Origin of the sequence: Brevundimonas sp. MYb52 (assembly GCF_002979535.1) — a bacterium.
Classification (GTDB): domain Bacteria; phylum Pseudomonadota; class Alphaproteobacteria; order Caulobacterales; family Caulobacteraceae; genus Brevundimonas.
The window spans coordinates 56,876-172,218 of record NZ_PCPB01000007.1; the positions used below are offsets into that span (position 1 = coordinate 56,876).

Genomic DNA, 115,343 nt, shown 5'->3' on the forward strand with positions numbered 1-115,343 from the left:
AGACCATCCGCTGCGTGGTCATCACCGGCGCGGGCGAGAAGGCCTTCTGCGCTGGGTCAGATATCAAGACGCTGGATGACTATAAGACGCCCTGGCAGTTCCGAAACCGGGGCGACTACTGCGATGCGGTGCGCCTGTGCCGCAAGCCGACCATTGCGGCGGTCAACGGCTATGCCCTCGGCGGCGGGCTGGAGACGGCGATGAGCTGCGACATTCGCATCGCCTCGACCAACGCGAAGTTCGCCGCGCCGGAGATCAAGCTGGGCTGGATCGGCGGCGGCGGGATGGCGGCGGGCCTGTCGCATTCCATCGGCGCTTCCAATGCGGCGTTGATGATCCTGACCGGCGATCCGGTGGACGCCGAGACGGCGAGGGGATGGGGTCTGGTCAGCGAGGTGACCGAGCCGGGCGACCTGCTGGCCCGCGCCCGCGCCATCGCCGAGGTCATCGCCTCGCGCGCGCCCATCGCCGCCGAAACGGCCAAGCTGAACCTGAAGGCCGCCCACGCCATGCCCTATGAAAAGGCGGTGGAGTACGAACGCGACCTGCAGACCATCTGTTTCGCCACCGAGGACGCGCGCGAGGGCCGCGCCGCCTTCGCCGAGAAGCGCGCGCCTGTGTTCAAGTATCGCTGAGGATGAACTGATGCGTCTTTCCCCCGCCGACATCCTGCCCGCCAACGACGGCGCCCTTCTGTTCGGACGTATCTGGTCGCCGCTGGTTCAGGGCCCGGCGGTGGTGCGCGTGGACGGCCTGCGCCTGACCGACGTGTCGCGCGCCTTTCCTACCGCTCGCGACCTGTGCGAAGCGGCTGATCCGGCGGCGGCGCTGAAGGGGGCGACGGGCGAGGATGCGGGGGCGCTGGCCGACATCCTGGCCAATACCGATCCCGAGACGCGCGATCCGACGCGGCCCTGGCTCTTGTCGCCGATTGATCTGCAGGCGGTGAAGGCGGCGGGCGTCACCTTTGTCACCTCCATGCTGGAGCGGGTGATCGAGGAGCGGGCGCGCGGCGACCTGACGGCGGCGGCGGGCATCCGCGACCATATTCGCGATCTGGTCGGCGACGATCTGCGCCGGTTGAAGCCCGGTTCTCCGGAAGCAGCGGCGCTGAAACAGACCCTGATCGAAGCGGGCGCCTGGAGCCAGTATCTGGAGGTCGGCATCGGTCCCGACGCCGAGATCTTCACCAAGGGCCAGCCGCTGTCGAGCGTCGGCGCGGGCGCGGACATCGGCGTCCATCCGGCCTCGACCTGGAACAATCCTGAGCCGGAGGTGGTGCTGGTCGTCTCCTCGCGCGGCGAGATCGTCGGGGCGGCGCTCGGCAATGACGTCAATCTGCGCGACGTCGAGGGGCGCTCAGCCCTGCTGCTGGGAAAGGCCAAGGATAACAACGCCGCCGCCGCGGTCGGCCCGTTCGTGCGGCTGTTCGACGGGGCCTTTGATCTGGCCGCCGTGCGTCGGCTGGAGATTTCGCTGACCGTGACAGGGGCGGACGGCTTCGTCATGACCGGTCGCTCGGCCATGGATCAGATCAGCCGCGACCCGGCGGATCTGGCGGCCCAGGCGATCAACGCCCATCATCGCTATCCCGATGGGCTGGTGCTCTTCCTCGGCACCCTGTTCGCACCGGTGGATGATCGTTATGAGCCGGGCAAGGGTTTCACGCATGCGACCGACGACGTGGTGCGCATCGCCTGCGACCGGTTGGGGGCGCTGGTGAATCGGGTGCGGCCGACCGACCAGTGCGAGCCCTGGACCTTTGGCGCGGCGGACCTGATGCGTAACCTGGCCCAGCGCGGCCTGATCTGAGGCGAGAGATGAAGCCGAAAATACTCGTCAGCCGACGCTGGCCGCAGGCGGTCGAGGCCCGGCTCTCGGCCCGCTATGACGTGACGTTAAACGAGACGGACACGCCGCTGGCGCTGGATCAACTGCGCGCGGCCATGACGCAATACGACGCTCTGTGTCCCACGGTTTCGGACAAGGTGCCGGCTGAGGTTCTGTCGGCGCCAGGCGCGCGGGTGCGGATCATCGCCAACTATGGCGCGGGCTATGAGCATATCGATCTGGACGCGGCCAAGGGCGCGGGCCTGATCGTGACCAATACGCCGGACGTCCTGACGGATGCGACGGCTGAGCTGGCGCTGCTGCTGATGCTGATGGCCGCGCGTCGGGCCGGCGAGGGCGAGCGCGAACTGCGGGCGGGTGAATGGAGCGGCTGGCGGCCGACCCATCTTCTGGGCCAGTCGCTGGCGGGCAAGACCCTGGGTCTGGTCGGCTATGGCCGGATCGCGCGGGCGACCGCCGAGCGGGCCAGGGCGGCTCTGGGCATGAGGATCGCCTATCACAGCCGCCGTCGCGCCGAAGACGAGGATGGGGCTGTCTATTACGACAGCCTGGAAGCTTTGGCGGAGGCCTCCGACGTCCTGTCCTTGCACACGCCGGGCGGGCCGCAGACGCACCACCTGATCGACGCCGCCCTACTGAAGCGGATGAAGCCGAGCGCCATCCTGATCAATACCGCGCGCGGGTCGGTGGTGAACGAGGACGATCTGGCCCAGGCGCTGAGCGGCGGAGTGATCGCCGGAGCGGGTCTGGACGTTTATCAGGGCGAACCCGCGATCAATCCGGCCTTGCTGACGGCGCCGAACCTTGTCCTGCTGCCGCATCTGGGCAGCGCGACGCTGGAGACGCGCACCGCCATGGGGATGCGGGTCGCCGACAATCTGGACCGCTTCTTTGACGGAGAGCCCCTGCTTGACCGGGTCGCTTGAGGCGGTCGAGCGGGCGCTGGACGGCTGGCGCGGCGAGGGGCCTTTCGTGCTGGGGATCTGCGGGGCGCAGGGGTCGGGCAAGTCCACGCTGTCGAAGGGTCTGGCGCAGCGTCTGAACGCGCGCGGGATCAGGACGGCCATTCTGTCGCTGGACGATCTCTATCTGTCGCACGACCGGCGCGCGGAGATGGCGCGGGAGGTCCATCCCCTGTTCGCCGTGCGGGGCGTGCCGGGCACGCATGATGTGAGGCAGGGGCTGTGGCTTCTGGATGCAGTGAGAGCCGGGCAGGACGTGACCCTGCCACGCTTTGACAAGGCGACCGATGATCCTGCTCCCGCGTCTGAGTGGGTGAGGCTGGCCGAGCCTCTGGACGTGCTGATCTTCGAGGGCTGGTGTGTCGGTGCACGACTTCAGGCCGAGGCCGCCCTGGTCGGCCCGGTCAATGCTCTGGAGGCCGAACACGATCCCGACGGCGTCTGGCGACGGCACGTGAACACGGCGCTCGCCGGGCCCTACGCTGACCTGTTCGCCCGTATCGACCGACTGGTGCTGCTGGCCGCGCCGGGCTTCGAGGTCGTGGAGCGTTGGCGGTTACAACAGGAACACGCCCTGCGCGCCCAGGCCCCGAAGGGCGCCCGTGTCATGAGCGACGCCGAGGTCGCGACCTTCATCCAGCACTATGAGCGGCTGACCCGCCACATCCTGTCCGACATGCCCCGCTATGCCGATCTGGTGCTGAGGCTGGACGCGGATCGCCAGTTGAAAGACGACCAATGATCATCGCCTCGACCACTGATTTCCGCGAGGCCGCCCGGCGTCGCCTGCCGCGTTTCCTGTTCGACTACATCGACGGCGGGGCCTTCGCCGAGAAGACCTTGCGGGACAATGTGACGGATCTGGCGGACATCGCCCTGCGCCAGCGGGTGCTGCGCGACGTGTCGAACCTGAGCCTGGAGACCGAGCTGTTCGGCGAGACGACCGCCCTGCCGGTGGCCCTGGCCCCGATCGGTCTGGGCGGTATGTCGGCGCGGCGCGGCGAGGTGCAGGTGGCGCGCGCGGCCCATGCAGCCAACATTCCCTACATCCTGTCCACCGTCAGCGTCTGTTCGATGCAGGAGGTCGTGGACGGGGGCGGCCGACCCATCTGGTTCCAGCTCTATGTGCTGAAGGACCGCGCCTTCATGAAGGACGCGCTGGAGCGGGCCATGGCCCTGGGCGTGACCAGGCTGGTCTTCACCGTGGACATGCCGGTGCCCGGTTCGCGCTATCGTGACCCTCATTCGGGTATGAGCGGGCCGTGGTCGGGCGCGCGGCGCATGGTGCAGGCGGCGTTCAAGCCGGACTGGGCGGTGGATGTGGGTCTGCGCGGTCATCCGCACGACCTGGGCAATATCTCGGCCTATCGCGGCAAAGCGACGGGACTGGCCGACTATATCGGCTGGCTGGGCCAAAACTTCGATCCGTCGATCAGCTGGTCCGATTTGGAGTGGATCCGCGACCTGTGGAAGGGCGACATCATCATCAAGGGCGTTCTCGATCCCGAGGACGCGCGTGACGCCCTGCGCTTCGGCGCGACGGGGCTGGTGGTGTCCAACCACGGCGGGCGCCAGCTGGACGGCGCCGTGTCCACCGCCTGCGCCCTGCCGGCCATCGCCGATGCGGTGGGCGATGATCTGACGGTGCTGGTCGACGGCGGCGTGCGCACCGGTCTGGACGTGGTTCGGATGCTGGCTCTGGGGGCCAAGGGGGTCCTGCTCGGGAGGGCCTATATCTACGCCCTGGCTTCGGGCGGCGAGGCCGGGGTGACGCGGCTGCTGTCCATGATCGAAGCCGAGATGCGCGTGGCCATGGCCCTGACGGGGGTGAAGTCGATCAACGAGATCACGCGCGAGGTGCTGGCCCGCCCCCTCGACTGACCTCTTGTCGCAGGGCTGTCAGCCCGCACAGGCTTGATTCAATATAATACATCATACAACATGCACCCAACGACAAGAATGGGGTGAGACGCATGGCGGATGGCGCAACAGGCGAGAAGGCGGAGTTCAGCCGCCGTTTCGTGACCTTGGGGCTGGGCGCCGCTATGGCGATGAGCCCGACCATCGTGCGGGCGTCGGGCTCGCTGAGCGGCTTCTATAATGTGCGTGACTATGGCGCGGTTGGCGACGGCGTCGCCATTGATTCCGGCGCCATCAACAAGGCCATCGAGGCGGCGGCGGCCAAGGGCGGCGGCACGGTGGTGGTGCCGCCGGGGCATTATCTGTGCTTCTCGATCCGCCTGCGCAGCTTCATCACCCTGGTGCTGATGAACGGCTCGGTGATCGAGGCGGCGGACCCGCGCAAGCACGCGGGCCAATACGACCTGCCCGAGAACGTTTTCGACGAGCAGCTTCAGGACTATGGCGTCAGCCATTTCCACAACAGCCTGATCTATGGCGACGGCGTCAACGACGTGGCCATCATCGGCAAGGGCCTGATCCACGGTCTGGGACTGGACCGCGAAGGCCCGACGCCGCGCTGGCACGGCATGGCCGGATGGAAGTCGCCCGCCGAGCAGGGCCTGACCGCCGACGAGGCGCGTCGCGCCATCCCGCGCGAGATGGCCTATGAGGGCCGGGGCAACAAGGCCATCGGACTGACTGGATGCCGCAACGTCCTGCTGCGCGACTTCACCATCCTGCAGGGCGGGCATTTCGCCTGCTACGTGCTGGGCTCGACCAATGTCCGCATCGATGGCCTGACGGTGGACACCGACCGCGACGGCATCGACATCGACGCCTGCCGCGATGTGAAGGTGACCAACTGTCTGGTCAACGCGCCCAAGGACGACGCCATCGTGCTGAAGAGCAGCATGGCGCTGCAAGAGTTCCGCATGTGCGAGGACGTCAGCGTCATCGGCTGCAAGACCAGCGGCTATCTGCTGGGCACGGTGGTGGACGGCACCTATCAGCCGTCGCCCTACATGTCGGTCGACAACGTCGGCGTGCTGGGACGGATCAAGCTGGGCACCGACTCGGCGGCCGGCTTCCGCAACATTCTGGTGTCCGACTGCATCTGCGAGAATACGCGCGGGCTGCAGATGGGGGCCATCGACGGCGGGGTTCTGGAGGATGTGACCTTCTCAGACATCATCCTGAGGAACCCGGTCAATCACCCGATCTTTGTCCGTCTTTCGGCGCGCAACCGGGCGCCGCGCGGGGCCGCCATGTCGCAGGTACGTCGGGTTCGGTTCTCCAACATCAATGTCTCGGGCGCGCGGGGTGACTTCGCCAGCGGCGTGGTCGGCATTCCCGGCGGGATCATCGAGGACGTCAGCTTTACCGACATCCATGTGCGCTCATCCGGCGGCGGCACGCGCGAGGAGGCGGCGCGGGAGATCCCCGAGCGGATCAACTCGTCGTTGGAGCCCAACTTCATGGGCGTCTTCCCGGCCCACGGTCTCTATGTCCGCCACGCCCGCAACATCACGGTCAAGGACACGACCTTTGAGGTCGAGCAGGCCGACGCCCGTCCGGCTGTGGTGATGGACAGCGTCGAGGGCGCCGTCATCGACGGCCTGCGCTCCAGCCTGGCTCCACGCTCGGCGGTGCGGGCGGTGCGCAGCCGCGACATCCAGACCGGCGACATCAGCCGCCTGAGCTGAAGGGCCGCGCGCCCGCCCCTGAACGACACGACAACGACGCCCGACAAGGGCGCGAGGAGGATTTCATGAAGCGCCTTTCCCCCCAATCCCTACGCGCGCGACTGATCGTCGGCGGGGCCGTCTGGGCCCTGACGGCCGGTGCTGCCCTGGCGGCCGATGTGACGCCGCTGACTGAGGGATGGCGCTTCACGCGCACCGACGCCACGGGGGCGCAAGGCCCGCGCTTTGACGATCGGGCCTGGGGCTCGGTGGTCGTGCCGCACACCTATAATGTCGAGGATTCCGGCATCGGCGGAGCCAAGGCCCGAGGCGAGCCCGAGGGCGTCTATTATCGCGGGCCAGCCTGGTATCGCCTGACGCTGGATCAGGCGCCGCAGCCGGGCAAGCGCTACTTCCTGCATTTCGGCGGAGCGGCGCTGAAAGCCGAGGTCTATCTGAACGGCCGGTCGGTCGGCACGCACGAGGGGGGATACGCCGCCTTCCGCTATGACGTCACCGACGCCCTGCGGAGCGGCGGGAACCTGCTGGCGGTGCGCGTCGATAACGCCAAGAACCCGCGCTATGCCCCGCTGAACGGCGACTTCAACATCTTCGGCGGCCTCTATCGCGAGGTGAAGCTGATCGAGGCGCCTGACCTGCATATCGACCTAATGCAGCACGGCGGGCCGGGCCTGCACGTTCGCACGGACGCCCTGTCTCCCGGACAGGCCCAGATCAGTTCGCGGCTCTTTGTCCGCAATGACAGCCGTTTGGCCAAACGCTTTGAGGTGCTGACGCGCATCACCGACGCGGACGGCGCGGTCGTGGCCGAGACGCGCACGCCGGCGACGCTGACGGCGGGACAGGGCCAGACGGTCGAGCAGAGCTTGACGCTGGCCAACCCCGAGCTGTGGACGGGACGGGCCTCGCCCTATCTCTACAGGGTCACATCCGAGATCCTGGTCGACGGCCAGGCGATCGACAGCGCCGAGGTCCCGCTGGGCGTCCGCACCGTGGGCCTGAGCGACAAGGGCGAGTTCCTGCTCAACGGCCAGCCCTACGCCCTCTATGGCGCCAACATCCAGATGCCGACTCGCTTCGGCAAGGGCCCCATAGTCAGCGACGCCGAGATCGACGAGGACATGCAGATCATGTCCGACATGGGCGTCACCGCCCTGCGTCTGGCGCACATGCAGCACCCGCCGCGCGTCTATGAGACGGCGAACCGCCTGGGCCTGCTGCTGGTCACCGAGGTGCCGCTGATCGACGACATGGACCCGTCGGACCAGTTCCGCGAGAACCTGGTCCAGCAGATGCGCGAACTGATCGCCCAGAACGACAACCACCCCTCGGTCGGTCTGTGGGGCATCGGCAACGAGCTGCGGACCTCGGGCGACGCGGCTAACCGCCTGATGGCCGCCTTGCAGAGCACGGCCAAGGAGATGGATCCCACGCGGCCGACGACCTACGCCCACTGCTGCCTGGCGGACGACGACTCCATCGCCCAGCACAGCGACACCGTCTCCTATAACCGCTACTTCGGCTGGTACTGGACCGAGCCCAAGGACATCGGGCCCTGGGCCGATGAACTGCACGCCCGGATGCCCAACCGGCCCATCGGCGTCAGCGAATATGGCGCCGGGGCCAGCATTCTGCATCAGGAAGACCCGGTGATGCGCCGCCCGGTGGCCGATGGCTACTGGCACCCCGAGCAGTGGCAGACGACCTTCCACGAGGTGCACTGGCGCGAGATGCGCCAGCGCCCCTATCTGTGGTCGAACTTCATCTGGCTGGGCTTCGACTTCCCCTCGTTCAAGCGCAACGAGGGTGATCGTCCGGCCATCAATGACAAAGGCCTGGTCACAGAAGACCGTCAGACGCGCAAGGACGCCTACTACTGGTATCAGGCCAACTGGTCGGACGAGCCGATGATGCACATCACCAGCCGCCGCGACGTCAACAAGCGAACGCAGCGGGTGAAGGTGAAGGTCTTCTCCAATCAGGATCAGGTGCGCCTGCGCCTGAACGGCGGCGACTGGACCGTCGTGCCGGTCGAGGATCACGCCGCCGTCTGGGAAATCGACCTGGCGAGGGGCGAGAACCTGGTCGAGGCGACGACCGAGGCGGGCGACCGCGTCCTGAGCGACAGCGTGCGCTGGACCTATCGCACCTCGCCCTGATCGGTCGTCTTCTTTCTCCTGACCCTCAAGCCCTCCCGTTTTCGCTCGGGAGGGCTTCTTTTTGCGCGCGCCTACGAAAACCCCCTCCCGGCGGGGCCGGGAGGGGGCGTTCAGGACAGCGAAAGCGAGGGCTCAGGCCCGAGACAGGAAGCGGTAGTCGCCCGAGCCGACCTCCAGCACCAGACGGTCGCCGTCCATGCCGCGCACGACGACGCCGTCAGTCTGGCTCAGGGGGCGACCGTTCTCGCGCACGCTGTCGGCCGATCGGGCGGGCAGGCGGACCTCGGCGCGGCTGTTGGTCGGCACGACCAGATGCAGGTCGAAGCCGCCGTCGGGCTTCAACTCCCAGTCGGTGGTGATCCGGCCCAGGATGCTGTCGTAGTCCCCGCCGCCGCGCGGGACGCGGGCGTCCAGCACAGGATCGAAACGGAAGGTCAGGAAACCGGCCTTGATCGGCTCGATCCCGGCGATACGACGGAAGACGAAGCCCGTCACCGCGCCCAGGGCGTAGTGGTTGAACGAGTTCATCGCCACATCGCCTACGTCGCCGTTCCACCGCTCCCAGATGGTCGTCGCGTCCTTGCGGATCATATAGCCCCAGGACGGGAAGTCGGTGCGCAGCAGCAGGTCGTAGACGAGGCTGTCCTGATCATTGTCGGCCAGGGCGTCCAGGCTGTAGGGCGTGCCGAGGAAGCCCGTCGACAGCAGAGTGCCGCGACGGCGGATGTCGGCGACCAGATGACCAGTCGCGGCGGCCCGCTGGCTGTCAGGCACGAGGCCGAAGCGCAGGGCCAGGATGTAGCCGGCCTGGGAGCCGTTGCCCATCGAACCGTCGGGTCGGACGAACTCGCGTTGGAAGGCGGCGGTGATCCGCCGGGCCAGATCGCGATAGCGCACGGCCTCGGGGCGACGGCCCGAACCCAGGGCCATCTCGGCCATGGCGTCGACCGAGTGCTTCCACATGGCGGTGGCGATCAGGGCCTTGGGCGTCGTCTCGTCGCCGGGATTGACGGCGTCCAGCGCCACCCAGTCGCCGAAGTCGTAGCCGCGCTGATTGCGCCAGATCAGGTCCGGGTTGTGCTCCAGGATGAAGCCGAGATAGCGGCTCATCGCCGCCCAGTTTTGATCCACCACGGCGGTGTCGCCGTAACGCTGCCAGGCGGTCCACGGCAGGATGACCCCGCCGTCGGCCCAGCCCGGCGAGGCGCCGAGGCCCAGTTCCTGCCAGCCGGCGGGGGCGTAGTCAGGGAACTCGCCGCGCGGTCCCTGAGCGTCGCGCACGTCGCCCATGAAGCGTTCCGTGAAGGCGGCCACGTCCATGTTGAAGGCGGCGGCGTCCCAGAAGACATTGGCGTCACCGGTCCAGCCCAGGCGCTCGTCGCGTTGCGGACAGTCGGTCGGCACGCCGAAGAAGTTGGATCTCTGGCTCCACAGGGTGTTGCGCCACAGCCCATGGATGACCGGATTTGCGACCCGCAGATGACCCGTCTCGATCAGATTGGACGAGACGACGACGCCCTCGATGTCGTCGACCGTGGGCGCCCGGCCCATGGCTTCTTCAAAGCCTTCGACCTCGACATAGCGGAAGCCGAAATAGGTGAAGCGCGGCTCATAGGTCTCGCCCGCCGGATCGCCTTTCAGCGTGTAGACGAGGGCGGCGCGGGCGGCGCGCAGGTTGGACTGATCGACGTGACCATCCGCCTGCAAGACCTCAGCGAACTTCAGCGTCACGGCCTGACCGGCCCGGCCCTTCACCTTGAGACGCGACCAGCCCGAGAAGTTCTGGCCGTAGTCGAGGACGTAGTGGCTGCCGACCTTGGTGATCGACCGGGCATTCAGCGTCTCGATGCGGCGCAGCGGCGGGCTGATCTGGGCCTTGAGAACGCAGGGCGGCGTGGGCGCAATGTCCACGCCGCGCCATCCGGCGGCGTCAAAGCCGGGCGCGGCCCAGCCGGCCTTCTCCAGCCGGGCGTCATAGTCCTCGCCGTAATAGATCTCGCCCTTGGTGACCGGGGCCTCGGTCAGTCGCCAGCTGTCGTCGGTGACGACCGTCTCGCGCGCGCCGTCGACGTAGGTGATCTCGAGTTGAGCAAAGAAGCGCAAGGGCGCATCGCCGAAGGCGTAGCGACCCGCCGGCGCATGGTAGCTGCCGTACCAGCCGTCGCCGACCATGGCCCCGATGGCGTTGTCGCCTGTGGTCAGCAGGTCGGTGACGTCGTGGACCTGATAGAGGGCGGTCTTGCGGAAGTCGGTGCTCTCGGGGCTGAGCAGGGCGTCGCCGACGCGCTTGCCGTTGATCTGGGCCTCATAGACCCCCAGCGCCGTCGCATAGAGACGGGCGTGGGCGATCGGCCGGGCGACCGCGAAATCCTTGCGCAGCAGGAAGGCGCCATAACCGGGCCAGGCCTGGGGCTGGTTCTTCGACACCTCGGCGTTCGTCCAGCGGGCGTCGCTGAAACCAGGCTGCTCCCAGCCCTTGGGCGCATGAAGGGCCGTCTTCATGCCGCGCGAGGTGATGCGCACCACGCGGCCGCCGCCCAGATCGGCGCGGATCATGGCGGCCGCCGCGATCTCGAAGAACTTGGGCTCGTTGAAGGCGGCGGGGTCCTTGACGCGGAAGGCGACGACGTGACGGCCCGCATTGAGGCGGTGGCGCGTCTCGGCGATGGGGGCCACGCCGAAGGAGATGGAGGGGTGGTGCGGCCGCTCCAGAGTCTTGCCGTCTAGCCAGATCTCGGCGTCGAAATTGGCGATGGAGAACAGGGTGACGTCCGCCGCCGAGGGCAGGTTGAAGCTTAGGCGGAAGAAGCGATCCGACTTGTCCGCCGGCCGGTCGCCGCGCATCCACAGCAGACCCGCCTGACGGTCGGCGTGGGCCATTTCGGTTTCGGCGGCGATCCATTTGGCGCGCCAGTCCGACGGCTGGAGCAGACCCATCTCGAAGCGCGAGCTGGCGCTGGTCGCACGCCGTCCCTTGTTGTCGCGGATCAGCACGCGCCACCAGATGACCTGGCGCGATTTCAGCGGACTGCCCAGCCAGGACACGTCCATGCTCTGATCGGTCAGGACCTCACCGGCGTGCCACAGGTCGGGCGTGCCGGCCTCCAGCAGTTCGCGCGTGCTGGCGGCCTGGATTTCGTATCGGGTCTGCTGCACGCCGCGATCGGGGCTTTGCAGCCGCCACGACAAGCGCACGGCCTGATCTTCGAGCCCTATGGGGGCGACGGCGGCGGAGGCCTTGAGGTCCAGCACCTCCAGCGGCGGCGCCTGCAGGGCGCGGGCCGAGGCGGCGGGGGAGGCGGCGGCCAGACCGGCGAGGCCGGCGCCGCCCAGAAGGCCGCGACGCGAGACGGCGCTCATCGTGCGGCGCCTGCGACCGGACGCGGTCCGGCGGAGTCCATGACGGCCTGGGCCTCTGCGGGCCAGTCGCGGGCGGGGAAGAGGAAGTTGCCCTCGGCGACGTTGCCGATCTCGCGCAGCCAGCGGCCGCCGGTGCGCATGGAGTTATGCCAGTTGCCGGTCGCGGTGTTGTCGGTCGAAATCCGGCGCTGATACATCTTGCCGGCGGTGTTGATATTCAGCCACTTGCCCTGGGTGTCGATGACGTTGCCCGTGACGGTGAAGTGCTTGGAGCCCTCGTCCAGATAGACGCCGATCTTGTCGCGGATGTCGAAGATGTGGTTGGCGCGGATGACCGAGTCCGGGTTGGCCGACAGGTTGTAGATGGCGCCGCCGTCCATATACCAGGTCTTCACGCCGTGGATGCGGTTGCCCTCGATCAGGGTATTGCGCAGCGTCGTCGGGGTGGTGAAGCGGGTGTTGTAGAGATAGCCCTTCTGGTTCTCGTCGTAGTTCGGATTGCCGCCCGCGTCGTTGTAGCCCCATCCCCAACCCACGGCGATCGCGTCATAGGGGGCGTCGGTGATGTCGTTGTGCAGGATGCGGGTCCCGTCGATGTAGGTCGTCAGGATCGCGGCGTTGTCCTTGTAGTCCTGGCTGACGCCCGCGATGACGTTGTCGGCGATCTCGATGTTGCGGCTGGTCAGGTTCGGGTCGGTCGGATGGTGGGCGTCCAGGCGCACCCCGCCGGCCATGATGGCGCTGCCCGACAGGACGCCGAAGTGGTTGCGGCTGACGCGCACATCTTGCACCGCCAGGCCGACGCCCGACAGGTTGGCGACGGCTTCGTTGCCCAAACCGAGCGCGATCTGCCCTAGCTGGGTGAAGTGGTTGTTCTCGAAGACGATGTCGCGGGCGGCGGCGACCTGAACCGCCGCCGGGATCTGGTGCCAGAGCTGGCGCATGGACTCGAACTCGGGGCAGCCCCAGCCGCAGCTCGACCAGGCGTCGGCGGGACGGATCGGCGAGACATCCTTGAGGAAGGCGCCGCTTTGCTGGTTGGCGTAGCCGGTCGCTTCCGACGGCCCCATCCATGAGGTGTAGGAGAAGCGCAGGCCGTTGAAGGTCAGGTTGCGGATCGGCGCTTCAGGCGTGCCGCTGACTGACATCAGGGCGGGCAGGGCCGGGACCGTGACCCGCAGCTTGGCGATGTCGTCGTCCTGGGCAATGCGCAGGTAGAGCTTGCCCGCCTTGGGGTCGATGAACCACTGATAGGGCTTGGCGTGCCAGTCGTTGGTCTTGCCGATCAGTTCGGGGGCGTTGACCAGGAAGAGCCGGGAATCGTCCGGGAAGATCGGCTTCGAGATCGTGTCGTAACCCCAGGTGTTATTGTCCCAGGCGGGCTGTTGCATCGTCAGCGTCGTGCCGCTGATCGAGGCGACGGGCGAGAAGCGGTCAGTGAAGAAGCCGGTAGCCTCGACCTCCAGCCGGTCGGGGTGCTGGATCGAGCCGATGAAGGCCAGGTCGGGGTTGGTGATCTCCATGCCCGTGGCGGTGAAGTTCACATCCGAATGGCTGATCTCCAGCCAGGGGCGTTCGGCCAGGGTGTCGTTGACCCAGACCTGACGCGCATCGAGGCCCTTGGGGATGTCGGCGACATAGATGCGGCGTTCTGCGTCCGAAACCGTGAAACCCGAGACGTCGAAGCCGCCCGAGATGATCGGGCGCTCGCCGGACTTGGCCTGCCAGATCACCTTGTGGTCGCCCTGGCCGCCGTCGATGGCGTTGAAGACCAGGGGCTGATCCAGGCGATAGGTTCCGGCTGCAATCTCGACCGTGACGTCTTCGGAGCGGTTGTGGCTGCGGACCAGAGCCTGGGCCCGCGTCAGGGACTTGACCGGGCGCGTGGCGCTGCCGGGATTGCGGTCGTTGCCGTCAGGCGAGACGTGGACCGTCGTCTGCGCGCCCACAGCCGTCGCCGAGAGCATGATCCCGGCGGACAGAAGGCCCGCCGTGATCATGCCGAAACCTGCACCTTGCCCCATCCCGCACTCCCATAAACATATTATGTATTATGAAATCAGCCTAGCGGATGGACCCTCGGTGTCAATGCAGGGGGAGGGAGGAAATCAGGCCTGCGCGACGACCTGTCGCTGTTCGCCAAGACTTTCGATGCCCAGTTCCATCACGTCGCCGACGTTCAGATAGACGGGTTCCGGCTTCTGGCCCAGACCGACGCCAGGGGGCGTGCCGGTCGAGATGACGTCGCCGGGCTGCAGACTCATGAACTGGCTGACGTAGTGGACGATGAAGGCAGGCTTGAAGATCATGGTGGCGGTCGTGCCGTCCTGGAAGGTCTTGCCGTTGACCGTCAGCCACATGCGCAGATTGGCCGGGTCCGGCACCTCGTCGCGCGTGACCAGCCAGGGGCCGAGCGGGCCGAAGGTGTCGCAGCCCTTGCCCTTGTCCCAGGTGCCGCCGCGTTCGGTCTGGAAGGCGCGTTCGGACACGTCGTTGATGGTGCAGTAGCCGGCGATGCAGGCCTCGGCCTCTGCTTCCGAGACGTAGGCGGCGTCCTTGCCGATGACGATGCCCAGCTCGACCTCCCAGTCCAGCTTGGTCGAGCCGCGCGGCTTCAGGACCGTGTCGTTCGGGCCGACGATGCAGGACGTGGCCTTGGAGAAGAGCACGGGCTCGTCAGGGATCGGCAGGCCGGATTCCGCGGCGTGGTCGGCGTAATTCAGGCCGATGCACAGGAACTTGCCGACCTTGCCGACGCAGGGGCCATAGCGGACGCCCTCAGGCGCCAGGGGCAGGGCGGTCAGGTCGAGCGCGCGAAGGCGGGCCAGGCTGTCATCCGACAGAGCGGCGCCGTCGATGTCGGTGACGACGCCGCTGAGGTCGCGGATACGGCCATCGGCGTCGATCACGCCGGGCTTTTCCTGGCCTGAGGGGCCGAAGCGGAGAAGTTTCATCGCGAATATCCTTGCAGCAGGCTCAGTTGACCCAACCGCCGTCGATCACGTTGATCGTGCCGGAGGTGAAGGCGGATTCGTCGGAGGCCAGATAGACGGCCAGGGCGGCCAGTTCAGTCGGGCGGCCGAACCGGCCCATGGCCTGACGGGCGGTGAACTCGGCATAGGCCTTGTCGAAGTCGCCGGTGTCGCGCAGGCGCTGCAACAGGGAAGGCGTCTCGACGGTGCCGGGGCAGATGGCGTTGCAGCGGATGCCCTGGGTCACGAAGTCGGCGGCGACCGACTTGGTCAGGCCAATGACGGCGGCCTTGGTGGCGCCATAGGCGAAGCGGTTCGGCACCGCCTTGATGCTGGAACAGACCGACGACATGTTGATGATGGACCCGCCACCGTTGGCGATCATCTGCGGCAGGAAGGCCCGGATCATGCGATACTGGGCCGTGACGTTGAGGCTGTTGGAAAAGGCCCAGGCGTCCTCGTCGCAGTTCAGGATGGTGCCCGCGTGAACGAAGCCCGCGCAGTTGTAGAGCACGTTCACCTGCGGAAACTCGGCGGCGATCGCCTTGACGGCCTCGGGATCGGTGACGTCCAACTGGCGGACGGTGACGCCCTCCAGATCGTCCAGGGGCGCAATGTTGATGTCGGCGGCGATGACCTGCGCGCCTTCGCGGAGGAAGGCCTCGACCGTCGCTCGCCCAATCCCCTGCGCCGCCGCCGTCACCAGGGCGGTCTTGCCTGCCAGTCTCATCGCTGCATCCTTAAAACATAAGACGTATTATGTTTTGCTAGGCCGCTGTCGCGCGGGCGTCAAGATAGGGGCAGGGGGCAAAGAAAAACCGCCCCCCGACAGGCGGGGGGCGGTGCACCAGAATGGCAGGGAGAGAGGCGTTTAGAAGCGCAGTCGAACGCCCGCCGAGACACGGCGTCCCGTGGTGCGGAACTCCTTCGTGCGGTCTTCCGAAACCGAATAGAGGAACTCTTCCTCGTCGGTCAGATTCAGGGCGTCTAGGAAGACGGTGACGTTTTCGGTCACGTCATAGGAGGCACCGGCGTCGAGCTGGCCGTAGGCGTCGAAGTATTCGGGCTCGCTATTGCGGCCCACGGCGACGGCCACGAACTTGTCGCGCCAGGTGTAGGCCAGGCGGGCCTGGATCGGACCCTTCTCGTAGAAACCAACCAGGCTGTAAGAGTATTTCGACAGGCCTTCCAGGCCATAGGAGATGCCGCCGGCGTTGGAGTATTCGGCGTCAGAGTCGGCATAGGTGAAGCTGGTCTGCACGCCCAGGCCGTCGAACGGCGCCGGCAGGTTGTCGAACGTCTGGCGATAACCCAGCTCGATGCCCTTGATGGTCGCGCCTTCGCCGTTGCTGGGCACCGTGACCGAGAAGGAGACTTCGTCGATCTGTTCCTTGGTCGTGGTGGTGCTGACGAAGGAGTCGAGGTTTTTGTAGAAGGCCGCGAACGACAGCAGCGAGGTGGGGGCGAAATACCACTCCACGCCGGCTTCCATCTGGGTCGCGCGGAAGGGCTTCAGATCCGGGTTGCCGCGCTTGATCGACTCATTGCCGGGGTTGGTCTGGATGCTCTGACGTGGCGACAGGTCGCTCAGCGTCGGGCGGGTCATCACCCGCGAGGCGGCGAAGCGAACGATTACATCGTCAGTCACCGACAGGCGGGCGTTCAGCGACGGCAGCACGTCGGTGTAGTCGCCGTCGAAGCTGACGGGCGAAACATCGGACAGGACGATGATGTTCTGACCTGAGCCGTTAGGCTTGGCGCTGATCACGGTTTTTGAAGCGCCGGACGAGGTGTAGGAGGTGTTCTCGACGCGAACGCCCATGTTCACCGTCAACGGCATACCGCCCAGATCGGCTTCGATCTGGCTCATCAGATAGCCGGTCCAGACCTTCTCATCGACGACAGACGAGGCCGAGGCGTCATAGACGCTGGGGGCGAAGGCCTTGCCGTCACGATCCGCCAGACCCTTCACATAGGCCATCAGGGCGTTGGGGTCGTAGGTAAGCCAGTCGTGCATGATGTCGCCGCCGCGACCGTCGAAGAAGTTCATGCCGGTCGGGGTGAAAAGATCCGACGGCAGGGCTTCGTTGGAACCGCAATAGGCGCACTGCTGACCGAACGGCATGGAGGTGCCGTAGATGTCCTTGATGCGGTTCTGATAGCCGATGCCGCCGTACAGGGTGACGTTGCCCCCCGGGGTCCATTCGCCGTCGATACGGTATTCGTCGATGGTGTCCTTGGTCCGACCGGCGCTGTTCCAGATGTAGTAATGGGCGGTCAGGCCGTTCGGATCGGTCGCGGCGTCGGCGGTCGAGCCGGGGTAGTTGAAGCCGTACTCATAGATGGGCGAGCCGCCGCGGCGGTCCCACCATAGGTCAACGCCCTTGCGGCGGATGGTGGTGAAACTGGGGGCCTGATCGCTCTTGCGTTCCGAGGTCGAGGTCGAGACGTCGAAGGACAGCTTTAGATCGTCGTTGACCTGCCAGTCGGCGTTGAAGCCCAGCTGATGCGTTTCGACGTTGCGGGTGTCATACTGCATGATCTGGTCGACGAAGCCGCCAGCGTAGCGCTGATAGACGGCCTCACCGCCCTCGACCACCTGCTCGACCAGGGTGCCGCCGCTGAAGTCGTAGGCCAGACCCGTCTGGCGTTCGGTGATGTCCGCCTTCACATACATGGCGTCGAGCGTCAGGGTCAGGTTCTGCATCGGGCGGTACTGACCCGAGGCGTTCAGGCCCAGCATCTGCTTGCTGCGCTCAAAGAAGAAGGGCGACAGGTTCGACGGCATCGAGACGCCGGAGAAGGGAGCGACGTCGGGGCCCATGCGACCGGCAAAGTAGCAGTCGTGACCTTTCTTGGTGTCGCACGTCTCGCCGACCGGCGGGCTTGAGCGACGAACGTGCCCGGCGCCGATGGTGAACTCGTCGTTGCGGGTGTCCTGATCGACGTAGGAGGCGGCCAGGGCGAAGCCCAGGGTGCGGTCGTCATTGCGCCAGGAGGCGACGGCCGAGGCGTCCTGGCTGTAGTTGTCGGCCAGCTCCGCCCAGGTCGAACCCAGCGAGCCCGCGACAGCGAACGGCTTGCGCTGATCCAGCGGGCGCAGAGTGCGCACGTTGATGGTCGCGCCGATCGAGGCGCCGTTGATGTTGGCTTGCGGCGACTTGTAGACATCGGCGCCGGAGATGATTTCCGAAGGCAGGACGTCGAAGGAAAATTCGCGGCCGTTGTTGTCGGTGGCCAGGGTGCGGCCGTTGACGGTCACCGCGTTGAACTTGGGTCCAAAGCCGCGCACCGTGACGAAGCGGCCTTCGCCGCGGTTGCGGTCGATGGTCACGCCCGGGATGCGTTGCAGGGACTCGGCCACGTTCTGGTCGGGCAGCTTGCCCAGGTCCTCTGAGGCGATCGAGTCGACCACGCCAACGGCGTTGCGCTTGATGTTGATCGATTGCTGCTGACTGGCGCGGATGCCGGTGACGACGATTTCGTCCACCGTGGTCGCGTCTTGGGCACCGGTGTCATTTTGCGGCGCGTCTTGCGCCATGACGACAGCCGGGAGGGCGAGGGCGGACAGCACGCCCATGGCGGTCGCGGCCATCAAATTCGTCTTCGTGGACATCATGAGATCCTGCTGGGTTCCAACCTTGGCGGCCTGTTTTTCCGGCCTTGCTGAAACCCTACGAACGGCGTTCCCGTATGTCAAATTATCATCATACGTATTATAACATTCAAGCCTAGCGAACCGACCGGATGGGCGCGACGCACAGGGCCGAGCCGAAGACGAAGATGACCGCGGCGATGAAGATGACTGCGTAGTCGCCGCCGAAGAGGTTCAGCAGAATCGCCGCCATCACGGGGCTGATGATCTGGGGGATGTTGACCGCCGTGGTCAGGACGCCGAGATCCTTGCCCTCGTCGCCCTCGGCGCTCTGCGGCAGGACCTGGGTCATCAGGGCCATGTCGATCGACATGAACATGCCGTAGCCGATGCCGATTACCCCGGCGTAGATCCACATGCCGGTCATGTTCGGCAGCACCAGGGGGGCGACCATGGCGCAGCCCATGATAAGGCTGGCGGCGATGACGAAGGGCTTACGGCGCTGAAAGCGGTCCGACAGGTAGCCTGAGGCCAGTGAGGAGACGATCAGGCAGATCAGGGTCAGGATCGCCAGATTGGCGATGGCGATGTTCGACTGGGCGTCGGACAGGCCGATGTAATCCCGCAGGATGTAGAGCATGTAGGCGGCGACGGCCTGATAGCCCATGTAGATGGTGAAGCGCCCGGCGAAGGCCCAGGCGAAGTCGGGATGGTCTTTCGGGCTGATCCAGAAGCCCTTGGCGAAGGCGATCCACGAGAAGCTGCGGCGCGGTTGCTCGGCGCTGGACGGCTCGCGATTGATGACGACAAAGGCGATGCACGAGGCGGCGATGGCCAGGGCGAACAGGCTGTAAGCCAGGACCTGAGCCCCGGCCAGATAGCCGGCGACGACGGTGCCTGCGGTCAAGCCGGCGGTCATGCCCGCGCCGACCACGCCCGACACTACGCCGCGCGTTTCAGGCGGGAAGCGGTCGGCGATCACGGTCGTCATGGCGGGCTGCATGGAGTTGTAGGCCACTGTCGCCATGACCCAGAAGACCATCAGCGACCAGAAGCTGGTCATCCACGACACGCCGAACAGGCACAGCGACCCGACCACCGAGGCGATGGCGATCCACGGCGACCGACGCCCCCAACGCGACCGGGTGCGGTCGGACAGGGCCCCGGCTATGGGCGTCGTCAGGGTCGAGAAGACCGAGGTGATGGCGAACAGAATGGCCAGGTTGTTGGCCTTGTTCCCGGGATTCATCTCGGCGATCTGGTTGGGCAGCAGCACGCCGAGCACGCCGCTGTAGAGGGCCATCAGCAGGAAGAAGTTGACCATCAACGACAGCTGAAGGCGGCGGCGGCCTTGACCGTTGACGGGCAGGGCGACGGTCTGGGTGGTCATGCGGACAGATCCTTGTCGACGCCGCCGAGATAGAAGGCGCGGGCGGTCTCGGTGCGAATTTTCTCGCGATCAGACGAGGGGAGGGCGGCGATGGCGGCCTCGAACAAATCACGCCAGCGGCCATAGCCGCCCGCCAGATTGACCACGGGCCAGTCGCCGCCGAACATCAGGCGGTCCGGCGTGAAACAGTCGAGGGCGTGGTCGAGATAGCGGCGCACGACGTCATCGCGTCGGGCGTCCCAGGCGTCCTGAGCGGTCAGGCCCGACAGCTTGGCGAAGACGTTGGGCAGGGCGGCCAGTCGTTTCAGATTGGCGGCCCAGTCGGCGTGGTTCAGGTCGCCGTTGGCGGCGGCGATGTCGGGCTTGCCCAGATGATCCAGCACCACCCGCGCCTGGGGCGCGCGCTCGAGCAGGGCGGTCAGGGTCTGATGCAACTCGGGCAATTGGTGATCGCGGGCGCAGACGTCGATTGTCAGACCGCGCTCGGCGGTCAGGACCAGGCCGTCCAGATGATCCGGCGCGGCGATGAATCCGGCGGCTTCGTTCTGCACCGACCGCCGCACGCCGCGCACCAGAGGACGGGCGACCAGGGCGTCGAGGTGGGGCGCGACCTTCGCGCCTTGTTCGAGCGGGGCGAAGGCCACGACGGCGAGGATGTCGAGCGCGGGGTGTTTCAGGTCAGCGACCCAATCGGCCTCGGCCAGCGCCTGTTCGGGCGCGCAGTCCGCCTGAACGAAGACGGCGCACCTGACGCCGGCGGCTTCGGCGGCCCAGTCTTCCGGTCCGTGGCGTCCAGCGATGTCCGGCACATAGCTCAGCCAGTCATAGTCGAGGCGCGACGGGTCCCACAGATGCAGGTGGGCGTCGATCATGCGCCGGCCTTGCCGCCGTTGCCGGGCAGGACGTCCCAACCCTGGTTCAGCACAGGGGCCAGCACGGCCTCGACCGCCGCGAGAAGTCCGGCGTCGAGCGGCGTTGTCAGGGCCTCGACGTTGCGGGTCAGGTTCGACGGCTTGGACATGCCGACGACAGTGGAGGCGATGCCCTGGGCGGCGGCGGTCTGTAGCGCGAACTGCAGGGCGATGCGCGACAGGTCGGTCCCCGCCTCACGGCAAAGGCGCGCGGCTTCTGCGGCGGCGGCATGGACGCTGGCGTGGCCGGGATGCCAGCCGGGCGGCCCCTGATCGGTCAGCAGCCCCATGCCCAGGGGCGAGGCGTTGAAGACGCTGATCCCGGCGGCGTTCAGTCGTCGGGCGCTGTCGGCCAACCGCTGATCCTGCAGCGTATAGGTGCAGTAGGCCATGACGGTGTCGACGCCCTCGGACAGGGCGACTTCTTCCAGCAGGCCCAGGTCGTAGCCGGTGACGCCGATGCGACCGATGGCGCCCTGGGACTTGAGCTCGCGCATCAGCGGCAGGGCTTTGTCCAGCAATTGCGCCCGGTCGCCGTGCTCGATGTCGTGGCATTGCAGCACGTCGATATATTCGACGCCGAGCCGGGCGCGGCTTTCGTCAAGGCTGCGCAAGGTCGCGTCGCGCGAGAAGTCCCAGGCCTTGTCGCCGTAGCGGCCGATCTTGGTCATGACCACGAAGCTGTCGCGAGGCCGCCCTTTCAGGGCGCCGCCCAGCGCGGTTTCGGCCCGCGTCATCCCATAGTAAGGCGCGACATCGATCAGGTTGATCCCGGCGTCCAGCGCCGCGGCGACCACCGCGTCGGCCTCGGCCTGAGACACGTCCTGATAGACCCCGCCCAGCGAGGCGCCGCCGAGCGCAAGCACAGAGACGGCAGGACCGTCATGGTTCAGTCTGGTGGTCTGCATCCCGGTCGTTTCCTGCGTCATTCGACGTCTGTGTTATTTGCTGGATGCCCGTGCCGGCGGTCCCAGATCAAGCCCCGCGCGCTGGGGCCGGACGTGGGGGCCTTCGACCACCTCCCAGGCGCCGTTCAGGCGATTGGCGGCGATGGCGGCCTCATCGACCTCGATGCCGAGGCCGGGCTCGTCACCCAGGATGATGCCGCCGTCGCCGATCTGTTGATCAACTTTCAGGCCGATGGGGAAGTGGAAGTCCTGCACCTCGACGCCCAGGCTGTTGGGCGCCGCCGCCGCCGCGTGCGCGACCGGGTTGGCGTTGTAGCCGACGGGCGAGATCGGCAGGTTGTGGGCGTGGGCGGCGATGGCTACGCGGTTGAAGTGGGTCACGCCCCAGACGCTGCCCGTTTGAACGATGTCCACGGCCCTGGCGTCGAACAGAGGGCTGAACTGGTCGAGACCGGTCAGGTTCTCGCCCGTGGCGACGGCCGCCTTGACCGCGCGGCCAACGACGGCGTGGCCCTCGGCATCCCAGCGGCGCAGGGGCTCTTCGATCCAGGTCAGATCGAGGTGGGTCTCGATCTCGCTCAGGTGGCGGACCGCCTGCTTGCGGGTCCAGCATTCATTGACGTCCAGCATCAGGGCGGGACGGGCCGTATTGGCGCGGAAGATGTCGCGGGCCTTCAGCAGGCGACGGATGTCGCGGTCAAGATCACGCCCGCCCTTGATCTTGGCCGAGGTGAAGCCGCGCTCTGCCCAGCGGATATAGAGGGCCTCAAAGGCGTCGTCGTCGAGGCCGTAGCAGAGGCCGGACGCATAGCCGGGCACGAATCTATCGCGCGCGCCGAGCGTGCGCCACAGCGGTTCATTGGCCATCTTGGCCTTGAGGTCCCACAGGGCCATGTCGATGGCGGCGATGGCCCCATAGGTGGCGCCGGCGTGACCGCTCTTGAACACCTGGGCCAGCATCCGGTCATAGAGGGTCGAGACGGCGCGGGGGTCCTCGTTCTCGACGGCAGGAAAGACGCGGGCGATGTCCACATGCTGGCCCAGCCCCACGCCGGTCAGGCCGCTGTCCGTCTCCAGCAACAGGATCGGCACCTCGGTTATGCCTGAGGCGATCACCCCGTTGACGTCGCCGACCGGACGTTTCCAGTCGTGAACCGTGGTCAGGCTGCGATAGCCGGTGATTTTCATAAGGCGGGGTCTCGGACCAGATTGTCGGCGTTCAGTCAGTTTATAATATGTATGATGATTCCGACTTGGCAAGCCTCGGCTACAAATCCCTTCAGGATTGACAGGGCCGTCAACAATGTGACTCCCATATCGTGATACAAATGATGACCCCGGACGCTTCGCGGGGAACAACGAGACAAGACGAACCATGACCCTTGCAGCCACCGCAGCAACTCATCAGCGTCCCGCGCGGCGCCCGCGTCTGGCGGCGGCGGTGGTCGAGGATCTGGTCAACGCCATCGTGACCGAGATCCACCCTGCGGGTTCGGCCCTGCCGCCCGAGAACGTGCTGTGCGACATCTATGGCGTCAGCCGGACCGTGGTGCGCGAGGCGACGACCGCCTTGACGGAAAAAGGTCTGGTGGTGTCGCAGCAGGGGCGGGGGACCATCATCCAGGACCCGTCGTCGTGGAACCTGCTGGACCCGATGATTCTCAGCGCCCTGTTCCGGCGCGAGGACGGTCTGTCCTATCTCGACAACCTGTCGGAAATCCGCGCGGCTCTGGAGGGTGAGATGGCCGCCAAGGCCGCGCGCAAGCTGACGCCCGAGGCCGCTGACGAACTGACCCGTCAGATGGATAAGCTGGCCAGCCTGATCACCACTCCGGCGGGCTATGTGCATGAGGACGTGGCCTTCCACGACATCATCATGCGTCTGTCGGGCGATCGACTGAGCAAGGCCATCATCGACAGCATCCAGAGCAAGGCTGTGAAGACCCACAGCTACAGCGGCAAGCTGAATGTCGAGCACGTCCGGGCGACGCATGAGGCCCACGTGAAGGTCTATGACGCCATCATGGCCCGTGATCCCGACGCGGCGGCGCGCGCCATGCGGGACCATATCGAAGGCTCGTGGCAGAAACGGCGTCCGAAGACCCTGCCCAAGGGCTGATCGGCGCGGCGCATGGCCGCGATCTGCAAGACATAACTTGTATGATGATTTTTGATCGGCTTATGTCTCTCCAGAAAATGGGGAGACGAGACGATGACGCAGGGGATGACACGCCGGGCCGTGGTGGCGGCCGCCGCTGCGGGGGCGGCCCTGGCTGGCGCTGGGGCAGTCCAGGCGCAGGCCGTGACGGTCGAGCGCTGGGGACTGTTCGAGACCGCCCTGACGGCAGCGGGCGCAGCGGCGCCGTTCCGCGTGGCCTTGACCGGGGTCTTCACCAATGGCGTCACCACGGTTCGCGCGCCGGGCTTCTATGACGGGGACGACCTCTATCGCCTTCGCTTCTCGCCGCCGGAAACGGGGCATTGGCGCTGGCGCGTCGAAAGCGACCTTCCGGCTCTGAACGGTCGCGAGGGCCGGTTCGAGGCGGTGGCGCCCAAGGCGGGCAATCATGGACCGGTGGCGGTCAGGGACGGCTATCACTTCGCCCATGCGGACGGCACGCCTTTCCGCCAGATCGGCACCACCAGCTACGGCTGGACCCATCAGCCCGAGGCGAGGCGTCGGCAGACGCTGGAGACCCTGCGCGCGTCGCCGTTCAACAAGCTGCGGCTGTTGGTCTTCCCCAATGCGACCATTTCGACCAACGAAGCGTTCTTCCCCTATGAGAAGACGGGGGCGGGTCCGCGCGACTGGGATCTGACACGGTTCAATCCGGCCTATTTTCAGCGTCTGGACGCCTGCGTCGCCGCCCTGTGCGCGCAGGGCGTTCAGGCCGACGTCATCCTGTTCCATCCCTATGACGAGACCTATGGTTTCGAGGAGATGGGGGCCGAGGCGGACGATCACTACGTCCGCTATGTTGTGGCGCGCCTGGCGGCCTATCGGAATGTCTGGTGGTCGCTGGCCAATGAGTATGACCTGCTGAAGACCAAGACCGACGCCGATTTCGACCGGATGTTCCAACTGGTCCAGGTCCAGGACCCCTATGGCCGCCTGCGCTCGATCCACAACTGGCGACAGCTCTACGACCACGGCAAACCCTGGGTGACGCACGCCAGCATCCAGAACGGTTCCGCCGTGCTGGACGACGTGCGCGCTGAGACCTACCGCAGCGTCTGGAAGAAGCCCGTGATCTTCGACGAGGTCTGCTACGAGGGCAATATCGAGGACCGCTGGGGCGACCTGACCGGCCCCGAGATGGTGCGCGGCTTCTGGCACGGCCTAATCGGCGGAACCTATGTCGGCCACAGCGAATGCCTGCCCCGCAGCAAGGGCGACGGATTTTGGCTGGGCGAGGGCGGCGAACTGCGGGGCGAAAGCGCGCCGCGTCTGGCCTTCCTCAAGACCGTCATGGAGGCGGGGCCGACGCGGGGAATCGACCCGATCGACAAATGGTGGGAGCAGCATCTGGGCGGCGTTCCCGGTCACTACTACCTGCGCTACTTCGGCGACGAGACGCCAGCCGAATGGGCGCTCGACCTGCCGCGCGACGAGATCAAGGGCGGAGAACGCTTCCGCGTGGATCTGATCGACACCTGGAACATGACGGTCGAGCCCTTGCCGGGCGAATTTGTGATGGCGGCCAAGGAAACCAAATACTTCTTCCACGACCCGGCGCGTCCGACGGTGAGCTTGCCTGGCCGCCCCTGGATGGCGGTACGCGTGATGCGGGTGAGTTGAGGCGAAGCCTGACTGACAGCTTCCTGTCGCCCTCTGTCGAGGGCGTTCAAGCGGCTTTCGCTGGCCCAGAAGCGGCCGGTGATTCTGCCTCTTTGGCCGACGAACCTCGCGGCGACTAGGCGTCGCCTTTTCGCTTTAGGCCCTCCAACTCGGCCATCATCGCGTCGCGCATGGCGAACTTCTGGATCTTGCCTGTGACGGTTAGGGGAAATTCGCGGACGAAGCGGACGTGATAGGGCAGCTTTTGGTGGGCGATCTGGCCGCGGCAGAAGTCGAGCAATTCCGCCCGGTCCATGGTCGCGCCTTCGATCAGCATGACCCAGGCGCAGACCTGTTCGCCATAGTGGTCGTCCGGCACGCCGAAGACCTGAACGTCCTGAATCTTGGGGTGGCGATAGAGGTATTCCTCGATCTCGCGCGGATAGAGGTTTTCGCCGCCACGGATGATCATGTCCTTCAGGCGGCCGACGATCTGGCAGTAGCCTTCCGCGTCGAAGGTCGCCAGGTCGCCGCTGTGCATCCAGCCGTCGGCGTCGATCGAGGCGGCGGTCTGCTCCGCATCATTCCAGTAGCCGATCATGACGGAATAGCCGCGCGTGCAGAGCTCGCCTGGCTGGCCCCAGGGCCGGATGGCGCCTGCGGCGTCGACGATCTTGCATTCGACGTGCGGGTGGATGCGGCCCACGGTCGAGACGCGGCGCTCCAGCGGGTCGTCGCCGCCGCTCTGGAAGCTGAGCGGGCTGGTCTCGGTCATGCCGTAGCCGATGGTGATGTCGCGCATGTGCATCCGGTCGATGACCTTGCGCATCACCTCGATCGGGCAGGGCGAGCCGGCCATGATGCCGGTGCGCAGGCGGGTCAGATCGAACTCGGCGAAGCGCGGATGTTCGAGCGCAGCGATGAACATGGTCGGCACGCCGTAGAGGGCGGTGCAGCCCTCGTTCGCCACCGCTTCCAGGGTCGCCAGGGCGTCGAAGCCTTCGCCCGGAAAGATCATAGCCGAGCCGTGCGAGACGGCGGCCATGACGCTGAGGACCATGCCAAAGCAGTGATACAGCGGCACCGGCGTGCAGATGCGGTCGTCCGGCGTCAGGGCCATGGCGGCGCCTGCCAGGTAGCCGTTGTTCAGGATGTTATGGTGGCTGAGGGTCACGCCCTTGGGGCGACCGGTGGTGCCGCTGGTGAACTGGATGTTGATCGGGTCATGGCAGGTCAGTGCCGCCTCGACCACGCGGAGACTGTCCGGCCCGGAGGCGCGGCCCAGGGCTTCAACGGCGTCGAAGCCGACGGCGCCCGCCAGGGTCGGCGCCTCCATCTGGATCACCAGCTTCAGGTCGGGCAGGCGGCGGGCGTTTAGGCCTAGAGGCGCGGCGACGTCCAATCCAGGGGCCAGGGCGCGGATCAGGCCCGGATAGTCGCTGGTCTTGAACGGCGGCGACAGCACCAGGGCCCGGCACCCGACCTTCTTCAGCGCATATTCCAGCTCGTCCAGGCGGTAGGCGGGATTGATGGTGGTCAGGATCAGGCCCGCTTTGGCGGCGGCGAACTGGGTGATGATCCATTCGATGCGGTTCATCGACCAGATGCCGATGCGGTCGCCGGGACGCAGGCCTGAAGCCAGCAGGCCGGCGGCGAAATCGCCGGTGCGGCGGTCCAGGTCGCGCCATGTCAGGCGAACGTCCTGCGCAGTGCAGACGACGGCCTCGTGGTCGCTCCATTGCCAGGCCGCCTGACGCAGGGCTTCTCCAATGGTGTGGGTCAAAAGGGCGGGCTGGGTGGAGCCCTGAACGTGACTTGGCATGTCTCAGAGGCTCCGGCGGGGGCTAGATGTCCGCCTTGGGCGGGACGATGCAGACGAAGTTGGCTTCGTCGTTGGTCGAACCGTCGCCCTTCCAGCGCGCGACGGCGGGATAGGCGCACAGCGGTCGGGTGCTGAGCGCTGGGCCGGTCGGCATGTTCAGCAGAGGCGCCAGGTCGTTGGCGTATTTGCTGGCCACGATGCGGTCCGGGGCCGATCCGCTTTCGACCCAGGCGTCCAGCACCGCAAGGCTGTCGAAGGCGTTGGGGCCGGGGCCGCCGAAGCAATGCCCCATGGCGGGGACCATGAAGAGGCGAGCGAACTGATCGACCTCGTCCGCGCCCATGGTCTCGCGCACGTTCTCGAAATACTGAATCGTGCCTTCGGCGGGCAGGGCCGCATCGTTCCAGCCGTGATACATCAGCAGCTTGCCGCCCGAGGCCCTGAAGGCGGACATATCCGGATTGTCGGAATCCGTGATCCCGGCCATCCGCTCGCGCACAGTGTCGAAGTTCTGGTCGAAGTCGAACTGATCCAGGGTCCAGTCGGCGTCGTTGAAGACGAAGTTGGCGAAGAAGGAGCGGGCGAAGTCGGGATGCTGGGCCGCATCGCCGGTGATCCACAGGTCCCAGCCCGACCGCTGGGCCTCGCCGCCCGGCGCGAAACCGGGATAGAGGACGTGGCCGGTCAGGCCGCGACGCGGGCCGCTGTAAAGCCCCTGCACGGCGGCGAGTTGTTCGGTGTTGAGGCAGCCCTCGGCGGCGTCGCGGTCGCACAGGAGGGCGGCGGGGTCGAAGCGGCAGAGACGCGGGTCCTCGATCACGCCGTCCTTGACGTCGTCAAGGGTGTCGCAGGCCTCGAGCGCTGCCGCCTGGATGCGGGTCAGGTTGGCGGCTTTCAATTGGCTGGCCGGATTCTGGTGCGCCACCTTCCACGACCAGGCGAAGCTGGTCATCAGGTGTGTCCAGGCCGCGCCCGGAGCGCCCGCGACGACGCCGTCGAAGTCGTTGGGATAGCGTTGCGCCGCCATCAGGGCTTCGCGCCCGCCGTCGGAACAGCCCTGGAAATAGGAACGCCTCGGGGCGAGGCCGTAATAGGCCGCGATCACGGCCTTGGCGGCGACGGCGGTGACGTGGTTGGCGCGGTGACCGAAGTCGATGATCCGTTCCGGTTGGTTCAGCGCCCAGGAGGCGTCCTTGCCGTCCGCGCCTGGCTCGGTGTGCCCCATGTCGGTGGCCGCGACCGCATAGCCGCGCGCCACAGCGGGGCGCATCGACAACCGGGGCGGTCCCAACGAACCGCCGAACCCAGCGTTGCCCATGGCGGCGAACTTGCCGTTCCAGGTGCCAGCGGCGGGCAACCAGACTTCGGAATGGATCTCCGATCCCTCCGCAGGCGTCAGGGTCAGCGAGACGCGGCAATAGGGGGTGGTTGTCGGCAAGGCCGGCACGCCGAAGGCCTCGATCGGCTGGCGATCGCCGGCCTTCATGGCGACGGCGGCGTCTATGCGCGCATGAGGCAGACGAAGGTTCAACAGACTGGCGCAGGCCGGATCGGCGGTGGTTTGGGTCGGGGCGGCAGGCGCTGCGGTCGTCTGGGCGTTGGCGGCGCCGCCGGCGGCGAGGACTGTGAGCGCGCTTGTTGCGGCGAGAGCGGTTCGGGTCATCATGGCCTGGTCTCTCAAGCTGCAGGGGAGGGCGAGGCACGCGCGGCGATGTCGTCGACCATCTCGGCGTGGGTGCGCCGGTTGATCGGGTAGAACCAGATCAGGCTGGCCGAGAGCAGGGTTCCGGCCAGGGGCGCCCAGAACATCAGGGCCTTGATGTCGCTCAGGGTCTGCGGGCTTTGAGCCACGTTGGGCGTGTAGCCGAAGCGGGTCAGGGCCAGGCCAAGGACGCCGGCGCCAAGGCCCAGCGCGACCTTCTGGCCCAGAACCGTCAGGCCGAAGACCAGGGATTCGGTGCGCACGCCGCTGCGCCACTCCCCATACTCCACCGTGTCCGGCAGCATGGACCAGAAGCAGACCACATAGGCGGCGGCGCCGATGGCCTGCATCCCCAGGGCGGTGAACAGCAGCGTCAGGGATTGGCCGTCGGCTGCATGCCATAGGACGAGGCCCGCGACGGTCGGCACGGCGCCCGCCAGCCAACTGTTGCGCTTGCCGATCAGGCGCAGCGCCACCGCCCACAGCGGCGTGGTCAGGACGATGGTCAGGGCCATGAGGCCTAGCGCCATGCTGCCCAAGCCCGCATCTCCGACGATGTATTTGAAATAATACAGCAGGTTCTTGGAGAACATTGTGGTCGAGAATGAGCTAATCACGATGGCCGCCAGTAGCAGGTGCAGGGCCCGATTGGCGGCCAGGCTGCGCCAGGCTTCGGCGAAAGGTCGGCGTGGCGCAGGGGATTCATTGGCCGTGTCCAAGCCCCGGCTGCCCCAGGCGGTCAGCAGCAGGCAGCCGGTCGCGAGCACTCCATAGGCGGCGCCGAGGATGATCCAGCCCTCGCGGCTTTCAGCGCCCCCGCCAAGAGCGGACGCCAACGGCAGGGTCAGGGTGGCGACGATGATGGCGGCCAGGGCGCCGCAGACCATGCGGAAGCCGGTCATGTCGCCGCGCTGGGCGCTGTCCGTCGTTACCCGCGCGAACAGAGAGGCATAGGGAATGGCGACCACGGCGTAGAGAGTGCGGAACACCAACTGACTGATCAGGGCGAAGGCCACGGCGCCGACGGTGTGGGCTGAGGGGCCGACGAACAGGAGGATAAAGGCCGGCGCCAACAGCGGCCCGCCCAGCACCAGATAGGGGCGGTAGCGGCCCCAGCGGCTGCGCGTGCGGTCGGCCACAAGCCCGACGATCGGGTCCATCGCCGCGTCCCAGATCAGCGCGATCATGTAGATCAGGCCTGCGACCTGCGCCGGCAGTCCGATGACGTCCGTATAGAAGAACAGCAGATAGAGCTGCGTCATCTGCCAGTACAGATTGCAGCCGAAATCCCCCACGCCGATCGCCAGCTTGCGACCTGCGGATATGCGCACGGGCGCCGTCACCGTGATGTCCCCCACGTTCCCAACCCTTTCCAAGCCCACGATTTTTTAGACTGGACTTGCATCCAGCGCATTTCTTATTGTCCAACTGTATAACGAGTTTTTCGTGAGGTCGATAGGCGAATGCAGCAACTGATGTTCGACATTGACGGGCCCCGCTTCGTCGATGCCCAAGGGCGGCACGCCATCCTGCGCGGAGTCAATCTGGGCGGGGATACGAAGATCCCTCTGAGCCACGCCGGCTCCAATCCTCCGCGTGATTTTTCCGATCACCGCGAGGTGAGCTTCATCGGCCGCCCCTTTCCGCTGGAAGAGGCGGACGAGCATCTGGGGCGCATTCGCGGCTGGGGCTTCAACGTCCTGCGCCTGCTAACCACCTGGGAAGCGGTCGAGCACGCCGGGCCTGGCCAGTATGATCAGGACTATCTCGACTACCTGACCGCCGTCTGCGCCAAGGCGAATGAGCATGGTCTGGCGGTCTTCATCGACTTCCATCAGGACGTCTGGAGCCGGATGAGCGGCGGCGACGGGGCGCCCGGCTGGGTGTTCGAGGCCATCGGTCTGAACCTGGCCGCCTTCGATGCGGCCGACGCCGCCCATGTCATGCAGCAGCGGTACGACTACGCCTCGCCCGAGCGGCGTCAGGAAGACCGCTATCCGATGATGAGTTGGCCGCGGAACTATCAGATGCCGGTCAACGGGATCATGTGGACGGCCTTCTTCGCGGGGGCGACCCTGACGCCGGACTGGCGCGTGGGCGAGCGCAACGTGCAGGACTTCCTGCAGGAGACCTACCTCGGCGCCATGCGTGCGGTGGCCGAGCGCCTGCGCCATCTGCCTAACATCCTGGGATTCGACAGCCTGAACGAGCCGGGCCTGGGCTGGGTGGGGCAGAAGTTGTCGCAGCGCCGCACCGAACCGGACGCCGCCAACGCCATGCCGGTCTGGCCCGGGCCGCTATGGACCCCGCTGGATGGGCTGAAGGTCGCGCGCGGCCTGTCGACGACCGTGCCGGTCATGGCGCGCGGCGAGGGCCGCAAGATGGAGGTTTCTGGCGAAACCGTCCTGAATCCTGGCGGGGTTTCGATCTGGCTAGAAGAGGGGCCCGATCCCTTCGAGGTCGCGGGGGCGTGGTCCTTTACCGACGGCGAGGCAGTGGTTCGCGACGAGGACTTCTTCCGTGTCCGCGACGGGCGCGCGCTGGATCACGAACACGACTTCATGGCGCCCTTCTTCGCCAGGGTGGCGGAGACGATGCGCAGCGTGCGCGAGGACTGGCTGCTGTTTGGCGAGATGTGTCCCTACCTGATGTTGCAGGGCAAGACCTTCCCCCAGCCCATGCCGGAGCGGACGGTCAACGCCAGCCACTGGTACGACATCGAGATTTTGGGGACCAAGCTGTTCGATCCCGATCTGCCGCATGACGAGGATCGCCAGAGGTACGCTTTCCAACTGGGCTTCATCCGCGCCATGGGCCTGTCGATGCGAGACGGCGGCGCGCCGACCCTGATCGGCGAGTTCGGCATTCCCTATGACCTGAACCACGGCGAGGCGTTTGAGCGATGGGCCGAGGGCGAGCGCGGGGCGGGCGTCTGGCGCGCCCATTCGCAGGCCCTGGGCGCCATGTATGACGCGATGGACGGTCTGCTGCTGTCCTCGACCCAGTGGAACTATTCCGCAACCAACGCGAACGACCTGCGCATCGGCGACGGCTGGAATCAGGAAGACCTGTCGATCTTCTCGCGGGACCAGGCGACAACGGCCGACGATCCGGCTTCGGGCAGCCGTGCGCTGGAAGGGTTTTCACGCCCCTATGTCCAGCGCGGGCAGGGGGTGATTGCGGCCATGGCCTTTGACGCGGCGACGGCGCGCCTGACGGCGACGATCGAGGTGGACGCGGCGGTCGCGGAGCCGACCGAAATCTTTGCGCCGAGTTGGCGCTATCCGAACGGCGTCAAGGTGAGGGTCTCGGGCCTGGCTGCGCACTGGTCGCATGACGAGGGCGCGCAGGTCGTGGCCGTGACGGCTTCGGAGGCCGGAAGCTTGCAGATCGAGCTGACGCCCGCCTGAAGGTTGACGGAGGGGCGTTCGCCCCTCCGTGTACGGCCCCTTTGCCGTTTAGCGCGAGGGCGCCGCCAGGCTGTCGCGCAGCAGGCTGAGGGCGTTCAGCCGTGCGGCGTTCGGCGCGGCGCCGAGCGTGACCCCGGTCTCGCCGACCAGCAGGGCCTGATCTGTCCGGGCGTCGTAGCGTGGCCATGCGGCCTGGCCTGCCGCATCTGGTCGCCCGTTGCGGGCGAAGGCGACCCAGTAGTCGGCCATGGCGGTCGCGATCTTCTGATCGGCTTCGGTAAACGGCCCCTTGGCGCGGTTCAGATTGTCGAAGCTGTAGGGCGTGTCCGTGGAATGGCCGGCGCCGGCCGTGTCGCGACGCTTGCCCTCCTGCACATAGCCGAAGCTGTAGAGCCACACGGCGCGGCCCTTTTCCGCGCCGAGCGCCGCCAGTCGGCGCGCAGGTTCGATGAAGGTCAACTCGGACGACATCCAGGTGTTCAGGGCGTTTCGGTCGCCATAGACGGCCATCAGCGACTCGCGAGGCACGCCTGCGTCCTCCATCGTCCGATCCGCCAGCAGACCTCGGAACACCGCAGGAATGACGCCGAGTTCCATATCGGTCGCCCCGATGATCATGGGGACGTTGGACTGAGCGCCGCGCTGGAAGGCATCCATCACCTGGGTCGTGACCAGACGACCGTCGATGATCGGGCCAGAGTAGGTGTCCTTCTCGGGCGTCAGCAGGTCCAGGCGGCCCTTGACCTTGTCGGCCGTGATGGCGCGCAGGTCGGCGGCTGTGGCGTTCCGCAGGTTCTGCGCCGCAGCGAAGGCGACGCCCACGCTTTCGCCGGAACGGGCGTCACCCGGCGCCCGCAGGACAGGCCAGTGATCGCGACCGCCGCCTGACTGGACGATGGCGCGATGGAACAGGTCTTGCGCCTGAGGAATGTTCATCAGTTGCAGCACCGAGCTGCCGCCGGCCGATTGACCCATGATGGTCACGCGCGCGGGATCGCCGCCCAGAGTGGCGATATTGTCGTGAACCCATTGCAGGGCCGCAACCTGGTCCATCAGGCCGTAGTTGCCGGTCGGCTCGGCGCCGGCCTCGGCGGTCAGGGCCGGGTGCGAAAAGAAGCCGAAACGCCCCAGCCGATAGTTGAAGGTCACGACCACGGCGCCGCGCGCGGCCAGTCGGGCGCCGTCGAAGATCGGCTGGCTGCCAGATCCCATGACGAAGCCGCCGCCGTGAATCCAGACGATGACCGGCGCCGGGCCATCGACTCTCGTCTTGGGCGTCCAGACGTTCAGGCTGAGGCAGTCCTCGCTGACCGGCAGGCGGGTCTGGGTGTCGTCCCACATGGGCCGCGCCTGGATGCAGTCGTCGCCATAGGCGCCGGCGTCACGAACCTCAGTCCAACGCGGGGCGGGGTGGGGGGCGCGCCAGCGTAGATCGCCGATTGGCGGCGCGGCATAGGGGATGTTCTTGAACGACAGGATGTCGCCTTCGTCCACGCCCCGGATCGGACCCTGTGCGATACGCATATCGATTGAGGGGCCGGTGGGCGCGACGGCGGTCGCCGGACCTTGCGCGCAAGCCCCGGCGACCAGAAGGATCACGCTCAGGCTGGCTGCGGTGCAGCCGAGGCGGGCGGGCCGTGGGCGACGGGTTTGAATCATCCTGAAATCCTCCGAGCGGTCCGGCGGTTCGTTGTCCGACACGTTATCCTGATCGCTTGCGCATTACGCTATGCAGATGCATAATGAATGTCGAGAGGCCTTTGACAGTCACGTGGATGTCGATCTGAATGGGCCGCTCTGGATGCAAATGTTCGGGTAAGCAGACTTGGCCAAGGTGAACCTCAGGACCCAGCAGCGGGAAGCGACGCAGGCCAGCCTGCTGCAGGCTGCGCTGGAAGTGTTTTCCGAAAAGGGGTTCGACGGCGCCTCGACGCGGGAAATCGCGGCCCTGGCCGGGGCGCACAACGCCCTGATCAAGTATCATTTTTCCAGCAAGGACGCCCTTTGGCGGGCCGCCGTGGGTTTCCTGTTCGAGCGTCAGGCCAAGGAGTTGGCCATGCCGCGCCATGATGATCCGGCCTATGCCGACTTCAGGGCCTATGCTCGCGCCGTGATCCGTGCGGTGGTCCTCTACTACGCCAAGCATCCCGAGCACGCCCGCCTGATGGTTCAGGAGAGCATGCGTGACAACGAGCGTCTGAACTGGGCCGTCGACACCTATATCTCCGACATCAGCCGCGTGTCCGGCCGCTTCATTGAGATGTGCAAGCGCGAAGGCATCCTGCCCGATGTCTCGACACCGGCGCTGGTCTATATTTTCGTCGGTGCGGCCCAGACTTTTTACGCCCTGGCGCCCGAGGTGCGGCGTGTCTGGAACATCGACCCCGCCGACCCGACCGTCATCGAGGCCCACGCCGACGCCCTGGTCCAGGTGCTGGTTCGCTAGACGTCACAACGCCACCAAGAACACCCAAAAGGAAACGACCATGATCCGCAGCCTCGCCCTCGCCGCCGCCCTGGTCCTGACCACGGCCCCCGCCCTGGCCCAGACGGCGGCCCCCGCACCCGCCGCCGCGTCTGACGCCAAGTTCACCGTCGACACCACCATGGCCGAGCTGATCGCCGATCCGCAGGCCAAGGTCGTCGTCGGCGCCTTCTTCGAGAAGCGCCGCATCGCCGCCGGCGCTCCGCCGATGACGCCGGAAGAATCCGCAGGCCTGGCTGAAATGATCGGCGGCCTGTCGCCGCGTCAGTTGGCGGAGTTCCCGCAGGCCAATCTGGACGACGCCGCCGTGGCCGAACTGGACGCCTTGCTGCGCGCCATTCCGGCGCAACCGGCCGGCTAGACAATCCTCATGGGCGGGACCGTGAGACGTCCTGTCAGAGAGACTGCTGAAAAATAGCGGAGGGGGAAGCCGCCATGTCGATGCTCAAGCTGGCCATGGCGGGCTTCGCCTGCCTGTCGGTCGTCACCGCCGCGCACGCCGAGGATGTCGAAGCGTCCGATCGGCCCTCGGCCCTGGTGGTCAATGGGGCGGCCAACCCCATCGGCATCGACACGCCTTTGCCGCGCCTGTCGTGGCGGCCCCCGGCGGCGCGGGCGCAGAGCGCCTATCAGTTGCGGGTCGGGGTTTCCGAACAGGCGCTGATGGCTGGGCAAGTGGTCTGGGATACCGGCCGGGTGGCCTCCGTCGTGGACGCCGCCGTCACCTATCAGGGGCCTGGGCTGTCTTCGCGCGAGCGCCGCGTCTGGCAGGTGCGCACCTGGGATGCGCGCGGCCGCGCCTCGCCGTGGAGCCAAACCGCGTCGTGGGAAATGGGGCTGTTGAACCCATCCGACTGGAGCGCGACCTGGATCGGGCGCAACGCCGAGGCGCCGAAGGGCTGGTCCGACGCTACGGTGACGGTCGATTTCACCCTGAAGGGGCGCCAGTTCGATGTCCTTTTCCGCGCCTCGCCCGAGGGCAAGACCTATGGCGAGGCCTATGTCTGGCGGATCGGCGAGGACGAGGGACGGGCGGTCCTGAACGCCCAGGTCCGCCGCTATCCGGGCGGGACGCGGGCCTCGGTCAACCAGACGACGTTGAAGAAGATCGACCTGGGCATGACGGCGGAGGCCCTGCGTCAGGGGCGTCACAGCCTGAGCATCGAAGCCGTCGGCGACCGTTTAGTGACACGGCTGGACGGTCGGGTTATCGACGAACTGCGCGACGCCAGCCAGACGCGGGGGACGATCGGCCTGTTGTCCGCGGCTCCCGACGCCGCTGTCATCCATCGCCTGGCGGTGGTTCCGGTTGATGGCGCGCCGTTGGAAACCACCTTCGCCGACGGCGAGAATCCCTTGTCCGGCGGCAGCCTCGGGCCGGACGGTCTGATCCTGGCCTCGGGCGTGCCGACCAAGGATCTGGTGGTTCCGCTGTCCAACCCCGCGCCGCTGTTGCGTCGGGCCTTTTCCATCGAAGGCGGCGAAATCGCCTCGGCTCGTCTCTATGTCGCGACCGGCGGTTGGGCGGATTTGACGTTGAACGGCCAAGCCGTTTCCGAGCTGCCGATGGCGCCGGGCTGGACTGACTACGGCAAGCGTGTCCTCTATCAGACCTATGACGTGACCAGTCTATTGAGCGCCGGCGAGAACGTGTTGGCCGCCGAACTGGGACGCGGCTGGTATGGCGTCACCGAACCCAACGAATGGTATTTCCATAAGGCCCCCTGGCGCGCTGAGCCGTCGCTGCGCGCCCAGCTCGAGATCGCCTTTGCAGATGGCCGCCGCGAGGTAGTGACGACCGACCGCAACTGGGCCACGGCAGACGGGCCGACCCTGCATGACTCCATCTATGCGGGCGAGCGCTATGACGCCCGACGCGAACCGATTGGCTGGCGGTCTGCGCGCTTCACCGGTCAGGACTGGACCCCCGCGCGGGAAGCGATCCCGCCAGCGGGGGTCCTGGTCGCCGCTTCGGCCGAACCGATCAGGCCCGTAGCGCAGGTTCAGCCCGTCGCCCGCACCGAGGTGCGTCCCGGCGTCTGGGTGTTCGACTTTGGCCGCATCCTGACAGGGCGGCCGCAGTTGAAGATGACAGGGCCCGCCGGTCGGACCGTCACACTGGTCCTGACCGAAAAGAAGAACGACGACGGCTCGGCCCTGGTCGCCAGCGGCCTGATCGACGCCCAACTGCAGACCTATCACTACACCTTTGCGGGACAGGGTGTTGAGGTCTGGGCGCCGCGCTTCAGCTACGCCGGCTTCCGCTATGTTCAGGTCGAGGGCTTGGGAAGCACGCCGGGCGAGGACTTCGTCACCGCCGAGATCATCCACTCCGACGTGGCCTTGATCGGGGCGTTCGAAAGCAGCAACGATCTGTTGAACCGGATCCAGCAGGCGTCGCAGAACGCCCTGCTGAACAACATGCACGGCCTGATGAGCGACACGCCCAGTCTGGAAAAGAACGGCTGGACCGGCGACGGTCAGGCCTCGGCGGGGGCAGCGGGCGTCAACTTCGGCATGGCGCGCGTATGGACCAAGTGGCTGGCGGACTTCCGCGACGCCCAGGCGGCCAGCGGCGAACTGCCGGAGATCGTGCCCTCGACACCCTACTACGGCTTCGACCAGACGCCGGGCTGGTCCTACATCTGGGGGCCGACCCCGGCCTGGGATGCGGCCCTGTTCGTCATCACGGACGACCTGCTGCGCCACTATGGCGATGAGCGGGTCGTCGCCGACATGTACGAGGCGCAGAAGCGTCTGGTCGATTACACCTCGACCTTCATCAAGGCTCCTGACTTCACCTACGCCAGGGGGCTGGGGGACTATGCCGGCAAGGGGCCGTTCGGGCCGGTCGATGCGACCACCAGCGCCTATTATTTCTATATGGTCTCGATGCTGGCGCGGAACGCCGCGACCCTGGGCAAGACAGCCGATGTCGCCCGCTATCAGGCGGTCGCGGCCGAGGTGCGTGAAGCCTACAATCGCAAATACTGGGATGCTGAGGCGCATCGCTATGTCACGCGCGCCGTCGAGGGCGGGCCGCCCCCGCCTTTCAGCCAGACCCAGAACATCCTGCCGCTGGCCTTCGGCATCGTGCCGGATGGTGAACAGCAGAAGGTCGCCGATGCGGTTGCGGCCGATCTGGAAGCCAACGACTACGCCCTGACCATGGGCGTCTATCCGATGCGCTACGGTCTGACCCTGTTGAGCGACTACGGCCACGCCGACGCCGTCTATCGGGCGGTTACGCGGACGAGCCAGCCCGGTTGGGGCTTCTGGCTGGCCAATGACATCCACTCCATGCTGGAGGGCTGGGGGCTGAACTCTCGGTCGTGGAACCATCACTACTTCGCCCTGGTCAGCGGCTGGTTCTATGAAGGTCTGGCGGGCATCCGACCGGGTTCGCCAGGCTATGCCGACATCGTCATTCGACCGGCCTTGCCGAGCGGCCTGAGCCAGGCCTCGGGCCGGATTGAAACGCCGCGCGGCGAAGTCCGGTCCGCCTGGCGCAGGGACGTGGAGGGGGTGGTTCTGGACGTGGCTGTTCCTGGCGCCACCCGCGCCGAAGTCTGGATTCCCAACGGCGGCGCGCGCCTCAGGCAGGCTCCGCGCGGCGCGCGCTTCCTGCGCGCGGAAGATGGTCATGCCGTCTATACGGTGGCGCCTGGCGCGGCTACATTCATTTTTACGCAAAAATGAATGTAGGTGAGGGCCATGACTGTTTCCTGTCTTTCCGAAGCGATCGCACAGCATGCGCGCGCCACCGGTGATCGCTCGGCGCTGAGCCAGGGCGAGGTCGTTGTGACCTATGCCGAGCTTGACGTTCTGATGAACCGGGCTGCTGCCGCGCTTCAACGCGAGGGACTGTCTGTCGGGGATCGAGTGGCCCTGCTGGGGGAACCCGGTGTCGAGTACGCCGCGGCCTTCCTGGCCGCCGTGCGGGCGGGCATGACCCCGACGCCGCTGGCGCCCAGCGTGACGGACGAAACGCTGAAGGCCATGCTGGATGACGCCCAGCCGCGTCTGGTCTTCTCTGACGCTAGCCAGTCCGCGCGGCTGGATCGGTCTGAGGGCGCGCCCGCCGTCATCACCCTCGACGGCTCGTCGGGCGGCAAGCCCTGGCAGGAGTGGCTGGCGGCCGAGGACGCCCGGCCTGTGGTCGAGGCCATTGATCCGGCGACCGCCTTCAACGTCATCTATTCGTCCGGGACGACCGGGGTGCCCAAGGGCATCGTCCATTCCCACCGGATGCGCGAAGGACAGATGGCGGCGCTGGCGGGCCTGTTCTCGCCCGAGGCGGTCACCTTGCTGACTACGCCGCTCTATTCCAACACGACGCTGGTGACGATGCTGCCTACCTTGCGGGTGGGCGGCTCGGTGGTGATCATGCGCAAGTTCGACACGCGCGTCTTCCTGGATGTCGCACAGAAGCACGCTGTCACCCACACCATGCTGGTGCCGGTCCAGTATCAGCGCCTGATGGCCGAGCCGGCCTTCGATGACGCCGACCTGTCGGCCTTCCAGATGAAGTTCTGCACCAGCGCGCCCTTCTCGGTGGAGTTGAAATCCGAGGTGCTACGGCGCTGGCCGGGAGGTCTGCTGGAGATTTTCGGCATGACCGAGGGCGGGGGCATCTGCTTCCTGCCCGCGCACCTGTTTCCGGAAAAACTGCATACGGTCGGCATGCCCGCGCCTGGCTCCGACATCCGCATCATCAATGACGACGGCGTCGAGCAATCCGTTGGCGAAACGGGCGAGATCGTCAGCCACTCCGAGCAGATGATGATCGGCTACAACAATCGTCCCGAGGCCACGGCGGCCGGTCGCTGGGCGGCGCCGGACGGGCGCGCCTTCATCCGCACTGGCGACTTGGGCCGGTTCGACGCCGAGGGCTTCCTGCAGATCGTCGGGCGCAAGAAGGACATGATCATCTCGGGCGGCTTCAACATCTATCCGATCGATCTGGAGATTCAGATCGACGCCCACCCCGAGGTGGTCGAGGCCGCCGTCATCGGCGTGCCGGACGTCACCTGGGGGGAAACGCCGGTGGCCTTTGTCGTGCGTCAGCCCGGCGCGACCATCGAGGCCGAGGCCTTGCGCCTCTGGGCCAATGAGAGGTTGAGCTCGCTGCAGCGGGTTTCGGCCATCACCTTCGTCGATGAAATGCCGCGCAACGGTCTGGGCAAGGTGCTGAAGACTTCGCTGGCGGAGATGGCCGCAGCCTAGGGCTTGGCCAGCTTCTGCACGTCCAGCCAGTTCAGCAGGTCATTGATCCAGAAGTCGCTGCTCTTGCCCTGACGGTTCATGCCGAAGCCGTGGCCGCCGCTGGCGTAGATATGCAGTTCGGGCGAGGCCCCGTTCCGGACGGCGGCCTGGTAGAAGCTCAGCACCGTCGGCGCGGCCAGTTTGTCGTCGCCGGCCACGGCCAGGAAGACCGGCGGCAGGTTGGCGGGCAGGGGGGCGTCGTTGAAGCTGGCGCCATAGATCAGGCCGGCGAAGGCCGGGCGGGCGGCGGAGTCCGGGTCCAGCAGCGCGCCCGCTGTCACCCGCGCCCCGGCCGAGAAGCCGATCATGCCGACCTGTGCAGGGTTGAGGTCCCAGTCGGCCGCGCGTTCACGCACGATCTTGAGGGCTTGCAGACCGTCGGCGACCCCAAGCGCCGAGGCCTCGTCGAGGTTGAATGCGCCATTGCTGCGCGATGCCTGGGCCATGAAGAGGAAGAAGTCGCGCCAATGCGCCCGATCGTCGCTCGGGGTTTCCAGCGTCCGGTATTTTAGGACGAAGGCGGTCACGCCGCGGGCGGCCAGGGCCTGGGCGACGTCGCGACCTTCGGCCTGGATCGTCAGGTATCGGAAGCCGCCGCCAGGGGCGATGACAACGGCCGCCCCCGTCGCCGTGCCGGGGGCTGGCCGGAAGACCTCCAGCGTCGGTCGTGTGATGTTGCGGACGACGTCGAAGCGGCCGCCGGGGAAGGGGCTGACGACCTCGACCTGGGTCGCGTGCTCAGAGGCGGGCGGGGTGCTGGGCCAGACATCGAAGGTCTGGGCGGCTGCGGGTAAGGCGATGGCGGTCGCGATAGCGACCAACAGGGCGAGGCGAGGGAAGAGGGGGGGCATCAGGAGCAAACCTCGCGGCCGGGCAGGGGGTGATGAAAGGCGCGTTTTGAGGCTTGCAGCCTAGCCTGATGAAATTTCGTTATGCAAACGCTCAAATTAATCTTGACGAAATTTTTGAAGTAGCGGAACCTCTGTTCATAATCTGGGACGATGGATCAACCGTCGCCGGGAGTGCCAAGGCGTCTGGCGATTCCGTCAGCCGCCTGTCCAGGAACCATCCGCTCAGGGCGGTCAGGCCGGTCAGGTCTGGGGGAAAACACATGCGAAATGCATCCTTGAACACGAGGCTGTTGGCGACCACCGCGATGGTCCTGCTCGGCCTGTCGGCCGCACATGCGGCTTCGGCCCAGACCGCGACGCAGCCGACGACCTCGGACGCCGAGACGACGTCCCAGGTGGACGACGTGGTCGTCACCGGCACCCTGCTGCGCGGGGTCGCGCCGACCGGAACCAATGTCGTCAGCATGGCGCGCGAGGCGGTGATCGCCACAGGGGCCGCCTCATCGAACGACCTGCTGGCCCGCATTCCCCAGATCTCCAACGCCTTCAACAGCGCGCCCCAGCCCGGCGGCACCATCGCCCTGCCGATCAATCGGCCGAATATCCGCAACCTGGGCGCCTCGGGCGGCTCGACAACCCTGGTGCTGCTGAACGGCAACCGCATGGTCGGCGCCGGCATTCTGCAGACCTCGCCCGATCCCTCTGTCATTCCGCCCGGCGTGCTAGAGCGCGTCGAGGTGATCCCGGACGGCGGGTCGTCCATCTATGGTTCGGACGCTATCGGCGGCGTGGTCAACTTCATCACGCGCAAGCGGTTCGACGGCGTCGAGGTCACCGGCCGCTATGGCGTGGCCGACGGCTACGACCAGTTCGATCTGAACCTGACGGCGGGCAAGGTCTGGAGCGGCGGCTCGGCCATCATCTCCTACGCCTATGCCGAGCACAGCAATATCTCAGGCGCGGATCGCGACTACTTCACCCAGGATCTGCGCGCACAGGGTGGGAGTGATTTCCGGTCCAAGGCCTGTTCGCCGGGCACGATCACTACGCCCAACCCCTTCTCGCCCCTGCTGCCCGGCGTGGACTATGTGCTGCCGGGGCGCACGCCAGGGACCAATCTGTGCGATGAATCCAAGGCCATCGACTTCTATCCGGAAGAGCAGCGCCACAGCCTGTTCGCCACGATCTCGCATGACTTGAGCGATCGTCTGTCGTTTGACGCCACGGCCTACTACTCACAGCGTGAAACCGGTCGTCGCGGCATGTCCTCGGCGGAGGGGACGGGCATTCGCGGCGGGGGCCTGATCACCGTCATGAACCCCTACTTCCGTCCGATAGGCGCGGAACTGGGTCACAACGTCACCTTCAACTATTCCGTGGCCTGGGGTGCGACGGCGCCCAAGAACACTAGCCGCTTCACCTCGGCCGGAGTGACGCCGTCGCTGACCTATCAGCTCAACGACGATTGGCGCCTGAAAGGCTCGCTCAACTGGGGGCGCAGCACCAACCTGGTCCGTACCTGGCAGATCAATACGGCGGCCGAGGCGGCGGCCCTGGCCGGCATGACGACGGCGACCGCGCTGAATCCCTATGATGTCGGTGCGACCAACGCCGACGTGCTGAAGAGGATCATCGACTTCCAGAGCTACGGCCATGCGACGCAGGAGATCCGCGAAGCGCGGGCCGTCGTCGATGGCGCCCTGTTCGCCCTGCCTGCCGGCGACGTGAAACTGGCCGTCGGCGCCGAGTATCATGAGGAAACCATCAAGGCTCGACAGGGGACCGGCGCGCCCTCCGCTCTGAACCTGACCCACGCCTCGGACAAACGCGACGTGACCTCGGTCTTCGCTGAGGTTTTGGCGCCCCTGTTCGACAGCCCGGCCTATGGCTCGTTCGATCTGTCAGCCTCGGTGCGCTACGACGATTACAGCGACGTGGGCGACACGACCAATCCGAAGATAGGCTTCAACTATCGCCCGATCTCGACGCTGACGTTCCGCGGAAACTGGGGCACCTCCTTCCATGCGCCCAGTCTGTCGGACATGGGCAATGGCGTGGACACGCGGGTTCAGGTCATCGGCGCCAGCCCCTGGCTGCCCGCCGGCGCCCCCATCACCGACCTGTTCCGTCCGACCATGATCCTGGCTGGGGGCAACCCCAATCTGAAGCCCGAGACGGCGGACACCTGGTCGCTGGGCGCCGACTGGCGGCCGGACGGCGCGCTGCAGGGCTTCAGCGCCAGTGTCACCTATTTCAACGTGGCCTTCCAGGACGCCATCGGCCTGGCGCCCTTCCTGCGCGGCGCGCCCTTCTACGCCGATCCGGCCTACAAGCCCTTTTACGTGCTGAACCCGACCCTGGCCCAGGCGACTGCCCTGACGGCGGGTCTGGCCGTGGACGGCGCGCCCAGCATCGCAGCGCTCTATGCGGGCTTCCTGACCCCGGCGGTCTTCATTGATGCGCGCCGCAACAACCTGGGCACGCTTGACGTCGATGGCATCGATTTCGATCTTCAATATACTCGCCCGGCCTCATTCGGCCTGTGGCGTGTGGGCTTGGCCGGGACCTACAATCTGAACCGCGAGAGCCGCGCCATCGCCGGCGCGCCCAAGACCGACGAGTTCGACAACGGCGCCAGCCGTTACTCGCTGGTTGGGTCGGCGGGCCTCGTCTACGGCCAGTTTATCGGTGAACTGACGGTCAATCACAGTTCCTCTGCGGACGTGACCAATGTCGTCGGCCAGACCAAGGTCGACAGCTTCACCAGCATCAATCTGTTCGGCGCCTATGACCTCGGTCTGGGCGGCGCCTTCCGCAACACCTCGTTGACGTTGAACATCGACAACATCTTCGACGAGGAACCGCCCTTCTACAATGCGGCCGGGGGCACGGCGAACGGCTCCACCCTGGGGCGCATGGTTTCGGTCGGCATTCGCAAGACCTTCTGATCCTGAGCCGGGCGGCTCTCCCGGGTCGCCCTGCTTGTTACTGGCCGATGCGGATCAGCCTCCGCATCGGCCGTTTTTTTATCGGGTGTTCTGATGCCGATGAAATTTCTGCAACGCCTGCTGGTCGGCGTGGTCCTGCTCAGCGGAACCTCTGTGGCGGCCGAACCGACGCCGCCGGCGCCTGCCGAGGTTCCATCGCCCGAAGCCCGCGCCGACGCGCTGATCGCGCGTATGACGCTGCAAGAAAAGGTGGGGCAGGTCAGCCAGCAGTTCGTGCTCGGCAGCGCCGCCCTGGTCGAGACGCGGGTGCGCGAGGGCTCCGTAGGCTCGCTGCTGTTCGTGCGCGACCCGGTTGTCGCCAACCGGCTTCAGAAGATGGCGGTCGAGGAGACCCGGCTGGGGATACCGCTGCTGTTCGGCTATGATGTGGTGCACGGTTTGCGCACCATCTTTCCTGTTCCATTGGCGATGGCGGCGACCTGGAACCCGGACCTGGTCGAACAGTCTCAGGCGGTCGCGGCGCGCGAAGCGCGCGCGGTCGGCATCCACTGGACCTTTGCTCCCATGTTGGACCTGACGCGCGATCCGCGCTGGGGGCGTATCGTCGAGGGACCGGGCGAAGACCCCTATCTGGCCTCGGTTCTGGCGCGGGCCCAGGTGCGCGGCTTCCAGGGCGAGACCATCGGCCAGCCGGATCGCCTTCTGGCCGGACCCAAGCATTTCCTGGGCTATGGCGCGTCCGAGGGCGGGCGCGACTATGACAGCGTGAACCTGTCGGACGCCCAGCTCTACAACCTCTATCTGCCGCCTTTCATCGCCGCGATCGAAGCCGGCGCTGCCAATGTCATGAGCGCCTACATGGAGTTGAACGACGTTCCAGCAGTCGCCAACGACGGCCTGCTGAACGGTTTGCTGCGCCAGGAACTCGGGTTTGACGGTTTCGTCGTCTCGGACGCCAACGCCGTGCGGAGTCTGATCCCCCAGCACTTCGCCACGGACGCGACCGACGCCGCCGTGCGTTCCATCCGCGCGGGCAATGACATGGAGATGTCCCTAGGCGCCGGCGCCTTCGACAATCTGGTCGCGGCCGTCCGTGAGGGGCGACTGGACGAAGCGGTCGTGGACCGGGCTGCGCGTCGCGTTCTGATCGCCAAGATCAGGATGGGCCTGTTCGAGAATCCCTACATCGACGCCTCGAGAAGCGAAGCCGTCCTGCAGTCGCCGGAGCATCGGGTTCTGGCCCGGCAGGCGGCGGAACAGGCGATGGTTCTGCTGCAAAACAGGGACGGCGTCCTGCCGTTGCAGGCCGGGGTGCATCAACGGATCGCCGTCATCGGACCAATGGCGGACTCAGCGGTGGACACCGTCGGTCCTTGGTCGTTCGCGGACAAGCCGGACGAAACGGTCACCATCTTCCAGGGCCTGAAGGCCAGGTTGGACGGCTTGGCCCAGGTCGAGACGGCGCCGGGCGTTCAACTGCGCCGAGGCACGGCGTCGATGTTTGCGGCCATGCGGCCTATGCCCCGCCGCTGGGACGCCGCGACGGCCGAGGCCGAATACGCCCGCGCCCTCGAACTGGCCCGACGCTCGGACCTGATCATCCTGACCGTCGGCGAGGACTATTACATGAGCGGCGAGCAGGCCTCGCGCGTCTCCTTGTCCCTGCCTGGCGAGCAGCAGAAGCTGATCGACGCCGTGACGGCCCTGGGCAAGCGGGTCGTCATTGTGCTGGTCAACGGCCGCCCACTGGATATTCGCGAGGCCGCCGCACACGTGCCCGCTGTTCTGGAGGCCTGGCATCCGGGATCGGAAGGCGGGGCTGCGGTCGCCAATGTCCTGTTCGGCGACGTGAACCCCGGCGGCAAGCTGCCGATCACCTGGCCGCGCGAGGTTGGTCAGATCCCGCTCTATTATGCGCACAACCGGACCAAGGACCCGGCGACTGCGGCGACCCGCTATTGGGACGGACCGTCCACGCCGCTCTATCCGTTCGGATACGGTCTCAGCTATACGGACTTCCAGTTTTCGGACATCGCGGTGGATCGGTCGGTTCTCAGCGCTGACGATCGGGTGAGCGTCTCGGTCGTGGTGACCAATACCGGCGCGCGGTCCGGCGACGAGACGGCCCAGCTCTACATCCACCAGCGGGCCGGACGAGCGACGCGCCCGGTGCGCGAACTCAAGGGCTTCCAACGGGTCACCCTGGCGCCCGGCGAGCGCCGCACCCTGACCTTCATCCTGGGCGAAGCCGAGCTGAAATACTGGAGCAGCGCCGAGCGCAAATGGGTGGTTGATCCAGGCGTGTTCGACATCTGGATCGGCGGGGATTCTCGCGCCGAATTGCACGCCAGCTTTGAATTGCGCTGATCGGGCTGGCTCCTGGGCTACTGGCGACGGAAATCGGCGGGTTTCAGGCCGTGCCGCTTAAGCTTGTCGTAGAGCGTCTTTCGCGGGATTTTCAGGTGAGCGAGGGCTTCGGCAATATCGCCGCCCAGGGCTTCAAGCGTGTCCTGAAGGATGCGGCTTTCGAAGGATGCGACGCGCTCGGCAAGCCCGCTCTCGGGTTCGAGGGTTCCGCCGTCGTGACTTTCCAGGCCCAGGGCGAAGCGCTGTGCGAAGTGGGCCAGTTCGCGAATATTGCCGGGCCAGGGCGACTCCAGAAGCCTTGAACGAATCTCGTCGGTAACGGCGGGTGCAACGCCGTCCGGGCCGATCTGGGCGCGAGCCAGCAGGCTGGCGAAGAGCAGAGGGATGTCTTCGCGGCGTTCCCTCAGCGGCGGCATGCGCAGGCGCACGGCGTTGAGGCGGTAATAGAGGTCCTCGCGTACTCGACCCTGAACGACCGCCTCTTTCAAATCACCAGTGGACGAGGCCAGGACCCGTAGATCGACGACACGGGGGGCGTCGGCCCCGACAGGATGGATTTCGCGTTCCTCAAGCACGCGCAGCATCTTGACCTGAGCCGATAGCGGCATGGTGTCGACGGTGTCTAGGAAGAGCGTGCCGTTGTGCGCCCGCTCGACGTGCCCGAGGCGACGACGCATGGCCCCGGCGAAGGCGCCAAGCTCATGGCCGAACAGTTCGCTCTCGATCAGGGCTTCGGGCAAGGCGCCGCAGTTCACCGCAACGAAGGGCTGAGGTCGTCGTCGTCCGTTGTAATGAAGCGCGCGGGCGACCGCTTCCTTGCCAGCGCCCGTCTCGCCCTCGATCAGGACATCCATTCGGGCGTCGGCGATCTGGGCGATAGTGCCGCGCAAGCGCCGGATCGCCTGGCTTTCGCCCAGCAGCGGCAACTCCAGGCCCGCCTCGGACGACAGGGCGGTCAGGCGGCGATTGTCGAGAACCAGCGCCCTTTTCTCCAGGGCGCGTTTCAGGCTTTCGCGCAGGCGTTCAAAGGCGAAGGGCTTGGCTACGAAGTCGTAGGCGCCCGCGTTCATGGCGGCGACCGCCTCGGCGATGTCGCCATGGCCGGTGATCAGGATGACGGGCAGGGCGGAATCCAGCGCCTGCAAGCGGCTCAGCAACTGGCGGCCGTCCATTCCGGGCATGCGCAGGTCGGTGACGACCACGCCGGCGAAATCGGCGTCGATCTCGGCCAGAGCCGCCTCGGCGGAGCGGAAGGCGTGAACCGTCAGATTGTCGAGCTCCAGGCGTTCGACCAAGGCAATGCGGAAATCGTCGTCGTCCTCGATCAGGGCGACGGAGTCGAGGCGCGGAAAGTCCATCACGCCTGCCTCAGGGTGACGACGAAGACGGCGCCGGTGTCGCTGGGGCGCAGATCCAACTCGCCGTTGAAGGCGGCGACGATGTCGCGGCTGATGACCAGTCCAAGGCCCAGTCCATTGGCCTTGCTGGTGACGAAGGGCGTGAAGAGCTGTTCGCGGATTGCTTCGGACAGACCGGGACCGTTGTCGGCCACGATCAACTCGACCTGGTCCGCTTCGCGTTTGACCGACAGGGTGACGATAGGGGTCGGAACGCCGTCCAGCGCCTCCAGCGCGTTCTGGATCAGGTTGACGATGACCTGTTCCAGTCGAAACCGGTCGGCCATGACGACGGCGTCGGGGCCCTTGTGTCGGACCAACCGGACCCCGGCCTGCCGCAAACGGCCGCCGAGCAGCAGCAGGGCGCCGTCGAGCGCTTCGTTGATCGAGACTGATGACACGCTGGGTTGGCTCTTGCGGGAGAAGGCGCGCAGTTCCTGGGTGATGGCGCCGATGCGGGTCGTCAGGTCGCCGATGCGGCTCAGGGCGCGGGCCGCCTTGGGGGCCTGGTCCCGTTCCAACCAGGCGGCCGCCGTTTCGGCCTGCGTGAGAATGGCGGCGACGGGTTGATTGATTTCATGCGCCACGCCGGCGGCGATCTGGCCCAGGGCCGCCAGCTTGCCAGCCTGCACCAGTTCGTCGCGTAGAGCCTCGCGGCTGGCCTCGGCGCGCATTCGTTCCTCGATCTGGCGGTTCAGCGCCTCGTTGGCCTCGCTGAGGTCGCGGGTCCGTTCGGCGATGCGGTGTTCCAGATCCTGACGCGCGGCTTCGGCTGCGCGATGGCGCGCGGCGGCTTGCTGACGGCGACGCAGCAGGACGGCCAGGACGCCGAAGACGAGGGTGACGATCAGGACGGCGATGGCGCGGGCGTTGGCGACGGCCGTCTCGATCGCGCCGCGCGTGGGCGTCAACAGATGCAGGGTCCAGCCGGGGGTCGCGGTCTGGGAAGAGGCGTGCATCCAGTGGCGAACGGCGCCGTCCACCGGCGCTTCGACGAGTTGGGAGCGTCCGTCCGGCGGCGTCTGGAAGTTCAGGGGCGTCAGGGCGCCGTGCCCCAGGGTCTGATCGGCGAGCGTCAATCGGCGGCTGGCGGCGTCCATCGGACGCAGGGTGCGAAAACGCCAGGCCGGAACGCTGGTGATCAGGATCACGCCGCCAGGGTCGGCCACATAGGCCGGTTCGCCTGCGGCGCGCCATTCGGCTTCCAGGGCGTCGAACTCGACCTTGACCACGACCACGCCCAGGGCGTGTCCGCTTCGATCCGAGACGCGTCGGGCCAGGAATAGGCCGGGCGTTCGGCTGACGGTGCCCAGTGCGAAGAACTCGGCGGAGCCTTCGGCCATGGCTTTGATGAAGTAGGGGCGGAAGCTGTAGTCGGCCCCGACGAAGCTGATCGGCTGACGCCAGTTGCTGGCGGCGCGGGTCACGCCGTCGGCGGCGATGACATAGATGGCCGAGGCGCGCGTCTGATCGGCCAGGGTCTCAAGCCGCTGATTGAGCGTGGTCGTATCTGCGCCGTCCGGCGCGTTCAGCAGGCGCGCCACGTCGGGGTCCGTGGACAGAGCGGGCGGCAGGGACCGATACTTCTCAAGCTCGCTCCGCAGAACCGCGGCATGCAGCGCGGCGGCGTTTTCCGATTGGCGGGCCAGTGCGGCCTCAGCGCTACGACGCGCGGTTTCGCCGGCGGCGTAGGCTCCCGCAAGGCTGGCCGCCAGCCAGACCAAGGCCAGCAGGGCGAGGGCCAGGCGGTTTCGCAAATGGAACGGTGTCGCAGCGCGCATGGAGGCCGAGTGGGGCATGGATGTGTGTGCGATATTTCGCACAAATAAGCCATGTTTGGGGATGGTTTTCCGCACGTTTCTTGTCGAGAAAAATGATTGGGTTATTAAATATCATTATATATCAATATATTGAATGATTTCTGTGCGCGTATTGGTCGTCTTTGAACCCTGACGCAGACTGAGGCCCAAGCGTGACGAAGAGCACGCCGAGGAAATCCGCGAGCCTCTTGGCTCGCTGTCAGGAGCGACCTTCGTGATCCCTATCGCGTCAGAGACGGCGGCCGTCGTGCGCCGCCCCTTTTATCGGCATCTCTATTTCCAGGTGCTGGTGGCTATCGTGCTCGGCGGCGCCATCGGTCACTTCTGGCCGACGCTCGGCGAGAGCCTGAAACCCCTGGGCGACGGCTTCATCAAGCTGGTGAAGATGGTCATCGCGCCGGTGATCTTCCTGACCATCGTCACTGGAATCGCCGGGATGCGCGATATTGGCCGGGTCGGGCGGGTCGCGGCCAAGGCGTTCGGCTATTTTCTCGTTTTCTCGACGCTCGCCCTGATCGTCGGTCTGATTGTCGCCAATCTGGTCCAGCCGGGCCGTGGCCTGAACATCGACCCGGCCAGCCTGGATGCGGGTGCGGTGTCCCAATACGCCCAGGCCGCGCATGAGAGCACCATCGTCGGCTTCTTGACGGGCATCATTCCCGACACCGTGGTCAGCGCCTTCTCGACCGGCAACATCCTGCAGGTCCTGTTCGTCTCCATCCTGTTCGGCATCGCCCTGGCCATGATCGGCGATCTGGGCAAGCCGGTGATGACCGTCCTGGAATCGGTCAGTGCGGCCTTCTTCAAGCTGGTCGCCATCCTGATGAAGGCGGCGCCGATTGGCGCCTTCGGGGCCTTCGCCTTCACCATCGGCGCCTATGGCATCGCCTCGGTGGCCAATCTGTTCGCCCTGATCGCCACCTTCTATCTGACGGCCGCCATCTTTGTGGTCGGGGTGTTGGGCTTGGTGGCTATCGCCAACGGTTTCAATATCTTGAAGCTGATCCGTTATCTGAAGGAAGAGCTGCTGTTGGTGCTCGGCACCTCCAGTTCCGAAGCGGCCCTGCCCAGCCTGATTTCCAAGATGGAACGGGCGGGGGCGTCCAAGTCGGTGGTCGGCCTGGTCGTGCCGACCGGCTATTCCTTCAATCTGGATGGCACCAACATCTACATGACGATGGCGGCGCTGTTCATCGCCCAGGCGTTGAATATCGACCTCAGCCTGCAGGATCAGATCTTGCTGCTGCTGGTCGCCATGTTGTCGTCCAAGGGGGCGGCGGGGATCACCGGCGCGGGCTTCATCACACTGGCGGCGACGCTGTCGGTGGTGCCCACCGTGCCGGTCGCCGGCATGGCGCTGATCCTGGGTATCGACCGCTTCATGAGCGAGTGCCGGGCCCTGACCAACTTCATCGGCAATGCCGTGGCGACCATCGTCGTCGCCCGCTGGGAAGGCGAACTGGATCGCGATGCACTGAAGGCTGCGCTGGACGGCGGGCCGCAACCTTTGGCGGCGTCGCCTGATCCGGCGGCGGGTCCAGGTGATGATCTCGTCCTCGCTGACGACTGAAACACAAGAAGAATTTCAAAACCGCGACCGTCGGCAACAGGCGGCGCAAAGGGAGTGGAAAAATGAAAATGCATTCGAAGATCGCCCTGATGGCGACGACGGCCTCTGCGGTTCTGTTCGCGGGGATGGCGCAGGCGCAGGAGGCGTCTTCCGTCAGCGTCGGCGAGCAGGCGTCCCAGGTCGAGGACGTGGTTGTCGTCGGCACCAATATTCGCGGTGCGCGCACCACGGCGGCCTTGCCGGTGATCGTCGCGGATCGTGAACAGATTGAAGCGACCGGCGCCACGACTGGGGACGAACTTCTGCGCACCATTCCGCAGATGGGCGACGTCCTGTTTGACTCGGCCAACAACCCGCAGACCTCGAACTCGGCCCGCGGCGACGTCAACTCGGTCAACCTGCGTTCCCTGGGCGTAGGCAACACCCTGGTCCTGCTGAACGGGCGTCGCCTGGTGCAGCATCCGACCAGTCAGGGCACTTCGGACACCGGCACGGTGCCGGTGCTGAGCTACAACTCCAACGCCATCCCCGTTTCAGGTCTGGAGCGACTGGAGGTGCTGCTGGACGGCGCCGCCGCTATCTATGGCGCGGACGCGGTGGCGGGCGTGGTCAATACCGTGCTGCGCGACAATATCGACGGTCTGACGGTCAGCGCCCGTTACGGCGGGGCCGAGGGCACGCAGATGCGCGACACCGAGTTCAACCTGTTCGCGGGCAAGAACCTTGAGCGAGGCAATGTCTCGCTCTTCGCCAACTATGCCCAGCGCACGGCCTTATGGGCGTCGGATCAGGACTTCACCCGTTCGGACGATATCCGACCCCTGTTCGCGGATTACGCCGACTTCGCTGGGGTTCAGTCGCTGGACGGCCGGTCTTCGCACACGCCCTGGGCACGTCTTTCAGTGGGGTCGCGGGCGGTGATCCGTTCCAACGGGACCGCCGTGACCAACTCAGCCGGCGCCTTCCGTTTCCAGCCGTCCAGCTTCGGCTGCGGCGTCGATGTCGGCGGCGACATCTGCCTGTCCAGCGGCAATCACAACTTCAACACCACCAACCGCGACATGCGTTATGACACGCGTCATGAGACCACGGTGCGTCCTTCGGTCGAACGTCTGAACCTCTTTCTCACCGGTCGCTACGACCTGACCGACAACGTCGAGGCCTTTGGCGAGATCGGCTATTACAGCGCGCACAGCCGCGCCGTGCAGCCGCCAGTGGTCAACCTGAACCAGATCTGGATACCGGCCAGCAACTACTACAATCCGTTCGGTCCTGTGACCTTCGCCGACGGTTCGGCCAACCCCAATCGTCTGCCCGGTCTGACCGGCGTGCCTGCGGCCGGGCTGCCGGTTCTGATGACCAATTATCGTTTCGTCGACACGGGCTTCCAGGTGGTGAAGGTCGACAACTATCAGGCGCGCCTGATGGGCGGTCTGCGCGGCGAGTGGCGCGGCTTCGACTGGGAGACGGCTCTCGTCTATTCGGAGGCCGAGGCCGAAGACCGTTCACCCAACATCAACATGACGGCGCTGCAGAAGCAGTTGGCGCTGTCCACGCCCGATGCCTACAACCCCTTCAGCGGGGGCTGCGTCGCCACCACCAGCTATGGCGACTGCTCGCCCAGCTCGCGAGCGGCGATCGACGCCATCGTCTTCGACATGCGCCGTCTGTCGCGCACGACCCTGACGATGGCGGACTTCAAACTGTCGCGGGGTGATCTGTTCGACCTGCCGGCCGGGCCGGTCGGCATGGCCGTCGGCATCGAGGCGCGTCGTGAGACTCAAAAGGATGATCGCGACGCCAATGTGGACGGGACCTTCACCTTCACCGACATGGTGACGGGCGAAACCAACCTGTCCAACGTCTCGGCCGTCAGTCCCAACCCCGACACCAAGGGCAGCCGGGAGGTCTTTTCGACCTATATCGAGTTCGCCCTGCCTCTGGTCTCGCCTGAGATGAATATTCCTTTGATCTATCAGCTGGATATGCAGCTGGCCGGTCGTTACGAGCACTATTCGGACTTCGGTTCGGTGGCCAAGCCCAAGGTGGCCGCGGCCTGGGACGTCGTGCCGGGCGTTCGCGTCCGCGGCTCCTACTCAGAAGGTTTCCGCGCGCCCAACCTAGAACAGACCAACGCCACCCAGTATTCGCGTCTGGCGAGCGGCGTTGACTATGTCCGTTGCGAAGCTGACCTGCGTGCAGGGCGCATCGCCAGCTTCTCGGCCTGCTCGCAGAACACCTCGGGCGCATCGCTGCTGGTCGCGGGCAACCCGGATCTGGAGCCAGAAGAAAGCACCAACAGTTCCTACGGCCTGGTGCTGCAGCCGTCCTTCATCCCTGATCGCTTCGGCGCCTTCACCTTCACCATTGATCGCTGGCGTATCGAGCAGGAGAAGATCGTCGGCCTGCTGGGGGCGCAGACGGCCCTGGCCCTAGACTATCTGAACCGCGTCGAGGGCGGTTCCAATCCGCTGGTGAACCGCCGCGACGCTACGCCTGAGGACATTCTGCTGTTCGAGGGCACGGGCCTGACGCCGGTGGGCGAGGTCATCTCCATCAACGACCGTTTCATCAACCTGCAGCCGCAGACGGTCAGCGGTCTGGATCTGGGCATGAACTGGTCGTTGCGGCGTACGCGCTTTGGCACCTTCATCGTCAATGTGAACGCCAGCAAGCTGGATGAGTTTTCGCGTGACCCTGGCGACATCGTGAACGCCCTCTACGCCGCCCGCGCTGACGGCACGATCAACGCTGGAACCACCTTGCCGGAGACGGCCCAACTGGTGGGCCAGAACGGTCGACCGGAATGGCGGGTCAACGCCAGCCTGACCTGGCGCAAGGGTCCGATCCGCGCCGGGATTTCCAGCCAGTACATCAGCGACTTCGACCAGCCCGGTCTGCTGGGGGCTTCCGACGAGGCCTGGGTGGTCGACTCGCGTCAGACGATCAACGCCTATGTGGATTACGAATTCCCGGCCGAGACGCGGCTGCGTCTGGGGGTGCGCGATCTGACGGATCAGGGACCGCCGTTGGCGGACAACGGCTATCGCGGCTCAGTGCACAGCCCCTGGGGACGCTATTGGTACGTCAACGCCAGCAAGTCGTTCTGATCAGGAGGCGAAGGGATGCGCATGTTCAGGATCGCTGCAAGCACGTTTGCCGTCGCACTTGCAGGCGCGCCCTTCGCCGCCGCCCAGGATGCGCCGGCGGTTACCTCCCCGTCGGCGCCCGCCCCGGCCGTCTGCCCTGATTTCCTTCCGCAGCAGGCGCACTGCTGGTCGGGGCAGGCGGCCAAGGGCGGTTATTACTGGATCGCCATGCCAGAGAACTGGAACGGTTCGCTGATCGTTCATGCCCACGGAGGGCCGCGTACGGGCGTCCCCAAGGCCGATGATCCGCTCGAGGATCTGGAGCGCTTCTCCATGACGGTCAAGGAGGGCTTCGCCTGGGCGGGCTCAACCTATCGCCGCGGCGGTTACGGCGTCCGTATGGCGGCCGAGGACACTGACGATCTGCGCCAGATCTTCTGGGACGCCTTCGGTCGGCCGCGTCGGACCATCCTGCATGGTCAGTCTTGGGGCGGCAACGTCGCCGCCAAGGCGGCGGAGCTCTATGCGCGTGACGCGGAGGGGCAGGTGGTCTGGGACGGCGTCGTCCTGACCAGCGGGGTTCTGGCGGGCGGGACCGAGGCCTACAGGTTCCGGGCCGACCTGCGCGCTGTCTATCAATACTATTGCCAAAACCATCCGAAACCCGACGAGGTCCAGTATCCGCTCTGGCAGGGGTTGCCCGACGGCGCCCGCATGACCCGCGCCGAGTTGGCGGAGCGGGTGAAGACCTGCACCGGCGTCGGCCTGCCTGAGGCCGAGCGCTCGTCGGAACAGAAACAGCGGCTGGCCGACATCCTCAACGTCGTCGGCGTCGAGGAGGACCAACTGGTCGGCCATCTGGCCTGGGCCACCTTCCTGTTCCAGGACCTGGTGCAGCGTCGGCTGGACGGGCTGAATCCCTTCTCCAATATCGACACTGTCTATACCGGGGCGCACGATGATGCGGCCCTGAACGCCGGGGTGCAGCGCTTTTCCGCCGATCCGATGGCGGTGGCGCGGCTGGCCTATGACGCCGACCTGTCCGGCATGATCGTGGCCCCCACCGTGACTATTCACGGCAAGTACGATCCCACAGCCTTCGTCTGGCATCAGGCGGCCTATCGCGACCGGGTCGCGGCGGCGGGCCGGTCGGATCTTCTGGTCCAGACCTTCACCAACGAGGCCGAGCACAGCGCGCTGAGCGCTCCGGAATATGTGGCGGTCTTCGACGGCTTGATGGCCTGGATCGACCAAGGCGCCAAGCCCGACGCCGGCTCTGTGGCCGCCCTCTGCGAAGCCGTCCGCCCTCGGCATGCTGGGACATGCCTATTCGACGAACGCTACAGGCCGGCTGCGGAGCGTTGATTATAGCGCCGGCGCGCCGTTCGACCCGGCGCCGCCGCTGCCCGCGTCAAAGTCGGGGCTCGACCTGCTTCACCGGACCCCGCTGCCGAGCAATCTGCTGCCGACCCACGCCATGAATGAAGGGCCGAGGCGCTCCAGGCCGAGTGAGCCCCGCCGCCTGCGGCCTTGGCTCAGCCCCTTGGGGGCGACGTCGGCCGCCAGTTTAAAATTGCATGGTCATATAGACGACCGGTCTATTATTTCCTACATGCCTGTCATGACAGATCGCAAGAAGTCCGAACTGACCCGCGAGCACATCCTGACGATGGGGCGTCGCCTGGTGCTGCGCCGGGGCTTCGGCGGGGTGGGGCTGAAGGAGCTTCTGGATCAGAGCGCCGTGCCCAAGGGGTCTTTCTACTACTACTTCGCTTCCAAGGAGGCGTTCGGCTGCGCCCTGCTGGAAGACTATTGCGTCGACTATCTCGGCCGGTTGGACGCCCTGTTCGCCCAGGTCGGCAGCGGCCGCGAGCGGTTGATGCGCTACTGGACAGCCTGGTTCGACGATGAGCGCGCAGAAGGCCTGGCCGACCGCTGCCTGGTGGTCAAACTGGCGGCTGAAATCCCTGACCTGTCCGAAGACATGCGGGTCATCCTGCAGGGCGGGGTCGAGCGGCTGATCGACCGGATCGCACAGGTGGTCGCCGACGGTCGCGTCGACGGTTCAATCCCGACGCCGCGCGATCCCCGTGCTGTGGCGCGAGCCATGTATAGCCTGTGGCTGGGCGCGGCCATTCTCTCGAAGCTGGGCAAGGACCAGGCGCCGATGCGCGACGCCTTGCTGGCCACCGAACGTCTGCTGTCGGACCGGACGGCGGATTGAGCCTCCTGGCGCCGCGACGATGCGGCCATGACAAGGAACCGACCGATGAAGATCTTCTACAAGACCCGCGCCACCGCGACGGGCGGCCGCGCTGGACGCACGGCTCTCGACGACGGCGGGCTGGCGCTGGACCTCGCCGTCCCTGGTTCGGGCAGGCCGGGCGCCAATCCCGAGCAGTTGTTCGCCCTGGGCTATGCGGCCTGCTTCGATAACGCCCTGGTCGGGGTGGCCAAGCAAATGAACCTGCCGATCACCGGCAGCCGCACCTCGGCCGAGGTCGGCATCGGCCAGACCCCGGCCGGCGGCTATGCGCTGGATATTGACCTGTGGATCGAGGTTCAGGGTCTGAGCGAGGCCGAGGCCAGGACGCTGGTCGAGGCGACCCACCGCGTCTGCCCCTATTCCAACGCCACCCATGGCAACATCGACGTCCGGCTGCATGTGTCAGTCGATCAAGGAGATCAAAATGCGTAGCGCCGTCCACACCGCCTTCGGCGACCCCGCCGAACTGCTGCACCTCGACGACACGCCCCTGCCTGAGCCCGGTTCGGGCCAAGTGCGCGTTCGCACCCTGCTGTCGCCGATTCACAATCATGATCTTTGGACCGTGCGTGGCGAGTATGGCTACAAGCCTGAGTTGCCCGCCGTTGGCGGCAGCGAGGCGGTCGGCGTCGTCGAGGCCGTGGGCGAGGGGGCTGACGCCAGCCTCATTGGCCGCCGCGTCGCCGTGGCCGGTGTGCATGGAACCTGGGCCGAGGCCTTCATCGCCCCGGCGGGCGCCCTGGCCCCCGTGCCGGACGCCATCGGCGACGAGGCGGCGGCCCAACTGATCGCCATGCCCTTCAGCGCCATCTCGCTGCTGGAGTTCCTTGGCGTGACCGAGGGCGACTGGATCATCCAGAACACGGCCAACGGCGCGGTCGGCAAGACCCTGGCCATGCTCGCGCGCTCGCGGGGCATCCAGACCGTCAACCTAGTCCGCCGGGACGCCGGCGTGGCCGAACTGGCCGTCCAGGGCATCGACAACGCGGTCTCGACCGCCGCCCCGGACTGGAAGGCCCAGGTGCGCGCCCTCACTGCAGGGGCGCCCATCCGCGCGGCGGTGGACTCCATCGGGGGAAGCGCCTCCGGCGATCTGGCGGACCTGCTCGGGGAAGATGGCTTGCTGGTGTCCTTTGGCTCCATGAAGGGCGAGCCGATGCAGATCCCATCGGGTGCGATGATCTTCAAGCAACTGACGCTGAAGGGCTTCTGGGGCAGCAAGGTCTCGGCCGCCATGCCGTCTGATCAGCGTCGCCGTCTGATCGGCGAACTGATGACCCTGGTCGCCAAGGGGCAACTGGCTCTACCCGTCGAAGGGGTTTTCGACCTGGATCGGGTCGCCGACGCCGTTCGCGCCTCGCTGACGCCCGGCAAGACCGGCAAGGTCCTGCTGCGGCCCTAGGGCGGGCCGGGTCAGGCGGTCGCAACAAGAGCGGCCGCCTGACGTCGGCTAAGGATCGATGCGGCGCGGCGCCTATCCGGCGGCCAGTCGCTGTGAAGCGAACCGCAGTGCGGCGGGGAGCGAGGCGTATGGCGTTGAACCATGGTCTTCGTCGGCCAGCACGTTGAGCGTGACGGCGCCATTTTCCTGCAGGCTCAAGGTATTGCTGACCATGCGGCGGGCGAGGTGGGCCGGGGGCAGGTTGTCCGTTTCTTCCTGTGCGCCAACGACGACGAAGAGGTCGCTGGCGGACCTTGAGCCCCTGGGTTGGGCGTTGATCACCGAGGGATTCGCCCAGATCGAGGGGCTGATCGCGATATAGCGAGCGAAAGGCGCGGCGGCGGCACGAGCCTCAAGCACGAAGAGGCCGGACATGGAGTGGCCCATGAGTGTCAGCCGCGCCCTGTCCGCGCCCTCGGCCGCGAGGAGCGGCAGGACGTCATGGACGAGACGGTCCAGCAACTGGCGCCCTTGCGGGGCTGTTGATGGATCGGCCCCGTGCGGGAACCTGAATGTCGCTTGGCGGTCGGGAGAGGTCAGGCTGACGCCCACGATCAGCATCGGTTCAATGCGTGTCTTGGCCGTGCGCCGTGCCAGGCGTTGCGCCATCTCGGCGGCGGCATTGAAATAGGCTTCGGCGTCCAGCAGGATCATCGCTGGCCATCCCTGCGCCGGTCGATCCGCCTCCGGCGTATTGATCCAGAGCGTGAGGCAGGGCCCATCCGCCTTGGCCGGCAGGTGCAGCGTGCGACAACCCCCGGTTAAAGGCGGGGCGGTCTCGAGGAAAACGGGTGCGGGCAACGTCATGATGTCACCCTAGCCCATCCCGCGATGAGAGTGTATTGCGACGCATTCGCGTAATGGAGGGCGTCAGTTTGGCGAACGCAGAACGTGCGGCGCCAGATGCGGTGATCGCCTATTCCCGAGACGTTCGGGCTCGGTTCGTGGCGCTTGGGGCGCTGGCCTTGCTCGCCGCGGCGGCCTTGCTGCTGGATGTCGTTACAGGACCGTCGTCGATCTCAGCGGTCGCCGTGGTGAAGGGCGTCTTCGATCCGTCGTCTCTCAGCACGGCGCAACAGGCCATCGTCTGGCAAGTGCGTCTGCCCTACGCCCTGATGGCGACCCTGGTCGGGGCCGCCTTGGCTCTGGCCGGAGCTGAAATGCAGACCGTCTTGAACAATCCTCTGGCCAGCCCCTTCACCCTGGGCGTGTCGTCGGCGGCGTCGTTCGGAGCGTCGCTGGCCATTGTGCTGGGCGTGGGGGCCAGCTTCATCGGGTCCGACTGGCTGGTGCCGTTGAACGCCTTCGTCTTTGCCTTTGGCTCGGTGCTGGCGCTACAGGCCCTGGCGCGGATGAAGGGATCGGGGGTCGAGAACATCGTCCTGTTCGGCATCGCCCTGGTCTTCGCCTTCAACGCCCTGACGGCCCTGGTGCAGTTCCTGTCCTCGGCTGAGGCGCTGCAGCAACTGGTGTTCTGGACCATGGGCTCGCTGTCGCGCGCCACCTGGGGCAATGTCGGGGCCCTGGCCCTGGTGGTGGGGCTAGTCTCGCCGTTCTCGCTTTTGTCGTCGCGTGGCCTGACGGCGCTGCGGTTGGGCGAGGACCGGGCCATGAGTTTCGGCGTGGACGTCAAACGCCTGCGCTTTCTGTCTTTGCTGCGGGTTAGCCTGTTGTCGGCGACCGCCGTGGCCTTTGTCGGCGCCATCGGCTTCATCGGTCTGGTGGGGCCGCACATCGCGCGCTTGCTGGTGGGCGAGGATCACCGCTTCTTCCTGCCGGCCAGCATCCTTTCGGGAGCGATCATCATGTCGCTGGCCTCGGCGGCGTCCAAGGCCATCGTGCCGGGGGTGCTGATGCCGGTCGGCATCGTCACCGCCGTGATCGGGGTGCCGGTCTTCCTGCTGCTGATCTTCCGCAATGGAGGCCAGGCGTGACCGGGCTGGTGGTGCAGGGTCTGAGCGCCGGTTACGGCGGGCGCGCCATCGTCGAGGGGCTGAGCCTGCCGCCGCTGGCCGCCGGCGAGGTCGTGTCCGTGGTCGGCCCAAACGGGGCGGGCAAGAGCACCTTTTTGCGGGCGCTGGCGGGCCTGATCCCTGCGCAGGGGTCGATCCGGTTGGACGAGATCGAACTGACGGGCCTGTCGCTGGCTGACCGGGCCAAGCGCGTCACCTATATGCCCCAGACCTTGCCACAAGGCGTGGCCCTGACCGTGTTGGAGACCGTGGTGGCGGCCATTCGCGCCACGCCTTTGGGCGGCGCCGCCTTCACTGACGCCCAGGCGGTCGAACGCGCCTTTGAGGTCCTGCAACGCATTGGCGCCGAAGCCCTGGCCGGTCAGCGGCTGGACCGGCTGTCGGGGGGGCAGAAGCAACTGGCGGGTCTGGCGCAGGCCCTGGCGCGCGAACCGCGCCTGCTGCTGCTGGACGAGCCGACCAGCGCGCTGGACCTCTATTATCAGCTGCGGGTGCTGGACCTGGCGCGCGAGGCGGCGGCGGAGCGGGGCATGACAGTGATGATCGTCCTGCACGACCTACAGGCGGCGGCGCGCGTGTCGGACCGGATCGCAGTCATGGCTAGGGGCAGGCTGGCGGCGTTCGGCGCACCGGACGAGGCGGTGACGCCGGATATTCTGGCCCAGGTCTATCGTGTCTCGGCGCGCGTCCAACGCTGCGAACGCGGCGTGCTTCAGGTCCTGATCGACGACGTGCTGAAGGCGGGTTGATCCGGCGGACACCCCAACAAAAAAGGCCCGATCGACGGATCGACCGGGCCAGTTTGGGGAGGAAACGTGAAGGTCAGGGGCGGATCAGCGTCACCACGTCGCCGGTCGGATCGACCGGGACCGGCGTGCCGGCCGGGGCGTTGCGCGGCAGGCCGCGCGCCTTGTTGGTGACATAGACGGCGTTGGTGGCGCGATCGATGGCGATGGTCTGGGGCAGGGTGCCGGTCTGCAGATTGGTCTTCACCGCATAGGTGTCGGAATCCAGAACCGTGACTGTGCCGGCCTGGCGGTTGGCGACATAGATCTGCTTGACCGCGCCGTTGTAGGCGACGCTCAGCGCGCCTTCGCCGGTGGCGACCTTGTGGATCAGGGAGCCTGTGTCGGCGTTCAGGACCGTCAAATCTCCCGACTTCTGGTTGGCGACGAACAGGCGGCGACCTTGGGAATCCACAGCCACGTTGATGGCGGATTCGCCGTGCGAAGCCCATTGGCCGACCGTTTCTCCGGTCGCCAGGTCGATGGCGGCGACTTCGTTGCTGCCCATGCCGGTGACGTAGAGGCGGTTGGTCGAGGCGTCGAAGGCGGCGCCGGTCAGACCGCCGACCGGCGTAGCAATGGTCCGCTCGACCTTGTTCGTCGCGCCGTCGATGGCCCAGATCAGGTTGGGGCGCGAGGTGTCGCCAGCGTCGCCGCCGACGACGGTGACATAGGCCTTGTTGCGTTGCTCATCGACGATGACCTCGCGCACGTGAGCGCTGTCGTCTTCCTCGTCGTGACGGATGACAGCGACGACGGCGCCGGTCTTCAGATCAATGGCCGAGACAGCGCCGGTGCGGGTGTCGGTGCCATAGAGGATCTGGGTGCGGCTGTTCAGGCCCAGGCCGTAGAGCGGACGTTCTGAAACATTGATCGGGGTCTCGACGGCCAGAGTCTGCCCGTCCAGGCGGACGATCTGGGCCTGATTGGCGCCGCGCGGGCCGACGGCGGCGACATAGATGTCGTTGTCGGTAGGGTTGAAAACGATCTCGTACAGGCCGCCGGGCGCGACCTTGACGGTCTTCTCGATCGATTGGGCCGAGGCCGCCGAGGCCGTCGTCAGGGCGATGAGGCTGACGGCCAGCAGGGCGCTGTGGCGAAGGGTGATCATAGGGTCTCTCCTTGGATGGACGTCAGGCGGGGACCAGGTCGGTCCAGTAGTCGCCGCGATAGGGCACGGCGAGGAAGCGCTCGTTGATGGCCGTCAGGGTTGCGCGCGGGTCGAGGTCGGCGAACAACTCGGGCTGAATCCACCTGGCCAGAACCTCGGTGGCGACGATGTCGATGGGCGAGTTGATCAACTGGTGCGACAGGCCGTGGACCTTGCCCTCGCGCACCGCCTTCAGGGTCGACAGGCCGCGACGGCTTGCCACGCGGCGCAACGAGGCGCGCGAGGTCTCGGCGTCGTACTTCGGGCCGACGACGAAACCGCCGGTCTTCTCCAGATGAGGGCCGCCGGTGGCGATATAGAGGTCGGGATCGCGCTCGACCACGAACTCCAGGTTCAGCTTGCCTGACGGCTGTTTCAGCACTTCGGCGCCGATGTTGCGGGCGCCGACGAAGGTCAGATAGTCGCCGATATTGCCGGCGCCGACCGAGTTGCAGCAGTCGGGTCCGTTGCCGGCGTGGGCCTCCAGGAAGACGGTCGGCTTCTGCTCGTCCTTCAGACCCGCCACGCGGTCGGAGATGACCTTCAGTTTCGCGGCGCGGAAGGCGTTGTAGGCCTCGGCCTGTTCCTCGCGGCCGATCAGGCTGCCCAGCAGGGACAGGCTGCGCGACTGGTTCTCGAACGGGTGCTGGAAGAAGTCGATATAGGCCACGCGAACGTCGGCCTGCTCCAGCTGGGCCGCCTGGGCGTCGGTCGGACCAGAGTCCAGAGAGACCAGGGCGACCTGCGGTTGGGCGCCCAGAACGGCCTCGACGTTGAAGGCAGAGGCAGAGCTCGGCGTCTTCGGCAAGGTCGCCAGCGCCGGAGATTTTTCCAGATAGGCGGCGTAGATCTCGGGACTGAGACGGTTCACGTCGCCCGCCCAGGCGGCCAGCAGGCTGACCGGATCGGGGTGGATCAGCGACAGAGCGATCAGGAAACGGCTGTCGTCGATCGACAGCTTGCCGACGGGGGGCGTGACCGCCAGAGGCCGGTCGCGCAAATCCTTGAGCAGGGAGGAGGGGCCCGCGTCGTTACGGCGTGTGCAGGCCCCGGCGCCGGCCAGAAGGGCGGCGGCGCCCAGCAGAAGGGCGCGACGGCCCGTTGTGAATTCCGTCATCCGGCCCATCCTCAGAAATCCCAGCTGACGCCCAACCAGTAGCGACGGCCGTCGCCCTGGAAGTCGTAGGTCGCCACGTTCAGCACCTTGTCGGTCAGGTTGTAGACGCCGAGCTTCAGCGTCACGTCGTCCCGCACGCGCCAGTTCGCGCCCACGTCCAGAAGCGCGTAGTCGGGATAGCGGCGACCGACCTGGCGTGGGCCGTCCATGACGGGTTCGCCGTTGATCCCGACGCGCAGACCCGCGTTGACTTCCTCACCGTGGTAGGAGCCCGCCGCCCACAGGTTCAGACGGTCCGTCGCGGCGTAGTCGGCGCGCAGGTTGGCCATGTGCTCAGGCGTGCGCGACAGCGGCAGGCCGTCGTAAAGGCCGCCCTTCTGAGCGGAGTCCGTAAAGGTGTAGCCGGCCTTGATCGCGAGTTGGTCGGTCGCCTGCCAGCGCCCGCTCAGTTCGACGCCCTGAATGCGGGCGTCGTTGATGTTGTACCAGTAGTAGAGCTGATACAGCGGGTCCTCATCCCAGCGCAGCACCTCGCTCGGCACGTCGCAGACGCCGTTGTTGTTGGCGTCGGGACCGCAGACCCGGTCGTCGGCGATCTTGTCCTTGAAGTCGGTGCGGAAGATCGTGGCGTTCAGCGACACCGACGGGATCGGCCGCCACAGGGCGCTGACCTCATAGTTGACGCTGCTCTCGGGCTTCAGATCCGGGTCGCCGATGATGACGCCGCACAGGCCCGCGCCATAGTTGCAGTTGGCGCCGCCAGTTTCGTAGGCGTAGCCATCGGCCACGGCGCGGATCTCTGGCGCACGGAAGCCGGTTGAAACGCCGCCCTTGATGGTCAGGGTCTCGCTGGGGCTCCATACGGCATAGGCGCGCGGGCTCCAGTGGTCACCATAGCGTTTGTGGTCGTCGACCCGCAGGCCCAGCGTCAGCGCCAGTTGCGGCGTCAGGGTCCATTCGTCCTCGACGAAGAGGGCGCGTTGCCAGACGTCAAAGGTTTTGGCCAGGTTGTCGCGCGCGCCGGGGTTGATGTCCTTCAGGCTGTTCTCGATCCACTGGCCGCCGAAAACCAGGTTGTGATCGCCTAGCGACGAGCCCGCCAGCGGCAGGTTGAACAGGGCGTCGAGGACGGTGTTGGTCAGTTCCGGCGCGCGCGGGTTGCGGATCATCGTCCCCGTCGCGTCGGCGGTGAAAATCTCGCGCGAGGATTCTTCGCGCATCAGCGACAGGGCGCTGGTTCCCCAGCTCCAGTCGCCGTTCCATGACAGGGAGGCGCTGTCGCGGCTGTGCTCGTTACGTGTGCTCCGCCCGGTGGCGGCCACCGTCTTGCCCGCCGTGCTGAAGCGGTCGATGCGCGTGGTGTCGGCCTGCAGCAGGATTTCGTGGTCCGGCGCCGGCGTCCAGGCCAGGCGGCCGGTCAGGCTGTGTTCTTCGGAGCCCATGACGCCCGTGCTGCTGGGAGCGTTGAAGATGTGGTCTTCGGCTCGATCATGGGCTCGGCCCCAGATCTGGGCCCCCAGCTTGCCGCCTACGATGGGACCTGCGAGGTAGAATTGGCCTTGCGCCCAGTCGCCGCTGTCGCCGTTTTCCTGGGCCACATAGTCGGCGGCGATCGAGCCGCCCCAGCGCTCCGGGACCTTTTTGGTGATGATGTTGATGACGCCGCCGATGGCGTCCGAGCCATAGAGCGATGACATCGGCCCGCGCACCACCTCGATGCGCTCGATGGCCGAGACGGGCGGGGTGAAGCTCTGCTCCAGACCGCCGTTGCCGTTGACGCGGGCGTCACGCGTCGATTGCCGTCGCCCGTCCACCAGCGTCAGGGTGTAGGCGCCGGGCAGGCCGCGGATGAAGATGTCTTGAAAGTTCGATCCGCCGCTGACCGAAACGCCCTCGACGTCGCGCACGGCGTCGAACAGGTCGGCGTAGGCGCGGCCTTCCAGTTGTTCGGCGGTGATCAGGGTGATGGTGGCCGGCGCCTGCTCGATCTTCTGCGCACGGGTAGAAGCTGTGACCACGACATCATCGACGGTGGTGGCGGTCTGGGCGAAAGCGCATGGCGCAGCCAGCAAACTGGCGGAGGCGGTGAGCAGAGCCATCTGGGCTGTGCGATTCATGGGCGGTTGTTCCATACCAGACGCGACAAGCGTCAGTGCGTAGTGAGAATCATTGTCATTTGCAATGCTCTCGCTTTTGAACGCGGCGGTTGGTCGCTGTCACGGGATGGCGTGGGTCGGAACAGGCCGGGTCGATCGACGGACAAGCGAGGGCGAGGGGAAGCGGCTCGATGCGGAAGTGAATGCCCTCGGCCAGCCTATAGCCATGCCCGTGCAGCATCTGCTCCACAGCCTGCACCAGGGCGTCGTCGCGCACTTCGATGATCCGGTTCTGGCGCACGCAACTGAGGCTGAGGGTCGGGGTCCGGCGTTTCAGCCGGAAGAAGCGCCGGGCGTTTCGTCGCGCCGCCACTTCGGCGACCCCCAGTCGGTTCAGGAGGTTGAGAAATCGAGACACGGCGGCGCGAGAAACGTGGCTGCCTTGAGACCGGGCGGCGGCCAACGCGCTGTCGACATCAAGGGGAGCCTCGGCGTGGAGCAGGACGTGCAGAACATCCCTGCGCGCACGGTTCAGAAGCAGGCCGTGGGCCTTCAGGACCTGTTCGACGGCGTAGCCCGACGAATCCTGAGCGAGGACCATTTCATCCTGCACAAAGAGGCGCGGGGGTATCGTTGGAAGGGGCATCGTATCAACAGGGGGCACGGGCATGAAAACGAAAGGCCCCCGCCGGACAGGCGAGGGCCCTGGATCGCGACTTTAGGTCAGCGCGCCGAGCGGATGCGCAGGACGCTGTCGTTGCCGTCGCTGCTCCAGCCCGACTTGACGGCGGCGTAGATGTTGCCGCGCCCGTCGGTCGAGACGTGGTTGGCCACCGGCGGGGCGGGCAGGTTGGCGACGATACGGCCGTCCGCGTCCGTCACGGTGACGGTACCGGCGCCGAAGGTGCTGACGAAGGCGCGACGCGACTTCGGCTCGAACACCACGTTCAGGGCGCCGGCTCCGACCGGGGTGTCGGCAATGACCGAGCCGTCCGCTCCGTTCAGGACGACCAGGTTGTCGGTGCCCTGCGCGGCGACGAAGATGCGGTTGGTCTGGGCGTCATGCGCCACGCCGATCACGCCGCGCGCGCCCGGCACGGCGAAGACGTGCTCGACCTCATCGGTGCGGGTGTTGATGACGGCGATCTCATTGGTCGAGTTCGACGCCACATAGAGGCGGTCGGCCGCGCGGTCATAGGAGACGCTGGCGGCTGAGAAGGTCTCGCCGCGCACGTTTGAGTCGATCTTGATGCGCTTGGCGACCGTCAGGCCGGCGGTGTCGAACACCACGATCTCGGGCTGGAAGGTGGCGCTGGCGTAGGCCTTGCCGTCCTGTTCGTCGATGACGACGTCGCGGGCGTGGTTGACCGTGCCGGGCTCGAACTGACGGACCAGCGTCAGATCGGACTGGCGATAGACGGCGACCGTGTTCTGTCGGCTGTTGGTGACCCAGACGGTGTCGTGGGCGTCATCGACGCCGACGCCATAGACGGCGAAGACGCCGCCGTCCTGCGGCTGGCCGTCGCGGCCGACGCGGCCCGGTGCGGCGGCCGGCGTGACGCGGGCCTCGACCGCCAGGGTGTCGGCGTTCAGGCGCAGCAGCTCCGACTGGCGCACCGGCGGGCGGCCGACCGCCGAGGTGGCGAAGACGGCGTTGCGCTTGGCGCTATAGGCGGTCTGATACAGGCCGCGCGTGGGCTGGACGCTGGTGATCCGATAGGCCGCCTCGTTCGACAGCGGCACGTTCGGCGAGATCTTCAGATTGGCCAGGACGGCGTTGTAGGGCGATTGCGACACCGCCACGATCGGGTGGTTGCCCGGCTGGGCGTCCGCAGGCAGCGTCAGTCGCGCCTCGAAACCGCCCTCGGCGTTGGCGGTGATGGCGCCGGTCGACAGCGGCGTCTGACCGTACATCAGGACGATGCTCTGGCCAGGGTGGAAACCGCGGCCGGCGGCCACGATCGAGCCCCCCGGCAGGACGGGCTTGCCGCGATCGCCGGACGAGAAGCTTACCTGGCCTTCGATCAGGCGCTCGGGAGCGGAGAACAGGCTTTGGGCCGAGGCGATGGCGGGAACTGCGACAGCGGACGCCGCTAGAAGCGCGCCAAAGGCGACGCCGCGAAGGGATTTGCGGAGGTGGGTCATGATTGAGTTTTCCGGATCAGAAGCGGGTGGTCAGGCCGACGAAGAAGCGGCGACCGGGGGAGTAGTAGCCATCGCCTGCGCTGCCGCTGACCTTCTCAGCGAACAGGTTGGAGACGCCGGCGCGCAGCGTCACCGTTTCGGACGCTTCATAGGCGGTGGTCAGGTCGAACTCGGTGCGGGCGTTGGTCAGGGTCGAGCCGCCGCTCAATTGCTCGCCGGTGTATTGGGCCGACAGCATGAGCCCCAGGCGGTCGCTCGCCCGCCAGTCCAGCGAGGCGTAGCCCGACCATTCCGGGGTCGTGATCAGGCTGGCCCCGGTGTCCAGGTTCTTGGCCTCGATCATCCAGGTCGCGTTGCCGCGCAGGGTCAGATCATAGGGCAGGCTGGCCTGGCCGGTGAGTTCCAGCCCCTTGGTGCGAGCGCGCTGGATGTTTTCGTTCTTGGTCCACCAACGGCCTTCGAAATAGCCGAGCGGCGCGTACTGGATCTTGTTTTCGAAGTCGGTGTGGAAATAGGTGGCCGCGAACCGATAGGCGGCGCCGTCATAGGCGAAGCCGATCTCGTAGCTGGTGCTTTCTTCGGGTTTCAGGTTGGGGTTGCCCGCCATCCAGCAGCCGCCCGAGGTATAGATCAGCGGATTGCCGGCGCCGTCCAGGATGGTGTTGCCGTTCTTGTCCTTGGCGACCATGCCGATCAGGCCTCGGCAGCCGTTGCCGCCAGAGTTGGTGGCGGCGCCGGCGCTGTTTTCCTTCAGGGACGGGGCGCGGAAGCCCTTGGAGACGCCGCCGCGCAGGGTCCAGGCTTCGGCCGGATGCCAGACCAGATAGGCGCGCGGGCTGAAGTGCTCGCCATATTTGTCGTGACTGTCCAGGCGGCCGCCGAGCGTCAGCAGCAGGTTTTCGCGAAGGGTGATCTGGTCCTCGGCGAAGATGGCCGCCGTGTCGCCGGTCAGCGTGGCGCCGGTGATGATGTTGCCGTCATAGTCGATCGGCACCGTGCCGATCGTGTCGGTGTTGGTCAGCTCTTCCTGACGATATTGGCCGCCGATGGCGAACTTGTGCAGCCAGACGAAATTTTTCTCGAAGTTCCACAGGCCGTCGACGATCCATTCCTCGAACTCGCCGGAACCGCCGTATTCGCCCATCGCCTTGTTCTCGAAGGCGTTGCGATAGACGTCCAGACGCGTCTGGCCGAAGGACCAGTCGCCCTCATGGCTGACGCGGAAATTGGTGCGCTCGGTCTCCGAGCCAAAGGCGCCCTGCGGCGTCAGCACGCCATTGCGGTTCGGCACCAGAAGCTGGGGCGCCAGGGGCTCTTCCACCCCGTAGTTCGCCTCGAACGAGAAGTTCTGGTTGTCGAGCGGCGCCCAGTTCAGGACGCCGTTCAGGCTCTTGTTGACGACGCCGCCTGTGCCGTTGGCGCCGGCGATATTGACCTCGTCCGGGTTGGTGCGGGCGTAGGTCGCCCCCAGGCGCAGGCCCAGGTTTTCCGTGATTGGACCGGCTACGTTGACACCCAACTGATAGGCGTCGCCGCGCTCGGACTCCTCGGACCACGTGTAGCTGGTGTTGGCCGAGCCGCGCCACGTCGGGGCGATCTTGCGGGTGATGATATTGATGACCCCGCCCATGGCGTCGGAGCCGTAGAGCGACGACATCGGCCCGCGCACCACCTCGATGCGCTCGATCATGTCGGGCGAGATCCAGTTCAGGTCCTGGCGGCCCAGGTCGGGACGATAGCTGATGTCGCGCGAGTTGCCGACGCGACGGCCGTCGACCAGCACCAGGGTGTAGTTGTCCGGCAGGCCGCGAATGGTGATCTTGGACATGGCGCCGGTCGGGCTGACGCCGCCGGTCACGCCAGGCAGACGGCCCAGCAGTTCGCCCAGGCTCTGAACCGGTTGCCGCTCGATCTCTTCTCGCGTGATGACGCTGACCGAGGCTGGGGCGTCGCGCACATCCACGCCCGTCGCCGAGGCGGTGACGATGATGTCAGAGACGGTGGTGGCCTGGGGCTCGGCAATGGGATTGTCAGCCAGGACCGGCGACGAGGCGAGCAGGGTGGAAGTCATCAGGCCAAGCCCGATGCGGCGTTTGGAAAGAAGCATCTGTGCCCCCGAAGGCGTGCGTTGAATGGGCGGTGACCGCCCGGTTGGGGAGGAATGCTCACGCTTGTGAGCGGCAGACGCTTCTAATAATCATTCGCATTATTGGCTCAATGACGCATTCGGCATGGGCCGCATTCGCAAATCGGCATGATCCCGCCGGCAGCGGATCGCATGCGTCAATAGTTGCAATTAATAGTCATTATTATAACAGGAGAACCCCTCGTCATTGTCCCGGAGAAGCCGGAATGTCCGGGCGTTTGCCTTCTCGGGCCGATTTCAATCAGCTCCAGCATCTGATGGTGCTGTTGGAGCAGCGTAGCGTGTCCCGTGCTGCCGATCGGCTAGGTATGGGGCAGCCGGCGATGAGCCGCATTCTCGCCAGGCTGAGGGATCAGTTCGACGATCCGCTTTTGGTGCGAGGGCCGCGCGGCATGATGTTGACCCCGCGCGCCGAGGCCTTGCGGGGACCGCTTCGCTCCTGGCTCAGAGAAGGAGAGGCGCTGATCCGCGATCACGGCGTGGACCCTGGCAGCATGAGGCGCACCTTTCGCCTGGCTTCGACGGACTTCGGTCTGCTGAGCGTGATCGCACCCACGCTCGCCCTCATTGAGCGCGAGGCGGGCGGGGTGGAGTTGGTTGTCGAGCCGCTGTCGGACGCCAGTCTCAGGCGGCTGGAGGACGGCCGTCTGGATTTCGTCCTGACCGGGTGGAGTCCTCATGGGTCCAGCCTGCATTCGCGCTGGTTGTTTCAGGAAACCCATCTGGGCCTGGCCCGCCCAAACCATGCAGTTCATGCCTCCAAGGGGACGAGCGAAGACCTGCTGAAGTGGCCGCATGTCTCGGTCTCCGTCGGGGACGGCTTTGGCGATTGGATCGCCGAAGACCTGCCGGAAATGGCGGATCGGCGGATCTTGATCTCGGCCGAGAGCTTTTCCCTGACGCCCTATCTGCTGGCTGAAACCGAAGCCGTCGCCATCCTGCCCCGACGGGCGGCCGAGCGCTTTGCAGCGGCTCACGGTCTTCGGACCTTTCCCGCGCCGGCGGGCGTCAAGCCGTTTGACTACCACTTGGTCTGGCATGAGCGGTCGAGCGACGATCAGGCGACGCGGTGGGTGGTCGAGACTCTGGCCAAGGCGTTCGCGACGCCAGCTGCCGCCTAGAGCTGCCGCGCCGCCAGAGCGCAGCGATCAGGATCAGGCCGAACTTTGCGGCAAGACGATCTCCACCACCAGTCCGGGCGCGTTGTCGTCAAGGTTCAGTTCGCCGCCGTGAGCGTGGACGACGGCAGCCACCATGGCCAGGCCTAGGCCCGAGCCCGGCGCCGGATCGGCCTGGTTGATTCGATAGAAGCGGCGAAGAACCTTTTCACGTTCGACCTCCGGCACGCCTATGCCCTGATCCGCGACGCGCAGAACCGTCTTTCCGTCGCCAGCAAAGGCTGAAACCTCGATGCGGATGGGGGCGCCGCCGTGGAAGACGGCGTTCTCGATCAGATTCGCCAGGGCCTGCTGAAGCAGGGCTGCGTCTCCCGCCACGGTGACGGGGGAACCGAGCGAGGTGGTCAGGCTGCCGCCTGCCTCCTCCACCAGGGGGCGATAGATGTCACAGACTGTGGCGGCCAGATCGGCCAGATCCGCAGGGGCGACACGCAGGGCGACGCCGCCGCTCTCTATACGCGCCAGAGTCAGCAGGGCCTCGAACAGGGCGCTGACCTGGTCGGTTTCGGCCAGGGCGCGCTCGATCGTGGCGTCCCGCGCGGCGACGTCGTCGATCTGGGCGGCGACCTGTTCCAGTCGATTTCGCACCCGGTTCAGGGGCGCGCGCAGTTCGTGGGCCACACCTTCGGACAACGACTTCAGCGCCGTCAGGGCCGCTTCTTGCCGGTCCAGCATCCGGTTGAGGTTTACCGCCAACTGGTCGAATTCGCGCCCCAGACCGACGGTCGGCAGACGGGTTGAATCCTGCCCGGCGATGATGCGTCCGACCGCCTGGTTGACGCTTTCGAGGCGGCGAAGAACGAGGCGTCCCGACGCCCAGCCCCCGGCCAGGGCCAGAAGGATCAGGGTCAAGCCGCTCCAGAGCGCGAAACGGCGAATGCCGCCGCGCAATTCCTCCAGATGCTGGATGTCGCGCCCAACGGCCAATAGGCCTCCGTCGGCGGCGCGCGCGCTCAGCGTCATCATATTGGGAGTCTGATCGGGCCAGCGCGCGGGGCGGGCCTTGTTCGGCAGATTGCGCCGAAACCCGGTGGCGTTGACGGCCAACCGGGTCAGTCCGTTGGAGAAGGTGCTCTCGTCCGGTGCCTCGACCAGCAGCAGGTAGCGACGGGCGTCGCGGTTGCGCGCTTCGGCGTTCAACTCCTGCACCAGGGCCGCCGTGCCGTGACGGTCAGCGTCGGCGCGCATCACCTCCATCTGATGGCTGAGGCCGTCGCGCACCTCGGCCTCGGCGAAGCGCATGAGGCCGTAATCCACCCCGGCGACCATGGCGGCGGCGCCCAGGCCGAAGAGTAGAGAGAAGGCGACGGCGTAGCGCAGGCCGGCCGTGGACCAGATGGACGGCGCGCTGTCCTTAGTCCGCTTGCTTGAGGACATAGCCCACTCCGCGGATCGTCTGGATCAGATTGCCCTCAAAGCCGCGATCGACCTTGGCGCGCAGACGGCTGATGTGGGCGTCGATCAGGTTGGCGCGCGGGTCAAAATGAAACCCCCACAGGCTTTCCAGCAGCATGGTGCGCGTCACGGCCTGGCCGGCGTTGCGGGCCAGACGTTCCAGCAGCTTGAACTCGTGCGGGGTGAGATCCAGAATCTGTCCGGCGCGCGTGGCCCGATGCGCCGCCACGTCCACGACCAGATCACCGACCGCATGCCGTTGCGTCTGATCCGCGAGGGGAGGGCGGCGGATCAGCGCCTGTATCCGCGCGCTCAATTCACTGAAGGCGAAGGGCTTGACCAGATAGTCGTCTGCACCCGCATTCAGACCGTCCACGCGGTCGTCCACCGCGCCCAGGGCGGTCAGCATCAGCACGGGGGTTTTCAGCCCTGAGGCCCGCATGGAACGGACGGCGTCCAGCCCCGACAGGCCCGGCATCATACGGTCCACGACGATGGCGTCATAATCGCCGTCCAACGCCAGGTGCAGGCCGGTGTCGCCGTCGGCGGCTTCATCCACGGTCTGACCTTGCTGGCGCAGACCCTCCGCTACGAAGGCGCGGGTGCGGGTGTCGTCGTCAATGATAAGCATTCGCATGAATGACTTTCTAGCTCGACCGGGGGCGGCGGTCAGCCCAGTTGCGAATTAATCTCACCGCAAGGCGCCGCGAAGGTTGGTCGTCTATAGCCCCAGTAGTTGCGATTGATACGCAACAGCGTAATTCGCGACGAGGTGAACAGTGGAGTCGATGGGGACGAATTTCTGGAGCGCCCCTGATCTGGCGGTCCAGATCGGAGGCGACGCCGCGGCGCCGCGCGGGCGGCCGGAGGCGGCCATGGACTGGGCCTTCGGTCTGGCGACCCCTGAACTGCGGCTGTTCACCACAGGCGTTCGGCGGCGCCTGCCAGCGGGACCGGCGGCGAGCCTGGGCGAGCGGGTTCGACGCTTCTTCTCGGCGTATCCGGTTGCAGCGGACGGCCATGAGGTTTCGCCGCGTCTGCTCGTCGGCGCCATCCCCTTTGATCGCGAGGCGGATGATTGTCTCTTCCTGCCGGAGCGCGCCGCCAACCGCGCCTGGAGCGCGCCCGCGCCCATGTCTTCGTCGCTGGGAGACAGGCGCATGACGGCCGAGCCGTCGCGCGACGCCTATCAGGAGGCCGTCATCAAGGCGCTGGCGTTCATGCGCGCGTCAAGGGAAGGGGCGCAGTCGATCGATAAGGTGGTGCTGTCGCGCAGCCTGCGGCTGGAGGCCGATCATCCGATCGACGCCTTCGCCCTGTGGCGCGACCTCCAGGCGGACCCTTCGGCGGCGCGTTTTCTGGTTCCGCTGGGCGCGGGTAGGGGCGGGGCCATGCGCCGTCTGGTCGGGGCGTCGCCCGAATTGCTGGTCTCCAAGCGCGGCCCGTCCGTCTCGTCGCATCCCCTGGCCGGGTCGGCGCGCCGCAGTCCGGACCTGTCGCAGGACGAAACGGCGGCTCAGGCTCTGCTGACCTCCGACAAGGACCTTCGCGAACACGCCCTGGTGGTCGAGGCCATCATGGATGCCTTGGCTCCCTGGTGCAGCGAACTCCGCGCGCCGCCGGCGCCGGCCCTGGTCTCAACCCGGACCATGTGGCACCTCGGCACTCGCATCGAGGGGCGTCTGCATCGTCCGGACGAGGTGTCGGCGGCCGAGCTTGCGGCTTTATTGCACCCGACGCCTGCCGTCTGCGGTGCGCCGCGAGATCGGGCTGCGGCGATGATTCGCGAACTGGAGGCCTATGATCGCGGCTTCTACGCCGGAGCGCTGGGGTGGACTAATGCAGGGGGCGACGGCGCCTGGTACGTGGCGTTGCGTTGCGCCGAGCTCTGCGGCGCCGAGGCGCGTCTCTATGCGGGCGCGGGCATCGTCGATGGCTCGGACCCGGTGGCCGAAGCAGACGAGACATCCGGAAAATTCCAGGCTGTCCTGCGTGCCTTGGGCGTCGGCGAGGCGAGCCTGTGATCCCCCTGAAACAGGTCTGGCCGGACGACATGGCGGCCCTCTATCGAGCCAAGGGCTATTGGCGCGGCGAGACCTTTTCGCAGATGCTGCGCAGCCGCGCCGAGGCGCAGCCCGACGCCGTCGCCGTGGTCGGCGCGGACCAGCGCTGGACCTATGGCGAACTGCTGCAAAAGGCCGAGACGGCCGCCGCCGGCTTCCTGGCCCTGGGGCTGAAGCCGGGCGACCGGGTGGTGGTGCAACTGCCCAACCTGCCGGAGTTCCTCAGCGTGATCTTCGGCCTGTTCCGGGCCAGGCTGATCCCCGTCTATGCGCTGCCCGCGCACCGCTCGACCGAGATCGTTCACTTCCTGAAACGTTCGGAAGCCGCCGCCTATGTCGTGGCTGACCGACATGTGGGGTTTGACTATCGCGCCCTGGCTCGCGCCGTTCAGGCCGATGTTCCCGAGTTGCGCCATGTGGTCGTGGTGGGTGAGGCCGAGGAGTTCGCATCCTTTGACGGCTTCCGCGCCGATCCGGCGTCCCTGCCGAGGCAGGACGCTGATCCATCCGACGTGGCCTTTCTGCAGATTTCGGGCGGCTCCACCGGCCTGTCCAAGCTGATCCCGCGCACCCACGACGACTATCTCTACAGCGTGCGCGAAAGCGCCGACATCTCGGGGCTGGAGCCGGAAAGCGTCTATCTGACGGCCCTGCCGGCGGCGCATAATTTTCCGATGAGTTCGCCGGGCTATCTGGGCGCCCTCTATGTCGGGGCGACGGTGGTGATGGCGCCGTCGCCGTCGCCGGATGTCTGTTTCCCTCTGATCGCGCGCGAAGGGGTGACGATCACCGGCCTAGTGCCGCCGCTGGCCCTGCTGTGGATGCGGGCGGCGGCCAAGAAGACCCACGACCTGTCCAGCCTTCAGGTGCTGCTGGTCGGCGGGGCGAAATTCCTGCCTGAGGCGGCGCGTCGCGTGCGCGCCGAACTGGATTGCACCCTGCAGCAGGTGTTCGGCATGGCCGAGGGTCTGGTCAACTACACCCGCCTGGACGACCCCGAGAGCCTCATTGTCGAGACGCAGGGACGGCCGATCAGCCCTGACGACGAAACCTTGATCGTCGACGACGCGGGCGCGCCTGTGGCCGAGGGCGAACCGGGCAATCTGCTGACGCGCGGCCCCTACACGATCCGCGCCTATCATAACGAACCGGCGGCCAATGCGCGGTCCTTCACTGAGGACGGCTTCTATCGCACCGGCGACGTGGTTCGCCGCACGCCCGAGGGCTACCTCGTGGTCATGGGCCGGGCCACCGACCACATCAACCGCGCCGGTGAGAAGGTCTCGGCCGAAGAGGTCGAGGATCACCTGCAGGCCCATCCGGCCGTCTTCGACGCCGCCGTGGTGTCGGTGCCGGACGACTATCTGGGCGAGCGGATCTGCGCCTTCGTCATCCCCGACGGCGCCACGCCGCGCGGCGTCGAGTTGAAGGCCTGGATGCGCAAGCGCGACATCGCCGACTTCAAGGTGCCGGACCAGATCGTCTTCGTCGACGACTTCGCCGTGACCGCCGTGGGCAAGGTCAGCCGTCGCGAACTGCGCGCCGCGCTGCGCCAGCGCATTCTGGAAGAAGAGGGCAGGGCGTGAGCGCATCCTCTGAAGAAACTGGCAAAGGCCTGCCGACCGTCCCGGCCTACGCCCTGCCGACCGAGGCGGAGATCCCCGCCTCGCGCGCTCAATGGACGTTGCAGCGCGATCGTGCGGCCCTGCTGATTCACGACATGCAGGGCTATTTCATGCGGCCCTATACACTGGGCGCCGAGCCGCTGCCGGAGCTGATCGCCAATATCGCGGGCCTGATCGCGGCGGCGCGGACGGCGGGTGTTCCCGTCTTCTACACCGCCCAGCATGGGGATCAGGACAGGCGCGACCGGGGGCTTCAGGCCGACCTTTGGGGACCGGGCATGAGGCGCACGCCCGAGCATGAAGACATCCTGCCGGAACTGGCCCCGGCGCCGGGCGACTTCCCTCTGATCAAGCACCGCTACAGCGCCTTTCAGCGCAGCAACCTGGAGACGCTGATGCGCGTGCGGGGGCGGGACCAACTGATTGTTTGCGGCGTCTACGCCCACATCGGCTGCCAGCTGACGGCGGCCGAGGCGTTTCAGCGCGATATCGAACCCTTCTTCGTCGCCGACGCCCTGGGCGACTTTTCTCGTGAAAAACACATGGAGGCAGTGGCCTGGGCCGCTGCTGTCTGCGCCGTGGCGACCTCGACCACGCGCGTTCTGGACCGACTGACATGACCAAAGTGACCCCGCATGACCTGACCCTGGAACGCATGCGCGCCGACGTCGCCGCCGTTTTGCACGAAGCGCCGGAAGCCATTCTGGACGATGATAACCTGATGGATCTGGGGGTGGATTCCCTGCGCGTCCTCAACCTCAGCCTGCAATGGAGCGAGACCGTGCCGCTGGAGTTCAGCGAACTTGCCGAGCACGTCACCCTGGCCGAATGGTGGAACATCATCCGCCAGAAGCGCGCCGCGCTCGGCATCGAGTCCTGAGGCATGGACGACGGACGCGCCGTATTCGGCATTCAGGCGCAGACGGTCGAAGCGCCGCTGAGCGAAGCCCAATCCGGGCTATGGTTCGCCCAGAGGCTGGACCCGGCCAACCCGATCTTCAACACGGCCCACTATCTCGACATACGGGGCGATCTGAACGTCGAGGCCTTCCGCGCCGCCGTCGATCAGACCGCCGCCGAGGCCGAGGCCCTGTCGCTGCGTTTCGTCGAGCGAGGCGGCGAGGTCTTCCAGACCCTGGACCCCGCGCATCGGCCGCTGCTTCAGATCGTCGACGTATCCGCCGCCGCCGATCCGGTCGCCGAGGCTATGGCCGCCATGCGCCGCGATCATGAGACGCCGCTGGACCCGACGCGCGACCCGCTGGCCGCCAACATCCTGTTCCGCATGGGAGCGCAACGCTTCCTGTGGAGCCTGCGCGTCCACCATCTGGCCACCGACGGGTTCGGCATGGCCCTGCTGACCAACCGCACAGCCGAGCTCTACAACGCCGCGCGCGGCGGCCCGGCGCCGGGTCCGGTCTTCAACCCTATCGCCAGGGTGTGGGAGGAAGACGCCGCCTATCGCGTCTCTGACAAGCGCACGGCCGACGCCGCCTACTGGCGCGAGATCATGGGCGACGCGCCCGAGGTTGCTTCCCTGGCGCCCGGCAAGGCGACGACCGCCCACCGCTTCCACCGCATCGAACGCGCCCTGCCGCCGCAGGTCACGGCCCGTTTGCGCGCCCGCGCCGACGCTGGGCGCCTGTCCTGGCCCGACGTGTTGACCGCCATCGGCGCGGCCTATGTCCGCCGCTTCTCGGGCGCGGAAGAGGCCGTGATCGGCGTGCCGTGGATGGGCCGCATGGGCAGCGCCTCGGCGCGCACGCCCGCCATGATCATGAACGTCCCGCCGCTGCGCCTGACGCTGGACGAGGACGCGCCGCTGGACGAGCAGTTGATCCTCGCCTCCAAGGCCCTGATCAGGACCCGTCGCCACGGCCGTTACCGCAGCGAGCAACTGCGGCGTGATCTCGGCCTCATCGGCGGGGCACGGCGCCTGTATGGGCCGCTGGTCAACGTCCTGCCGTTCGACCTGCCGCCGCGCTTTGCGGGGCTGGACACGACGCTGAAGGTGCTGGGCACAGGCCCGGTGGACGACATCAGCTTCACCTTCCGTGGCGACGCCGCCCCGGCCCTGACGCTGGAGGTCGACGCCAACCCCGACCTCTATACGCTGGAGGAGGCCGCCGCCCACGCCGAGCGTCTGGCCGCCTTCCTGACCAACGCGCTGGACGCCGAGACGCTGGGCGAGGTCCCCATCGCCACGCCCAGCGAGGCCGCGCGCGAACTCGAAGCCTTCAACGCCACCGCCCATCCCGTTCCCGACACGACTCTGACCGCCCTGCTGGAGGCGGCGATGCAGGCGACGCCGGACGCCCCGGCGCTGACCTTCGGCGAGCAGACCCTCACCTACGCCGAACTGGATTGCCGCACGGCCGCGCTGGCCTCGGCGCTGGCGGCGCGCGGCGTGGGGCGCGAGAGCCTCGTCGCCGTGGCCCTGCCGCGCTCGCTGGAACTGGTGATCGCCCTCGTCGCGACCTTACGCGCAGGCGGGGCCTATCTGCCGCTCGATCTGGAGCATCCGGCCGAGCGCATCGCCGCCATCGTCCGCGCCTCCGGGCCGAGCGTCGTGCTGGCCCATGAAGACATCGGCGGCGCGTTCGGAGAGGCCCTTCTGGCGCCCGCCGACTGGCCGCTGGACGGGGCGGCGTCTGCCGTCGCGCAAGGGGGCGAGGACGCCGCCTATGTCATCTACACCTCGGGGTCGACCGGCGATCCCAAGGGGGTGCTGGTCGAGCATCGCGCCATCGTCAATCGCCTGCTGTGGATGCAGGCCGAGTACGGCGTCGGCGCCCAGACCCGCATCCTGCAGAAGACGCCCGCGACGTTTGACGTGTCGGTGTGGGAGTTCTTCCTGGCCCTGATTTCCGGCGGCGAACTGGTCGTGGCGCCGCCTGGCGCGCACCGCGATCCGGCCGCCATCGCCGGGCTGATCCGCCGCCATGCGATCACCGACCTGCACTTCGTTCCCTCCATGCTGTCGGCCTTTCTGGCCGATCCGGCGGCCAAGGGCATCGCGGTCGCTCACGTCTTCTGCAGCGGCGAGGAACTGCCCGCCGAACTGCGCGACCGTTTCCATCAGACGGTGAGCGCTGAGCTCCACAACCTCTATGGCCCAACCGAGGCGGCGGTGGACGTCAGCTATTGGGCCGCCGGGCCGGAGGATACGTCCCGCCCCATGCCGATCGGCTGGCCGGTGTGGAACATGCGGCTGGTCATTCTGGACGAGCGACTGCGCCCCGTGGCGCCCGGCATGGGCGGCCATCTGCATCTGGGCGGGGTGCAACTGGCGCGCGGCTATCTGAACCGGCCCGACCTGACCGAGGATCGCTTCATCCCCGATCCGCACCATCCGGGCCAGCGTCTGTATCGCACCGGCGACGTGGCGCGCAGGCGGGCCGATGGGGCGGTGGTCTATCTGGGTCGCAGCGACCATCAGGTGAAGATCCGCGGTCTGCGTATCGAACTGGGCGAGATCGAAGCCGCTGTCATCGCCTCAGGGCTCGCGCGCGAGACGGTGGTGCTGGCGCGCGAGGACCGTCCCGGCGAGCGCCGTCTGGTCGCCTATCTGGTTCCGGCCGAAGGGTATGAAGCCGCCGCCCTGAAGGCGAAGCTGGCCGCGCGCCTGCCCGACTATATGGTGCCCGCCGCCATCGTGGCGCTGGACGCCCTGCCGACGACCTCCAACGGCAAGCTGGACCGCAAAGCGTTGCCCGCCCCGGTGTTCGAGATGGCGGCAGGCCGGGCGGCCGAGACGCCAACGGAAAAGATCATCGCCGAACTGTTCGCCGAGACGCTGGGCCGGGGCGAACCGGCGGGCGCCGACGACGACTTCTTCACCCTGGGCGGCGACTCCCTGCTGGCCGTGCATCTGATGATGCTGATCCGCGAGCGGCTGGGGCGCGATCCGGGGCTGGGCGCCCTGTTCGACCGGCCGCGCGTGGCCGAACTGGCCGCCCTGATCGACGCCGAGGCGCTGGACTTCGACAACGGGCTGGGCGTGCTGATCCGTCTGGCCGAGGGCGATCCAGCCCTGCCGCCGCTGTTCCTGATCCACCCGGCGGGGGGGCTGTCTTGGGGCTATCGCACCCTGGCGCGCGCCCTGTCGCCGCGCCGCACGGTGTGGGGCGTGCAGTCGCCCGCGCTGGACCCGACCAACGCCCTGCCGGGCGGCATCGACGCGCTGGCGTCGGTCTATGTCGACCACATTCTGGCCTTGGGCGCTCCCGGTCCGGTGCATATCGCCGGCTGGTCCGTCGGCGGCATCATCGCCCAGGCGGCGGCGGTCGAGCTGGAGCGGCGCGGGGTCAAGGTCGGGCTGATGGCCATGCTGGATTCCTATCCGGCCGAATGCTGGCGCGCCGAGCCGGACCCGGACCCGGTCGACGCCATGCGCGCCCTTCTGGCCATCGCCGGATATGACCCGACCCAGTATCCCGAGCTGCGCAGCCGTGCGGCCATTGTCGCCTTCCTGAAGGCGGGCGACAGCGCGCTGGGCGGCCTTCCCGAGGCGGCGCTGGACGGAGTGATCCGCGTGGTGCTGGACACCAACCGTCTGGTGCGTGAACATCATCACAAGCCCTTCGGCGGCCGCACCACCCACGTCCGCGCGGCGCTAGACCACAAGGAGCGCGACCTGACGCCCGGCCTGTGGCGCACTTACGCCGCCGATCTGGACGTGGTCGAGGTTCCCTTCCTGCACCCGCAACTGACCGGCCCGGCGGCGACGGCCCTGATCGCTCCGGCGCTGGACGCCCGCATGACCGCCGCAGAGGATATGACACGATGAGAGACAGCGGACTGTCCGGCCGTCTGGCCCTGGTCACGGGCGCGGGCGGCGGCATCGGCGCCGCCGTGGTGCGCCTGTTGGTCGAGGAGGGCGCGCGCGTGGTGGCGACCGACCTGCCGTCCATCGCCCTGTCGGGTCTGGCCTTCCTGAACGGCGTGCGGGTCGAGCCGCTGGACGTGTCCGACGGCGCGGCGGTCGAGGCCCTGTTCGACCGCATCGAGGCCGAGGACGGCCCGATCGACTTGGTGGCCAGCGTCGCGGGCGTCCTGTCCAATGTGACGGTGGATCAGACGTCCGACGCCGAATGGCGCCGCGTCTTCGCCGTCAATACGGATGGGCCCTTCCACTTGGGCCGCGAGGTTTCGCGCCGAATGGGCGAGCGGGGCAAGGGCGCCTTCGTCACCGTCAGCTCCAACGCGGCGGGCGTGCCGCGTCATGCGATGGCGGCCTATGCCGCGTCCAAGGCGGCGGCGACCATGTTCACCCGCTGTCTGGGGCTGGAGCTGGGGCCGAAGGGCGTTCGCTGCAACATCGTCGCCCCCGGCTCGACCCTGACGCCGATGCAGACCGGCATTTGGGCCGACGAGGACGGCGCCGCCCGGGTCATCGCCGGCTCGCCCGAGACGTTCAAGGCGGGCATCCCGCTACAGAAGCTGGCGACGCCCGATGATATCGCCGAGGCGGTAGTCTTTCTGCTGTCCGACCGCGCCGCCCACATCACCATGATTGACCTCTACGTCGACGGCGGGGCGACGTTGAAAGGCTAGAAGGCGAATCTTCATGCCGCGCGGCGCGTTGACGTCCGGCGAAGGGAAGGGCCAGATTGAGCGGAGGCGAACCTTGGGAGACCGAGCATGGCTGATCGGTTGCGCGGTGATCACGGCAGTCTGATCCGGCAGGCGCTGGACGAAGGGGCGGGCGCGCGCTCGGCCTTGGCGGCGTCATGGCGGCGGTCGATGACCCTCTACGGCCTTGATCCTGTCGATCATGGTCGGGTTGAGACCGTCACCGAGCAGCAACTGAATGAAGCGCGTCAGGCGATGGAGCCGCTGACCCGCGCCGCCGAGGGCGTGCTGGACCGCCTGTTCCTGGCGGTCGGCGGTGTGGGGTGTTGCGTTCTTTTGACCAATGCCGAGGGCGTGCCGGTCGAGCGGCGCGGGGCGGTCGCCGACGACGAGACCTTCCATCGCTGGGGCCTGTGGCCGGGCGCCGTCTGGTCCGAGGCGGTCGAGGGCACCAACGGCATCGGCACAGCTCTGGCCGAGCATCGCGCCGTGACCATTCACCGCGAACAGCATTTCCACGCCCGCAACACCGGCCTCAGTTGCATCACCCATCCCATCCACGACCACATGGGGCGGCTGGCCGGGGCGCTGGACGTGTCGTCGTGCCGAGCCGACGCGACCGAGGCCATACTCGGTCTGATCTCGGCCACGGTGGCCGATGCGGCGCGCGCCATCGAGGCCCAAACCTTCCGTCAGGCCTTCGCTGACGCACGGATCATCCTGGCGGGCGGTTCCAGCGAGCGGAACGCGGCGGCCCTGCTGGCCGTCGATCGGCACGACCTGGTGATCGGGGCCACGCGCGCGGCGCGCCTGTCGCTGTCCATCACGGACGAGCGGATCGCCGCCCAACTTCCAGCTTCGGATTTGCTGACGCCGGGCGGGGTCGAGGTTGATTTGCTGGAGGCGGAACGGGGGGCGGTGCGCCGCGCCCTGGCCCGCACCGGGGGCAATGTCTCGGCGGCCGCTCGGGCCCTGGGCGTCAGCCGCGCCACCCTGCACCGCAAGCTGCATCGTCTGGGCCTGATCGACCTGCACTGACCTGTCGCAATCCTGCGACAGGTTTGCGGCGCACCATTTCGGCGCCGACTGGCGTTCAGCCTTCTGCCGACCAAACTGGTCTCAAACGACGCCGGACAATCGGCGCCTCAGGAAACCAGCAGGAGGCTCTTCAGTGACCAAGCCCGAATTCATCCGCGCCGTGACCCCGAAATACAAGGCGCGCTACGACAACTTCATCGGCGGCCAGTGGGTCGCCCCGGTCAACGGCCGCTATTTCGAGAACACCTCCCCGGTGAACGGCCGCGTCCTGTGCGAGGTCGCTCGTTCGGACGCGGCCGACGTCGAACTGGCGCTGGACGCCGCTCACGCGGCCAAGGACGCCTGGGGCAAGACCAGCGTCGCTCAGCGCGCCCTGATCCTGAACCGCGTCGCCGACCGGATGGAGCAGAACCTGCAGGCCATTGCAGAAGCCGAGACCTGGGACAACGGCAAGCCGGTGCGCGAGACGCTGGCCGCCGACATTCCGCTGGCCATCGACCATTTCCGCTATTTCGCGGGCTGCATCCGGGCGCAGGAAGGCGGCATTTCGGAACTGGATAACGACACGGTCGCCTATCATTTCCATGAGCCGCTGGGCGTGGTCGGTCAGATCATTCCGTGGAACTTCCCCATCCTGATGGCGGCGTGGAAGATCGCCCCGGCCCTGGCGGCGGGCAACTGCATCGTGCTGAAGCCGGCCGAGCAGACGCCGGCCTCCATTCTGCTGCTGGCCGAGCTGATCCAGGACATCCTGCCGCCGGGCGTGCTCAACATCGTCTCGGGCACCGGCATCGAGGTCGGCGAGCCGTTGGCTACTAATCCGCGCATCGCCAAGATCGCCTTTACCGGCTCGACCGCCGTCGGCCAGAAGATCATGGAATACGCCACCCAGAACATCATCCCGGTGACGCTGGAGCTGGGCGGCAAGTCGCCGAACATCTTCTTCAAGGACGTGATGGACGCCGACGACGCCTTCCTGGACAAGGCGCTGGAAGGCTTCGCCATGTTCGCGCTCAATCAGGGCGAGGTCTGCACCTGCCCCAGCCGCGCCCTGATCCACGAAGACATCTATGAGGCCTTCATCGAGAAGGCGATCGCCCGCGTCGAGGCCATCAAGCAGGGCGACCCGCTGGACCCGACCACCCAGGTCGGCGCCCAGGCCTCTGACCAGCAGCTCAAGAAGATCCTGTCCTATCTGCAGATCGGCAAGGACGAGGGCGCCGAGGTGCTGACCGGCGGCGATCAGGCGGTGCTGAAGGATGACCTGGCCGGCGGCTATTACGTCAAGCCGACCGTATTCAAGGGCACCAACGACATGCGCGTCTTCCAGGAGGAGATCTTCGGTCCGGTTCTGGCCGTGACCACCTTCAAGACGCTGGAAGAGGCCATCGCCATCGCCAACGACACCGAATACGGCCTGGGCGCCGGCGTCTGGTCGCGCGACATGAACACCGCCTATCGCGCGGGCCGGGCCATCCAGGCGGGCCGCGTCTGGACCAACTGCTACCATCAGTATCCGGCTCACGCGGCCTTCGGCGGCTACAAGAAGTCGGGCATCGGGCGCGAGAACCACCGCATGATGCTGGACCACTATCAACAGACCAAAAATCTGCTGGTCAGCTACAGCCCCGACAAGCTGGGTTTCTTCTGATCTCGATCCAGGCGCGGACTTCGGTTCGCGCCTGTTCTTTTAGAGGGGCACGCAGGGGCCAGATAGAGGGTCGGATGGTCATGTCCATCGACTGACCGACACCCCGGCCGTGCCGGGGGCGTTAACACTTTGGACCCCGTCAGCACGCCGAATTTCGAGCGTGAACGTCGTTCTGTTAACTATATTACAAAGGATGGAAGCCTACCGGTCAGAGGAGCCTCTGGCTGGAGTAGGACTATGAAGGGTATCATCTTTAATCTGTTGCAGGACGTGGTCAGTCAGCACCACGGAGATGATGCCTGGGACGACCTGATCGATGCGGCGCAGGTCGATGGCGTCTATACGTCGGCCGGCAGCTATTCCGATGACGATCTTACGGCCTTGGTGGGCGCGGCTGCAGCCAGACTCGGTCTGTCGTCGGCCGACGTGCTGCGCTGGTTTGGCAGGGAGGCTATGCCGCATCTGGCCAGGCTCTTCCCCAACTTTTTCGAGGAGCACGTGTCGGCGCGAACCCTCGTCCTGGGGGTCAACGACATCATCCATTTCGAGATCCGCAAGATCTACGTCGGCGCATCATGCCCCCATTTTCATATCCGTGAGGAAGCAAACGGCAGCCTGAGCATGGACTATCGTTCGACTCGCCGATTGTGCGCCCTGGGCCAGGGCTTCCTGGAGGGGGTAGGCGATCACTATGACGAGCGCCTGGATGTGCAGCACCCGCAATGTATCGACCGAGGGGACACGGCTTGCATCTTCCATGTCCACTGGCCGCAGCTCGCCGCCTGACGAGGTGTAAATTGGACTTGGAGCACGACCACCTCGAACGCCTGGAGCGCCGCCTGCAGCGCGAGCGCGCCGCACGCCGCGCCGCAGAGGCCATTGTCGAGGGCAGCACTCGTGAGTTGTTCTTGCGGGCAGAGCGCCTTCGTCTGCTGGAGACGATCGCTGTCGCTTGCAATCTGAGCCAGGACCCGGACGCGGCATTGAAAGCCGCGCTGCAGGAGGTCTGCGGCTTCACCGGCTGGCCGGTCGGCCACGCCTTCATCCGCAAGCGCGGGCGTCGGGCCGTCATGAGGTCGACCGGGCTGTGGTGGACGCGGGACGGGGTTGAGGCTGCCGAGTTCTGCACCTTGTCCGAGGAGATCACCTTTACCGCCGGTGTCGGCCTGCCCGGCCAGGTCATGGCTGGGAAGTCCCCCATCTGGATTTCCGACGTCACCGCCGCTGACAACTTCCTGCGCACCGAGGTCGCCGAGCGATGCGGTTTGCGTGCGGCCTTCGCCTTTCCCGTCATGGTGGGGCGGGAGGTGGCGGCGGTGCTGGAATTCTTCTCCTACAAGGTGGCTGAACCGGACGAGGCCATCCTCAGGACCATGGCCCAGATCGGCGTTCAACTGGGGCGGGTGATCGAACGCAGTCGCGCCGAAGCTGAGGCCCGGGCCCGCAACGCCAAGCTGGAACGCATGGTCAAGGAAGCCGAGGCCCAGCGCGTCGCCGCCGAGGCCGCCAACCGCGCCAAGTCCGCCTTCCTGGCCGTGACCAGCCATGAGGTCCGCACGCCGCTGAATGCGGTGCTGGGGTTGACCGAGGGCCTGGCGCGCACGCCGCTTTCGCCCAAGCAGCAGGGGCTGGTGGACGGGGTGCGGGAATCCGGCGGTATGCTGCTGCGCTTGCTTAACGCTGTTCTGGATCTGGCCCAGATCGAGGCGGGCAAGATGTCGGCCCACATGGGAACCTTCGATCTGCGCAGCGCGATGGATGCCGTGGGGCGGGTCTGGACCCCGCGCGCCAAGGAAATGGGCGTGGACCTGATCGTCGACCTCGACGACCTGCCCGACGACTGCGCGCTTGTCTCGGACAAGGGCAAGGTGGAGCAGACCCTGGTCAACCTGTTGTCCAACGCCCTGAAATTCTCGCCGGAAGGCAGCGAGCTGGTGCTGGGGGTCGGCGCCCGGCGCATGCGAAACCGGTATCAGGTCCGTGTTGAGATCATCGACCAGGGGCCTGGGGTTTCTCCCGAAGATCGCGCGCGGATCTTCGAGGCCTTCGAACAGACGGATTCTGGCCGTCAGGTCGGCGGCACGGGGCTGGGACTGGCCATCTGCGCCGGCAACATGGCCAGCCTGGGCGGAACCATAGGCCAGGACGAGGCCCCTGACGGTCGTTGCCGCTTCTGGTTCGAATTCCCCGCTGAGGCCGGGGCTGCGGTTCAGGATGTCGATCCGGTCGAAGTTCTGGAGGAGACGATGGACCGTCCCCTGCGGGTCCTGGCCGCCGAGGACAACGCCGCCAACCAGCAGGTGCTGCAGGTCCTGCTGGAGCCCCTGGGCGTCGAACTGACCCTGGTCGAGGACGGTCTGGCGGCGCTCGAGGTCGTTCAGGTCAACGCTTTCGATCTGATCCTCATGGACGCCAACATGCCGCGCATGGACGGCGCCGAGGCAGTCCGGGCCATCCGCGCCCTTGGCGGCCTGCACAGAGAAATGCCGATCTTCATGCTGACCGCGAATGTCTTCGCCGAAGATGTCAGCCGCTATCGCGCCGCCGGCGTCGACGGGGTCCTGAAGAAGCCCATCGAGGTCGGCGAACTGTTCGCCGCGCTTGCCGGGGCGGCGGCGCGGATCGAACCGCTTGAGGCGATGGAAATGGCCGTTTAGGCGGCGGTATCAGCGAAGCAGGCTGAGGACCGCGCCCTTGTGGGCGGCCACGTGCTCAGTCCTGTCGCTCCTGATCTCGTATTGAGGCACGGCCGCTGTGGCGTGGTGGGTGTGCCCCTTGTAGTCGAAGTCCTGGGTGTGGACGGCGATGATGACGCCCGAGACGCGACCGGCTTCCGAGTTCCAGGCGACGTGATCGCCGATCCTGAACCTGTCGTCCATGCCGCGTCTCATTCGGTCAGGCCTCGACGTCGTCCAGGAAGTTCACCGTGGGAACGAAGAACAGCGACCCCGTCACGGCGCGGCTGAAGTCCAGCAGGCGATCATAGTTTCCGGGCGGCGAGCCGATGAACATGTTTTCCAGCATCCGCTCCATCCGGCCGGGTTCGCGGGCATAGCCCATGAAGTAGGTGCCGAACTCGCCCTTGCCGACCTCGCCGAAGGGCATGTTGTCGCGCACGATCTGCAACTGCTCGCCGTTTTCGTCGTCGATGTTGGTCAGGACGTTGTGGGCGTAGGGAGCCTTGGCCTCGTCCTTCATTTCGATGTCCGACAGCTTGAAGCGGCCGATGATGGCTTCCTGGCGTTCGACCGGCTGGGCGTTCCAGCCCTTCATGTCGTGCAGATATTTCTGGACGATGGCGTAGCTGCCGCCGGTGAAGTCGGGGTCCTCGTCGCCGACCAGGGCGGCGGCGCCGGCGACCTGGGGCACGGGGTTTTCCGTGCCGTCGACGAAGCCCAGAAGGTCGCGGTTGTCGAAAAATTTGAAGCCGTGGATCTCGTCCTCGGTGGTCACGGCGTCGCCCAGGCGATCCATGACGTGCATGGCCAGCTCGAAGCAGAGGTCAGGGCGCGCGGCGCGGATGTGCAGCAGAATGTCGCCCGGCGTCGAGACAGCGCGGTGAACGCCGTTGATCTCGCGGAAGGGATGCAGATCCTTAGGGCGGGGCGCGCCGAACAGCCGATCCCAGGCCTCTGACCCGAAGCCCATGACGCAGCTCAGTTCACCCTGCAGGTCGCGGAAGCCGACGCCGCGCAACAGGGAAGACAGGTCGCCGCACAGCTCACGCACGGCCGTCTCTGCCGCCTCGCCGGGAGCAATAGTCAGGACCAGAAACAGGGCCGCTGGCGTCAGCGGCGTGCAGACGGGCTGGGAAATCAGGATCGGGGCGTTGTCAGGCATAGGCGGTCCGTTTGGCGATTTGGCCGACTGTAGCGGTTGGACCGCGAGAATGCAGCGCCCGTCTGCGGTTAGAAGCAGTCGTTGGCGACGGCGGTGCTCAGGCCGCTGGTCGAAGCCGCCGTCGCCAGCCAGTGACGGACCTTGGGCAGTTCGAACTCGTAGAAGAAGCGACAGGCGAAGACCTTGCCGTCAAGGAAAGCGTCCGAACCGACCGCGCCGGCGGCCAGCGCCTGTTCGAGCCAGAGCCAGGCCGTGACGACATGGCCGAAGCCGCGCAAGAAGGCTGTCGCCTGGTCGAGGCGCGCTGTCGGGGGCAGGATCTGGATCGCATCGATGGTCTGTTTGACCTCGGCCCAGGCGGCCGTCAGGGCCTCGGCCAGAACGACCATGTTGGAGACGCCGCGCGCGCGTTTACAGGTCTCCAAGATGCGGCGCTCCAGCACCGCCATGCCCTGGCTGTCGGCGCGCAAGATCTTGCGGCCCAGCAGGTCGAGGCCCTGAATGCCGGTGGTCCCTTCATGAATCGGATTGAGCCGGTTCTCACGATACAATTGCTCGACGTCGAAATCGCGAGTGTAGCCGTAGCCGCCGTGAATCTGGATGGCGATGTCATTGGCCGCCAGGCCGTGCTCGGAGGGCCAGGTCTTGGCCACAGGGGTCAGCAGCCCCAACAGCGCGACGGCCTCAGCGTCATCAGGCTGATCGACCAGCTTGGCGCAGTAGAGACACAGCGCGAGGGCGCCCTCGACATAGACTTTCTGCGTCAGCAGCATCTGGCGGACGTCGGGATGTTCGATAATGGCGACCGCGCGGCCGTCGGGACTCTGACCCTGAATGCGTTCCTGGGCATAGCGCAGGGCATGACGATAGCCGCGATAGCCAAGGGCGGCGGCGCCCAGGCCCACGCCGATCCGCGCTTCGTTCATCATCAGGAACATCTGCTGCAGGCCGCGTCCGGCCTCGCCGATGCGCCAGCCGATCGCGCCTTCGCCCTCGCCGAAGTTCAACAGGCAGTTGCTGGCGCCGCGATAGCCCATCTTGTGGTTCAGACCCGCGACGCTGACGTCGTTGCGCTGACCATCGGGCAGGATCTTGGGAACGATGAACAGTGACAGGCCGCTGGTCCCGTCGGGCAGGCGGCCGTCCGCGAGCGGGATCTTGGCCAGCACCAGGTGGACGATGTTTTCGCTGATGTCCTGATCCCCGCCCGAGATCCACATCTTGTTGCCAGACAGGCGATAGCGCGGCCCCAGATGGTCTTCCCCGTCAGCGACGGCCTTGGTGCGCACGTCGGCCAGGTTCGATCCGGCCTGGGGCTCCGACAGGCACATGGTGCCGAACCAGCGCCCGGCGATTTCTGGCAAGGCGAAGGTCTCGACCTGGGCTGCCGAACCGAAGGTGGCGATGAGGCGCGCGTTGGCCGTGGTCAGCATCGGATAGGCGGACGTGGCGATATTGGCGGCGGCGAAGAAGGAGAAGGAGGCCATGCTGGCCAGGAAGGGCAGGCCCAGACCGCCGAGGTCTTCGCTGAAGCCTGCGGAGAACAGGCCGAGCTCGGCATATTGTTCCAGCGCTGGCTTGATCGCCGGCAGGGTCACGACCTGGCCGTTCTCGAGGCGAGGTTCGATCTCGTCGGACGCCTTATGGTGGGGCAGGAAAAGGTTGGCGGCCAAGGCTTCGGAGAGGTCGAGCACGGCGTCGATGCTCTCGCGGTTGTGGTCGGCGAAGGCAGGCGTGGCGAACAGGGTCTCCATCTTCAGCCAATCGTGCAGCATGAAGTCGAGGTCGCGGCGGACGATCAGGGGGTGGGTCATGCGCTCAACTCTCTGAAGATGCCGTTGCAGCCGGAAGCTCGACCACAGATCTCGAGGCGGGATGGTTCTGCATCATGCGGATGGGCACGGAACACTCTCACCAGGGTTTTGTGGGAACGGCGACGTCTGATAGCCTATTGTTGGATTGTTGGACAAAGAGAGTCTAGGTGCCAAATCAGCTGAAGCGTCTGACGATCCCTCGCGCCTATGAGGCGGTGCATCGGGCGCTGCAGGAAGAAATCCTGAGCGGTCGGATCGCGACCGGCGCGCCGCTGCCGACCGAAACCGAACTGGCGGAGCAATTCGGCGTCACGCGACATACTGTGCGCGAGGGGATGCGGGCGCTGGAGCAGAGCGGGCTGGTCCGGCGCCAGGCTGGCCGCCGCCTGCACGCGGCCCTGCCGCATCATGAAGAACTGGCGCCGCGGGGGTCGCGCGCCCTGTTGATGCAGGGGGTGACGTTTCGCGAGCTATGGGAAGTCGCGTTGAGGCTGGAGGTCTGCGCCGCCGAACTGGTGGCGCCGTTCATCGACGATGCTCTGATCGAAAATCTCGAAGCCAATTTGCGAGCTATGGAGGCGGCGCTGGCGGAGGGGCGGTCAGTGATTGCCCTCGACGTGGCCTTCCACGCCCTCATCGCTGAGGCGACGGGCAATCGCGTGCTGTTGATGTCGCGCGAACCCGTCTCGCTGCTCTTCTATCCCTCGCTTGAAAAGCTGTTCAGTCATCCTGCCACGGGTGAACGATCGCCTGGCCGTGTGGTGCAGGCGCACCGGGAGATCATTCGAGCGATGCGCGCCGGGGACGCCAAGGCCGTGCGCGACTGGATGGAGCGGCACATTATGGATTTCCGCCGAGGCTATGATCTGGCGGGCATCGAATTGGATCGCCCCGTGGACACCAGGATCGAGCGCTCATAGGCGGGTCAGTCAGCGCAGTCGGGCGATTTCGGCAGCGATCCGCTCGGGCGCGATCTCGCCCATGTGGGCCTTGGCCAGACGGCCGTCGGCGTGAAGAAACAGCGTCACGGGGATGCCGACGGTGCGGTAGTGACGCTGTGTCGCCATGCTCGGGTCGAGCAGCAGGTGATCGAAGGTCAGGGCCTCTCGCCGCAGGAAGGCGCTGATCTTGTCTGCGCCTTCGCCCTGATTGACGAGCAGGAAGCGCACCTCGGGATGATCGCGTTCGGCCTGGGCCAGGGCGGGCATTTCGCGGCGGCATGGGGCGCACCATGTGGCCCACAGATTGATCACGGTCGGCCGCCCGTCGCTCTGCGCCAGATCGACCGGCGGCCCGTCCAGCGCCCCCAGGGTCAGGGGCGGCGGGGGCAGGGGCTCGGTGGCGGTGGCCAGGTGATGGGCCGTCGTCCAGACCAGGGCGGCGGTCGCCAGCGGCGCGATCGCCCAGGCCCGCTCGTATCGGGTCCGCAACAGAAAGATCAGGGACAGGGCGACGACGGGCAGGACCCAAAGCCAGTTGAACCCGCCCTGCCAGACGGCGAGGGCGCGCAGCGGATCGTCGCTGAAATAGGCCCAGTGGCCGGCGACGTGGGCCAGGCGGGCGACGGCCACGCCGCCGAGAACGACGACGGTGCTCCACAGGTTGAAGCGCGGGCTGACACGGCTGGCCAGCAGGCCGGTTCCGATCAGGAAGACAAAGACGCCCGCCAGGATCGCAAAGCGCTCGCCCGACAGCATCAGGGGGCCAAGAGTGATCGTATCCATGCGGTTCTCAGGCTGCGCCGACAACCGGCCTTGGCAGCCTGGGTCGCCGGATAGGCCGTACTCTAGTCTCGGATGAAGTGGGGCAGGAAGCGCGAGGTATTGCGGGTGACTAGGCTGGTGTCCTCGCGCAGACTCATCCCGGCGGCCTCGTCGCCGACGACCCAGGAGCCGACGATGACATGGTTGCCGTCAAAGCTGGGCGGGTTGCACAGGGCCTGACGAATCCAGCGCCCGCCGCCGTAGCCGCCGTCTATGATCTCGGCGACGCTGCGGCCCTGTTCGATCAGTTCGACATTGGCGCCCTCGCGCGAGAACAGGGGCTTTCGCACGTAGGAGGAGCCGAGCGCCGCATGGGCCGGGTCGTCCTCGAAATAGGCCTCCAGCAGGTTGGGGTGGCCTGCATGGCGTTCCCACAAAAGGGGCAGGATGCCCTTGTTGGACAGCAGGCTCTTCCACGCGGGTTCCAGCACCGTCACGCCCGCAGTCGGCATGGGAGCGGCGTAGTCGTCGCGCAGCATCTGCTCCCACGGATAGAGCTTGAACATCGCCTGGATGATCCAGTTCTCGTGGTCCACGAACTGGCCGTCGGCGTTCAGGCCGATCTGGTCAATGGCCACGAACTGCGGGTCCAGCCCGGCCTGCTGGGCCAGGTCTTCGAGGAAGCGCACCGTCTGGCGGTCCTCGACGAAGTCGGCGTCCGAGGCGAAGTGGACAAAGCCGCCGTTGGGGAAGATGGCGCGGAACCGATCGACCAGCTTCTCGTGCAGGCTGTTGAACTGATCGACGTCGGCGGGCAGGACGCCGGCCTTGATCTGATCCTCCAGCCACAGCCACTGGAACACCGCCGTCTCATAGATGCTGGTCGGGGTGTCGGCGTTGTATTCGTAGAGCTTGGCCGGGCCTGTGCCGTCATAGGCGAAGTCGAAGCGCCCATAGAGCGACGGATCGCCCCGGTTCCAACTGTCGGCCACGTAGTCCCGCATGGGCTGGGGGATGTCGAGCTGCTCCATCAGCCGCTCGGACTGGACCGCCTCGGCGACCAGGTCCAGGCACATGGCGTGCAGTTCCTCGGTCGGCGCCTCGATCCCGTCCTCGACCTCGGCCATGGTGAAGGCGTAGGCGGCGGTTTCGTCCCAATAGAGCTCGCCGCCGGTGTGTCGCCAGGTGAAGCCGAGGCTGTCGGCCTGGGCGTCCCAGTCGGGGCGGGGATCAAGGCGCAGACGTTGCATGGATCAGGCGGGGTCCTTGTCGGGCGTTGCTTGACCGATGCGCGGGGTGACGATGGTCACATCCTTCTGGGTCAGGCGGGCCAAGACGTCGTCGGCCGAGGAATGGCCGGGCAGGATGCCGGCGTCGCGCAGCTTGGCGTCCAGATCGGCGCCGGTGCGGCGGTCTTCCAGGGCCTGGTTCTCGCGCAGTTTTTCTTCCTGAACGGCCTGGCGCTGCTTGATGCGCTGCAGGCTGTCGGCGGCCGAGCCGATGCGCGAGTTGGCGCCGGCCGAGTTCATGGCGACCGAGGTCTGGGCCCGCTGCACGGACTCGTTGACCTTGACGATGTCGATCTCGCGACGAAGCGTCTCGATCTTCTGGTCGGTCGAGGCGATGGCGGTGCGCAGGCGCGTCTCGGCCGTCTTCATGTCCTCGATCAGCGGGCCGCGGGTCGAGATTTCGACCTCCAGTTCGGCGATGCGGACGGCGACTTCGCGCGCCAGATCGGTCTTGCCCTGGCCCAGGGCCGAGCGGGCCGAGCTTTCGTACTTGCCGATCTGGTCGTGGAAGCTGGCCATCTCGTTCTCGGCCATGCGGCGGCGCGCCACCAGACCGGCCAGGTCGTCGCGGGCCTTGCCCTGGGCGTTGTCGGCGTCGCGGATTTCCTGATCGAGGATCTTCAGCGCATTGGCGTCGACGACGCCCTGGGCTGCGTCATGGGCGGTTCCGCGGAACAGGGCGGATAGTTTTCTGAGCATGGACATGGTCGGGTTTCCGGATCAGGCGGCGTCGGCGCCGAAGGTTTCGCGCAGTTCGGTGGCGTCGATGGCGTTTTCCGCCAGGGTGCGCAACTCGATCAGGATGGTTTGCAGCGTCGTCTTGCACGACAGCTCGCCCATCAGTTCATAGACGTCTTCGCCGCCGACGTTGGTGATGGCGAAGTTGGACAGCGGCACCACGCGCTGGGCCTTCAGCAGGAACTCGTTGAAGGCGTGGCGGTCGGCCTGTTCGGCCACGGGCCACAGCAGCACCGAACAGACGATCTGGGCGCCGCCGACGCTGAGATAGACGGGCAGGTCGCCGTATTCGTGCATGGTCGCCAGCAGCACCGGCTCGGCGCCTTCCAGCACGCGCAGGGTCATCTCGCCGTCGCGGACCAGGGGCGAGCCGTCCAGCGCGTCCTTGATGGCCGGCACGGTCCAGGGGGTTTCGATCACGGCGTCCATGTGGTGGTCGTCTCCAGAAGTGATGGGATCAGAAGTGGGGCGGCGCGATCCGCCGGCAAGGTTGCGACCGGCCAAATGGGGGCCGCGCGTCGAATCGGTCAGGATGGCGCGGACGGCGGCCTTCACGTCGTCGCGTGCGGCCTCGGGCACCCAGAGCTCCAGCTTGACCAGTCCGGCCTCACGGCGCGCCTGTCGCCACGCACGAATGCGCTCGGTCGCAGCGGAGGAAGGGGCGGGCGGCTTGGTCATGTTTCATGTAACGCGTAACATGAACGCTTGACATCGGGCAATGCAGGACGGAATTTCAAACCATGATCCGCATCATTCGGTCGCACCGCCTGTGTTTGCTCGCAGTCGGCGCGCGGCAGGCCTAGATAGTCGCCCATGTTCAAGAAGCTTTTCGGACAGTCGGGCAAGGCCGCGCCCGCCCCGCAGTTGGCGATGGTGCGCAACATCACCGTGGGCCGCACCGTGGCGCTGGACCCGCTGGCCTGGCGCCGGCTGGGCGAGGAGACGCATTTCACGTTGGACCGCGACGTGCTGGACATCACGGCCCAGGGTCTGGTCAGTCTGGACGGCGGGCAGTTCGTCCACCGCTTCTACACCGACGACCACGTCATGCTTCAGGCCATGAGCGACGACGAGGCGGGGGCGGTCAGCTATGACTTCAGCCTGTTCGTGCCCTGGAGTTCGGCCTATCCGCCGAATGAGCGCGAACGCCGCGTTTGGCGCGACCGCCTGTCGGCGCCGGTGTTTCATGGCGCGGCTGAGGACCTGCCCGACTATCCGCGCTTCTGGTTCGCCGAGAGCGACGCCATTCAGCCGCCCGTCACCCTGTGGGAGACCATCTGGGACGACCGCGCGGCGACGACGCCTTACGCCAGGATCTTCCAGACCTGTATGCTGTACGGGCGCGATCTGGCAGGCGGACGCGAACTGATGATCGCCCTGGAGCAGCAGCCGGAGGGCGGCGAGACGACGCACGAAATCATGATCGGCATTCCGCTGGAAATGGCCGAGTTCCGCGCCTGACGGCGCCTGGGGAGAAGCAAGATGTTTGACTGGTTCGGATTTCAGCAAGGGGCGATCGCCTTCCTGATCGCCTTCGCCCTGGCCGGGGTCTTCACCCTGGCGTTCAAGCTGATCTACCAGTGGGTCACGCCCTATCACGAGCATACGCTGATCCGCGAAGGCAACACGGCCGCCGCCATCGCCCTGGGCGGTGCGCTGATCGGCTATGTCCTGCCCTTGGCCTCGGCCCTGTCGCACACCGTCAGCCTGATGGAGTTCGCCGCCTGGGCCCTGCTGGCCGGCGTCATTCAGATCCTGGTCTTCGTCACCATCAGCCGCCTGGCCTTCCGCAACCTGGTCGTCCGCATCGAGGCGGGCGAGATCGCAGCGGCGGTCTATCTGGCCGCCATCTCCATCTGCGTCGGGCTGCTGAACGCCGCCTGCATGACGGCGTGAGCGCCATGACCAACCAAACGCCGACTGAAACCAAGACCATGCGCAAGCTGAAGCGCTCGCGCGTCCTGCATGTCAGCAGCCTGATGGCCACCGCCAGCTTCTCGCTGGCCGCCTGCGGCGCGCCTCAGGTCGCCGCGCCCGAGCCCGAGCCGGTTCAGGCCTACACCTCGCTGGAGGAATGCCGCGCCGCCAACGACCTCTCTGACGCCGAGTGCGATGCGGCCCAGGCCGCCGCGCAGAAGGCCGCCGCCGAGACCGCGCCGCGCTACGCCACCCAGTCCGAATGCGAGGGCCAGTGGGGGCCGTCCCAGTGCCAGCCGAACCAGAGCGGTGGCGGCTCCTTCTTCACCCCGCTGCTGACCGGCTTCATCGTCGGCCAGATGCTGAGCGGCGGCGGTTATCGCGGCGGCGGCCCCCTGTATCGCGACCGGGACGGCCGTTATTCCAACGGCTATGGCGGCGGTTACACCTATCGCGACTACCGTACCGGCAAGACCCTGACCAACGGCCGCGAACACGGCGACGTGGCGCGTCAGGCGCCCAGCCGGGTGCAGAGCCGCACCACGGTCGTCTCGCGCGGCGGCTTCGGCGGCGGCGGACGCGGCTACGGCGGCTAAACCCGCTGCCTTTCTTCTGCTGCGCCAAAAAAGAAGGCGCCGGCGATCAGATCGCCGGCGCCGAAGTCATCGCTCAGGAGTGCGATGTGTCGGGTGTCAGAACTTGTAGCGGGCGCCCACGAAGACCTGGCGGCCGGTGTGGTGATAGACGTAGGTGCTGTCACGCACGCCATCGAGTTCGCTGTGGTTCTGGCGGTTGGCTTCGTCGGTCAGGTTGATGCCTTCAATCGACAGAGCCAGCTTCTCCGTCACGTTGAACGAGGCTGAGGCGTCGATGCTGAGCGTCTCGGTCTTGCCGGTGACGGCGATGCCGCGCGTGCCGCCGTTGGCTGCCGGAACCTGCTGATAATAGCTGTCGCGATAGGCGGCCGAGACGCGAGCGTTGAAGCGACCGTCGTCGTAATACAGCGTGGCGTTCCAGGCGTCAGGCGACAGGTTCACCAGATTGGCCGTGACATAGACGTTGCAAGCCGCCGTCGTGCAGTAGTCGATTTCCGACTCGACGTGCGTGAAGTTGGCCTGGACGCCCAGGTTCGAGAAGGCGCCCGGCAGGAAGGTGAAGGGCTGCTGGTAGCTGATCTCGAAGCCCGTCAGCGGACCGCCCGGCGTATTGGTGGGCGTGCTGAAGGTATATTCGTCGCCAGCCGGACGGTCGGGCGCGGCTGGGAAGGCTTCGGGGTTCATCGCCGTCAGTTCGGCGTAGGTCATCTTCTGCTGGGTCGTCTGCACATAGGTCGAGATATCCTTGTAGAAGACGGCGAAGGACAGCAGGGATTCAGGCGCGAAATACCACTCCAGCGACAGGTCGAAGGTGTCGGCGCGGTAGGGGTCCAGGTTGACGTTGCCCAGCGACGCCGTGCGGTTGGCCGCGCCGACCGCGCTCAGGGACAGGGTCGGCACCAGGCTGGTCACCGGCGGGCGCGACATGACGCGAGCGGCGCCGAAGCGGACCATGACGTTCTCGATCGGCTCGATCGACAGGTTCAGTGACGGCAGGATGTCGTCATAGGTGTTGGCGCCGCTGACGCGCGTCGTCACGCCGTTGAGGGCGGAATAGCCGGCGGCCTCGACCTCGGTATTGACCCAGCGCGCGCCGAAGTTGCCACGAACCGGCATGCTGGCCCATTCGGTGTTCCAGTCCAATTGAGCCCACAGGCCGGTGTCCTTTTCGGTCACATCGCGCCAGTTGCCCAGAGCGGTCGAGCCGTTCTCCAGACCCAACAGACGGAAGTCGCCGCCGGACACGCCGGTGTCGCATAGGCAGTCGGCGCCATAGGCCTTCATGATGGCGTCGAGGTTGGGCGAGATCCAGGCGGTCGCCGACCCGGAGGGCAGGTCGAGGTTCTTGCCGAAGCCTTCGAGCAGATAGGTCAGGTCGCCGATCGAGGTCCCAGCCGGCATGGCGGGCGCGACGTTGGTCTTGCGCGCATAACCCGAGCCCTGGGACTGATATTCCTTGTAGCTGGCGCCGACCTTGAAGGTCATGCGGTCGTCGATGTCGAACTCGAAGCCGCCCTCGAAGGTGGTGTAGGTGTTGGATTGCTCGCTGGACAGGATGCGCAGTTCCGACTGCGGGGCCACGCCGCCGGGGGCAGGGCCGGTGATCGTCCACTGGTTCGGGTCGGTGACGTCGAAACCATAGACGATCTTGGGCAGATCGCGGTTTTCGCGGAAGTCGATCGACCAGCCGTCGCCGTCCTGATGGTCGATGATGGCGTTGACCTGCAGCGGGTTGCCGAACTCGGACTTGGAGCGACCGGCCACGCCGCGGAAGCGCACGGTGTCCGAGAAGTCGTGTTCGACTTCCAGGGTGTATTGCGTGAATTCACTCTTCAGGATGTCGAAGCGTTCCTCGGTGCGCATGTCCATGTCATCGAGGCGCAGATAGACAAGTTCGCCCGTGTTCGGGTCGGCGATGGCTTCGACGATGTCGACCTGGGGCTTCCCGCCCTGGGAGGCGTTGCGGCTCAGCGACCAAGCTTCGAGGAAGTTCTCCTTCCGGGTCGAGTCGAGCTTGGAATACAGGCCATCCAGGCTGATGGTCGTCGCGTCCGACGGGCGCCACTGCAGCGACAGGGTCGCGCCGATGCGCTCCTGTTCATGGCTCAGCCGACCGTAACGGGGGATGCGCGGGTGGAACAGGCCGCCCGCCGCGTCCTTTCCGCCGGGCAGGGCGTCGGGGTTCTGGAAGCCGTTGTCGCCGCTGGCAGGCCCCCAACGCACCGAGCTGAAGCCCTCTTCGATCGAGCTCTTGTCGCTGTAGGCCAGCGACAGCAGGGCGCCGAACTTGCCGTCCATCCAGGTGTTGGAGATCAGGCCAGCGAAGCGCGGGCTCCACTCTTCGGACAGGTCATTGTAGCCGCCCTGGGCCGAGGCGACGGCGGTGAAACCCGGATAGTCGAACGGACGCGCGGTGCGCAGATCGACGGTGGCGCCCAGCGAGCCTTCCTCGACCTCGGCCGAGGCGGTCTTGCGGACGGTGATGTTGTTGAACAGCTCGGAAGCGAAGACGTTGAAGTCGAAGCCGCGCCCACGGTTCACGCCGCCTGACGAGTCGGTCGCCCCGGTCGTGGCCTGGGCCTCGATGCCGTTGATGCGCGTGCGGGTGAACTCCGAGCTCAGGCCGCGCACGGTGATCGAGCGCCCCTCGCCGGCGTCGCGGTCGATGGACACGCCGGGGATGCGCTGGATCGACTCCGCCAGGTTGGTGTCGGGGAAGTCGGCGATGTCCTCGGCCGAGATGGCGTCGACGACGCCGGCTTCGCGACGCTTGATGTTCAGAGCGTTCTGCAGGCTGGCGCGGAAGCCGGTGACGACGATTTCATCGACGGTGGTGGCTTCCTGATCCGCGGATCCGGTGTCTTGCGCCTGAGCGGCGCCGGCCGCCAGAGCAAGGGTGAGCGCGCCCAGCGAGGCGCCAAGGGTCAGCGCATAACGCGCACGGGTAGCGTGTTGGGTCATCTGTGTCCTCCTCCCAGTTAGGCCTTTCGGGGATCGTGCGTCCCCGTTCCAGCCGCCGCGATCGCGGGAACCGGTGTCATTTGGCGTTTGTCAGCCTCTGCTACCGGTGTCATACAAAGCTACGCACAGTTTCCAGCATGTGGCAAGACAATGGCGAACGTCGGTTGCCGCAACGCTGGAAGCCTTGATCGTGCCGACCAGAACACCAACGACCGACCGCAACAGATGGTCGGCGAACAGGGAGCCGACCATGCCGCCGCCACGACCGTCGCACGGGACGAATCGCTGTTCGCCCGACCGTCACTTCCGACAGCCTGATTTCCTGCTTCGAGTTCCTGCATGACCCAGCCGCTTCGCTTGAATCCTGATCGCCTGTTCCCGGCCGACGCTGACACGCGCAGCGTGGCGCGGCGCCTCTATGCCGAGGTCAAGGGCCTGCCCATCATCAGCCCGCACGGCCACACAGACCCCAGTTGGTTCGCGGGTAACGAGAACTTCGCCAACCCGGCGGAGCTGTTGATCACGCCCGACCACTACGTCTTCCGCATGCTGCACTCGCAGGGGATGGCGATGGAGGACCTGGGGGTGCCGCGCGCTGACGGCGGGGCGGTTGAGACCGACCCGCGCACCATCTGGCGCCGCTTCGCCGAGAACTATCACCTGTTCCGGGGCACGCCGTCGCGCATGTGGCACGACTGGGTCTATGCCGAGGCCTTCGGCATCGATGTGCGCCTGTCGGCCGAGACGGCGGACCACTACTACGACGTCATCGACGCCGCGCTGAAGACGGACGCCTTCAAGCCGCGCGCCCTGTTCGACCGCTACAACATCGAGGTCCTGACGACGACCGAGTCGCCGCTCGACACGCTTGAGCATCACAAGGTCATCAAGGCCTCGGGCTGGAAGGGCCGGGTGCTGACCGCCTATCGCCCCGATCCGGTGCTGGACCCGGACTATGAGGGCTTCCGCGATAATCTGAAGGTTCTGGCTGAACAGACCGGTCGCGATACGACGAACTGGGAGGGCTATCTGCAGGCGCTGCGTGATCGCCGGGCCTTCTTCATCGAGATGGGCGCCACCTCGACCGACCACGGCCACCCGACCGCCTTTACCGCTGACCTGTCGAAGGCGGACGCCGAAGCCCTGTTCAAGCGCGTCTCGACCGCCCCGGCCAGCGCCGCCGACGCCGAACTGTTCCGCGGCCAGATGCTGACCGAAATGGCCGCCATGTCGGTCGAGGACGGTCTGGTGATGCAACTGCACCCCGGCAGCTTCCGCAACCACTCGGCCACGGTGTTCAACCGGTTCGGCCGCGACAAGGGCTGCGATATTCCGACCCAGACTGACTATGTCCGGGCGCTGAAGCCGCTGCTGGATCGGTTTGGTTCGGACACGCGCCTGACTCTGATCCTGTTCACGCTGGACGAGACCTCCTACAGCCGCGAACTGGCCCCGCTGGCCGGCCACTATCCGGCGCTGAAGCTGGGGCCGAGCTGGTGGTTCCATGACAGCCCCGAGGGCATGCGCCGCTTCCGCGAGCAGGCCACCGAGACGGCGGGCTTCTACAACACCGTCGGCTTCAACGATGACACGCGGGCCTTCCTGTCGATCCCGGCGCGTCACGACGTGGCCCGACGCATGGACTGCGGTTTCCTGGCCAAGCTGGTGGTCGAGCATCGCATGGAGGAGGACGAGGCCCATGAACTGGCCCACGCCCTGACCTATGGTCTGGTCAAGGCGGCCTACAAGCTGTGACCCGCCTGAATGAAGCGGCTTTGTCGGCTCTGCCCGCCGACGTCGCGCGTCCGGCCTATGACCGCGCGGCGGTGAAGACCGGCGTGGTCCATCTGGGCATCGGCGCCTTTCACCGCGCCCACCAGGCGGTGGTGTTCGATGATGCGCTGAAGAGTGGCGACCTGCGCTGGGGCGTGTTGGGGGCCTCGCTGAGGTCCCCGGGGGTGCGGGACCAACTGAACCTCCAGGATGGCCTCTACACCCTGGTCGTGCGCGACGGGGCCGAGGAACATCTGCGGGTGGTTGGGGCTGGTCGCGGGGTTCTGGTGGGGCCGGAAGACCCTGCCGCTCTTGTCGCCGCCATGGCTGACGCTGATGTGCACATCGTCACCCTGACGGTGACCGAGAAGGGCTATCGCCTCGATCCGGCGACCGGCGACCTGCTGCTGGACGACCCGGATGTGGCGGCTGATCTGGCCGACATTTCCGCGCCTCGCACCGCGCCGGGCTTCGTCGTCGCGGCCTTGGCTGCCCGGAAGGCGGCGGGGCTGAAGCCCTTCACCGTCATCTCTTGCGACAACCTTCCGCACAACGGCCAGCGCATCCGGGCGGGTGTTCTAGCCATGGCCCGGCGCATTGATCCGGCTCTGGCCGAGTGGATCGAGGTCGAGGGGGCCTTCCCCCAGACCATGATCGACCGCATCGTGCCGGCCACCATTCCTGACGACATCGCCCGCCTGACCGCACGATTGGGCGTCGAGGATCAGGGCATGGTCAAGGCCGAGCCCTTCACCCAGTGGGTGATCGAGGACTGGTTCGCAGGCGAGCGGCCGGACTTCGCCGCCTTCGGTGTCCAACTGACCGACGCGGTCGCGCCGTGGGAGGACGCCAAGCTGCGTCTGCTGAACGGCTCACATTCGGCCATCGCCTACCTCGGCGCTCTATCGGGCTATGAACACGTGCATGAGGCCGTGGCGGTTCCGGCCTTCCGGGCCTTCATTGAGGCCCTGTGGGACGAGGCGCAGACGACGCTGAGCCCGCCGCCGGGGCTGGATGTGGCGGCCTATCGCGCGGAACTGATGGCCCGGTTCTCCAACTCGGCTCTGATGCACCGGACGCGTCAGATCGCCATGGACGGGTCGCAGAAACTGCCGCAGCGCCTGCTGGCGGGGATGGCTGAACGTCTGGCCGCCGGGCAGGGGATCGAGGCTTTGGCGCTAGGCGTCGCGGCCTGGATGCGTTGGCAGGAAGGCGTGACCGAGAGCGGCGAGGCCGTGGTGGTCGACGACCCGCTGGCGGCCCGCACGGCCGAACTGATCGCGGCGTCCGAAAACGATGAGGCCGAGGTCCGCGCCCTGCTGACTCTGTCGGCGGTCTTCCCTGAGGCTCTGGTCAAGGACCCCCGCTTTGTCGAAGCGGTCACTGGCGCCTTCCTGTCGTTGAGAGAGCATGGCGCGGTCGAGGCCGCGCGCCGTATGACGGAGTAGATCATGAGCCGCGTCCTGATACTGAACCCCACCGATGATGTCGCCATCGCCCTGGATGACATCGCCGTCGGTGAAATGCCCGAAGGTCTGGACGCGTCCGCGCGGGCCGACATCGCCACCGGGCACAAGATCGCCCGGCGTGCGGTAGAGGAGGGCGGTCTTGTCCGTCGCTATGGTCAGGTCATCGGCCGGGCCAAGATGGCCATCGCGGCCGGCGACCACGTCCATGTCCAAAACCTCGCCATGGCCGAGGACGGGCGTGAAGCTGAGGTGGGAGCGGACGTTCACCCGCCGGAGACCCTGTCAGGCGCGACCTTCAACGGCATTGTTCGTGCGGACGGTCGGGTCGGGACGCGGAACTACATCGGCGTCCTGACCAGCGTGAACTGCTCGGCCACGGTGGCGCGGCGGATCGCCGACGCCTTCCCCGACGCCAGCCTGCCCAAGGGCGTGGACGGGGTAGTGGCCTTCACACATCAGGGCGGTTGCGGCGGCTCTTCGCTGTCCAGCGACACCACCCTGTTGCAGCGGACGCTGGCGGGCTATGCTCGGCATCCGAACTTCCATTCCATCCTGATCGTCGGCCTGGGCTGCGAGGCCAACCAGATTCCGGCCTGGCTGACCAATGAGGGTCTGGAGGCGGGACCGACCCTGCGCGCCCTGACCATTCAGGAGGCCGGCGGCACGACCCGCGCCATCGAGGCGGGGATCGAGGTCGTGCGTGAACTGGTGGCCGAGGCCGCCAAGGTCGAGCGTCAGCCGGTGTCGGCCTCGCACCTGACGGTCGGCCTGCAATGCGGCGGATCGGACGGCTGGTCCGGCGTTACGGCCAACCCGGCACTGGGCGCGGCGGTTGACCTGCTGGTCGCTCACGGCGGCTCGGCCATGTTGTCGGAGACGCCCGAAATCTGGGGGGCGGAGCATCTGCTCCTGCGCCGTGCGGCGTCCCAGGATGTGGCGGATCGGCTGAACGCCCGTCTGGAATGGTGGCGGGCCTATGCCGACAAGCACGGCATGGAGCTGAACAACAACCCGTCGCCCGGCAATCTGAAGGGCGGCCTGACGACGATCCTTGAGAAGTCCCTGGGCGCGGTGGCCAAGTCGGGCTCGACGCCGCTGAATGACGTGATCGGCTATGCCGAGCCGCTGACGGCCAAGGGACTGAGCTTCATGGACAGCCCGGGCTATGACCCCTGCTCGGCGACGGGGCAGATCGCCTCGGGCGCCAATCTGATTGTCTTCACTACGGGGCGGGGCTCGGTCTTCGGCGCCAAGCCCGCGCCGTCGATCAAGGTGGCGTCGAACGCCAAACTGGCGAGCTGGATGGACGAGGACATGGACATCGACGCTTCGCCGGTGCTGTCCGGCGTGGCGATGGAGGAGGTCGGGCGCGCCATCTTCGAGCGAATGCTGGCCGTGGCCTCGGGCGAGCCGTCCAAGTCCGAGGCGCTCGGCATCGGCGACAACGAGTTCGTGCCCTGGCAGGTCGGCGCCTATCTCTAGGCGCCGACGCTACCCCTGATCAGCCTTCCAACGTCTCGATCAATTCGCCCATGTTCCTGATGAAAACCTGGGTGGAGACGCATTCGACCGGATAGTCGGTGCTATAGGGCGAGGTGTCCCACAGGTCGCCGACGCGGGTGGTCTGATACTCGCCGCCCGTCACCGCCGCCGGGGCCTCGCCGATATAGGGGTTGGAGGTCGTGGTCAGCGGCGAGGGCCAGTAGCCGCGTGCGTTCAATCCGGCGACCAGTTCGGCGGCGCGGCCCGGTCCGGGCCTGGCCAGACGCCGCGCGTCCGACGACATGTCCCAGACGTCCACGTCCTGAAGGGTGAAGTATTTCGGCAGGTGCAGCGTGCCGGGGCGGGCCTTCAGCGGTGAGTTGCGGCTGACTTCCTCGGGGGACTGCGCCGCCAGTTCCTCGTACTCGCGGCGCAGGGCGGCGGTGTCGACGTTGCGGAACGAGCCGTAGTGGACGATCAGGTTGTTCGGGTTGGTATCCGCGTAATACTGGCCATTGGTGATGTTGGACCCGCGCCGGTGGATATAGACCGGGGTGTTCGAGCCCTCGAGGATGAAGGTCGGGTGGGTGCGGCCCGGCGCGATCAGGTTCTGCGGCGTCTTCACCTGATCCAGCCAGTCCAGGGCCTCTGGCAGGCGGGCGATGTATTTGCGGTCGCCGGTCAGGCGGTAGAAGCCCAGCATCGACTTGATGTTGGCGCCTGTGGCGTGGGTGGCGAAAGCCTGCGGCTCGATGGTCCGCGCGCCGGCGGGCTTCAAGGTGTCGGGGAAGTGCTGCAGGCCCCAGGCCGGTTGCGGCATGGGCTGCTGGGTCTTCACATAGATGTCCATGCCGCGATGGATGGCGTCCAGCAGGCGCGCGTCGCCGCGACCGTTCACCGCCAGCCCCTGATAGGCGTAGAGCAGGAACTCCAGGTTCTCGCCCGCCACGTCGTCGTTGAAGGTGATGTAGGGGGTGTAGTCTTCGTGGCCATGGACGCCGCCGTTTTCGACGAAGGGATAGCGCTGGGGCCAGCCGCCGTTGGCGTACTGGGCGTCGAGGACGAACTGGATCGCCTTGTCCAGCGGTGCGCGATATTTCCGCTCGCGCTTCTCCAGATAGACCCGCAGCAACAGTTGCGAGGCCTCGGCCGTGCCGGCGTCGTCGAAGGTGGCGTTGCCGTAGTAGCGGTGGAATTCCTCCATCCGCCAGGCGTTCTTGCCATAGGTGGCGTACCAGCGCTTGAGCGCCTCTTCGCCCGCCGTGTCGATGACATAGTTCCAGCCGCCCGCCGGGTGCTGGCCGCGCACCAGGGCGTCGGTGGCGGACTTGGCGGCCTGATAGAACTGTTCATCGCCGGTGGCGTGATAGGCGTCCAGATAGAGGTGGCCGACCGTCGCCGTGCCGGGCGGCTGGACCCAGATCATGGTCTGCGAGGCTTCCAGTTCGCCCCAACGACGCGAGAAGTCGGGCAGGACGTTCCAGACATAGCCGCCCTCGACGGCGGCCTCGTCGGTCATGAACCGGGCGGCGCGCTTCATCGTGGCCAGGACGGCGGCGCGGTCGGGCGCGGCCTGAAGCACCGTTTTGGCCAGGGCAGGGGCGGAAGCGGCCGTGAAGGTCGCGGCGGTGCCGGCGGCCAGCAGGGCGCGGCGGTTCATGAGCGTCATGGTGTCTTCCTCGGATGCGTCGCCTGGCAGCTCTGACGGCTGCTTGAGTTGGCGAAGCTAAACATGGATGACACCGGTTTCCTAGTGTCGATGCACGGCTGAAAACGCGCCGGTTTTCACGAAACCGTCAGCGGCGGATGTCGAAGCCGCCGTCGCTCATAGCCGCGCGCACCTCGGCGGCGGTGAACAGGTTGAAGTCGCCGGGAATGGAGTGCTTCAGGCCTGCCGCCGCCAGGCCGAAGTCGAGCGCTTCCTGATCGGACCAGCCGCTCCACAGGCCGAACAGGACGCCAGACGCAAAGGCGTCGCCGCCGCCGACCCGGTCCACGACGCCGGTCATGTGGATGGCGTCGGTCGCGGTCTCGATCACGCCGCCGTCGGCGCCCCGCGTCAGCATGACCGCCGACAGGGCCTGATCGGCGACGCTTTCCTGAACTCGCAGGGTGCAGGCGATGCGTTGCAGGTGGGGAAAGGCGTCGAACGCGGCGGCGGCGGCCAGACGGCGGCGCGCATGGGGATCGGCGTCGTCGAACTTGGTCTTCAGCACCAGGGCGAAGTCGCGGTCGTCGGCGAAGGCGATCTCGGCCCCGGCCAGCATTTTGCCGAGCGTCGCGGGAGGATCGCCGGCCCATTGCTCCCACAGCTTGCCGCGGAAATTGCCGTCGTAGCTGATGCGCACGCCCTTCTTCACGGCGGCCTCGACCAGTTCGACCGCTGCGCGCGAGCCGTTGGGGCCGGTGGCGGGGGTGACGCCGGAAACGTGCAGCCACTCATAGCCGTCGAGCAGGGCGTCCCAGTCGAAGGCGTCGGCGACGCGCTCGACAAAGGCCGAACCGGCGCGGTCGTAGAGGACCTCCGACGGACGGCGCACGGCGCCCGGCGTCAGGAAGTAGAGACCCATGCGGCCGGGGACGAAGACAATGGGCGACGTGTCCACGCCGTAGCGCCGGACTTCGTCACGCGCGGCCTGACCCAGGGCGTTGTCGGGCAGGACGGTAGCCATCGCCGCCGGTGCGCCGAAGCGGGCCAGGGCGACAGCGACATTGGCCTCGGCCCCGCCCGGACGCGCGGTCAGGGCCGGGGACTGCAGCAGCAGCTCGTTCTGGTTCGGACTGAACCGCAGCAGCATCTCGCCGAAGCAGAGAATTTTTGAGTTCGGGCGAGGGTTGCTCATGATCGGAACGCTAGCGCGGGATCAGCGCGCCAGCCAGCCGCCGTCGACCGGCAGGGTGATGCCCTGCACATAGTCGCTGGCGTGGCTGGCCAAGAAGACGGCGGCGCCGCCGATGTCCGACGGATCGCCCCAGCGGCCGGCGGGGATACGGCCCAGGATTTCCTTGGAGCGCACCGGGTCCTCTTGCAGGGCCTGGGTGTTGTCGGTGGCGAAGTAGCCGGGGGCAATGGCGTTGGCGTTGATGCCGTGCCTGGCCCACTCATTGGCCATCAGCTTGGTCAGGCCCGCCACGCCGGACTTCGATGCCGTGTAGGACGGCACGCGGATGCCGCCCTGATAGGACAGCATGGAGGCGGTGTTGATGATCTTGCCGCCGCGTTGGTCGGCGATCATGCGCCTGGCGGTCGCCTGGCTGAGGAAGAACAGCACCTTCAGATTGACGTTCATGACGTCGTCCCAGTCCTGCTCCGAGAAGTCCACGGCGTCGTTGCGGCGGATGATGCCGGCGTTGTTGACCAGGATGTCGACGGGGCCGAGGGCGGCGGTCGCCTCGTCCAGAACGCGCTCGACCGGTTCGATCGAGGTCAGGTCGGCCTGGATGGAGACGGCCTTGCGGCCCTTGGCCAGGACCTTGCCGACCGTGTCGTCAGAGGCGCGGCGCGCGACCGAGGCGACGTCGGCGCCTGCTGCGGCCAGGGCCAGGGCGATGCCCTGACCGATGCCCGTGTTGCCGCCGGTGACCAGTGCGACCTTGCCGGTCAGATCAAAAGGATTGGCCATGCCCATAGGTCCTTACTTCAGCTGACAGATGTCGAGCTTGTTCATGTCGGTATAGTCCAGGTTCTCGCCGCCCATGCCCCAGATGAAGGTATAGTTCGACGTCCCTGCGCCCATGTGGATCGACCACGGCGGGCAGATCACGGCCTCGCCGTCGGCGACGACGATGTTGCGGGACTTGTCCGGCTCACCCATGAAGTGGAAGACGCGGTCGTCCGCGCCCAGGCCGAAGTAGAGGTAGGCTTCCGAGCGGCGGTCGTGAATGTGCGGCGGCATGGTGTTCCACACCGAGCCCGGCTTCAGCTCCGTCACGCCCAGCAGCAGCTGGCAGGACTTCACCTTGGCCGGCACGATGTACTGATAGATGGTCCGCTCGTTGGAGGTTTCCAGCGCGCCCATCTCCAGCGGCACGGCGTCGGCGATCGATATTCGCGTCAGATCGTAGCGGGCGTGGGCCAGGGTGGCGACCAGATAGAATTTGGCGGGGTCAGCCGCGTCCTTCGAGGTGAAGGAGACGTCGACCGAGCCCATCGGCACATAGGCGCCGTCGCGGAAGCCCAGTTCCAGAACCTCGCCGTCGACGGTGACCGTTCCGGGGCCGCCGATGTTGACGACGCCCAGTTCGCGGCCTTGCAGGAAGGGTGCGCCGGCCAGGGATTCCGGCACGGAATGGGTCGGCAGGGCCAGGGGGCTTTCCGTCGGGGTCGCGCCGCCCATGATCATCCGCTCATGGTGCGAATAGTTCAGGCTGATCTTGCCCGGAGCGAACAGGCCCTCGATCAGGTAGCGATCCCGCAACTGCTGGTTCGTGGCGCCGTCCATCATGTCGGGATGGGTGGCCTGATAGACCTTGTCGTACATGGGGTCGTACATGCGGGGCTCCCTGGGAACTCGCGGCGGATCTTGCGTCCGTCCTTCGGTGGACTAGGTAACCGGTGTCATAGTAGGATGCAATCGGTTAGACCATAATCGTCGGGATCAGCCCGGCATCGCTTCGTCTTGAGGACACGCCCATGAAGATCGCTCTCATCATCGAAAACAGCCAGGCCGCGAAGAGCGAAGTGGTTCACACCGCCCTGACCGCCGTTGCAGAGCCCCTGGGCCATCAGGTCTTCCACTACGGCATGTACGCGCCCGAGGATAAGGCCTCGCTGACCTATGTCATGAACGGTCTGCTGGCGGGCATCCTGCTGAACTCGGGCGCCGCCGACTTCGTCGTCACGGGCTGCGGCACGGGCATGGGCTCCATGCTGGCCTCCAACTCCATGCCGGGCGTCTTCTGCGGCCTGGTGATCGATCCCACCGACGCCTTCCTGTTCGGTCAGATCAACGACGGCAACGCCATCTCCATGCCCTACGCCAAGGGCTTCGGCTGGGCGGCTGAGCTGAACCTGCAGGACGTCTATCGCAAGCTGTTCGAGGGCGAGCGCGGTCTGGGTTATCCCAAGGAACGCGCCGAGATCATGGCCAAGAACCGCGGCATCCTGAAGAACCTGAAGGCCGTCACCTGCAACGACATGTTGACCGTCCTGAAGGCCATCGACCAGGATCTGCTCAAGGCGTCCATCGCGGGTGAAAAGTTCCAGGAATACTTCTTCGCCAACGCCACCGACGAGGGCATTCGCGAGTACCTGAAGGGTGTCCTCAGCGCCTAATCCGCGCTCGAAGCGGCCTTAAGAAACAGGCGGTCGGCGCGCAGGCGTCGACCGCCTTTGTCGTTGTGGTTGGCTCAGTGTTCCAGGGGCGTGGCGGAATGGCGCACGACCAGGGCTGGACGGACCTCGGGCTGCTGCAGCTTGGCCGGATCAACGCCGCGGGTGGGGGCCAGCAGCTTTTCGGCCGCCATCCGGCCCATGTCGCGGATGGGCAGGCGCACCGAGGTCAGGTTCGGCCAGGCCCGTGCCGCCATCGGCAGGTCATCGAAGCCCACGATCGACAGGTCGCGCGGCAGCTCCATGCCGCGCTCACGCGCCGCCTGCATGACGCCTAAGGCCATGTCGTCGTTCAGGGTGAAAATAGCGGTTGGCGGTTCGGGCAGCGACAGCAGGGCATGGCCCGCCTCGACGCCGGATTCGTAGGTATAGGCGCCCTGCAGGTCATAGGCGGCGGGGACGTCGATGCCGCGTTCGGCCAGGGCGTCGATGAAGCCCTGGCCCCGGACGACCGAGGACCGGAACGAGGCCAGGCCGCGCACCAGGGCGATGCGCCGGTGGCCCAGATCAGCCAGGTGTTGCGCGGCTTCGGCTGCGCCGATCCAGTCGTTGGTCACGACCATGTTCTGGGGCTCGTCCAGCGTCAGGGAGGCGATGCGGACATAGGGGCAGTCCAGTTCGCGCAGCAGCTCGATCACCGAATCATCCTCGGACACCGAGGGCGGCATGATGACGCCGAACAGGCGCTGACGCTCGATGAAGCCGCGAATGTCCTTCAACAGGGTGGGGGAGTTCCGGCTGCAAGGATGGACGACCAGCTCAAAGCCCGACCCCTTCAGCGCGTCCAGGATGCCCTGCTGCATGTTGACGACATAGGTGGGGCTGGGCTGGTCGTAGATCATCCCGACCAGGAAAGACCGGCGAAACGCCAGGCCGCGCGCCTGCGGGTCGGGGACGAAGCCCAGTTCGTCGATCGCCGCCTGGACCCGCTCACGCGTGTCCTCTCGCACGAAAGGCGACTGGTTTATGACGCGGGAAACCGTCTTCTTGGAGACCTCGGCCACGCGGGCGACGTCGTTTATGGTGGCGCGCTTGCCTGTCTTCATCGCCCGCGAATCGTCTTCCGACAACAGCGTTCCCCTTCGTGTCCTTATTCGGCCATAAGGCATAGCCCCGCTGGCGGTCGCGCGCCATGGGGTGTTTTCAAGGCGGATTGACACCGGTTTCCTAACCCGACCATTATCCGGCGTTTTCCAATGGGGCGTCATTTGACCGACCAGATCATTCTTTCGGAGCGCCGCGCATGACGGCGAGCCCTGTTCAGACGCCGGACGCCGATCAGGCTGTCGCCGAGACCTTCGTCAGCGGGCGCCTCGCCGCGCGAGCCGTGACCGACTATCCGGGCGAGAAGCCCGAGCAAATGGCGCGGTCCTACGCCATTCAGGACGCCGCCATCGCCCTCTACCCGGACCGGGTCGTGGGCTGGAAGGTCGGCGGCGTGCCTCCGGCGCAGCAGTCGGCGCTGGGCATCCATCGCCTGGCCGGCGCCATCTTCGCAGGAAACGTCTGGACCGCAGGCGAGGCCCCGACGCCTCTGCCGGCGATCGAGGGCGGTTTCGCCGCTGTCGAGGCCGAGTTCATCGCCCGCATCGGCGCGGATGCGGACCCGGCCAAGACCGACTGGACCATCGAGGAAGCCGCCGATCAGATCGACGCCGTCTTCCTCGGCGTGGAGCTGGCGGGCAGTCCGCTGTCAGCCATTAACGACCTGGGCTCGGCCGTGGTCGCCTCTGATTTCGGCAACAACGGCGGTCTGGTGATCGGCCCGGAACTGACCGATTGGCGCGAGCGTATGGACGCGATCGAGGTCGAGACCGTCATCGATGGCGTCAGCGTAGGCAAGGGCGGCTCGCTGTCGCTGGCTGGGGGCGCGCTGGAATCGGTGCGCTTCCTGCTGGAGCACTGCGCACGTTGGGGCCGTCCCCTGACGGCGGGGACGCTGATCTCGACCGGCGCCGTGACCGGGGTTCACCGCATCTACGCCGGCAGTGAATCGACGTGCGTGTTCGACGGCGTGGGAGAAATTCGCTGCACGGTCGTCAAGGCCGCGCCGCACTCGACACAAGACTAGTATCAACATCAGCGCGAACTCGTCCGCCGTTCAGGGCGGTCAAGAAGACGGGACGCGCGAGGAAACCAAGGGAATGGGTCTCGTACCATGAGTGACGCTTCGAAAGCCGCACCCGCCGGGGAGGGGCCGATCCGCGTGACGGCGCCGCCGGCGGGCAAGTACCGCTGGATCGTGATGTGGCTGCTGTTCGCCGCCATGGTCATCAACTACGTCGACCGTCAGATGATCGGCTTCCTGAAGCCGACGCTGTCGACCGAGTTTGGCTGGTCCGAGACGGACTATGCCGACATCGTCTTCTGGTTCCAGGCCTCCTACGCCGTCTTCTACCTGATCTTCGGTCGGGTGATGGACAAGATTGGCGCGCGCTGGGGTCTGGGGATCGCCTTCCTGATCTGGCAGATCGGCCACATGATGCACGGCGCCGCGCGCGACCTGTCGCACTTCATCATGGCGCGCATGATCCTGGGTGTCGGCGAGGCCGGCGGCTTCCCTGGCGGCATCAAGGCTGTGGCTGAGTGGTTCCCCAAGAAGGAACGCGCCTTCGCCACGGGCCTGTTCAATGCCGGCACCAACATCGGCGCCATCGTCACCCCCCTGCTTATCCCGGTGCTGGTGCTCAGCTTCGGCTGGCAGATGGCCTTTGTGGTGACTGGCTTGCTGGGACTGATCTGGCTGCCGATCTGGCTGATTGTCTATCGCCGTCCGCGTGAACAGAAGAACCTGACGCAGGCCGAGTTGGAATGGATCGAGCAGGACCCCGCCGACACCGTCGAGAAGATCGGCTGGAAGAAGCTGCTGACGGTCAAGGAAACCTGGGCCTACGCCGCGGGCAAGTTCCTGATCGACCCGATCTGGTGGATGTTCCTGTTCTGGCTGCCTGACTTCCTGGGCAAGAGCTACGGTCTGGACCTGAAGACCTTTGGTCCGCCCATCGTGGCCATCTATCTGCTGTCGGATGTCGGTTCGGTCGGCGGCGGCTGGCTGTCGGGGCGGTTCATGAAGATGGGCATGAGCCTGAACAAGGCGCGCAAGCTGACCATGCTGATCTGCGCCCTGTGCGCGGTTCCGGTCGCCTTCGCCGCCTTCGCGTCCAACCTGTGGGTGGCGGTGCTGATCATCGGTCTGGCCACGGCGGCGCACCAGGGCTTCTCGGCCAACCTCTACGCCTTCCCCGGCGACGTCTTCCCGCGCTCGGCGGTGGGATCGGTCGTCGGCATCGGCGGGATGCTGGGCGGCATCGGCGGCATGATCATGGCCAAGTACGCCGGCTTCGTCCTGGACAAGATCGGCACCTACACGCCCATCTTCGTGGTCGCGGCCTCGGCCTATCTGGTGGCCCTGCTGGTGGTTCACCTGATCTCGCCAAGATACGAACCGGCCAAGATCGGATGATCTGACGCCGAGAGGGGCGCTCGTCTGAGGGGGCGGGCGCCCCTCTTCAATTCTGGAGGAGGCGGAAGTGGATCTGCATCGACGTGGTTTGCTGACGATGGGCGCGGCGATCCCGGCCCTGACTGCGGCCTTGCCCGCTATTGCGGCGGCTCAGACTGTCGCGCCGCCCGATCCGACCGAGGTGGTCCGCCTGTGGCCGAATGGCGCGCCGGGCGGGGAGGGGGTGACGGTCATCCCCGTCGTGCCCGAGCGCTCGACCGATCCCGCCTATCGCGACCGCTACGCCCAATACACCACCGATCCGATCATGACGGTGATGCGGCCTGACAAGCCCAACGGCTCAGCCATGCTGCTGATCCCCGGCGGCGGCTATCGCTGGTCGGTGCTGGACAAGGAGGGTTTCGACGTCGCCCGTGTTTTCGCGGCCAGCGGCACGACCTGTTTCGTCCTGCGCTACCGCCTGCCCGCCGATGGCTGGACTGCGGGGGCCGACGCGCCCTTGCAGGACGCCCAGCGCGCCATCCGCCTGATCCGCAGCCGCGCGGCCGAGTTCGGCGTTCGGCCTGATCGGATCGCGGTGCTGGGCGCCTCGGCGGGCGGGCATCTGGCCGGACTGGCCAGCGCACGGACGGATGCGGCCTATGCCCCGGTTGATGCGGCGGACGAGGTCTCGCTGCGCCCTGACCTGACGGTGCTGATGTATCCGGTGGCGACCATGACCGACCCGCACGTCCACGCGGGATCGCGGACGCACCTGTTGGGCGCGGCGCCGAGCGAGGAACGCATCGCCGCCTATTCGCTGGAGCGGATGACCTGGGCCGGGGCTGCGCCGGTCTTCCTGCTGCACGCGATGGACGACGCCTCGGTGCCGGTCGAGAACAGCCTGATGCTGCTGTCCAGGCTGAAGGCGGCGTCGGTGAAGGCCGAGGCCCACCTGTTCCAGGAAGGCGGGCATGGCTTTGGCGTTCGGTTGATCCAGGGGCGACCCGCTGCAGTCTGGCCTGAGTTGGCGCGCGCCTGGGCTGCCCGTCTGGACTTTCCGCTCTAGGTTCCCGGCTGGATGTAGGGGATGGCCGAGAAGAAGGCCCGCTCGTCGCCGCGCGGGTCGTTCGCCATCCGGGGCTCCAGGTCGAACAGCAGGGTCTGGCGCGTCGGCAGCTCATAGCGGTCCCAGCGCGGCAGGCCCGCGTGGTTGGGATCACCGGTGCGCGCCAATGCGATGAAGGCGTCGCTCATCTTATCCGACACGGCCTGAGCGCCCGGTCCGTTCGTGCGCGATCCGGCCGCATTCACATTGTCGAACACCAGGGGGATGTCCGCGGTGTGGAAGGCGCCCTTGCGGCCTGAGGCGGTCTCGCCGGGGAAGTCCAACTGATAGACCCAGGCGGGGGCTCCGGCCTTGGCCCGTTCTTCGGCCTCGATCACCGCGCCGCGCCAAGAGCGCCCGGCTGTGGTGGCGGCGATCAGCACCTGATCCGGCGACCAGTCGGGGTGCATCCGGCGATAGCCCGCTATGACGGCCTCGGGCGTGATGTCGATGCGCATGACGCCGGGCGACAGACGGGCGGGCAGGGTATCCCAGGTCAGCCCGACATTCTTGGGATCATTGCCCATGAAGCCGAGGGTTTCCTCGCGCGTATTGCCGATGATCATGGGGATGGTCAGGCCCTGCGGCGCGGCGTCGGGATAGAAGGGGTGGCGCGGCAGGCTGCGGAAATCCAGCACGGGGCCGAAATAGAGGCCGCCGTAGCCGAGGATGGGATCCTCGGCCGATTGGGCTTCCAGCAGTCGCTCGACCGGTAGGTTCGCGGCCTCGTGGGCGCGATCCGGCGTCAGGTTCAGGGCGTTCAGCCAGGCGATGGCGCGGGTCGTGGCGTTGACGGGGCCGGACGCCGTGACCTGTTGGCCGCTCATGGTGGCGGCGCGGTGGAACAGGCTGCGGGCGGCGGGCATGGCCATCAGGGTCGCGATCTTGGCCCCTCCGCCCGACTGGCCGAAGACCATGACGCGGTCGGGATCGCCGCCGAAGGCCGCGATATTGTCGCGCACCCAGCGCAGGGCCAGGATCAGGTCCAGTTGGCCGACATTGCCCGAGTCCTCGAACCCCGGCGTCAGCCGCGCCAGATAGGCGTAGCCGAGGGCGTTCAGCCGGTGGTTCAGGGTCACCACCACCACGTCGCCGGGCGCGGCCAGCCGCGCTCCGTCATAGAGGGGATCGGACCCTGACCCGCTCGAATAGGCGCCGCCGTGGATATAGACCATGACCGGTCGACGACCTGCATCGAGACCCGGCGTCCAGACATTGAGGAACAGGCAGTCCTCGCTCTGGTTCGCCTCGTCCCCCCGTTGAGGGCTGGCGGCGCCATAGTCGAAAGCGAGGGCCGGATCGCGCCACGGCGTGGGCGGCTCGGGCGGCTGGAAACGAAGCGTCGGCGCGCCGTAGCGAATGCCCTTGAAGACGCTGATTCCGTCCTGGCGCTGGCCGATGACTGGTCCGGCCGTCGTGACAGCGCGCGGGTCGGAGGGCTGGGCGTAGCTGGCGGCGGCGGTCGCCGTGGCGGCCAGACCCGCCAGAACCGCAACGCGTCGCGTCATCATGGTCATCCCTCCCAAGAAACCGGTGTCATGCCTGTAGCAGGCAATGGACGGCGAGCTCCAGAGGCCTGTCGCAAAGGCGTCAGGCGTCAAACCTGTCCAATCTGTAACTTGTCGAGGGGGAGGGGAAACCGTCAGTGTGAAGTGTCTTTTACATATGCGGGGGCGCTTCATGCTGACGATCAACAATCTGGTCCATGTCTACGGCAACGGAACACGGGCTCTGGACGACGTCAGCCTGACGATCCCGACCGGCATGTTCGGCCTTCTAGGCCCGAACGGGGCGGGCAAGTCGACGCTGATGCGCACCATCGCCACCCTGCAAAGCCCGACCTCGGGCGAGATCCGCTTCGGCGACATCGACGTGATCCGCCAGCCGGAGTTGCTGCGTCGAACCCTGGGCTATCTGCCGCAGGACTTCGGCGTCTATCCGCGCGTCTCGGCCTACGACATGCTGGATCACATGGCGGTGCTGAAGGGCATCGCCGACGGCAAGGACCGCAAGCAGACG

The 115,343-nt window shown here is 66.6% G+C and carries 86 protein-coding genes (2 of these 86 running past the window's edge); 47 read left to right on the forward strand and 39 right to left on the reverse strand.

The window, feature by feature from the left end:
- The 7 genes from CQ039_RS09610 to CQ039_RS09640 form a co-directional block, all read left to right on the forward strand.
- Nucleotides 1–635, forward strand: partial view of an enoyl-CoA hydratase/isomerase family protein gene (locus CQ039_RS09610; protein ID WP_105561950.1) — the 3' portion only. 142 nt of this gene lie to the left of the window's left edge; 635 of the gene's 777 nt are visible here — the last part of the coding sequence; the start codon falls outside the window, past its left edge; it ends in the stop codon at nt 633–635.
- Between the two features lie 10 nt (nt 636–645).
- Nucleotides 646–1,812 (forward strand): fumarylacetoacetate hydrolase family protein, encoded by a 1,167-nt coding sequence (locus CQ039_RS09615; RefSeq protein WP_105561949.1) that lies wholly within the window; start codon nt 646–648, stop codon nt 1,810–1,812.
- An 8-nt stretch (nt 1,813–1,820) separates the two neighbouring features.
- The gene (locus CQ039_RS09620; protein WP_105561948.1) at nt 1,821–2,777 is read left to right on the forward strand and encodes a D-glycerate dehydrogenase; all 957 of its coding nucleotides are present in this window, start codon (nt 1,821–1,823) and stop codon (nt 2,775–2,777) included.
- Nucleotides 2,761–3,555, forward strand: a complete 795-nt coding sequence (locus tag CQ039_RS09625; protein ID WP_105561947.1) for a kinase — start codon at nt 2,761–2,763, stop codon at nt 3,553–3,555. Before CQ039_RS09620 ends, CQ039_RS09625 begins: the two co-directional genes overlap by 17 nt.
- Nucleotides 3,552–4,694 carry an FMN-dependent L-lactate dehydrogenase LldD gene (gene lldD, locus CQ039_RS09630; protein ID WP_105561946.1) on the forward strand — a complete coding sequence of 381 codons (1,143 nt, stop codon included), beginning with the start codon at nt 3,552–3,554 and terminating at the stop codon, nt 4,692–4,694. Before CQ039_RS09625 ends, lldD begins: the two co-directional genes overlap by 4 nt.
- A 92-nt stretch (nt 4,695–4,786) precedes the next feature.
- Nucleotides 4,787–6,418 carry a glycoside hydrolase family 28 protein gene (locus tag CQ039_RS09635; protein ID WP_105561945.1) on the forward strand — a complete coding sequence of 544 codons (1,632 nt, stop codon included), beginning with the start codon at nt 4,787–4,789 and terminating at the stop codon, nt 6,416–6,418.
- Between the two features lie 65 nt (nt 6,419–6,483).
- Nucleotides 6,484–8,577, forward strand: coding sequence for a glycoside hydrolase family 2 protein (locus CQ039_RS09640; RefSeq protein ID WP_105561944.1), 2,094 nt, complete (start codon nt 6,484–6,486; stop codon nt 8,575–8,577).
- Between the two features lie 132 nt (nt 8,578–8,709).
- Here the strand turns inward: CQ039_RS09640 and CQ039_RS09645 are convergent, their stop codons facing one another.
- The 9 genes from CQ039_RS09645 to CQ039_RS09685 all read right to left on the reverse strand — a co-directional run bounded on the left by CQ039_RS09645 (nt 8,710) and on the right by CQ039_RS09685 (nt 22,901).
- Nucleotides 8,710–11,937 (reverse strand): alpha-L-rhamnosidase, encoded by a 3,228-nt coding sequence (locus tag CQ039_RS09645; protein WP_199183580.1) that lies wholly within the window; start codon nt 11,935–11,937, stop codon nt 8,710–8,712.
- Nucleotides 11,934–13,961 carry a right-handed parallel beta-helix repeat-containing protein gene (locus CQ039_RS09650; RefSeq protein ID WP_233190087.1) on the reverse strand — a complete coding sequence of 676 codons (2,028 nt, stop codon included), beginning with the start codon at nt 13,959–13,961 and terminating at the stop codon, nt 11,934–11,936. Before CQ039_RS09650 ends, CQ039_RS09645 begins: the two co-directional genes overlap by 4 nt.
- An 84-nt stretch (nt 13,962–14,045) precedes the next feature.
- Nucleotides 14,046–14,891 (reverse strand): fumarylacetoacetate hydrolase family protein, encoded by an 846-nt coding sequence (locus CQ039_RS09655; RefSeq protein WP_105561942.1) that lies wholly within the window; start codon nt 14,889–14,891, stop codon nt 14,046–14,048.
- Between the two features lie 22 nt (nt 14,892–14,913).
- Entirely contained in the window at nt 14,914–15,639 is a 726-nt protein-coding gene (locus CQ039_RS09660; protein WP_105561941.1) for an SDR family oxidoreductase, read from the reverse strand.
- Between the two features lie 141 nt (nt 15,640–15,780).
- Nucleotides 15,781–18,525, reverse strand: a complete 2,745-nt coding sequence (locus CQ039_RS09665) for a TonB-dependent receptor (protein ID WP_105562012.1) — start codon at nt 18,523–18,525, stop codon at nt 15,781–15,783.
- A 115-nt stretch (nt 18,526–18,640) separates the two neighbouring features.
- Nucleotides 18,641–19,894, reverse strand: a complete 1,254-nt coding sequence (locus tag CQ039_RS09670; protein ID WP_105561940.1) for an MFS transporter — start codon at nt 19,892–19,894, stop codon at nt 18,641–18,643.
- Nucleotides 19,891–20,766: an amidohydrolase gene (locus CQ039_RS09675; RefSeq protein ID WP_105561939.1), complete on the reverse strand. Its 876-nt coding sequence runs from the start codon at nt 20,764–20,766 to the stop codon at nt 19,891–19,893. The genes CQ039_RS09670 and CQ039_RS09675 overlap by 4 nt, the downstream gene beginning before the upstream one ends.
- Nucleotides 20,763–21,713, reverse strand: coding sequence for an aldo/keto reductase (locus CQ039_RS09680; RefSeq protein ID WP_105562011.1), 951 nt, complete (start codon nt 21,711–21,713; stop codon nt 20,763–20,765). The genes CQ039_RS09675 and CQ039_RS09680 overlap by 4 nt, the downstream gene beginning before the upstream one ends.
- A gap of 33 nt (nt 21,714–21,746) precedes the next feature.
- On the reverse strand, nt 21,747–22,901 hold the full coding sequence (locus tag CQ039_RS09685; protein ID WP_105561938.1) for a mandelate racemase/muconate lactonizing enzyme family protein: 1,155 nt from the start codon (nt 22,899–22,901) through the stop codon (nt 21,747–21,749).
- Nucleotides 22,902–23,088: 187 nt separating this feature from the next.
- Between CQ039_RS09685 and CQ039_RS09690 the strand changes: the two genes are divergently transcribed.
- Nucleotides 23,089–23,832 carry a FadR/GntR family transcriptional regulator gene (locus CQ039_RS09690; protein ID WP_105561937.1) on the forward strand — a complete coding sequence of 248 codons (744 nt, stop codon included), beginning with the start codon at nt 23,089–23,091 and terminating at the stop codon, nt 23,830–23,832.
- A 105-nt stretch (nt 23,833–23,937) separates the two neighbouring features.
- Complete coding sequence (locus CQ039_RS09695) at nt 23,938–25,512, forward strand: DUF5605 domain-containing protein (RefSeq protein ID WP_233190086.1); 1,575 nt, start codon at nt 23,938–23,940, stop codon at nt 25,510–25,512.
- Between the two features lie 115 nt (nt 25,513–25,627).
- On the opposite strand, the gene CQ039_RS09700 is transcribed toward CQ039_RS09695, so the two are convergent.
- From CQ039_RS09700 to CQ039_RS09710, 3 genes are read right to left on the reverse strand one after another with little or no spacing between them, the layout of a single operon-like run.
- A complete protein-coding gene (locus CQ039_RS09700) occupies nt 25,628–27,313 on the reverse strand; it encodes an AMP-binding protein (protein WP_105561935.1) in 1,686 nt (561 codons plus the stop codon).
- Nucleotides 27,314–27,335: 22 nt separating this feature from the next.
- Nucleotides 27,336–28,979, reverse strand: coding sequence for a tannase/feruloyl esterase family alpha/beta hydrolase (locus CQ039_RS09705; protein ID WP_105561934.1), 1,644 nt, complete (start codon nt 28,977–28,979; stop codon nt 27,336–27,338).
- 11 nt (nt 28,980–28,990) lie between these two features.
- Nucleotides 28,991–30,373: an MFS transporter gene (locus tag CQ039_RS09710; protein ID WP_233190085.1), complete on the reverse strand. Its 1,383-nt coding sequence runs from the start codon at nt 30,371–30,373 to the stop codon at nt 28,991–28,993.
- 117 nt (nt 30,374–30,490) lie between these two features.
- Between CQ039_RS09710 and CQ039_RS09715 the strand changes: the two genes are divergently transcribed.
- Nucleotides 30,491–32,425 (forward strand): cellulase family glycosylhydrolase, encoded by a 1,935-nt coding sequence (locus CQ039_RS09715; RefSeq protein WP_233190084.1) that lies wholly within the window; start codon nt 30,491–30,493, stop codon nt 32,423–32,425.
- A gap of 48 nt (nt 32,426–32,473) precedes the next feature.
- On the opposite strand, the gene CQ039_RS09720 is transcribed toward CQ039_RS09715, so the two are convergent.
- Nucleotides 32,474–34,084 carry a carboxylesterase/lipase family protein gene (locus CQ039_RS09720; RefSeq protein WP_105689987.1) on the reverse strand — a complete coding sequence of 537 codons (1,611 nt, stop codon included), beginning with the start codon at nt 34,082–34,084 and terminating at the stop codon, nt 32,474–32,476.
- Nucleotides 34,085–34,259: 175 nt separating this feature from the next.
- On the opposite strand from CQ039_RS09720, the gene CQ039_RS09725 reads away from it, so the two are divergent.
- From CQ039_RS09725 to CQ039_RS09740, 4 genes are all read left to right on the forward strand, one after another.
- On the forward strand, nt 34,260–34,871 hold the full coding sequence (locus tag CQ039_RS09725; RefSeq protein WP_105562009.1) for a TetR/AcrR family transcriptional regulator: 612 nt from the start codon (nt 34,260–34,262) through the stop codon (nt 34,869–34,871).
- Between the two features lie 40 nt (nt 34,872–34,911).
- Nucleotides 34,912–35,271, forward strand: coding sequence for a hypothetical protein (locus CQ039_RS09730; protein WP_105561931.1), 360 nt, complete (start codon nt 34,912–34,914; stop codon nt 35,269–35,271).
- A 74-nt stretch (nt 35,272–35,345) separates the two neighbouring features.
- Entirely contained in the window at nt 35,346–38,609 is a 3,264-nt protein-coding gene (locus CQ039_RS09735) for a family 78 glycoside hydrolase catalytic domain (protein WP_105561930.1), read from the forward strand.
- 15 nt (nt 38,610–38,624) lie between these two features.
- Nucleotides 38,625–40,136, forward strand: a complete 1,512-nt coding sequence (locus tag CQ039_RS09740) for a class I adenylate-forming enzyme family protein (RefSeq protein WP_105561929.1) — start codon at nt 38,625–38,627, stop codon at nt 40,134–40,136.
- Here the strand turns inward: CQ039_RS09740 and CQ039_RS09745 are convergent.
- Nucleotides 40,133–41,026, reverse strand: coding sequence for an alpha/beta hydrolase (locus tag CQ039_RS09745; RefSeq protein WP_105689988.1), 894 nt, complete (start codon nt 41,024–41,026; stop codon nt 40,133–40,135). The genes CQ039_RS09740 and CQ039_RS09745 overlap by 4 nt on opposite strands.
- Nucleotides 41,027–41,316: 290 nt before the next feature.
- Between CQ039_RS09745 and CQ039_RS09750 the strand changes: the two genes are divergently transcribed.
- Complete coding sequence (locus CQ039_RS09750; protein WP_158255955.1) at nt 41,317–43,974, forward strand: TonB-dependent receptor domain-containing protein; 2,658 nt, start codon at nt 41,317–41,319, stop codon at nt 43,972–43,974.
- 93 nt (nt 43,975–44,067) lie between these two features.
- A complete protein-coding gene (bglX, locus tag CQ039_RS09755) occupies nt 44,068–46,341 on the forward strand; it encodes a beta-glucosidase BglX (RefSeq protein WP_233190083.1) in 2,274 nt (757 codons plus the stop codon).
- Nucleotides 46,342–46,358: 17 nt separating this feature from the next.
- Here bglX and CQ039_RS09760 read toward each other — a convergent pair whose 3' ends face one another.
- Both CQ039_RS09760 and CQ039_RS09765 read right to left on the reverse strand, forming a co-directional pair.
- Nucleotides 46,359–47,699, reverse strand: coding sequence for a sigma-54 dependent transcriptional regulator (locus CQ039_RS09760; protein WP_105561925.1), 1,341 nt, complete (start codon nt 47,697–47,699; stop codon nt 46,359–46,361).
- Complete coding sequence (locus CQ039_RS09765) at nt 47,699–49,495, reverse strand: ATP-binding protein (protein WP_233190082.1); 1,797 nt, start codon at nt 49,493–49,495, stop codon at nt 47,699–47,701. The genes CQ039_RS09760 and CQ039_RS09765 overlap by 1 nt, the downstream gene beginning before the upstream one ends.
- A gap of 280 nt (nt 49,496–49,775) precedes the next feature.
- Between CQ039_RS09765 and CQ039_RS09770 the strand changes: the two genes are divergently transcribed.
- From CQ039_RS09770 to CQ039_RS09795, 6 genes are all read left to right on the forward strand, one after another.
- Entirely contained in the window at nt 49,776–51,128 is a 1,353-nt protein-coding gene (locus tag CQ039_RS09770) for a dicarboxylate/amino acid:cation symporter (protein WP_369831555.1), read from the forward strand.
- 62 nt (nt 51,129–51,190) lie between these two features.
- Nucleotides 51,191–54,238 carry a TonB-dependent receptor domain-containing protein gene (locus tag CQ039_RS09775; RefSeq protein ID WP_105561924.1) on the forward strand — a complete coding sequence of 1,016 codons (3,048 nt, stop codon included), beginning with the start codon at nt 51,191–51,193 and terminating at the stop codon, nt 54,236–54,238.
- Nucleotides 54,239–54,253: 15 nt separating this feature from the next.
- The gene (locus tag CQ039_RS09780) at nt 54,254–55,582 is read left to right on the forward strand and encodes a hypothetical protein (RefSeq protein WP_105561923.1); all 1,329 of its coding nucleotides are present in this window, start codon (nt 54,254–54,256) and stop codon (nt 55,580–55,582) included.
- A 256-nt stretch (nt 55,583–55,838) separates the two neighbouring features.
- Complete coding sequence (locus CQ039_RS09785) at nt 55,839–56,441, forward strand: TetR/AcrR family transcriptional regulator (RefSeq protein ID WP_105562006.1); 603 nt, start codon at nt 55,839–55,841, stop codon at nt 56,439–56,441.
- 45 nt (nt 56,442–56,486) lie between these two features.
- Complete coding sequence (locus CQ039_RS09790) at nt 56,487–56,915, forward strand: organic hydroperoxide resistance protein (protein ID WP_105561922.1); 429 nt, start codon at nt 56,487–56,489, stop codon at nt 56,913–56,915.
- Nucleotides 56,908–57,885 (forward strand): zinc-binding dehydrogenase, encoded by a 978-nt coding sequence (locus CQ039_RS09795; RefSeq protein WP_105561921.1) that lies wholly within the window; start codon nt 56,908–56,910, stop codon nt 57,883–57,885. Before CQ039_RS09790 ends, CQ039_RS09795 begins: the two co-directional genes overlap by 8 nt.
- 72 nt (nt 57,886–57,957) lie before the next feature.
- Here CQ039_RS09795 and CQ039_RS09800 read toward each other — a convergent pair whose 3' ends face one another.
- Nucleotides 57,958–58,731, reverse strand: coding sequence for an alpha/beta hydrolase (locus tag CQ039_RS09800; RefSeq protein ID WP_105561920.1), 774 nt, complete (start codon nt 58,729–58,731; stop codon nt 57,958–57,960).
- A 68-nt stretch (nt 58,732–58,799) separates the two neighbouring features.
- Here CQ039_RS09800 and CQ039_RS09805 point away from each other — a divergent pair, with 68 nt between their 5' ends.
- Nucleotides 58,800–59,858 carry an iron ABC transporter permease gene (locus CQ039_RS09805; protein WP_199183579.1) on the forward strand — a complete coding sequence of 353 codons (1,059 nt, stop codon included), beginning with the start codon at nt 58,800–58,802 and terminating at the stop codon, nt 59,856–59,858.
- Nucleotides 59,855–60,646, forward strand: a complete 792-nt coding sequence (locus CQ039_RS09810) for an ABC transporter ATP-binding protein (RefSeq protein WP_105561918.1) — start codon at nt 59,855–59,857, stop codon at nt 60,644–60,646. The genes CQ039_RS09805 and CQ039_RS09810 overlap by 4 nt, the downstream gene beginning before the upstream one ends.
- A gap of 73 nt (nt 60,647–60,719) precedes the next feature.
- Here CQ039_RS09810 and CQ039_RS09815 read toward each other — a convergent pair whose 3' ends face one another.
- The 6 genes from CQ039_RS09815 to CQ039_RS09840 all read right to left on the reverse strand — a co-directional run bounded on the left by CQ039_RS09815 (nt 60,720) and on the right by CQ039_RS09840 (nt 69,261).
- Entirely contained in the window at nt 60,720–61,793 is a 1,074-nt protein-coding gene (locus CQ039_RS09815; protein WP_105561917.1) for a YncE family protein, read from the reverse strand.
- Nucleotides 61,794–61,815: 22 nt separating this feature from the next.
- Nucleotides 61,816–62,949: an ABC transporter substrate-binding protein gene (locus tag CQ039_RS09820; protein ID WP_233190080.1), complete on the reverse strand. Its 1,134-nt coding sequence runs from the start codon at nt 62,947–62,949 to the stop codon at nt 61,816–61,818.
- Between the two features lie 11 nt (nt 62,950–62,960).
- The gene (locus CQ039_RS09825; RefSeq protein ID WP_233190079.1) at nt 62,961–65,066 is read right to left on the reverse strand and encodes a TonB-dependent receptor domain-containing protein; all 2,106 of its coding nucleotides are present in this window, start codon (nt 65,064–65,066) and stop codon (nt 62,961–62,963) included.
- A gap of 55 nt (nt 65,067–65,121) precedes the next feature.
- Nucleotides 65,122–65,646 (reverse strand): transcriptional repressor, encoded by a 525-nt coding sequence (locus CQ039_RS09830; RefSeq protein WP_158255954.1) that lies wholly within the window; start codon nt 65,644–65,646, stop codon nt 65,122–65,124.
- A gap of 122 nt (nt 65,647–65,768) precedes the next feature.
- On the reverse strand, nt 65,769–67,190 hold the full coding sequence (locus CQ039_RS09835) for a YncE family protein (protein WP_105561914.1): 1,422 nt from the start codon (nt 67,188–67,190) through the stop codon (nt 65,769–65,771).
- 16 nt (nt 67,191–67,206) lie between these two features.
- A complete protein-coding gene (locus CQ039_RS09840; protein ID WP_233190078.1) occupies nt 67,207–69,261 on the reverse strand; it encodes a TonB-dependent receptor domain-containing protein in 2,055 nt (684 codons plus the stop codon).
- Between the two features lie 281 nt (nt 69,262–69,542).
- On the opposite strand from CQ039_RS09840, the gene CQ039_RS09845 reads away from it, so the two are divergent.
- Complete coding sequence (locus CQ039_RS09845) at nt 69,543–70,457, forward strand: LysR family transcriptional regulator (protein WP_105561912.1); 915 nt, start codon at nt 69,543–69,545, stop codon at nt 70,455–70,457.
- A 33-nt stretch (nt 70,458–70,490) separates the two neighbouring features.
- Here CQ039_RS09845 and CQ039_RS09850 read toward each other — a convergent pair whose 3' ends face one another.
- Nucleotides 70,491–71,891, reverse strand: a complete 1,401-nt coding sequence (locus tag CQ039_RS09850; RefSeq protein ID WP_105561911.1) for a HAMP domain-containing sensor histidine kinase — start codon at nt 71,889–71,891, stop codon at nt 70,491–70,493.
- On the reverse strand, nt 71,869–72,546 hold the full coding sequence (locus CQ039_RS09855) for a response regulator transcription factor (RefSeq protein WP_199183578.1): 678 nt from the start codon (nt 72,544–72,546) through the stop codon (nt 71,869–71,871). Before CQ039_RS09855 ends, CQ039_RS09850 begins: the two co-directional genes overlap by 23 nt.
- Before the next feature lie 151 nt (nt 72,547–72,697).
- Between CQ039_RS09855 and CQ039_RS09860 the strand changes: the two genes are divergently transcribed.
- From CQ039_RS09860 to CQ039_RS09905, 10 genes are all read left to right on the forward strand, one after another.
- Nucleotides 72,698–73,933: an isochorismate synthase MenF gene (locus CQ039_RS09860; RefSeq protein WP_105561909.1), complete on the forward strand. Its 1,236-nt coding sequence runs from the start codon at nt 72,698–72,700 to the stop codon at nt 73,931–73,933.
- Nucleotides 73,930–75,558: a (2,3-dihydroxybenzoyl)adenylate synthase gene (locus CQ039_RS09865; RefSeq protein WP_105561908.1), complete on the forward strand. Its 1,629-nt coding sequence runs from the start codon at nt 73,930–73,932 to the stop codon at nt 75,556–75,558. The genes CQ039_RS09860 and CQ039_RS09865 overlap by 4 nt, the downstream gene beginning before the upstream one ends.
- Entirely contained in the window at nt 75,555–76,217 is a 663-nt protein-coding gene (locus tag CQ039_RS09870) for an isochorismatase family protein (protein ID WP_199183577.1), read from the forward strand. The genes CQ039_RS09865 and CQ039_RS09870 overlap by 4 nt, the downstream gene beginning before the upstream one ends.
- Nucleotides 76,214–76,477 (forward strand): phosphopantetheine-binding protein, encoded by a 264-nt coding sequence (locus tag CQ039_RS09875; protein WP_105561907.1) that lies wholly within the window; start codon nt 76,214–76,216, stop codon nt 76,475–76,477. Before CQ039_RS09870 ends, CQ039_RS09875 begins: the two co-directional genes overlap by 4 nt.
- A 3-nt stretch (nt 76,478–76,480) precedes the next feature.
- Nucleotides 76,481–80,386, forward strand: coding sequence for a non-ribosomal peptide synthetase (locus CQ039_RS09880; protein ID WP_105561906.1), 3,906 nt, complete (start codon nt 76,481–76,483; stop codon nt 80,384–80,386).
- Nucleotides 80,383–81,153: a 2,3-dihydro-2,3-dihydroxybenzoate dehydrogenase gene (locus tag CQ039_RS09885; RefSeq protein ID WP_105561905.1), complete on the forward strand. Its 771-nt coding sequence runs from the start codon at nt 80,383–80,385 to the stop codon at nt 81,151–81,153. The genes CQ039_RS09880 and CQ039_RS09885 overlap by 4 nt, the downstream gene beginning before the upstream one ends.
- Nucleotides 81,154–81,240: 87 nt before the next feature.
- Complete coding sequence (locus CQ039_RS09890) at nt 81,241–82,209, forward strand: GAF domain-containing protein (protein WP_105561904.1); 969 nt, start codon at nt 81,241–81,243, stop codon at nt 82,207–82,209.
- 133 nt (nt 82,210–82,342) lie between these two features.
- Entirely contained in the window at nt 82,343–83,860 is a 1,518-nt protein-coding gene (locus CQ039_RS09895) for an aldehyde dehydrogenase family protein (RefSeq protein WP_105561903.1), read from the forward strand.
- Between the two features lie 237 nt (nt 83,861–84,097).
- Nucleotides 84,098–84,646: a heme NO-binding domain-containing protein gene (locus CQ039_RS09900; protein ID WP_105561902.1), complete on the forward strand. Its 549-nt coding sequence runs from the start codon at nt 84,098–84,100 to the stop codon at nt 84,644–84,646.
- An 11-nt stretch (nt 84,647–84,657) separates the two neighbouring features.
- On the forward strand, nt 84,658–86,517 hold the full coding sequence (locus tag CQ039_RS09905; RefSeq protein ID WP_158255953.1) for a response regulator: 1,860 nt from the start codon (nt 84,658–84,660) through the stop codon (nt 86,515–86,517).
- Nucleotides 86,518–86,526: 9 nt separating this feature from the next.
- Here the strand turns inward: CQ039_RS09905 and CQ039_RS09910 are convergent, their stop codons facing one another.
- From CQ039_RS09910 to CQ039_RS09920, 3 genes are all read right to left on the reverse strand, one after another.
- Nucleotides 86,527–86,739 carry a DUF2945 domain-containing protein gene (locus CQ039_RS09910; protein ID WP_105561900.1) on the reverse strand — a complete coding sequence of 71 codons (213 nt, stop codon included), beginning with the start codon at nt 86,737–86,739 and terminating at the stop codon, nt 86,527–86,529.
- A gap of 16 nt (nt 86,740–86,755) precedes the next feature.
- Entirely contained in the window at nt 86,756–87,700 is a 945-nt protein-coding gene (locus CQ039_RS09915; RefSeq protein WP_105561899.1) for a Dyp-type peroxidase, read from the reverse strand.
- A gap of 68 nt (nt 87,701–87,768) precedes the next feature.
- Nucleotides 87,769–89,514, reverse strand: coding sequence for an acyl-CoA dehydrogenase (locus tag CQ039_RS09920; RefSeq protein ID WP_105561898.1), 1,746 nt, complete (start codon nt 89,512–89,514; stop codon nt 87,769–87,771).
- Nucleotides 89,515–89,681: 167 nt separating this feature from the next.
- Here CQ039_RS09920 and CQ039_RS09925 point away from each other — a divergent pair, with 167 nt between their 5' ends.
- Nucleotides 89,682–90,434, forward strand: coding sequence for a FadR/GntR family transcriptional regulator (locus CQ039_RS09925; protein ID WP_199183576.1), 753 nt, complete (start codon nt 89,682–89,684; stop codon nt 90,432–90,434).
- A gap of 9 nt (nt 90,435–90,443) precedes the next feature.
- Here CQ039_RS09925 and CQ039_RS09930 read toward each other — a convergent pair whose 3' ends face one another.
- From CQ039_RS09930 to CQ039_RS09945, 4 genes are all read right to left on the reverse strand, one after another.
- Nucleotides 90,444–91,238 (reverse strand): TlpA disulfide reductase family protein, encoded by a 795-nt coding sequence (locus tag CQ039_RS09930; RefSeq protein ID WP_105561897.1) that lies wholly within the window; start codon nt 91,236–91,238, stop codon nt 90,444–90,446.
- A 62-nt stretch (nt 91,239–91,300) separates the two neighbouring features.
- The gene (locus tag CQ039_RS09935; protein WP_105561896.1) at nt 91,301–92,467 is read right to left on the reverse strand and encodes a glutathionylspermidine synthase family protein; all 1,167 of its coding nucleotides are present in this window, start codon (nt 92,465–92,467) and stop codon (nt 91,301–91,303) included.
- Between the two features lie 3 nt (nt 92,468–92,470).
- Complete coding sequence (locus tag CQ039_RS09940; protein ID WP_105561895.1) at nt 92,471–93,211, reverse strand: PspA/IM30 family protein; 741 nt, start codon at nt 93,209–93,211, stop codon at nt 92,471–92,473.
- A gap of 15 nt (nt 93,212–93,226) precedes the next feature.
- Nucleotides 93,227–93,922: a YjfI family protein gene (locus tag CQ039_RS09945; RefSeq protein WP_105561894.1), complete on the reverse strand. Its 696-nt coding sequence runs from the start codon at nt 93,920–93,922 to the stop codon at nt 93,227–93,229.
- 135 nt (nt 93,923–94,057) lie between these two features.
- On the opposite strand from CQ039_RS09945, the gene CQ039_RS09950 reads away from it, so the two are divergent.
- From CQ039_RS09950 to CQ039_RS09960, 3 genes are read left to right on the forward strand one after another with little or no spacing between them, the layout of a single operon-like run.
- Nucleotides 94,058–94,705, forward strand: a complete 648-nt coding sequence (locus CQ039_RS09950; RefSeq protein ID WP_105561893.1) for a YjfK family protein — start codon at nt 94,058–94,060, stop codon at nt 94,703–94,705.
- Nucleotides 94,706–94,726: 21 nt separating this feature from the next.
- Entirely contained in the window at nt 94,727–95,140 is a 414-nt protein-coding gene (locus CQ039_RS09955; RefSeq protein ID WP_105561892.1) for a DUF350 domain-containing protein, read from the forward strand.
- Nucleotides 95,141–95,145: 5 nt separating this feature from the next.
- Nucleotides 95,146–95,757 (forward strand): DUF1190 domain-containing protein, encoded by a 612-nt coding sequence (locus CQ039_RS09960; protein ID WP_105562002.1) that lies wholly within the window; start codon nt 95,146–95,148, stop codon nt 95,755–95,757.
- Nucleotides 95,758–95,853: 96 nt separating this feature from the next.
- On the opposite strand, the gene CQ039_RS09965 is transcribed toward CQ039_RS09960, so the two are convergent.
- Nucleotides 95,854–98,718 (reverse strand): TonB-dependent receptor, encoded by a 2,865-nt coding sequence (locus CQ039_RS09965; protein WP_105561891.1) that lies wholly within the window; start codon nt 98,716–98,718, stop codon nt 95,854–95,856.
- Between the two features lie 339 nt (nt 98,719–99,057).
- On the opposite strand from CQ039_RS09965, the gene uxaC reads away from it, so the two are divergent.
- From uxaC to CQ039_RS09980, 3 genes are read left to right on the forward strand one after another with little or no spacing between them, the layout of a single operon-like run.
- Nucleotides 99,058–100,473 carry a glucuronate isomerase gene (uxaC, locus tag CQ039_RS09970; RefSeq protein ID WP_105561890.1) on the forward strand — a complete coding sequence of 472 codons (1,416 nt, stop codon included), beginning with the start codon at nt 99,058–99,060 and terminating at the stop codon, nt 100,471–100,473.
- Nucleotides 100,470–101,939 carry a mannitol dehydrogenase family protein gene (locus CQ039_RS09975; protein WP_105561889.1) on the forward strand — a complete coding sequence of 490 codons (1,470 nt, stop codon included), beginning with the start codon at nt 100,470–100,472 and terminating at the stop codon, nt 101,937–101,939. Before uxaC ends, CQ039_RS09975 begins: the two co-directional genes overlap by 4 nt.
- Nucleotides 101,940–101,942: 3 nt before the next feature.
- Nucleotides 101,943–103,442, forward strand: coding sequence for a UxaA family hydrolase (locus CQ039_RS09980; RefSeq protein ID WP_105561888.1), 1,500 nt, complete (start codon nt 101,943–101,945; stop codon nt 103,440–103,442).
- A gap of 19 nt (nt 103,443–103,461) precedes the next feature.
- Here the strand turns inward: CQ039_RS09980 and CQ039_RS09985 are convergent, their stop codons facing one another.
- From CQ039_RS09985 to kduI, 4 genes are all read right to left on the reverse strand, one after another.
- Nucleotides 103,462–105,111, reverse strand: coding sequence for a pectate lyase (locus CQ039_RS09985; protein WP_105561887.1), 1,650 nt, complete (start codon nt 105,109–105,111; stop codon nt 103,462–103,464).
- Nucleotides 105,112–105,238: 127 nt separating this feature from the next.
- The gene (locus tag CQ039_RS09990; RefSeq protein WP_105561886.1) at nt 105,239–106,285 is read right to left on the reverse strand and encodes a sugar kinase; all 1,047 of its coding nucleotides are present in this window, start codon (nt 106,283–106,285) and stop codon (nt 105,239–105,241) included.
- A 21-nt stretch (nt 106,286–106,306) separates the two neighbouring features.
- Nucleotides 106,307–107,065 (reverse strand): 2-dehydro-3-deoxy-D-gluconate 5-dehydrogenase KduD, encoded by a 759-nt coding sequence (gene kduD / locus CQ039_RS09995; RefSeq protein WP_105562001.1) that lies wholly within the window; start codon nt 107,063–107,065, stop codon nt 106,307–106,309.
- Between the two features lie 12 nt (nt 107,066–107,077).
- Entirely contained in the window at nt 107,078–107,923 is an 846-nt protein-coding gene (kduI, locus tag CQ039_RS10000; RefSeq protein ID WP_105562000.1) for a 5-dehydro-4-deoxy-D-glucuronate isomerase, read from the reverse strand.
- Between the two features lie 152 nt (nt 107,924–108,075).
- Between kduI and CQ039_RS10005 the strand changes: the two genes are divergently transcribed.
- Complete coding sequence (locus CQ039_RS10005; protein WP_105561885.1) at nt 108,076–108,717, forward strand: RpiB/LacA/LacB family sugar-phosphate isomerase; 642 nt, start codon at nt 108,076–108,078, stop codon at nt 108,715–108,717.
- 74 nt (nt 108,718–108,791) lie between these two features.
- Here the strand turns inward: CQ039_RS10005 and CQ039_RS10010 are convergent, their stop codons facing one another.
- Entirely contained in the window at nt 108,792–109,820 is a 1,029-nt protein-coding gene (locus CQ039_RS10010; protein ID WP_233190077.1) for a LacI family DNA-binding transcriptional regulator, read from the reverse strand.
- A gap of 197 nt (nt 109,821–110,017) precedes the next feature.
- On the opposite strand from CQ039_RS10010, the gene CQ039_RS10015 reads away from it, so the two are divergent.
- The 3 genes from CQ039_RS10015 to CQ039_RS10025 all read left to right on the forward strand — a co-directional run bounded on the left by CQ039_RS10015 (nt 110,018) and on the right by CQ039_RS10025 (nt 113,285).
- Entirely contained in the window at nt 110,018–110,845 is an 828-nt protein-coding gene (locus tag CQ039_RS10015; protein WP_105561883.1) for a 2-keto-4-pentenoate hydratase, read from the forward strand.
- Between the two features lie 174 nt (nt 110,846–111,019).
- Nucleotides 111,020–112,237: an MFS transporter gene (locus tag CQ039_RS10020; RefSeq protein ID WP_233190092.1), complete on the forward strand. Its 1,218-nt coding sequence runs from the start codon at nt 111,020–111,022 to the stop codon at nt 112,235–112,237.
- A gap of 67 nt (nt 112,238–112,304) precedes the next feature.
- Nucleotides 112,305–113,285, forward strand: coding sequence for an alpha/beta hydrolase (locus CQ039_RS10025; RefSeq protein ID WP_233190076.1), 981 nt, complete (start codon nt 112,305–112,307; stop codon nt 113,283–113,285).
- Here the strand turns inward: CQ039_RS10025 and CQ039_RS10030 are convergent.
- Nucleotides 113,282–114,835: a carboxylesterase/lipase family protein gene (locus CQ039_RS10030; protein ID WP_105561998.1), complete on the reverse strand. Its 1,554-nt coding sequence runs from the start codon at nt 114,833–114,835 to the stop codon at nt 113,282–113,284. The two genes, CQ039_RS10025 and CQ039_RS10030, sit on opposite strands and share 4 nt — an antisense overlap.
- Nucleotides 114,836–115,004: 169 nt before the next feature.
- Between CQ039_RS10030 and CQ039_RS10035 the strand changes: the two genes are divergently transcribed.
- Nucleotides 115,005–115,343, forward strand: the start of a protein-coding gene (locus CQ039_RS10035; protein ID WP_105561997.1) for an ABC transporter ATP-binding protein. The gene runs 555 nt beyond the window's last position; only the first 339 of its 894 coding nucleotides appear in the window; it begins with the start codon at nt 115,005–115,007; its stop codon lies off the right edge, out of view.

Coding starts and splice junctions, on each gene's coding strand:
- CQ039_RS09835 (WP_105561914.1), bottom strand. CDS start 67,190: ATGACCCACCTCCGCAAATCCCTTCGCGGCGTCGCCTTTGGCGCGCTT.
- CQ039_RS09655 (WP_105561942.1), bottom strand. CDS start 14,891: ATGAAACTTCTCCGCTTCGGCCCCTCAGGCCAGGAAAAGCCCGGCGTG.
- CQ039_RS09740 (WP_105561929.1), top strand. CDS start 38,625: ATGACTGTTTCCTGTCTTTCCGAAGCGATCGCACAGCATGCGCGCGCC.
- CQ039_RS09650 (WP_233190087.1), bottom strand. CDS start 13,961: ATGGGGCAAGGTGCAGGTTTCGGCATGATCACGGCGGGCCTTCTGTCC.
- CQ039_RS09795 (WP_105561921.1), top strand. CDS start 56,908: ATGCGTAGCGCCGTCCACACCGCCTTCGGCGACCCCGCCGAACTGCTG.
- CQ039_RS09920 (WP_105561898.1), bottom strand. CDS start 89,514: ATGACCCACCCCCTGATCGTCCGCCGCGACCTCGACTTCATGCTGCAC.
- CQ039_RS09860 (WP_105561909.1), top strand. CDS start 72,698: ATGGGGACGAATTTCTGGAGCGCCCCTGATCTGGCGGTCCAGATCGGA.
- CQ039_RS09965 (WP_105561891.1), bottom strand. CDS start 98,718: ATGACCCAACACGCTACCCGTGCGCGTTATGCGCTGACCCTTGGCGCC.
- CQ039_RS09720 (WP_105689987.1), bottom strand. CDS start 34,084: ATGATTCAAACCCGTCGCCCACGGCCCGCCCGCCTCGGCTGCACCGCA.
- CQ039_RS09680 (WP_105562011.1), bottom strand. CDS start 21,713: ATGCAGACCACCAGACTGAACCATGACGGTCCTGCCGTCTCTGTGCTT.
- CQ039_RS10015 (WP_105561883.1), top strand. CDS start 110,018: ATGACGGCGAGCCCTGTTCAGACGCCGGACGCCGATCAGGCTGTCGCC.
- CQ039_RS09850 (WP_105561911.1), bottom strand. CDS start 71,891: ATGTCCTCAAGCAAGCGGACTAAGGACAGCGCGCCGTCCATCTGGTCC.
- CQ039_RS09915 (WP_105561899.1), bottom strand. CDS start 87,700: ATGCCTGACAACGCCCCGATCCTGATTTCCCAGCCCGTCTGCACGCCG.
- CQ039_RS09735 (WP_105561930.1), top strand. CDS start 35,346: ATGTCGATGCTCAAGCTGGCCATGGCGGGCTTCGCCTGCCTGTCGGTC.
- CQ039_RS09620 (WP_105561948.1), top strand. CDS start 1,821: ATGAAGCCGAAAATACTCGTCAGCCGACGCTGGCCGCAGGCGGTCGAG.
- kduI (WP_105562000.1), bottom strand. CDS start 107,923: ATGTACGACAAGGTCTATCAGGCCACCCATCCCGACATGATGGACGGC.
- CQ039_RS09700 (WP_105561935.1), bottom strand. CDS start 27,313: ATGCCAAGTCACGTTCAGGGCTCCACCCAGCCCGCCCTTTTGACCCAC.
- CQ039_RS09730 (WP_105561931.1), top strand. CDS start 34,912: ATGATCCGCAGCCTCGCCCTCGCCGCCGCCCTGGTCCTGACCACGGCC.
- CQ039_RS09615 (WP_105561949.1), top strand. CDS start 646: ATGCGTCTTTCCCCCGCCGACATCCTGCCCGCCAACGACGGCGCCCTT.
- CQ039_RS09910 (WP_105561900.1), bottom strand. CDS start 86,739: ATGGACGACAGGTTCAGGATCGGCGATCACGTCGCCTGGAACTCGGAA.
- CQ039_RS09815 (WP_105561917.1), bottom strand. CDS start 61,793: ATGATCACCCTTCGCCACAGCGCCCTGCTGGCCGTCAGCCTCATCGCC.
- CQ039_RS09685 (WP_105561938.1), bottom strand. CDS start 22,901: ATGAAAATCACCGGCTATCGCAGCCTGACCACGGTTCACGACTGGAAA.
- CQ039_RS09800 (WP_105561920.1), bottom strand. CDS start 58,731: ATGACGTTGCCCGCACCCGTTTTCCTCGAGACCGCCCCGCCTTTAACC.
- CQ039_RS09695 (WP_233190086.1), top strand. CDS start 23,938: ATGACACGCCGGGCCGTGGTGGCGGCCGCCGCTGCGGGGGCGGCCCTG.
- CQ039_RS09890 (WP_105561904.1), top strand. CDS start 81,241: ATGGCTGATCGGTTGCGCGGTGATCACGGCAGTCTGATCCGGCAGGCG.
- CQ039_RS10010 (WP_233190077.1), bottom strand. CDS start 109,820: ATGAAGACAGGCAAGCGCGCCACCATAAACGACGTCGCCCGCGTGGCC.
- CQ039_RS09675 (WP_105561939.1), bottom strand. CDS start 20,766: ATGATCGACGCCCACCTGCATCTGTGGGACCCGTCGCGCCTCGACTAT.
- bglX (WP_233190083.1), top strand. CDS start 44,068: ATGCCGATGAAATTTCTGCAACGCCTGCTGGTCGGCGTGGTCCTGCTC.
- CQ039_RS09960 (WP_105562002.1), top strand. CDS start 95,146: ATGACCAACCAAACGCCGACTGAAACCAAGACCATGCGCAAGCTGAAG.
- CQ039_RS09855 (WP_199183578.1), bottom strand. CDS start 72,546: ATGCGAATGCTTATCATTGACGACGACACCCGCACCCGCGCCTTCGTA.
- CQ039_RS09840 (WP_233190078.1), bottom strand. CDS start 69,261: ATGACTTCCACCCTGCTCGCCTCGTCGCCGGTCCTGGCTGACAATCCC.
- CQ039_RS09690 (WP_105561937.1), top strand. CDS start 23,089: ATGACCCTTGCAGCCACCGCAGCAACTCATCAGCGTCCCGCGCGGCGC.
- CQ039_RS09665 (WP_105562012.1), bottom strand. CDS start 18,525: ATGTCCACGAAGACGAATTTGATGGCCGCGACCGCCATGGGCGTGCTG.
- CQ039_RS09955 (WP_105561892.1), top strand. CDS start 94,727: ATGTTTGACTGGTTCGGATTTCAGCAAGGGGCGATCGCCTTCCTGATC.
- CQ039_RS10030 (WP_105561998.1), bottom strand. CDS start 114,835: ATGATGACGCGACGCGTTGCGGTTCTGGCGGGTCTGGCCGCCACGGCG.
- CQ039_RS09830 (WP_158255954.1), bottom strand. CDS start 65,646: ATGGTCCTCGCTCAGGATTCGTCGGGCTACGCCGTCGAACAGGTCCTG.
- CQ039_RS09930 (WP_105561897.1), bottom strand. CDS start 91,238: ATGGATACGATCACTCTTGGCCCCCTGATGCTGTCGGGCGAGCGCTTT.
- CQ039_RS09940 (WP_105561895.1), bottom strand. CDS start 93,211: ATGTCCATGCTCAGAAAACTATCCGCCCTGTTCCGCGGAACCGCCCAT.
- CQ039_RS09950 (WP_105561893.1), top strand. CDS start 94,058: ATGTTCAAGAAGCTTTTCGGACAGTCGGGCAAGGCCGCGCCCGCCCCG.
- CQ039_RS09745 (WP_105689988.1), bottom strand. CDS start 41,026: ATGCCCCCCCTCTTCCCTCGCCTCGCCCTGTTGGTCGCTATCGCGACC.
- CQ039_RS09845 (WP_105561912.1), top strand. CDS start 69,543: ATGTCCGGGCGTTTGCCTTCTCGGGCCGATTTCAATCAGCTCCAGCAT.
- CQ039_RS09780 (WP_105561923.1), top strand. CDS start 54,254: ATGCGCATGTTCAGGATCGCTGCAAGCACGTTTGCCGTCGCACTTGCA.
- CQ039_RS09875 (WP_105561907.1), top strand. CDS start 76,214: ATGACCAAAGTGACCCCGCATGACCTGACCCTGGAACGCATGCGCGCC.
- CQ039_RS09820 (WP_233190080.1), bottom strand. CDS start 62,949: ATGACGGAATTCACAACGGGCCGTCGCGCCCTTCTGCTGGGCGCCGCC.
- CQ039_RS09885 (WP_105561905.1), top strand. CDS start 80,383: ATGAGAGACAGCGGACTGTCCGGCCGTCTGGCCCTGGTCACGGGCGCG.
- CQ039_RS09775 (WP_105561924.1), top strand. CDS start 51,191: ATGAAAATGCATTCGAAGATCGCCCTGATGGCGACGACGGCCTCTGCG.
- CQ039_RS09760 (WP_105561925.1), bottom strand. CDS start 47,699: ATGGACTTTCCGCGCCTCGACTCCGTCGCCCTGATCGAGGACGACGAC.
- CQ039_RS09715 (WP_233190084.1), top strand. CDS start 30,491: ATGTTCGACATTGACGGGCCCCGCTTCGTCGATGCCCAAGGGCGGCAC.
- CQ039_RS09880 (WP_105561906.1), top strand. CDS start 76,481: ATGGACGACGGACGCGCCGTATTCGGCATTCAGGCGCAGACGGTCGAA.
- CQ039_RS09945 (WP_105561894.1), bottom strand. CDS start 93,922: ATGACCAAGCCGCCCGCCCCTTCCTCCGCTGCGACCGAGCGCATTCGT.
- uxaC (WP_105561890.1), top strand. CDS start 99,058: ATGACCCAGCCGCTTCGCTTGAATCCTGATCGCCTGTTCCCGGCCGAC.
- CQ039_RS09645 (WP_199183580.1), bottom strand. CDS start 11,937: ATGAGCGCCGTCTCGCGTCGCGGCCTTCTGGGCGGCGCCGGCCTCGCC.
- CQ039_RS09825 (WP_233190079.1), bottom strand. CDS start 65,066: ATGAATCGCACAGCCCAGATGGCTCTGCTCACCGCCTCCGCCAGTTTG.
- CQ039_RS09985 (WP_105561887.1), bottom strand. CDS start 105,111: ATGACGCTCATGAACCGCCGCGCCCTGCTGGCCGCCGGCACCGCCGCG.
- lldD (WP_105561946.1), top strand. CDS start 3,552: ATGATCATCGCCTCGACCACTGATTTCCGCGAGGCCGCCCGGCGTCGC.
- kduD (WP_105562001.1), bottom strand. CDS start 107,065: ATGGCCAATCCTTTTGATCTGACCGGCAAGGTCGCACTGGTCACCGGC.
- CQ039_RS09935 (WP_105561896.1), bottom strand. CDS start 92,467: ATGCAACGTCTGCGCCTTGATCCCCGCCCCGACTGGGACGCCCAGGCC.
- CQ039_RS10005 (WP_105561885.1), top strand. CDS start 108,076: ATGAAGATCGCTCTCATCATCGAAAACAGCCAGGCCGCGAAGAGCGAA.
- CQ039_RS09900 (WP_105561902.1), top strand. CDS start 84,098: ATGAAGGGTATCATCTTTAATCTGTTGCAGGACGTGGTCAGTCAGCAC.
- CQ039_RS09640 (WP_105561944.1), top strand. CDS start 6,484: ATGAAGCGCCTTTCCCCCCAATCCCTACGCGCGCGACTGATCGTCGGC.
- CQ039_RS09980 (WP_105561888.1), top strand. CDS start 101,943: ATGAGCCGCGTCCTGATACTGAACCCCACCGATGATGTCGCCATCGCC.
- CQ039_RS10020 (WP_233190092.1), top strand. CDS start 111,020: ATGTGGCTGCTGTTCGCCGCCATGGTCATCAACTACGTCGACCGTCAG.
- CQ039_RS09990 (WP_105561886.1), bottom strand. CDS start 106,285: ATGAGCAACCCTCGCCCGAACTCAAAAATTCTCTGCTTCGGCGAGATG.
- CQ039_RS09790 (WP_105561922.1), top strand. CDS start 56,487: ATGAAGATCTTCTACAAGACCCGCGCCACCGCGACGGGCGGCCGCGCT.
- CQ039_RS09670 (WP_105561940.1), bottom strand. CDS start 19,894: ATGACCACCCAGACCGTCGCCCTGCCCGTCAACGGTCAAGGCCGCCGC.
- CQ039_RS09705 (WP_105561934.1), bottom strand. CDS start 28,979: ATGATGACCCGAACCGCTCTCGCCGCAACAAGCGCGCTCACAGTCCTC.
- CQ039_RS09635 (WP_105561945.1), top strand. CDS start 4,787: ATGGCGGATGGCGCAACAGGCGAGAAGGCGGAGTTCAGCCGCCGTTTC.
- CQ039_RS09660 (WP_105561941.1), bottom strand. CDS start 15,639: ATGAGACTGGCAGGCAAGACCGCCCTGGTGACGGCGGCGGCGCAGGGG.
- CQ039_RS09785 (WP_105562006.1), top strand. CDS start 55,839: ATGACAGATCGCAAGAAGTCCGAACTGACCCGCGAGCACATCCTGACG.